This is a genomic window from Streptomyces sp. NBC_01233, from assembly GCF_035989305.1.
Taxonomy (GTDB): domain Bacteria; phylum Actinomycetota; class Actinomycetes; order Streptomycetales; family Streptomycetaceae; genus Streptomyces.
In genome coordinates this window covers 2,010,230-2,123,851 of record NZ_CP108514.1, presented here as the reverse complement: position 1 = coordinate 2,123,851, position 113,622 = coordinate 2,010,230, and the positions used below count along the sequence as shown (strand labels likewise).

General features: G+C 71.4%; 102 protein-coding genes, 1 tRNA gene and 4 pseudogenes (2 of these 107 only partly in view). 65 read left to right on the top strand and 42 right to left on the bottom strand.

Going from position 1 to position 113,622, the window contains the following annotated elements; translation table 11 throughout:
* On the bottom strand, positions 1 to 493 hold the start of the coding sequence (gene hmgA / locus OG332_RS09775; protein WP_327413082.1) for a homogentisate 1,2-dioxygenase. Its footprint begins 833 nt before the window's first position; 493 of the gene's 1,326 nt are visible here — the first part of the coding sequence; the start codon lies at positions 491 to 493; the stop codon falls past the left edge of the window.
* A 259-nt stretch (positions 494 to 752) separates the two neighbouring features.
* Between hmgA and OG332_RS09770 the strand changes: the two genes are divergently transcribed.
* From OG332_RS09770 to OG332_RS09735, 8 genes are all read left to right on the top strand, one after another.
* Positions 753 to 2,891, top strand: a complete 2,139-nt coding sequence (locus OG332_RS09770; RefSeq protein WP_327413081.1) for a right-handed parallel beta-helix repeat-containing protein — start codon at positions 753 to 755, stop codon at positions 2,889 to 2,891.
* A 255-nt stretch (positions 2,892 to 3,146) separates the two neighbouring features.
* Complete coding sequence (locus OG332_RS09765; protein ID WP_327419159.1) at positions 3,147 to 3,959, top strand: hypothetical protein; 813 nt, start codon at positions 3,147 to 3,149, stop codon at positions 3,957 to 3,959.
* Between the two features lie 418 nt (positions 3,960 to 4,377).
* Positions 4,378 to 5,679: a hypothetical protein gene (locus OG332_RS09760; protein WP_327413080.1), complete on the top strand. Its 1,302-nt coding sequence runs from the start codon at positions 4,378 to 4,380 to the stop codon at positions 5,677 to 5,679.
* A 35-nt stretch (positions 5,680 to 5,714) separates the two neighbouring features.
* Complete coding sequence (locus OG332_RS09755) at positions 5,715 to 6,335, top strand: TetR/AcrR family transcriptional regulator (RefSeq protein WP_327419158.1); 621 nt, start codon at positions 5,715 to 5,717, stop codon at positions 6,333 to 6,335.
* Positions 6,336 to 6,473: 138 nt separating this feature from the next.
* On the top strand, positions 6,474 to 8,705 hold the full coding sequence (locus OG332_RS09750) for a molybdopterin-dependent oxidoreductase (protein ID WP_327413079.1): 2,232 nt from the start codon (positions 6,474 to 6,476) through the stop codon (positions 8,703 to 8,705).
* A 73-nt stretch (positions 8,706 to 8,778) separates the two neighbouring features.
* Positions 8,779 to 10,299, top strand: coding sequence for a CitMHS family transporter (locus OG332_RS09745; protein ID WP_327413078.1), 1,521 nt, complete (start codon positions 8,779 to 8,781; stop codon positions 10,297 to 10,299).
* Positions 10,300 to 10,396: 97 nt separating this feature from the next.
* A complete protein-coding gene (locus tag OG332_RS09740) occupies positions 10,397 to 11,809 on the top strand; it encodes an aldehyde dehydrogenase family protein (RefSeq protein ID WP_327413077.1) in 1,413 nt (470 codons plus the stop codon).
* A gap of 68 nt (positions 11,810 to 11,877) precedes the next feature.
* Positions 11,878 to 12,957, top strand: a complete 1,080-nt coding sequence (locus OG332_RS09735; protein WP_327413076.1) for a Zn-dependent alcohol dehydrogenase — start codon at positions 11,878 to 11,880, stop codon at positions 12,955 to 12,957.
* Here the strand turns inward: OG332_RS09735 and OG332_RS09730 are convergent.
* Together OG332_RS09730 and OG332_RS09725 are read right to left on the bottom strand one after the other, a co-directional pair.
* Positions 12,954 to 13,316 carry an ankyrin repeat domain-containing protein gene (locus tag OG332_RS09730; protein ID WP_327413075.1) on the bottom strand — a complete coding sequence of 121 codons (363 nt, stop codon included), beginning with the start codon at positions 13,314 to 13,316 and terminating at the stop codon, positions 12,954 to 12,956. The two genes, OG332_RS09735 and OG332_RS09730, sit on opposite strands and share 4 nt — an antisense overlap.
* Positions 13,313 to 13,954: a TetR/AcrR family transcriptional regulator gene (locus OG332_RS09725; protein ID WP_327413074.1), complete on the bottom strand. Its 642-nt coding sequence runs from the start codon at positions 13,952 to 13,954 to the stop codon at positions 13,313 to 13,315. Before OG332_RS09725 ends, OG332_RS09730 begins: the two co-directional genes overlap by 4 nt.
* A 79-nt stretch (positions 13,955 to 14,033) precedes the next feature.
* On the opposite strand from OG332_RS09725, the gene OG332_RS09720 reads away from it, so the two are divergent.
* The 3 genes from OG332_RS09720 to OG332_RS09710 all read left to right on the top strand — a co-directional run bounded on the left by OG332_RS09720 (position 14,034) and on the right by OG332_RS09710 (position 16,273).
* Positions 14,034 to 15,185: an acyl-CoA dehydrogenase family protein gene (locus tag OG332_RS09720; protein WP_327413073.1), complete on the top strand. Its 1,152-nt coding sequence runs from the start codon at positions 14,034 to 14,036 to the stop codon at positions 15,183 to 15,185.
* Positions 15,186 to 15,271: 86 nt separating this feature from the next.
* Complete coding sequence (locus tag OG332_RS09715; protein ID WP_319730553.1) at positions 15,272 to 15,559, top strand: YiaA/YiaB family inner membrane protein; 288 nt, start codon at positions 15,272 to 15,274, stop codon at positions 15,557 to 15,559.
* A gap of 78 nt (positions 15,560 to 15,637) precedes the next feature.
* On the top strand, positions 15,638 to 16,273 hold the full coding sequence (locus OG332_RS09710) for a TetR/AcrR family transcriptional regulator (protein WP_327413072.1): 636 nt from the start codon (positions 15,638 to 15,640) through the stop codon (positions 16,271 to 16,273).
* Here OG332_RS09710 and OG332_RS09705 read toward each other — a convergent pair.
* Positions 16,264 to 16,725, bottom strand: coding sequence for a MaoC family dehydratase (locus OG332_RS09705; RefSeq protein WP_327413071.1), 462 nt, complete (start codon positions 16,723 to 16,725; stop codon positions 16,264 to 16,266). The two genes, OG332_RS09710 and OG332_RS09705, sit on opposite strands and share 10 nt — an antisense overlap.
* A 170-nt stretch (positions 16,726 to 16,895) precedes the next feature.
* Between OG332_RS09705 and soxR the strand changes: the two genes are divergently transcribed.
* The gene (soxR, locus tag OG332_RS09700) at positions 16,896 to 17,339 is read left to right on the top strand and encodes a redox-sensitive transcriptional activator SoxR (protein WP_327413070.1); all 444 of its coding nucleotides are present in this window, start codon (positions 16,896 to 16,898) and stop codon (positions 17,337 to 17,339) included.
* On the opposite strand, the gene OG332_RS09695 is transcribed toward soxR, so the two are convergent.
* The 4 genes from OG332_RS09695 to OG332_RS09680 form a co-directional block, all read right to left on the bottom strand.
* Positions 17,320 to 18,087, bottom strand: a complete 768-nt coding sequence (locus tag OG332_RS09695) for a 3-keto-5-aminohexanoate cleavage protein (RefSeq protein WP_327413069.1) — start codon at positions 18,085 to 18,087, stop codon at positions 17,320 to 17,322. The two genes, soxR and OG332_RS09695, sit on opposite strands and share 20 nt — an antisense overlap.
* Entirely contained in the window at positions 18,087 to 18,668 is a 582-nt protein-coding gene (locus tag OG332_RS09690) for a hypothetical protein (RefSeq protein ID WP_327413068.1), read from the bottom strand. The genes OG332_RS09695 and OG332_RS09690 overlap by 1 nt, the downstream gene beginning before the upstream one ends.
* Before the next feature lie 95 nt (positions 18,669 to 18,763).
* The gene (locus OG332_RS09685) at positions 18,764 to 20,143 is read right to left on the bottom strand and encodes a serine-threonine protein kinase (protein WP_327413067.1); all 1,380 of its coding nucleotides are present in this window, start codon (positions 20,141 to 20,143) and stop codon (positions 18,764 to 18,766) included.
* 83 nt (positions 20,144 to 20,226) lie between these two features.
* The gene (locus OG332_RS09680; protein ID WP_327413066.1) at positions 20,227 to 21,522 is read right to left on the bottom strand and encodes an exo-beta-N-acetylmuramidase NamZ family protein; all 1,296 of its coding nucleotides are present in this window, start codon (positions 21,520 to 21,522) and stop codon (positions 20,227 to 20,229) included.
* Positions 21,523 to 21,667: 145 nt separating this feature from the next.
* Between OG332_RS09680 and OG332_RS09675 the strand changes: the two genes are divergently transcribed.
* The 3 genes from OG332_RS09675 to OG332_RS09665 all read left to right on the top strand — a co-directional run bounded on the left by OG332_RS09675 (position 21,668) and on the right by OG332_RS09665 (position 24,884).
* Positions 21,668 to 22,441 (top strand): SDR family oxidoreductase, encoded by a 774-nt coding sequence (locus tag OG332_RS09675; RefSeq protein ID WP_327413065.1) that lies wholly within the window; start codon positions 21,668 to 21,670, stop codon positions 22,439 to 22,441.
* The gene (locus OG332_RS09670; RefSeq protein WP_327413064.1) at positions 22,426 to 24,210 is read left to right on the top strand and encodes a class I adenylate-forming enzyme family protein; all 1,785 of its coding nucleotides are present in this window, start codon (positions 22,426 to 22,428) and stop codon (positions 24,208 to 24,210) included. The genes OG332_RS09675 and OG332_RS09670 overlap by 16 nt, the downstream gene beginning before the upstream one ends.
* A 68-nt stretch (positions 24,211 to 24,278) precedes the next feature.
* On the top strand, positions 24,279 to 24,884 hold the full coding sequence (locus OG332_RS09665) for a TetR/AcrR family transcriptional regulator (protein ID WP_327413063.1): 606 nt from the start codon (positions 24,279 to 24,281) through the stop codon (positions 24,882 to 24,884).
* Between the two features lie 4 nt (positions 24,885 to 24,888).
* On the opposite strand, the pseudogene OG332_RS09660 reads toward OG332_RS09665, so the two are convergent.
* From OG332_RS09660 to OG332_RS09625, 8 genes and pseudogenes are all read right to left on the bottom strand, one after another.
* A pseudogene (locus tag OG332_RS09660) lies at positions 24,889 to 25,737 on the bottom strand (oxidoreductase); the annotation flags it as partial.
* 88 nt (positions 25,738 to 25,825) lie between these two features.
* Positions 25,826 to 27,058 (bottom strand): acyl-CoA dehydrogenase family protein, encoded by a 1,233-nt coding sequence (locus OG332_RS09655; RefSeq protein ID WP_327413062.1) that lies wholly within the window; start codon positions 27,056 to 27,058, stop codon positions 25,826 to 25,828.
* Between the two features lie 11 nt (positions 27,059 to 27,069).
* Positions 27,070 to 28,110, bottom strand: coding sequence for a phosphotransferase family protein (locus tag OG332_RS09650; RefSeq protein ID WP_327413061.1), 1,041 nt, complete (start codon positions 28,108 to 28,110; stop codon positions 27,070 to 27,072).
* A gap of 133 nt (positions 28,111 to 28,243) precedes the next feature.
* Positions 28,244 to 29,155: an MBL fold metallo-hydrolase gene (locus OG332_RS09645; RefSeq protein WP_327413060.1), complete on the bottom strand. Its 912-nt coding sequence runs from the start codon at positions 29,153 to 29,155 to the stop codon at positions 28,244 to 28,246.
* 140 nt (positions 29,156 to 29,295) lie between these two features.
* Positions 29,296 to 29,592 carry a hypothetical protein gene (locus tag OG332_RS09640; RefSeq protein WP_327413059.1) on the bottom strand — a complete coding sequence of 99 codons (297 nt, stop codon included), beginning with the start codon at positions 29,590 to 29,592 and terminating at the stop codon, positions 29,296 to 29,298.
* A 160-nt stretch (positions 29,593 to 29,752) separates the two neighbouring features.
* Entirely contained in the window at positions 29,753 to 30,070 is a 318-nt protein-coding gene (locus tag OG332_RS09635) for a DUF202 domain-containing protein (RefSeq protein WP_327413058.1), read from the bottom strand.
* Positions 30,067 to 30,465, bottom strand: a complete 399-nt coding sequence (locus OG332_RS09630) for a YidH family protein (protein WP_327413057.1) — start codon at positions 30,463 to 30,465, stop codon at positions 30,067 to 30,069. The genes OG332_RS09635 and OG332_RS09630 overlap by 4 nt, the downstream gene beginning before the upstream one ends.
* 91 nt (positions 30,466 to 30,556) lie before the next feature.
* A complete protein-coding gene (locus OG332_RS09625) occupies positions 30,557 to 31,087 on the bottom strand; it encodes an NUDIX hydrolase (RefSeq protein ID WP_327413056.1) in 531 nt (176 codons plus the stop codon).
* 76 nt (positions 31,088 to 31,163) lie between these two features.
* Between OG332_RS09625 and OG332_RS09620 the strand changes: the two genes are divergently transcribed.
* Positions 31,164 to 32,819, top strand: a complete 1,656-nt coding sequence (locus tag OG332_RS09620; RefSeq protein WP_327413055.1) for an FAD-binding dehydrogenase — start codon at positions 31,164 to 31,166, stop codon at positions 32,817 to 32,819.
* Between the two features lie 70 nt (positions 32,820 to 32,889).
* Here the strand turns inward: OG332_RS09620 and OG332_RS09615 are convergent, their stop codons facing one another.
* Positions 32,890 to 33,315, bottom strand: a complete 426-nt coding sequence (locus OG332_RS09615; protein ID WP_327413054.1) for an ASCH domain-containing protein — start codon at positions 33,313 to 33,315, stop codon at positions 32,890 to 32,892.
* Positions 33,316 to 33,578: 263 nt separating this feature from the next.
* On the opposite strand from OG332_RS09615, the gene OG332_RS09610 reads away from it, so the two are divergent.
* The 7 genes from OG332_RS09610 (at position 33,579) to OG332_RS09580 (ending at position 40,556) form a co-directional block, all read left to right on the top strand.
* Positions 33,579 to 34,526, top strand: a complete 948-nt coding sequence (locus OG332_RS09610) for a hypothetical protein (protein ID WP_327413053.1) — start codon at positions 33,579 to 33,581, stop codon at positions 34,524 to 34,526.
* 65 nt (positions 34,527 to 34,591) lie between these two features.
* Entirely contained in the window at positions 34,592 to 36,136 is a 1,545-nt protein-coding gene (locus OG332_RS09605; RefSeq protein ID WP_327413052.1) for an APC family permease, read from the top strand.
* Between the two features lie 220 nt (positions 36,137 to 36,356).
* Complete coding sequence (locus OG332_RS09600; RefSeq protein ID WP_442816340.1) at positions 36,357 to 37,796, top strand: amino acid permease; 1,440 nt, start codon at positions 36,357 to 36,359, stop codon at positions 37,794 to 37,796.
* A 560-nt stretch (positions 37,797 to 38,356) separates the two neighbouring features.
* Positions 38,357 to 38,569 (top strand): hypothetical protein, encoded by a 213-nt coding sequence (locus OG332_RS09595; protein WP_327413050.1) that lies wholly within the window; start codon positions 38,357 to 38,359, stop codon positions 38,567 to 38,569.
* Positions 38,553 to 39,074 (top strand): DUF6879 family protein, encoded by a 522-nt coding sequence (locus OG332_RS09590; RefSeq protein WP_327413049.1) that lies wholly within the window; start codon positions 38,553 to 38,555, stop codon positions 39,072 to 39,074. The genes OG332_RS09595 and OG332_RS09590 overlap by 17 nt, the downstream gene beginning before the upstream one ends.
* On the top strand, positions 39,071 to 39,904 hold the full coding sequence (locus tag OG332_RS09585) for a helix-turn-helix domain-containing protein (protein WP_327413048.1): 834 nt from the start codon (positions 39,071 to 39,073) through the stop codon (positions 39,902 to 39,904). Before OG332_RS09590 ends, OG332_RS09585 begins: the two co-directional genes overlap by 4 nt.
* 310 nt (positions 39,905 to 40,214) lie before the next feature.
* Positions 40,215 to 40,556: a hypothetical protein gene (locus OG332_RS09580; protein WP_327413047.1), complete on the top strand. Its 342-nt coding sequence runs from the start codon at positions 40,215 to 40,217 to the stop codon at positions 40,554 to 40,556.
* Between the two features lie 801 nt (positions 40,557 to 41,357).
* Here OG332_RS09580 and OG332_RS09575 read toward each other — a convergent pair.
* Complete coding sequence (locus OG332_RS09575) at positions 41,358 to 42,206, bottom strand: hypothetical protein (protein WP_327413046.1); 849 nt, start codon at positions 42,204 to 42,206, stop codon at positions 41,358 to 41,360.
* A gap of 552 nt (positions 42,207 to 42,758) precedes the next feature.
* Positions 42,759 to 42,846: transfer RNA gene (locus OG332_RS09570), tRNA-Leu, on the bottom strand.
* Between the two features lie 167 nt (positions 42,847 to 43,013).
* Between OG332_RS09570 and OG332_RS09565 the strand changes: the two genes are divergently transcribed.
* From OG332_RS09565 to OG332_RS09555, 3 genes are all read left to right on the top strand, one after another.
* A complete protein-coding gene (locus OG332_RS09565) occupies positions 43,014 to 44,339 on the top strand; it encodes a M20/M25/M40 family metallo-hydrolase (protein ID WP_327413045.1) in 1,326 nt (441 codons plus the stop codon).
* A 129-nt stretch (positions 44,340 to 44,468) separates the two neighbouring features.
* Positions 44,469 to 44,702 carry a chaplin gene (locus tag OG332_RS09560; protein ID WP_327413044.1) on the top strand — a complete coding sequence of 78 codons (234 nt, stop codon included), beginning with the start codon at positions 44,469 to 44,471 and terminating at the stop codon, positions 44,700 to 44,702.
* 155 nt (positions 44,703 to 44,857) lie between these two features.
* On the top strand, positions 44,858 to 45,724 hold the full coding sequence (locus tag OG332_RS09555; RefSeq protein WP_327413043.1) for a chaplin family protein: 867 nt from the start codon (positions 44,858 to 44,860) through the stop codon (positions 45,722 to 45,724).
* A gap of 39 nt (positions 45,725 to 45,763) precedes the next feature.
* Here OG332_RS09555 and OG332_RS09550 read toward each other — a convergent pair whose 3' ends face one another.
* Positions 45,764 to 45,952, bottom strand: a complete 189-nt coding sequence (locus OG332_RS09550; RefSeq protein WP_327413042.1) for a DUF5703 family protein — start codon at positions 45,950 to 45,952, stop codon at positions 45,764 to 45,766.
* 47 nt (positions 45,953 to 45,999) lie between these two features.
* On the opposite strand from OG332_RS09550, the gene OG332_RS09545 reads away from it, so the two are divergent.
* The gene (locus tag OG332_RS09545; RefSeq protein WP_327413041.1) at positions 46,000 to 46,668 is read left to right on the top strand and encodes a hypothetical protein; all 669 of its coding nucleotides are present in this window, start codon (positions 46,000 to 46,002) and stop codon (positions 46,666 to 46,668) included.
* 67 nt (positions 46,669 to 46,735) lie between these two features.
* Here the strand turns inward: OG332_RS09545 and OG332_RS09540 are convergent, their stop codons facing one another.
* Positions 46,736 to 49,243, bottom strand: coding sequence for an ATP-binding domain-containing protein (locus OG332_RS09540; RefSeq protein WP_442816125.1), 2,508 nt, complete (start codon positions 49,241 to 49,243; stop codon positions 46,736 to 46,738).
* The gene (locus OG332_RS09535) at positions 49,240 to 50,223 is read right to left on the bottom strand and encodes an aldo/keto reductase (RefSeq protein WP_327413040.1); all 984 of its coding nucleotides are present in this window, start codon (positions 50,221 to 50,223) and stop codon (positions 49,240 to 49,242) included. The genes OG332_RS09540 and OG332_RS09535 overlap by 4 nt, the downstream gene beginning before the upstream one ends.
* Positions 50,224 to 50,323: 100 nt before the next feature.
* Here OG332_RS09535 and OG332_RS09530 point away from each other — a divergent pair, with 100 nt between their 5' ends.
* Positions 50,324 to 51,373 (top strand): LLM class F420-dependent oxidoreductase, encoded by a 1,050-nt coding sequence (locus tag OG332_RS09530; RefSeq protein WP_327413039.1) that lies wholly within the window; start codon positions 50,324 to 50,326, stop codon positions 51,371 to 51,373.
* A gap of 263 nt (positions 51,374 to 51,636) precedes the next feature.
* Positions 51,637 to 52,425: a ferritin-like domain-containing protein gene (locus OG332_RS09525; protein ID WP_327413038.1), complete on the top strand. Its 789-nt coding sequence runs from the start codon at positions 51,637 to 51,639 to the stop codon at positions 52,423 to 52,425.
* A 36-nt stretch (positions 52,426 to 52,461) separates the two neighbouring features.
* Here OG332_RS09525 and OG332_RS09520 read toward each other — a convergent pair whose 3' ends face one another.
* Positions 52,462 to 53,454, bottom strand: coding sequence for a magnesium and cobalt transport protein CorA (locus tag OG332_RS09520; RefSeq protein WP_327413037.1), 993 nt, complete (start codon positions 53,452 to 53,454; stop codon positions 52,462 to 52,464).
* Between the two features lie 55 nt (positions 53,455 to 53,509).
* Between OG332_RS09520 and OG332_RS09515 the strand changes: the two genes are divergently transcribed.
* From OG332_RS09515 to mshC, 4 genes are all read left to right on the top strand, one after another.
* Positions 53,510 to 54,229, top strand: a complete 720-nt coding sequence (locus tag OG332_RS09515) for a histidine phosphatase family protein (protein WP_327413036.1) — start codon at positions 53,510 to 53,512, stop codon at positions 54,227 to 54,229.
* Between the two features lie 76 nt (positions 54,230 to 54,305).
* Complete coding sequence (locus tag OG332_RS09510) at positions 54,306 to 54,896, top strand: DUF3090 domain-containing protein (RefSeq protein WP_327413035.1); 591 nt, start codon at positions 54,306 to 54,308, stop codon at positions 54,894 to 54,896.
* Positions 54,860 to 55,708, top strand: coding sequence for an SCO1664 family protein (locus OG332_RS09505; protein ID WP_327413034.1), 849 nt, complete (start codon positions 54,860 to 54,862; stop codon positions 55,706 to 55,708). Before OG332_RS09510 ends, OG332_RS09505 begins: the two co-directional genes overlap by 37 nt.
* Positions 55,709 to 55,818: 110 nt before the next feature.
* Positions 55,819 to 57,048, top strand: coding sequence for a cysteine--1-D-myo-inosityl 2-amino-2-deoxy-alpha-D-glucopyranoside ligase (mshC, locus tag OG332_RS09500; RefSeq protein ID WP_327413033.1), 1,230 nt, complete (start codon positions 55,819 to 55,821; stop codon positions 57,046 to 57,048).
* 75 nt (positions 57,049 to 57,123) lie between these two features.
* On the opposite strand, the gene OG332_RS09495 is transcribed toward mshC, so the two are convergent.
* The 6 genes from OG332_RS09495 to OG332_RS09470 all read right to left on the bottom strand — a co-directional run bounded on the left by OG332_RS09495 (position 57,124) and on the right by OG332_RS09470 (position 64,503).
* A complete protein-coding gene (locus OG332_RS09495) occupies positions 57,124 to 58,134 on the bottom strand; it encodes a hypothetical protein (protein ID WP_327413032.1) in 1,011 nt (336 codons plus the stop codon).
* Positions 58,135 to 58,235: 101 nt separating this feature from the next.
* Positions 58,236 to 59,258: a PAC2 family protein gene (locus tag OG332_RS09490; RefSeq protein ID WP_327413031.1), complete on the bottom strand. Its 1,023-nt coding sequence runs from the start codon at positions 59,256 to 59,258 to the stop codon at positions 58,236 to 58,238.
* Between the two features lie 127 nt (positions 59,259 to 59,385).
* Entirely contained in the window at positions 59,386 to 60,993 is a 1,608-nt protein-coding gene (locus OG332_RS09485; protein WP_327413030.1) for a glycerol-3-phosphate dehydrogenase/oxidase, read from the bottom strand.
* A 41-nt stretch (positions 60,994 to 61,034) separates the two neighbouring features.
* Positions 61,035 to 62,561 (bottom strand): glycerol kinase GlpK, encoded by a 1,527-nt coding sequence (gene glpK, locus OG332_RS09480; RefSeq protein WP_327413028.1) that lies wholly within the window; start codon positions 62,559 to 62,561, stop codon positions 61,035 to 61,037.
* A 77-nt stretch (positions 62,562 to 62,638) separates the two neighbouring features.
* Positions 62,639 to 63,421, bottom strand: a complete 783-nt coding sequence (locus OG332_RS09475) for an MIP/aquaporin family protein (RefSeq protein WP_327413027.1) — start codon at positions 63,419 to 63,421, stop codon at positions 62,639 to 62,641.
* Between the two features lie 314 nt (positions 63,422 to 63,735).
* A complete protein-coding gene (locus OG332_RS09470) occupies positions 63,736 to 64,503 on the bottom strand; it encodes an IclR family transcriptional regulator (protein ID WP_327413026.1) in 768 nt (255 codons plus the stop codon).
* Between the two features lie 277 nt (positions 64,504 to 64,780).
* Between OG332_RS09470 and metH the strand changes: the two genes are divergently transcribed.
* From metH to OG332_RS09450, 4 genes are all read left to right on the top strand, one after another.
* On the top strand, positions 64,781 to 68,293 hold the full coding sequence (gene metH, locus OG332_RS09465; protein WP_327413025.1) for a methionine synthase: 3,513 nt from the start codon (positions 64,781 to 64,783) through the stop codon (positions 68,291 to 68,293).
* Positions 68,294 to 68,405: 112 nt separating this feature from the next.
* Positions 68,406 to 69,107, top strand: a complete 702-nt coding sequence (locus OG332_RS09460) for an HAD family hydrolase (protein WP_327413024.1) — start codon at positions 68,406 to 68,408, stop codon at positions 69,105 to 69,107.
* 573 nt (positions 69,108 to 69,680) lie between these two features.
* Positions 69,681 to 71,285: an ABC transporter substrate-binding protein gene (locus tag OG332_RS09455; protein WP_327413023.1), complete on the top strand. Its 1,605-nt coding sequence runs from the start codon at positions 69,681 to 69,683 to the stop codon at positions 71,283 to 71,285.
* Positions 71,286 to 71,355: 70 nt separating this feature from the next.
* The gene (locus OG332_RS09450) at positions 71,356 to 72,939 is read left to right on the top strand and encodes an ABC transporter substrate-binding protein (RefSeq protein ID WP_327413022.1); all 1,584 of its coding nucleotides are present in this window, start codon (positions 71,356 to 71,358) and stop codon (positions 72,937 to 72,939) included.
* A 74-nt stretch (positions 72,940 to 73,013) separates the two neighbouring features.
* Here the strand turns inward: OG332_RS09450 and OG332_RS09445 are convergent, their stop codons facing one another.
* Both OG332_RS09445 and OG332_RS09440 read right to left on the bottom strand, forming a co-directional pair.
* On the bottom strand, positions 73,014 to 73,685 hold the full coding sequence (locus OG332_RS09445) for a response regulator transcription factor (RefSeq protein WP_327413021.1): 672 nt from the start codon (positions 73,683 to 73,685) through the stop codon (positions 73,014 to 73,016).
* A gap of 64 nt (positions 73,686 to 73,749) precedes the next feature.
* Positions 73,750 to 74,670 (bottom strand): RecB family exonuclease, encoded by a 921-nt coding sequence (locus OG332_RS09440; protein WP_327413020.1) that lies wholly within the window; start codon positions 74,668 to 74,670, stop codon positions 73,750 to 73,752.
* Between OG332_RS09440 and OG332_RS09435 the strand changes: the two genes are divergently transcribed.
* The 3 genes from OG332_RS09435 to OG332_RS09425 all read left to right on the top strand — a co-directional run bounded on the left by OG332_RS09435 (position 74,669) and on the right by OG332_RS09425 (position 77,765).
* Positions 74,669 to 76,039 (top strand): site-2 protease family protein, encoded by a 1,371-nt coding sequence (locus OG332_RS09435; protein WP_442816124.1) that lies wholly within the window; start codon positions 74,669 to 74,671, stop codon positions 76,037 to 76,039. The two genes, OG332_RS09440 and OG332_RS09435, sit on opposite strands and share 2 nt — an antisense overlap.
* A gap of 18 nt (positions 76,040 to 76,057) precedes the next feature.
* The gene (locus OG332_RS09430) at positions 76,058 to 76,954 is read left to right on the top strand and encodes a tRNA (adenine-N1)-methyltransferase (protein ID WP_030016358.1); all 897 of its coding nucleotides are present in this window, start codon (positions 76,058 to 76,060) and stop codon (positions 76,952 to 76,954) included.
* Positions 76,955 to 77,234: 280 nt separating this feature from the next.
* On the top strand, positions 77,235 to 77,765 hold the full coding sequence (locus tag OG332_RS09425; protein WP_327419156.1) for a hypothetical protein: 531 nt from the start codon (positions 77,235 to 77,237) through the stop codon (positions 77,763 to 77,765).
* 4 nt (positions 77,766 to 77,769) lie between these two features.
* Here the strand turns inward: OG332_RS09425 and OG332_RS09420 are convergent, their stop codons facing one another.
* Entirely contained in the window at positions 77,770 to 78,090 is a 321-nt protein-coding gene (locus tag OG332_RS09420; RefSeq protein WP_327413018.1) for a ferredoxin, read from the bottom strand.
* Between the two features lie 264 nt (positions 78,091 to 78,354).
* Between OG332_RS09420 and arc the strand changes: the two genes are divergently transcribed.
* The 6 genes from arc to prcA all read left to right on the top strand — a co-directional run bounded on the left by arc (position 78,355) and on the right by prcA (position 84,519).
* A complete protein-coding gene (gene arc, locus OG332_RS09415; protein ID WP_319730019.1) occupies positions 78,355 to 80,121 on the top strand; it encodes a proteasome ATPase in 1,767 nt (588 codons plus the stop codon).
* Between the two features lie 262 nt (positions 80,122 to 80,383).
* On the top strand, positions 80,384 to 81,895 hold the full coding sequence (gene dop / locus OG332_RS09410; RefSeq protein ID WP_327413017.1) for a depupylase/deamidase Dop: 1,512 nt from the start codon (positions 80,384 to 80,386) through the stop codon (positions 81,893 to 81,895).
* Positions 81,896 to 82,067: 172 nt separating this feature from the next.
* Positions 82,068 to 82,280, top strand: a complete 213-nt coding sequence (locus OG332_RS09405) for a ubiquitin-like protein Pup (RefSeq protein WP_030233608.1) — start codon at positions 82,068 to 82,070, stop codon at positions 82,278 to 82,280.
* A gap of 37 nt (positions 82,281 to 82,317) precedes the next feature.
* A complete protein-coding gene (locus OG332_RS09400) occupies positions 82,318 to 82,917 on the top strand; it encodes an endonuclease VII domain-containing protein (RefSeq protein ID WP_327413016.1) in 600 nt (199 codons plus the stop codon).
* Complete coding sequence (gene prcB / locus OG332_RS09395; RefSeq protein ID WP_319730030.1) at positions 82,869 to 83,708, top strand: proteasome subunit beta; 840 nt, start codon at positions 82,869 to 82,871, stop codon at positions 83,706 to 83,708. The genes OG332_RS09400 and prcB overlap by 49 nt, the downstream gene beginning before the upstream one ends.
* Before the next feature lie 46 nt (positions 83,709 to 83,754).
* Complete coding sequence (gene prcA / locus OG332_RS09390; RefSeq protein ID WP_327413015.1) at positions 83,755 to 84,519, top strand: proteasome subunit alpha; 765 nt, start codon at positions 83,755 to 83,757, stop codon at positions 84,517 to 84,519.
* A 68-nt stretch (positions 84,520 to 84,587) separates the two neighbouring features.
* Here the strand turns inward: prcA and OG332_RS09385 are convergent, their stop codons facing one another.
* A complete protein-coding gene (locus OG332_RS09385) occupies positions 84,588 to 85,781 on the bottom strand; it encodes an IS30 family transposase (RefSeq protein WP_327419155.1) in 1,194 nt (397 codons plus the stop codon).
* A 296-nt stretch (positions 85,782 to 86,077) separates the two neighbouring features.
* Positions 86,078 to 87,076 carry a LacI family DNA-binding transcriptional regulator gene (locus OG332_RS09380; protein WP_327413014.1) on the bottom strand — a complete coding sequence of 333 codons (999 nt, stop codon included), beginning with the start codon at positions 87,074 to 87,076 and terminating at the stop codon, positions 86,078 to 86,080.
* 135 nt (positions 87,077 to 87,211) lie between these two features.
* Between OG332_RS09380 and OG332_RS09375 the strand changes: the two genes are divergently transcribed.
* The 15 genes and pseudogenes from OG332_RS09375 (at position 87,212) to OG332_RS09305 (ending at position 101,530) form a co-directional block, all read left to right on the top strand.
* Positions 87,212 to 88,474: an MFS transporter gene (locus tag OG332_RS09375; RefSeq protein WP_327413013.1), complete on the top strand. Its 1,263-nt coding sequence runs from the start codon at positions 87,212 to 87,214 to the stop codon at positions 88,472 to 88,474.
* A gap of 138 nt (positions 88,475 to 88,612) precedes the next feature.
* The gene (gene pafA, locus OG332_RS09370; protein WP_327413012.1) at positions 88,613 to 89,974 is read left to right on the top strand and encodes a Pup--protein ligase; all 1,362 of its coding nucleotides are present in this window, start codon (positions 88,613 to 88,615) and stop codon (positions 89,972 to 89,974) included.
* Positions 89,975 to 90,089: 115 nt separating this feature from the next.
* Positions 90,090 to 91,036, top strand: a pseudogene (locus tag OG332_RS09365) (FKBP-type peptidyl-prolyl cis-trans isomerase).
* Positions 91,037 to 91,064: 28 nt separating this feature from the next.
* Positions 91,065 to 91,457 (top strand): FKBP-type peptidyl-prolyl cis-trans isomerase, encoded by a 393-nt coding sequence (locus tag OG332_RS09360; RefSeq protein WP_319730908.1) that lies wholly within the window; start codon positions 91,065 to 91,067, stop codon positions 91,455 to 91,457.
* A gap of 120 nt (positions 91,458 to 91,577) precedes the next feature.
* A complete protein-coding gene (locus tag OG332_RS09355) occupies positions 91,578 to 92,534 on the top strand; it encodes a helix-turn-helix transcriptional regulator (RefSeq protein WP_327413011.1) in 957 nt (318 codons plus the stop codon).
* Between the two features lie 149 nt (positions 92,535 to 92,683).
* A complete protein-coding gene (locus tag OG332_RS09350; protein WP_327413010.1) occupies positions 92,684 to 93,652 on the top strand; it encodes a helix-turn-helix transcriptional regulator in 969 nt (322 codons plus the stop codon).
* A gap of 14 nt (positions 93,653 to 93,666) precedes the next feature.
* Entirely contained in the window at positions 93,667 to 93,894 is a 228-nt protein-coding gene (locus tag OG332_RS09345; protein ID WP_327413009.1) for a hypothetical protein, read from the top strand.
* Between the two features lie 26 nt (positions 93,895 to 93,920).
* Entirely contained in the window at positions 93,921 to 94,121 is a 201-nt protein-coding gene (locus OG332_RS09340; protein ID WP_327413008.1) for a hypothetical protein, read from the top strand.
* Between the two features lie 168 nt (positions 94,122 to 94,289).
* Positions 94,290 to 94,586, top strand: a complete 297-nt coding sequence (gene tatA, locus OG332_RS09335) for a Sec-independent protein translocase subunit TatA (protein WP_327413007.1) — start codon at positions 94,290 to 94,292, stop codon at positions 94,584 to 94,586.
* 47 nt (positions 94,587 to 94,633) lie between these two features.
* On the top strand, positions 94,634 to 95,590 hold the full coding sequence (gene tatC, locus OG332_RS09330; protein ID WP_327413006.1) for a twin-arginine translocase subunit TatC: 957 nt from the start codon (positions 94,634 to 94,636) through the stop codon (positions 95,588 to 95,590).
* A 45-nt stretch (positions 95,591 to 95,635) separates the two neighbouring features.
* A pseudogene (locus OG332_RS09325) lies at positions 95,636 to 96,081 on the top strand (hypothetical protein).
* Positions 96,082 to 96,127: 46 nt separating this feature from the next.
* Positions 96,128 to 98,968 (top strand): DEAD/DEAH box helicase, encoded by a 2,841-nt coding sequence (locus OG332_RS09320; protein WP_327413005.1) that lies wholly within the window; start codon positions 96,128 to 96,130, stop codon positions 98,966 to 98,968.
* A gap of 90 nt (positions 98,969 to 99,058) precedes the next feature.
* Complete coding sequence (locus OG332_RS09315; protein ID WP_327413004.1) at positions 99,059 to 99,721, top strand: TetR/AcrR family transcriptional regulator; 663 nt, start codon at positions 99,059 to 99,061, stop codon at positions 99,719 to 99,721.
* Positions 99,722 to 99,794: 73 nt separating this feature from the next.
* Entirely contained in the window at positions 99,795 to 100,421 is a 627-nt protein-coding gene (locus OG332_RS09310) for an RNA polymerase sigma factor (protein ID WP_327413003.1), read from the top strand.
* Positions 100,421 to 101,530: a CU044_5270 family protein gene (locus OG332_RS09305; RefSeq protein ID WP_327413002.1), complete on the top strand. Its 1,110-nt coding sequence runs from the start codon at positions 100,421 to 100,423 to the stop codon at positions 101,528 to 101,530. Before OG332_RS09310 ends, OG332_RS09305 begins: the two co-directional genes overlap by 1 nt.
* On the opposite strand, the gene OG332_RS09300 is transcribed toward OG332_RS09305, so the two are convergent.
* The 4 genes and pseudogenes from OG332_RS09300 to OG332_RS09285 all read right to left on the bottom strand — a co-directional run bounded on the left by OG332_RS09300 (position 101,502) and on the right by OG332_RS09285 (position 106,062).
* The gene (locus tag OG332_RS09300) at positions 101,502 to 102,500 is read right to left on the bottom strand and encodes a pseudouridine synthase (RefSeq protein WP_327419154.1); all 999 of its coding nucleotides are present in this window, start codon (positions 102,498 to 102,500) and stop codon (positions 101,502 to 101,504) included. The two genes, OG332_RS09305 and OG332_RS09300, sit on opposite strands and share 29 nt — an antisense overlap.
* Positions 102,501 to 103,010: 510 nt before the next feature.
* Positions 103,011 to 103,892 (bottom strand): annotated as a pseudogene (locus OG332_RS09295) (serine hydrolase domain-containing protein); the annotation flags it as partial.
* Positions 103,893 to 104,267: 375 nt separating this feature from the next.
* Positions 104,268 to 105,107 (bottom strand): siderophore-interacting protein, encoded by an 840-nt coding sequence (locus OG332_RS09290; protein WP_327413001.1) that lies wholly within the window; start codon positions 105,105 to 105,107, stop codon positions 104,268 to 104,270.
* 49 nt (positions 105,108 to 105,156) lie between these two features.
* On the bottom strand, positions 105,157 to 106,062 hold the full coding sequence (locus OG332_RS09285; RefSeq protein WP_327419153.1) for a 5'-3' exonuclease: 906 nt from the start codon (positions 106,060 to 106,062) through the stop codon (positions 105,157 to 105,159).
* Between the two features lie 265 nt (positions 106,063 to 106,327).
* On the opposite strand from OG332_RS09285, the gene OG332_RS09280 reads away from it, so the two are divergent.
* Both OG332_RS09280 and OG332_RS09275 read left to right on the top strand, forming a co-directional pair.
* On the top strand, positions 106,328 to 106,876 hold the full coding sequence (locus tag OG332_RS09280; protein WP_327419152.1) for a helix-turn-helix domain-containing protein: 549 nt from the start codon (positions 106,328 to 106,330) through the stop codon (positions 106,874 to 106,876).
* Between the two features lie 4 nt (positions 106,877 to 106,880).
* A complete protein-coding gene (locus OG332_RS09275; protein WP_327413000.1) occupies positions 106,881 to 107,594 on the top strand; it encodes a helical backbone metal receptor in 714 nt (237 codons plus the stop codon).
* On the opposite strand, the gene OG332_RS09270 is transcribed toward OG332_RS09275, so the two are convergent.
* A complete protein-coding gene (locus OG332_RS09270; RefSeq protein WP_327412999.1) occupies positions 107,591 to 108,715 on the bottom strand; it encodes a TDT family transporter in 1,125 nt (374 codons plus the stop codon). The two genes, OG332_RS09275 and OG332_RS09270, sit on opposite strands and share 4 nt — an antisense overlap.
* Before the next feature lie 70 nt (positions 108,716 to 108,785).
* On the opposite strand from OG332_RS09270, the gene OG332_RS09265 reads away from it, so the two are divergent.
* Positions 108,786 to 109,709 (top strand): LysR family transcriptional regulator, encoded by a 924-nt coding sequence (locus OG332_RS09265; RefSeq protein WP_327412998.1) that lies wholly within the window; start codon positions 108,786 to 108,788, stop codon positions 109,707 to 109,709.
* A 173-nt stretch (positions 109,710 to 109,882) separates the two neighbouring features.
* Here the strand turns inward: OG332_RS09265 and OG332_RS09260 are convergent, their stop codons facing one another.
* The 3 genes from OG332_RS09260 to OG332_RS09250 form a co-directional block, all read right to left on the bottom strand.
* Complete coding sequence (locus OG332_RS09260) at positions 109,883 to 110,605, bottom strand: gamma-glutamyl-gamma-aminobutyrate hydrolase family protein (RefSeq protein WP_327412997.1); 723 nt, start codon at positions 110,603 to 110,605, stop codon at positions 109,883 to 109,885.
* 66 nt (positions 110,606 to 110,671) lie between these two features.
* Positions 110,672 to 112,153 carry an ethanolamine permease gene (eat, locus tag OG332_RS09255; RefSeq protein ID WP_327412996.1) on the bottom strand — a complete coding sequence of 494 codons (1,482 nt, stop codon included), beginning with the start codon at positions 112,151 to 112,153 and terminating at the stop codon, positions 110,672 to 110,674.
* Positions 112,154 to 112,291: 138 nt separating this feature from the next.
* Entirely contained in the window at positions 112,292 to 113,038 is a 747-nt protein-coding gene (locus OG332_RS09250; protein ID WP_327412995.1) for a FadR/GntR family transcriptional regulator, read from the bottom strand.
* A gap of 77 nt (positions 113,039 to 113,115) precedes the next feature.
* Between OG332_RS09250 and OG332_RS09245 the strand changes: the two genes are divergently transcribed.
* Positions 113,116 to 113,622: the start of a glutamine synthetase family protein gene (locus OG332_RS09245; protein WP_327412994.1), read on the top strand. 858 nt of this gene lie beyond the right edge of the window; only the first 507 of its 1,365 coding nucleotides appear in the window; the start codon lies at positions 113,116 to 113,118; its stop codon lies beyond the right edge, outside the window.

The following is a 113,622-nucleotide window of genomic DNA, read 5'->3' as shown; positions in this document are numbered from 1 at the left end:
CGATCAGCAGCTCGCCGTCGGAGTCGCTGAACACCCGGTCCGTCATGGACGAGTTGGCGGAGTAGAGGTGGATGGCCATGCCGGCGCGCTGGGCCGCGTCGCCGTTGCCGCCGAGGGTCCACAGGCCGGACAGGAAGTCGGTGCCGGGGGCCGGGTCGGGCAGCGGGTTCCAGCGGAGCCGGTTCGGGTCCGCCGCCTCGGTGAAGGGCGCGGTGCGCAGGGCCCCGTTGTCGATCCGGGTGAAGGGCGGGTGCGCGGCCGAGGGGCGGATCCGGTAGAGCCACGAGCGGCGGTTGTGGGTGCGGGGCTCGGTGAAGGCGCTGCCGCTGAGCTGCTCGGCGTAGAGGCCGAGGGGTGCGCGCTGGGGCGAGTTCCGGCCGAGCGGGAGGGCGCCGGGGACAGCCTCCGAGCTGTGCTCGTTGCCGAAGCCGGTGAGGTACTCCAGTCCCTCTGCCGTCTTCCTGGCCTGCTCGCTGCCGGCCTGCTCGCTCATGTGCTGCTCCCGCTCCGTCGAAGGAATCCTATGGTCGACAGTAGGATTCCGTGGCCCGTGCGTCAACGGGGTCTCGGGGTCTCGGGCTGCCGGGGGGCCGGGTTGTCGGGCGGGCCAGGACCCGGAATCCGGAACCCGGGACGGATTCACGCAGTCTCGGGACAGATCCGCGCAGACCCTGGACGGATTCGCGCAGTCCCGGAACGGATTCGCGCAGAAGGGGATCCAAAAAGATGAACATTGCTCTACTCTCACGCGCATGTCGTGGACCCGCAGGTTCCCTGCCGTGCCGGCGGCGCTCCTCGCCGCCCTCCTTGCCCTCCTGACCCTCTTCGCCGCGGCGCCCGCCGCCCGCGCGCACGAGGAGCGCCCGGTCACCCTCCCGGACGGCTCCGGATCCGTACCGGAATACCGCAAGGCCGAGCCCGACCTGGTCGTCTGCAAGACCGACCGGCCCGCCTTCGAACGCCGGATATCCGCCTTCCCGGAAGAGCTCCGCCAGCGCAACCTCGCCCTGTACGAGCGGTGCGAGAAGAGCGGCTACCGCCACCTCCAGGAGGCCGTCGACGCCGTCGACCGGCCCGGGATGAACATCGCGATCCTCCCCGGCCTGTACGAGGAGGAGCCCTCGCTCCCGAAGCCGACGGGGGAGTGCGCCGCACTGAAGGCCCCCGAGTCCTCACTCGGCTACCAGATCCTGTCGTACGAGCAGCAGGTCCGGTGCCGGCACAACCAGAACCTCGTCGCGATCCTCGGCAAGACGAACCTGCAGATCGAGGGCACGGGCGCGACCCGCCTGGACGTGGTCGTCGATGCCAAGTACCAGAAGCTGAACGCCATCCGAGCCGACCAGTCCAACGGCATCTACTTCCGCAACTTCACCGCCCAGCGCACCACCTTCAACTCGCTCTACGTGCTCGCGGGCGACGGCTTCGTCATCGACGACGTGCTGACCCGCTGGAACGACGAGTACGGCTTCCTGACCTTCGCCAGCGACCACGGGCTCTACAAGAACTGCGAGTCGTACGGGAACGGCGACTCCGGCATCTACCCCGGCAGCGCCTCCGACATCAACGACGGCCGCGGCTACGACGTCCCCCGCTACTCCATCGAGATCACCGGCTGCCGCAGCCACCACAACATGGTCGGCTACTCCGGCACCGCGGGCGACTCGGTCTGGGTCCACGACAACGAGTTCGACCAGAACATGGGCGGCGCCTCGATGGACAGCGCCTTCCCCGGCCACCCCGGGCTCCCGCAGAACCACGCCAAGTTCGAGCGGAACCTGATCCACGACAACAACCAGGACTACTACCACCACGTCGCCGACGGCACCTGCGCCAAGCCACCGATCGAGCGCGGCTACGAACGCGGCGTCGTCTGCCCGCAGATCTCCATGCCGCCCGGCACCGGCATCATCACCGCGGGCGGCAACTGGAACCTGTACGAGGACAACTGGGTGTACGGGCACCGGCGCGCCGGCTTCTTCCTCAGCGCGGTCCCCGCCTTCATCCGGGGCGAGGAGCAATGGTCGAAGCAGACGGACACCTCCCACCACAACCGGTACGCCGGGAACGTCATGGGCAAGGACAAGTCCGGCGCCGCCCGCCCCAACGGCATGGACGTGTGGTGGGACGGGCAGGGCCGCGGCAACTGCTGGCAGGACGGCCCCGACGGCTCCACCCCGGGCACGGTCCCGCAGTGCGGTGACCGCCGGGGCGCCGTCTCGGGGGCGTCGGCCCGGCTGGTCGGCGAACCGGTCAAGCTGGTCCAACTCCTCGTCTGCGCCGACTACAACGTCCAGGCACGCAAACTCCCGGCCGGCTGCGACTGGTACGGCGCGCGCGGCCTGGAACGGGTGGAGACCCAGCTCGCGCTCGCCGTCGCGGCCGTCCTGCTGCTGGTCGGCGGGGTCCTGTGGGGCCGCCGCCTGCGCGGCTCCCGGCTGGGCACGGCCGCCTCGCTCCTCGGCCTGGCGGGCCTGGCCCTGGACGTGGCCGGCTCCACGGCAGGGCTCACCGCCACCTTCGTCCCGGCCCTCGCCCTCTTCCTGCTCGGCCTGTGGTGGACGGGCGTCGGCCTCGCGCTGCGCCCCAGCCGCCCCTGGCTGGCCCGCCTGACCCTGCTGCTGGCCGGGCTCACCCTGCTGGATGCCTTCGACAAGGCCGCCCTGATGATCCCCTGGACCCCTCTGAGCCCCGCCTGGGTACGGGCCCTGGTGGCCGTCGTCTGGGTCCTGTGGGCGGTCGTGGCCTCGGCCCGCCCGGGCACCCCGGCCCGCCCCTCCGGCCCGGGCGGCGACCCCGCGGGCGACCGCGCCCCGGTCCCCGCCGGCCCCGCCCCGGCCCTCCACGCGGCGGCCCCCGAATCCCCGGCAACCCCGGACCCGGCCCCGTGACCGCCGCCCCGGACGCCCCGGCAGCCCCGGGACGCCACGACCACGGGAAGCCGCCCTTCGGCGCGGCGCACGCCGAACCCCGGGCGACCCCGGACCCGGACCCGGCCCCGTGACCGCCGCCCCGACCTTCACGAGCGCCCAGACCTCAGGAGGCCAGCCGTGACCGGCCGCCCCGACGACGACATCCGGTGCGACGCCTGCCGTACGCCGCCCCGCGCGGCCGGCAGGCCCCGCCGAGCCGCCCGCAGCGCGGCCCTGCTCGCCCTCGCCCTGCTTCTGGCGTGCGGCGCGGCGACGGGCTGCGGCGGACGGGCCACCACCCACCACAAGCCCGGCACCAGCCACGAGCAGGCCTCCGGCAGCGTGGGCAACCTGCTCACCGCGGACGACGGCGCCGGCCACCGGCTCCGAGAGGTCCCGGCACAGGGCGCGCCGGAGGTCCAGCTGACGGTCCGCCCGGACTCCGAGGACGGCTGGAACCTCCAACTGGCGGTGAAGAACTACCGCTTCACCCCCGACAGCACCGGCGGCGCCGCCCTCCCGGGAGCCGGCCATGCCCACCTGGAGCTCGACGGACGCAAGCTGGCCCGGCTGTACGGCCCGTGGTTCCACCTGCCCGCCACGCAGGTGCCCGAGGGCGCGCACACCCTGACCGTCCGCCTCTACGCGGACGACCACACCGCATGGGCGGTGTCCGGCAAGCCGGTGCAGGCCACGACCCAGCTCACCGCCACCCCGGGCTCCTCCGCGGGCCACGGCCACGGCGAGACCGAGGCCGCACCGAAGCCACCGGACCAGCAGCAGGCCGACCGGACGGTCACCGTCACCGTCCGGGACGGCAAGGTCAGCCCCGCCCCCGCCCGCACCGAGCTGCGGCGCGGGGAGCGCGTCGCCCTGCGGGTGACGAGCGACCGGGCGGACACCTTGCACGTCCACGGCTACGACAAGGAACTCGCCCTGCCGGCAGGCCAGGAGGCCACCCTGATCCTGACAGCCGACCGCACGGGACTCTTCGAAGTCGAAACCCACGAGTCCAACCTCGTCCTGACCCAACTTCTCGTCCGATGAAACCGCCGCCGCTCGCCGCGTGGCCCCGGACGGGCGACCGGGGCCAACGGGGCCGAAGCGCCGCACCTTCCGCCCACTTCGCCCAGGGGGCCGGCCCCTGCGCCCATCGCGGCCGAGGCGCCGGCCACGAGCCCGCCGTCGCTCCGGTCGCCCCCGGCGGGGCAGCGGTCCGACGGGATCCACCCCGCGGCAGCCTCGCCCGGCTCCCAGGACCCGGACCAGGACCCGGACCCGGACCAGGACCAGGACCCGGACCCGGACCCGGACCCGGACCCGGACCGGGGCCCGAGTCCGAGTCCGGGACGTCAGTCCTCTCAGGGCGTGTCCGCGGCGGGACGCCGCCCCTGGCCGGCCGGTGGTGAGCCCCGTCGGGCCGGGCCCCGCCCCGGGCGCGGTCGGTGGCGGGGTCGGTCAGGGCGTGGTCCTTCACCCGACCGATCCGCTCACCGCGCTCGCGCACGGGATCGGCTCCCAGCACGATCTGCCGATCTCTCCCTTCTACGCCTTCGCCGGTGCCTTCGCCGCACTGTTCGTCTCCTTCCTCGCGCTCGGCCTCCTCTGGTCCACCTCCCGCTTCCGCGGCGAACGCTCGGGCCTCGCCCTGCCCGCCGTCCTCCAGCGGGTGGCCGACGCGCCGACCACCCGAACCACCCTGCGCGGACTGGGACTCGCCGCCGCACTCGCCGTCCTGCTCCACCTCCTCCTCGGTCCCGACGACCCCGCGCACAACCCCGCTCCCGGCGCCGTCTACGTCCTCCTCTGGGTCGGACTCGTGCCCGCCTCCCTCTTCCTCGGCCCCGTCTGGCGCCTGCTCAACCCGCTCCGCACCCTGCACCGCCTGCTCTCCCGAGCCCTGCGCCGCCCCGGTCCCGGTCGCCCCCTCCCCGCCCGGCTGGGGCAATGGCCCGCCGCCGTCGGCCTGTTCGGCTTCACCTGGCTCGAACTCGTCGCTCCTGATCCCGCATCCACCACCACCCTCCTGATCGCCCTCGCCACCTACGCAACCACCCAGCTGCTGCTCGCCGCCCGCTTCGGCGAGCGCTGGTTCGACGACGGAGACGCCTTCGAGGCGTACTCCGCCCTCCTGGCCCGGCTCTCCCCCCTCGGCCGTCGCAGCGACGGCCGCCTCATACTCCGCAACCCCTTCCGCGGACTCGACGCGACACCCGAGCGGCCCGGACTCGTCGCCACCGTCTGCGTCCTGCTCGGCTCCACCGCCTACGACGGTTTCTCCGACAACCCCTCCTGGATCAACGCCCTACAGACCTCCCCCCTCGGCCGCACCCCCGCGGCCACAATCGGACTGCTCGCCTCCATCGCCCTCGTCGCCACCCTGTACTGCCTGTGCGCGGCGGCCACCCGCCTCGTCAGCGGCCCGCACCCCGGCCCGCTGACCGCCTTCGCGCACTCACTGGTACCGATCGCACTCGGCTATCTCATCGCCCACTACTTCTCCCTCCTGGTAGTCGAAGGACCACGCACAGTAAGCATGGCATTGGGCACTGACAACGCCCCAGAACCCGCCCCACCGCTGGGTCCCGGGACCCTCGCCGCCCTCCAGGTCGTCGCCGTCGTCACCGGGCACGTGCTCGGCGTGGTCGCCGCACACGACCGCTCCGTACGCCTCTTCCCGCCGGCCAAGGCGGTGGCTGGACAACTGCCGCTGCTCGCGCTGATGATCACGTACACCGTCGGCGGTCTCAGCCTCCTGCTGAACTGAGGCCCCCGCCGACCCCGGAAGCGAGGAGGGGCATGATGGACCCCGTGCCTCCCGCCCACTCACTGCGCCGCACGCCCGTGCAGCAGCGCAGCGCCGACCGGCTCGCCCGGATCCTCGACGCCTGCGCCGAGCTGCTGGACGAGACCGGGTACGAGAACCTCAGCACCCGCGCCGTGGCCCTGCGCGCCGGAGTGCCGATCGGCTCCGTCTACCGCTTCTTCGGCAACAAGCGGGCCGTGGCGATCGCCCTCGCCCACCGCAACCTGGACCGCTACGCCGACGGCATCGCGGACCGGCTCGCCGACCTCCCGGCCACCCACTGGCGGCCGGTCGTGGACGCCGTACTGGACGAGTACCTGGCGATGAAGCGCAGTGTCCCCGGATTCGCGCTCGTCGACTTCGGAGTCCCCGCACCGCCGCCCGAGGGCCCGGAGGCCGACCCCAACCACCAGGTCGCCGCACGCCTGACCGAACTGCTCTCCACACACCTCGGCCTGACCCCCGACGCCGCCCTCGAACGGGCGGTCCTCGTTGCCGTCGAAGCCACCGACGCCCTCATCCAGCTGGCCTTCCGGACCGATCCGGCCGGGGATCCCGGCATCGTCGCCGAGACCCGCGCGATGATGCACGCCTACCTGGCCCGCGTACTGGACTGATTTCTCCCCGCCTCTCCCTGCCCGATCTCTCCCCGCCCCGCAATCGGTCCCGCACGCCCCTCCCCTCCGTCCCTACCGGTCGGTATGCTCGGTGTTCCCCGCGTGCCCGTGCCGCAGCCTGCCGCCCATGGAGGGCCCATGCCCCGCACCGCCCTGCGCATCTGCCCCCTCTGCGAAGCCACCTGCGGCCTCACCCTGACGATCGAAGGCGCCGCGGTCACCGGCGCCCGCGGTGACCGCGACGACGTGTTCAGCAAGGGCTTCATCTGCCCCAAGGGCGCCGCCTTCGGACAGCTCGACGCCGACCCCGACCGGCTGCGCACTCCCCTCGTCCGTCGCGACGGCCGCCTGCAGGAGGCCACCTGGGAGGAGGCCTACGACGCCATCGCCGCCGCCGTTCCCGCGCTCGTCCGGGAGTACGGGCCCCAGTCGGTCGGCGTGGTCCTCGGCAACCCGAACGTCCACACCATGGCGGGCGCCCTCTACCCGCCGCTGCTCCTCAAGGCCCTGGCCACCCGTAACCTCTTCACCGCCAGCACCCTCGACCAGATGCCCAAGCACGTCTCCAGCGGGCTGCTCTTCGGCGACCCCTTCGCCATTCCGGTGCCCGACCTCGACCGGACCGACTTCCTGCTGCTCCTGGGCGCCAACCCGGTCGAGTCCAACGGCTCCCTGTGCACCGCCCCCGACTTCCCCGGCAAGCTCAAGGCGCTGCGCGCCCGCGGCGGCACCCTGATCGTCGTCGACCCGCGCCGCACCCGTACCGCCGCGCTCGCCGACCGTCACCTCGCGCCGCGCCCCGGCAGTGACGCGCTGCTGCTCGCCGCCCTCGCGCACACGCTGCTCGCCGAGAAGCTCGCCGCCCCCGGCGTCCTCGACGAGTGGACCGAAGGACTCGGGGAACTCCCCGCCGCGCTCGGGAGTTTCACTCCTGAGGCCGTGGCCCCCGCCTGCGACCTCCCGGCCGACGAGATCCGCACCCTCGCCCGCGAGCTCGCGGCCGCGCCCACCGCCGCCGTCTACGGGCGGATCGGCAGCTGCACCGTCGAGCACGGCACGCTGGCCAGCTGGCTGGTCGACGTACTGAACATCCTCACCGGCAACCTCGACCGGCCGGGCGGAGCCCTCTTCCCGCTCCCGGCCGCCGGCCCGCGGCCCCGCCCCGCCGGGCCCGGCAAGGGGTTCGCCGTCGGCCGCTGGCACAGCCGGGTCAGCGGTCACCCCGAGGTCAAGAGCGAACTGCCCACCGCCGCTCTGGCCGAAGAGATCGAGACACCGGGGGAGGGGCGGATCCGCGCCCTGATCGCCGTCGCCGCGAATCCCGTCCTGTCCGCACCCGACGGCGACCGGCTCGACCGGGCGCTGGCCGGCCTCGACTTCATGGTCTCGGTCGACCCGTACCTGAACGAGACCTCACGCCACGCCCACGTCGTCCTGCCCCCGCCGCCGCCCTCGCAGAGCGCACACCACGACTTCGCCTTCAACGGCTTCGCCGTCCGCAACCAGGTGCGCTACACGCGCGCCGCCGTCCCCCTCGAAGCCGGCCGCCTCGACGAGTGCGACATCCACGCGCGCCTCGTCCTGGCCGTCTCCGGCATGCACGGTTCGGCCGGACCGGAGGCCGTCGACGAGCTGGCCGTCCAGGGCACCCTCGCCAAGGAGACCGCCGACCCGTGCTCTCCCCTCCACGGGCAGGACCCGGCGCGCCTCGTCGGCCTCCTCACCGGTGAGAGCGGCCCCGAGCGCCGACTCGACCTGATGCTCCGACTCGGGCCGTACGGAGACCGGTTCGGCGCCGCGGCCGAGGGGGAACTCAGCCTGGAGCGGCTGCTCGCGCACCCGCACGGCATTGACCTGGGCCCGCTGCGGCCCCGGCTCCCGGGCGTGCTGAGGACCCGCAGCGGCAGGATCGAGCTGCTCCCGGACCCGATCGCGGCCGAGCTCCCCAGGCTGCGCGCGGCGCTCGCCGACCGCCCCACCACCCTGGTGCTCGTGGGCCGCCGCCATCTGCGGTCCAACAACAGCTGGTTGCACAACGTTCCGGCCCTCACCGGAGGTTCCAACCGCTGCACCCTGCAGGTCCACCCGCAGGACGCCGGCCGGCTGGGCCTCACCGACGGCGGCCGGGCCCGGATCACCGCCGAGGGCGGGAGCCTGGAGGTGCCGGTGGAGGTCACCGACGCCGTCCGCACCGGCGTGGTGAGCCTCCCGCACGGCTGGGGCCACGACCGTGCGGGCGCCCGGCTCGCGGTGGCCTCCGCCGCGCCCGGTGTCAACGTCAACCAGCTGCTCAATGGCACCCGGCTCGACCGGCTGTCCGGCACGGCGGTGCTCAACGGTTTCCCGGTCGAGCTCACACCCCTGCCCTGAGCTGGGGTTTTGCTCGTATTGCTCACGCGTAGACGTCTTGTTGGCCCCAGGAGGCGGCACCTACCTTCCCCCCATGCTGACCTTCCTCGGCTTTGCCATGATCGCGACCTTCCTGGTCCTGATCATGATGAAGAAAATGTCGCCCATCGCGGCGCTCGTCCTCATCCCCGCACTCTTCTGCGTGTTCGCAGGCAAGGGCGCGCACCTCGGCGACTACGTCATCGATGGCGTCGGCAAGCTCGCACCGACCGCCGCCATGCTGATGTTCGCCATCGTCTACTTCGGCGTGATGATCGACGTCGGCCTCTTCGATCCGATCGTTCGCGGCATCCTGCGCTTCTGCAAGGCGGACCCGATGCGGGTGGTGGTCGGAACCGCCGTCCTCGCCGCGATCGTCTCGCTCGACGGCGACGGATCGACCACCTTCATGATCACCGTTTCGGCCATGTATCCGCTCTACAAGCGCCTCGGCCTGAGCCTGGTGGTCATGACGGGTGTCGCGGCCACGGCCAACGGCGTCATGAACACCCTGCCCTGGGGCGGCCCCACGGCGCGCGCCGCCACCGCCCTCAAGCTCGACGCCGCCGACATCTTCGTCCCGATGATCCCGGCCCTCGCGGTGGGCCTGCTCTTCGTGTTCGTCCTGGCGTACGTCCTCGGCGTCAAGGAGCGCCGCCGGGTCGGCCTCCTCGTCCTTCCCGGCGAGGTGCCGGAGTCGGAGCCGAAGTCGCAGCTGGACTCGGAGCTGGAGCTGGAGCCGAAGCCGGAGTCCGCCTCCCTCGTCGCGGCCGGAGCCGGTCTCCGTACCGGTGGCGCCCCCGGCTCCGGCCCGGAGTCCGGTTCCGATGCCGGTTCGGAGTCCGGCTCCGGCTCGGGGTCCGCGGAGGCTCCCGAGGCCCCCGGGTCCGACGGCGGCCACGCGTCCGCCACCCCGCCCGGCGAGGGAGACGGCTTCCAGGGCCTCGACCCGCAGCGCCCCACCCTGCGCCCCCGCCTCTACTGGTTCAACGCCGGCCTCACCATCGCACTGCTCACCGCGATGATCATGGAGGTGCTGCCCATCCCGGTGCTGTTCCTGCTCGGCGCCGCCCTCGCCCTCACCGTCAACTTCCCGCACATGCCCGACCAGAAGGCCCGGATCGCCGCCCACGCCGACAACGTCCTGAACGTCGCCGGCATGGTCTTCGCCGCCGCCGTCTTCACCGGAGTCCTCACCGGCACCGGCATGGTCAAGCACATGGCCGACTGGCTCGTCGGCGCCATCCCCGAGGGCATGGGCCCGCACATGGCGCTGGTCACCGGGCTGCTCAGCCTGCCGCTCACCTACTTCATGTCCAACGACGGCTTCTACTTCGGCGTCCTGCCCGTCCTCGCCGAGGCCGGCGCCGCCCACGGGGTCTCCCCGCTGGAGATCGCCCGAGCCTCCCTCGTCGGTCAGGCGCTGCACATGTCCAGCCCGCTGGTTCCGGCCGTCTACGTCCTCGTCGGCATGGCCAAGGTCGAGTTCGGCGACCACACCCGTTTCACCGTGAAATGGGCGGCTCTCACCTCTCTCGTCGTCCTCGCGGCAGGGATGCTTTTCGGCATCATCTGACCCTGCCCACCCCTGGCCGAGAAAAACTACCGACGCTAGTTTGTAGGGTGTCGGAGAGGTCGGATCCACGCGCAGATGCGTACTCGGGAGGAATGCCATGAAGGCCCAGGACGGGATGTACATCGACGGCGCGTGGCGGCCCGCCGTCGGAGCCGACCGGATCGAGGTCGTCAATCCGGCCGACGGCCAGGTCATCGCCGAGGTCCCGGCCGGCACCGAAGAGGACGTGGACGCGGCCGTGCGCGCAGCCCGTGCGGCCCTGCCCGGCTGGGCGGCCACGCCTCCGGCCGAGCGGGCCGCCCTGATCGGCGCGCTCCGCGACGCACTGCAGGCCCGCAAGGGCGAGTTGACGGAGACCGTCACCGCCGAACTCGGAGCCCCGCTCCTCTTCGCGAAGGCGGTCCACGTCGGAGGGTCGATCGCCGTCACCTCCTCCTCCGCCGAGATGGCCGCCTCGTACGCCTTCGAGGAGCGCATCGGGAACTCCACCGTCCTGCTGGAGCCGGTCGGTGTGGTCGGAGCCATCACGCCCTGGAACTATCCGCTGTACCAAGTCGTTGCAAAGGTGGCACCCGCTCTCGCCGCCGGCTGCACCCTCGTCCTCAAGCCGGCCGAGGACACCCCGCTGACCGCACAGCTCTTCGCCGAGGCCGTGCACGACGCGGGGATCCCGGCCGGAGTCTTCAACCTGGTGACCGGCACCGGTCCGGTCGCCGGGCAGGCGCTGGCCGCGCACGAGGGAGTCGACTTCGTCTCCTTCACCGGCTCGACCGCCGTCGGCAGGAAGATCGGCGCCACGGCCGGCGCCGCCGTCAAGCGCGTCGCCCTCGAACTCGGCGGCAAATCGGCCAATGTCATCCTGCCCGGGGCCGACCTGGCCACGGCCGTCGCGGCAGGCGTCGGCCACGTCATGAACAACACCGGCCAGAGCTGCAACGCGCTCACCCGGATGCTCGTCCACCGCGACCAGTACGAGGAGGCCGTCTCGCTCGCGGCCGCCGCCGTCGCCGAATACCCCACCGGCGACCCCCGCGAGGCGGGCACCCGCATCGGCCCGGTCATCAACGCGAAGCAGCACGAACGCGTCCGCGGCTTCATCGCCAAGGGCGTGGAGGAAGGCGCGCGCCTCGTCGCGGGCGGGCTCGACGCGCCGCACGCGCAGGGCTACTTCGTGGCCCCCACCGTGTTCGCCGATGTCACGCCCGACATGACCATCGCCCAGGAGGAGATCTTCGGCCCCGTGCTGTCGATCCTCGCCTACGAGGACGAGGAGGAGGCTCTGCGCATCGCCAACGGCACCGTCTACGGCCTCGGCGGCGCCGTCTGGGCCGCGGACGAGGAGACGGCCGCGGCCTTCGCCCGCCGTATGGACACCGGGCAGGTGGACATCAACGGCGGCCGCTACAACATCCTCGCGCCCTTCGGCGGCTACAAGCAGTCGGGTGTCGGCCGCGAGCTGGGCCCCCACGGCCTGGCGGAGTACCTCCAGACCAAGTCCCTGCAGTTCTGATCCCGCGACACCTCCGCGTTCCCGGCCCCCTCCGCCCTCCCCAGCACCGGAAAGACGAGACGACGACCATGGTCCGCGCCGCCATCCTGCCCGCCGTCGGAGCTCCGCTGGAGATACGGGAGATCGTGCTGCCCGATCCCGGCCCCGGGCAGGTCCGGGTGCGGCTCGCCGCAGCCGGGGTCTGCCACTCCGACCTCTCCCTCACCAACGGCACCATGCGGGTCCCCGTGCCCGCCGTCCTCGGCCACGAGGGCGCGGGCATGGTCCTCGCCGTCGGGGAGGGCGTCACGCACGTCGCGCCCGGCGACGGCGTGGTGCTCAACTGGGCCCCGTCCTGCGGGGAGTGCCACCACTGCACGATCGGCGAGGTCTGGCTCTGCGCCAAAGCGCTCACCGGAGTCGGGGCGGTCTACGCGCACGACGCGCAGGGCACCGAGCTGCACCCCGGGCTGAACGTGGCCGCCTTCGCCGAGGAGACCGTCGTCGCGGCCAACTGCGTGCTGCCCGCGCCCGCCGGGATCCCGCTGGCCGAGGCCGCCCTGCTCGGCTGCGCCGTCCTCACCGGCTACGGGGCCGTCCACCACAGCGCCCAGGTCCGCCCGGGCGAGTCGGTGGCCGTCTTCGGTGTCGGCGGGGTCGGGCTGGCCGCGCTGCAGGCCGCCCGGATTGCGCAGGCGGGCCCGGTCATCGCCGTCGACGTGTCCCCGGCCAAGGAGGAGCTGGCCCGCGCGGCCGGGGCCACCGAGTTCGTGCTCGCCTCCGACACCACCGCCCAGCAGATCCGCGCGCTCACCGCAGGCCAGGGCGCGGACGTCGCCGTCGAATGCGTCGGCCGGGCGCAGACCATCCGCGGAGCCTGGGAGTCCACCCGCCGGGGCGGCCGCACCACGGTCATCGGCATCGGCGGCAAGGAGCAGCAGGTCACCTTCCACGCCCTGGAGATCTTCCACTTCGCCCGCACCCTCACCGGCTGCGTCTACGGCAACAGCGACCCCGCCCGCGACCTCCCGGTGATCGCCGAACACGTCCGCGCGGGCCGCCTCGACCTCGGCGCCCTGGTCACCGACCGCATCACCCTCGACGGCATCCCGGCGGCGTTCGACGCCATGCTGGCGGGCAAGGGCGGCCGCTCCCTGGTCGTCTTCTAGCCGCACCGCTGCCCCGGCCCGGCGGCCGGCCGCACCGCTGCCCCGTGCCCAACCGGCGCGGCCGATCTCAGCCAGGTCGGCACCGAGGAGGACTGGAGCAGTGAGGCGACCGCGTAGGCCCCGGCGGCGACCGCGCGCAGCAGCGGGGTCAGCCCGTCGGGGCCCTGGCGGTCGAGCCCCGCCCCGTGGCCGCGCAGGGCGTCGACCACCGGGTGCGCGCCACGGTTCGCGGCGATCTCCAACGCCGTCAGGCCGTCCGCGCCGAGGGCCTCCAGGTCGGGCTCCGCCAGCAGGGCGCGCACGCGCGCCGCGTCGTCGGCCCGCGCCGCGGTGATCAAGGGGGTGTCCCCGTGCGTCACGCAGTCTCCTTCAACGCCTCGTACTGGAGGGCCAGCCCGTCCAGCAGCGCCGTCAAGCCGGTCTCGAAGGCGCCCTCGTCCACCGCGCGCCCGCGCTCCGCCAGCAGGTGGGCCTGGCCCAGGTGGGGATAGTCCGCCGGGTCGTATGCCGCGCGGTCGTCCACGAAACCCCGGGCGAAGGAGGCCACCGCCGAGCCCAGGACGAAGTACCGCATCAGCGCGCCGATCCGGGTCGCCTGCGCCGGTGGCCAGCCGGCCGCCGTCATCGCGCCGAACACCGCGTCCGCCAGCCGCAGTCCGGCCGGGCGGCGCCCCGGCCCGCAGGCCAGCACCGGCACGATGTTCGGGTGGTCCGCGAGTGCGTCACGGTACGAGTGCGCCCACGCGTGCAGGGCGGCCCGCCAGTCCCGGCCGCCATCGAACATCGACAAGTCGACGCGCGCGCTCACTGAGTCCGCCACTGCGTCCAGGATCTCGTCCTTGGTGCGGAAGTGGTTGTAGAGCGAGGGCCCGCTGACGCCGAGCGCGGCCGCGAGCCGCCGCGTCGACACCGCCTCCAGCCCCTCCGCGTCCACCAGCGCGCCGGCCGCCTCGACGATGCGGTCCCGGCTGAGGAGGGGCTTGCGCGGTCTGGCCATGCGCCACATAGTAGGGCCTGGCCACCATAAACTACCGGTGCTAGTTAAATGCTCCGGACGAGACGCCCGGAGGTGCCCGGTGGATCTGGAACTGAGCGAGGAGCAGAGCGCCGTACGCCGGCTCGCCCGCGAGTTCACCGAGCGCGAGGTCGTCCCGTACGCCGCCGCGTGGGACCGGGCCGAGAGCGTGGACCGGGCCATCGTGAAGAAGCTGGGCGCGCTCGGCTTCCTCGGCCTGACCGTCCCCGAGGAGTACGGCGGATCCGGCGGAGACCACCTCGCCTACGTCCTGGTCACCGAGGAGCTCGGACGCGGCGACTCCGCCGTGCGCGGGATCGTCTCCGTCTCCCTCGGCCTGGTCGCCAAGACGATCGCCGCCTGGGGGACCGAGGAGCAGAAGCGGGCCTGGCTGCCCCGCCTGTGCTCCGGTGACGCGCTCGGCTGCTTCGGACTGACCGAGCCCGGCACCGGCTCCGACGCCGGCAGCCTCACCACCCGCGCCGTGCGCGCCGGGGACGCGTACGTCCTCGACGGCAGCAAGATGTTCATCACCAACGGCACCTGGGCCGATGTGGTGCTGCTCTTCGCACGCACCGGCGACGAGCCCGGCCACCGCGGCGTCTCCGCCTTTCTCGTCCCCACCGACACTCCGGGCCTGACCCGCCGCGAGATCCACGGCAAACTCGGCCTGCGCGGCCAGGCCACCGCCGAACTCTCCCTCGACGGCGTCCGCGTGCCCGCCTCCGCGATGCTCGGCCCCGAGGGCAAGGGCTTCTCGGTCGCCATGTCCGCCCTCGCCAAGGGCCGGATGTCGGTCGCCGCCGGCTGTGTCGGCATCGCGCAGGCGGCGCTGGACGCGGCCGTCTCGTACGCCGCCCAGCGCGAGCAGTTCGGCAAGCCGATCGCCCACCACCAGCTGGTGCAGGAGCTGATCGCCGACATCTCGGTTGACGTGGACGCGGCCCGGCTGCTGACCTGGCGGGTCGCGGACCTCATCGACCGCGGGCAGCCCTTCGCCGCCGAGTCCTCCACCGCCAAGCTCTTCGCCTCCGAGGCCGCCGTGCGCGCCGCGAGCAACGCCCTCCAGGTGCACGGCGGATACGGCTACATCGACGAGTACCCGGCCGGCAAACTGCTGCGCGACGCCCGCGTGATGACCCTGTACGAGGGCACCAGCCAGATCCAGAAGCTGCTCATCGGCCGCGCCCGCACCGGGGTTTCCGCCTTCTGAGCCCCGACGGACCGCCGGACCGGCTGAGTATCCGCATGAGTACCCGTGCGGATGTGCTCGATCCCGTCCCGCCCGATGCTCGACCCATGAACGAGACACCGGTCAAGCAGCAGAACACGGGGGCGTACTACGGCCAGGCCGTCGCCTCCTTCGGCATCGCCATCGGCGCCGTGGCTGTGGGGATCTACAACATGGAGGTGGACGGCTGGGTGCGCGGTTTCCTGGGCATCGCGGTCCTGTACCTCACCACCTCGGCCTTCACCCTCGCCAAGGTGATCCGCGACCGCCAGGAGGTCACCCAGATCGTCAGCAGGGTGGATCAGGCCAGGATGGAGAAGATCATGGCCGAGTACGACCCCTTCGCGCCGAAGTAGTCGGCCCGGGTGCACTAAGCGCTTGCTCACCCTCCGGTAAGGTGTTCACTTCCACACGGGTGAAGAGGTGAGCGAGCGATGGACAGCGCGGAGGAGACGGTCGACGGCTACCGGCCGTGGTCCGAGGTCACCCCCGACGCCGCGCGGCGGCTGCTCGTCGCCGCCGTCGAGGCCTTCGCCGAGCGCGGGTACCACGCCACCACCACACGTGACATCGCGGGCCGGGCCGGCATGAGCCCGGCCGCCCTCTACATCCACTACAAGACCAAGGAAGAGCTGCTCCACCGGATCAGCCGGATCGGCCACGACAAGGCGCTGGAGATCCTGACCACGGCGGCCGACGGCCCCGGCTGCGCCGCCGAGCGGCTCGATGCCGCCGTACGGTCCTTCGTGCGGTGGCACGCGGCGCATCACACGACCGCGCGCGTGGTCCAGTACGAGCTCGATGCTCTCGCTCCGGAGCACCGCTCCGAAATCGTGGCACTGCGCCGGCAGAGCGACGCCGCCGTCCGCCGGATCCTCGCGGACGGGGTCGCTGCGGGGGAGTTCGACGTCCCGGACGTGCCGGGCACCACCCTCGCGGTGCTCTCGCTGTGCATCGACGTGGCCCGCTGGTTCAGCGTGGCCGGACAGCGCACGCCCGACGAGGTCGGCGGGCTCTACGCCGACCTCGTGCTCCGCATGGTGGCCGCGCGGCCGCGCCCTCAGAAGTAGTAGCGGGACACCGACTCGGCCACGCACACCGGCTTGTCGCCGCCTTCGCGCTCGACCGTGACGGTGGCCGTGACCTGCACGCCGCCGCCCGCCTCCGTGACCTCCGTGATCACGGCCGTGGCGCGCAGTCGCGAGCCGACCGGTATCGGCGCGGGGAAACGGACCTTGTTCGTCCCGTAGTTGAGACCCATCCGCATGCCCTCGACCCGCATGATCTGCGGCACCAGACTGGGCAGCAGGGACAGCGTCAGATAGCCGTGCGCGATGGTGGAACCGAAGGGTCCGCCCGCCGCCCGCTCCGGGGCCACGTGGATCCACTGGTGGTCCCCGGTGGCGTCCGCGAAGAGGTCGATCCGCTTCTGGTCCACCTCCAGCCACTCGCTGGGACCGAGCGGCTCGCCGACCCCGGCGCGCAGTTCCTCGGCGGACGTGAAGACCCTCGGCTCGGCCATGCCCTGTTCCTGCCTCTCGCGGACAACTCACGGACAACTGACTGACAACGGACGGACGACTGACGGACAACGGCGAATGGACGGCGGGCCGGCAGCGGACGAATAAGCGCTTGCTCAGCATGCTGGGACCGCATGTGTATGTCAACGGACCGCCGACTACGCTCGGCCGGGTGCCGCAGATTCCCGAGAAAGTCCACGAGCTCACCGTCGGCCAGCTGTCCGCCCGTAGCGGCGCGGCCGTCTCCGCACTCCACTTCTACGAAGCCAAGGGCCTGATCAGCAGCCGCCGCACCGCCGGCAACCAGCGCCGCTACACCCGTGACGCACTGCGCCGCGTCGCCTTCGTGCGCGCCGCCCAGCGCGTGGGCATCCCGCTGGCCAGCATCCGCGAGGCCCTCGCCCAGCTCCCCGAGGAACGCACCCCCACCCGCGAGGACTGGGCCCGCCTCTCCGAGGCCTGGCGTACCGAGCTCGACCAGCGGATCATGCGGCTCGGCCGGCTGCGCGACCACCTGACGGACTGCATCGGCTGCGGGTGCCTCTCGATGAAGACCTGCGCCCTGTCCAACCCGGACGACGTCTTCGGCGAACGCCTCACCGGTTCGCGGCTGTAGCCCCCGCGGCCGCGCCCTCCGGCGCCGGTCCCCGGGAAGCCGCCACCAGTTCTCGGGCCGCCGCCACCAGTTCGGCATTCGACCCGGCCGGCCGCCCGTCCGGCAGGTGCAGTACGTCGCCCACGCCGGTCCGCGCACCCGTTCCGCACCGCGCGGCCAGCCGCAGCACCGGCCAGGCGGCCGCCTCCCGTCCGTACACCAGGACCGCCACCGGCGGCAGCCCGCGCAGCCCGGCCACCAGTGCCGGATCGGCCGCGGCGAGTTCGGCCACGAGCCGGACCCGCCCCGGTTCGCGCACCGGCCAGGCCAGGAACCGTGCCGTCGGCTCCGGTCCGGCCGGTCCGCCCAGCGGCACCACCGCGTCCACCGCTACCCCCCGCGCCAGCAGCGCCCGCGCCAGCTCGCCGGCCCCCGCCTCCCCGAAGTCCACCACCGCCCGGTCCGGCAGCACCGTCCACGAGCGCACCCGCTCCAGCCGCCCCGCCGGATCGGGCTCGGCCCCGATGCCCGCCGGCACCGACAGCGGTACGCGGACCCCCGCGCCCCGCATCGCCGCCAGCACCGGCCCCACCACCCGCGGCGAGAGGCTCTCCCGCCCGCACGGCGTCCGTGGGTGCACCAAGACCTCCCCGGCCCCCGCGGCGACCGCCGCCAGCGCCGACTCCGCCAGATCCGCCGGAGACATCGGCACGGCCGGGCCGTCGGCGCCGTTGCGGGCACCGTTCACCGAGGCCAGCAGCAACGGCATCACGCCGCCCCCGCCTGGGGCGTCTCCGTCAGCGCCGGTCTCGGCACCACGATCCCGCAGCCCGCGCACACCGGTCCGTCCCAGGCCCAGGCCCCCTCCCACGGCCCGGCCGCAGCCACTGCCGGCCACCGCAGTTCGGTGTCCCCGCAGACCGGGCACGCCGTCCCCGGCTCCGACTCCAGCGCCCGCACCAGCCGCCGCAGCACCTCGCCCAGCGCCCCCTCCGGCCGCACTCCGGGATCCGCGCACCGCACCACGGCGTCCCCGCTCCCGCCCCACGCCCACTCCGGCCGGCGCAGCCCGTCGTGCTTCTCCCGGCGGCGCCGTTCCGCGAACTGGCGCTCGTACTCCAGCCAGACCGCCCGCGCGTCCTCCAGTTCCTCCAGCGCGGCGACCAGCCGCAGCGGATCCGCCCCCCGGTCCTCGGGCGCGATCCCGTGCCGGTCGCACAGGTGCCACCACGTGGCCCGGTGCCCGTACGGAGCGAACCGCTCCAGGCAACGGCGCAGCGAATGGCGCCGCAAGGCCCGGTCATTGCGCGCGTCGCGCACCTGGTAGGCCAGACTCCGGAAACCTGCCATCACACCATCACCTCCGCCGATGTGCCCAACATGCCCTGCCCGGGCCGGGCGCATGCGGGGGCGGTCGAGGCGTGCGGGTGGCACATGGCCAGAACTCAGCGCCCCATGCGCCCCGCGGCCACCACCACCCGGGCCAGTTCCTCGTGGCAGATGTCGCTGTGCGCCCCCGAGGGGGCGCCTCCGCGGCGGACCACCGAGCCCGCGTCCACACTGACGCAACCGCCCGCGGGCACCCCCTGGCGCAGGGCGGTGTCGAGGCTCAGCCGCGGCGCGCCCGGCACCGCCTGCACCCCGTCGTGCCCGATGGCGCCCCAGCGTTCGTCGAAGCCCAGCAGTCCGGCCGAATCCCCTGCCATCCGGGAGGCCAGCGGATAGAACAGCCTGAGGGCCGAGTCGTGCGGGGAGTGGCAGGCCACCACCGGACCGTCGACCCTCCGCTGGAGGCCGCGCAGGGCGCCGCCGTTGCGCCTGTCGTGCGGCAGCCGGTCGGCGAACGCGTAGTGGGAGAAGGCCCCCTGGAGCAGGGTCACGGACTTCACGTACCGGGCGCCGTCCGGCACCGCGCGCAGCGCGAAGGACACCACCCGCGCCCCGAAGCTGTGTCCGATCAGGTGGAAGCGCAGGGCCGGGCGGTCGGCCGCCAGCTGGGCCAGCACCGGACCGAGACCGCGCTCGCCGACCACGCCCGCCCGCTTCTTCATCTTGTAGTACGCCGCCTGCCGCAGCAGCTCCTTGGCACCGCCCCACAGACCGCGCAGAGCGCCGCCGGCCACGAGGCCCGGCCCGTCGGCGCCGCCGGCCGGCGCGCCCGCCGTGACCAGGGCGCGGGCGAGGACCCGGCACACCTCCAGCACGTCGTCCGTGAAGATGGCGGGAACCGCCGGAGCCACCATCGCGGGCACCGCGTCCACGCCCGCCAGCTCCCGTACGAGCGCGCCGAACTCGATGAAGGCGGCCGTCGACTCCGGCCGTTCCTCCAGCAGTTCCGCCACCCGGTCCAGCTCCGCCTGCCGACCCGGCCAGAACTCACCGAGCGCCCGGCGGGTGAGGGGGTCCAGTGCCGTGCCGAAGCCGGGTTCCGCGAGGGCGCCCGGTGCGTCGAAGTCGGGTATCGGCTCGTCGGAGAACCGCATCGAGGGCCATACGACGCCCACGTAGCCGAGGCGCACCCCCGAACCCACCAGTCCCGGGAAGGGGGCGAAGAAGCGGTCGTAGAGCCGGGTCGCGGTGGACCGGTCGCTGTTCCAGCCGTGCGCGAAGACCAGCACGTCCGTGGCCTCCATCCGGGCCACCGCACCCTGCGTGACCCGGTCCACGTCCCCTTCGGAGTCGAAGGTCAGCTCCGCGTACGGCCCGACGCCGATCCCGGCCGCGAGCCCGGGGCGCTTCCCCGCCGCGACCCCGAGTCCGTTCCCCGCCGCGCTCCCGGCCGCCGTCCCGGCCCCGATCCCGAACCCGCCACCGATGTCCGCCATGACGTCCCCCTCCACGCCGTGCCTCAGGTGCTGTCAGCATCCTGCTGACGCGCCCGCCCGGCCAGCCCCCCGGCACGGTCGGCTCACTCGTAGAGCAGGTATCCCTCGCGCGTCGCCCCGAACCGCGCGAGCGCCGCCGCCCAGTCGCCCACGATCTCCTCCACCCCGGCCCCCGCGTCCACCATGGTCCGCACCCGGTCCGAGCCGGTCAGCCGGTCGATCCAGTGGTCCGTCCGCCAGGCGAAGCCGCTCCACGCCCGCCGCGCGGTGACCAGCAGCCCGATCCCGGCCCGTACCGGATCGAAGGCCTCCCGGTCGTGGACGATCAGCCGGACCCCGCCGCACACCTTCCCCACGTGCTTGGAGAAGGTCGGGGTGAAGTACGCCTCCCGGAACCACACCCCGGGCAGCCCCAGCGCGTTCGCCGCCTCCGCCCACCGCCGGTCGATCCCCTCCGCGCCCACCAGCTCGAAGGGCGTGGTCGTCCCGCGCCCCTCGGACAGGTTCGTCCCCTCGAACAGGCAGGTGCCGGCGTACGCGAGGGCCGTGTCCGGGGTCGGCATGTTCGGGCTCGGCGGCACCCAGGGCAGCCCGGTCTCCCCGAAGAACGACTCCCGCCGCCACCCGGACATCGCCACCGTCCGCAGCCGGACGGGACGGTCGGCCAGGAACTCGCCGTTGAAGAGCAGGGCCAGCTCGGCCGCCGTCATCCCGTGCGCGAGCGCGATCGGCTCCCGGCCCACGAAGCTCGCGTACGGCCGCTCCAGTACGGGCCCCGCCGTCCGGCGGCCGCCCACCGGGTTCGGCCGGTCCAGTACCACCACCGCCTTGTCGGCGAGCGCGGCCGCGCGCATGCAGTCGTAGAGGGTCCAGATGTACGTGTAGAAGCGTGCCCCGACGTCCTGGATGTCGAAGACGACGGTGTCGACCCCGGCCGCCGTGAACACGTCCGCGAGCTTCTGCCCGCTCTTGTCGTACGTGTCGTACACCGGCAGCCCGGTCGCCGGATCCCGCGAGGCCCCCTCCGAGTCGCCCGCCTGCGCCGTCCCGCGGAACCCGTGCTCGGGCCCGAACACAGCGACCAGGTCCACCCGTGCGTCCGCGTGCAGGACGTCGACCAGGTGCCGGGCGTCGGCGGTGATCCCGGTGGGATTGGTGACCACCCCGACCTTCTGGCCGGCCAGCACGCCGTACCCGTCCGCGGCGAGCCGCTCGAAGCCCGTACGCACCCGCTCCGCCGCCCGCGGTGCGGCGGCCGGGGCCGCCCCCGGTGGCGCCCCGGCGGCGCCCACCCGCCCCGGGGCGCCCGCCGCCCCCACGGCTCCCACTGATCCCAAGGCCCCCGCCAGTCCCAGCACCCCGCGTCGCGACAGCGTCATCCGGCCACGCTACGAGTCCGGCCCCTTCCACCTGCACATACCGACTGGTTAGTCTGCCGCCATCCGGTCTTCGGATCCGGCACCCGGTCTTCGGATCCGGCATCCGTATCGGGCACTCGGCATCCGGCCTCCGGCCGCACGAAAGGTGATCCCCGTGAACGCGTACCAGGACCAGCGTGTCGTCGTCACCGGAGCGGGCGGCGGCATCGGCGCCGCCCTCGCGCACCGCTTCGCGGCCGAGGGCGCCACGGTGGTGGTCAACGACCTCGACCCGGCCAAGGCCGCCGCGGTGGCGGGCGGGATCGGGGCCCGGGCGATCGCCGTGCCGGGGGACGCCTCGGCGATCGTGGCCGAGGCCCGCGAGGCCCTCGGCGGGACGGTCGACGTCTACTGCGCCAACGCCGGACTCGCCTCGGGCGGCGACGCGTTCGCCGACGAGGGCGTCTGGGAAGCGGCCTGGGACACCAACGTCATGGCCCACGTCCGTGCCGCCCGACTGCTGCTGCCGGACTGGCTGGAGCGGGGGACGGGCCGCTTCGTGTCCACCGTCTCCGCCGCGGGACTGCTGACCATGATCGGAGCGGCCCCGTACAGTGTCACCAAGCACGGTGCGCTCGCCTTCGCCGAATGGCTCTCGCTGACCTACCGCCACCGCGGTGTCCAGGTCCACGCCATCTGCCCGCAAGGGGTGCGCACCGACATGCTGACCGCCGCGGGATCGGCGGGCGAACTCGTCCTCGCGCCGACCGCGATCGAGCCGGAAGCGGTCGCGGACGCACTGTTCGACGGCATGGAGAAGGGCCGGTTCTTGATCCTCCCGCACCCCGAGGTCGCCGACTTCTACGCCGCCCGCGCCACCGAGCCGGACCGCTGGCTGAGCGGCATGAACCACCTCCAGCAGAAATGGGAGACCCGGTGACCTCCTCGTACGCCGCCAGGCCCTGGGTCGGGCTGCTCGCGCCGGTCCAGCGGGAGCCGGTCGCACCGCCGCCCACCGTGCTGCACGCCTTCCGTGAGGCCGCCGCCCGGGCGCCGGAGCGCACCGCGCTGGCCTACTTCGACGGCCGGATCGGCTACGCCGAGGCCGACGCCCTCTCCGACTCCGTCGCCGGTCACCTCGCCTCCCGGGGCGTCCGGCGCGGGGACCGCGTCGCGGTCATGCTGCAGAACACCCCGCACTTCGTGCTGGCCGTCCTCGCCGCCTGGAAGGCCGGGGCCGTCGTCGTCCCGCTCAACCCGATGTACAAGTCGGGCGAGGTCCGGCACGTCCTGCGCGACTCCGCGGCCGCCGCGCTGGTCTGCGACGGCCACGCGTGGACCGCGTACCTGGGCGAGGCGGCGCGGGGGAGTGCCGTGCGGACCGTCCTGACCGCCTCGGACCTGGACTTCCAGACGCGCAACGACCCCCGGCTCTTCGGCCCGCAGCTCGCCGACCCGCGGCTCGTCGGCCCGCAGCCCGCACCGGACGCGTCCGGTCCGCCGGCCCGGCCCGGCCTGCCGGCCCAGCGCGGTCCGGCCGCACCGGACCAGCCCGCCCTCGTACCCGCACCCCTGCCCGGAGGGCACACCACCGACCTCCTGACCGTGGCCCGCCGGGGCGACTGCGCGCCGGACGGCCCGCCCCTCACCGCCGCCGACACCGCCCTCATCAGCTACACCTCCGGTACCAGCGGCACCCCCAAGGGCGCCATGAACCCGCACGGCGCGCTCACGTACAACGCGGTACGGCAGGTCACCGCCCACCCCCTGCCCGAGGGTGCCACCTACTTCGCCCTCGCGCCCCTCTTCCACATCACCGGCATGGTCTGCGAGCTCGCGGCCTGCTTCGCCAACGCCGGAACCCTGGTCCTCGCCCACCGCTTCGACGCCGGGGCCGTCCTCGACGCCTTCCTCGAACACCGCCCGGCCTACACCGTCGGCCCGGCCACCGCCTTCATGGCCCTCGCCGCCCACCCCGCCGTCACCCCCGACCACTTCGCCTCGTTCCAGGTGATCTCCTCCGGCGGCGCTCCGCTCCCGCCCGCGCTCGTCGAACGCCTGCGCGCCGCCTTCGGCTTCTACCTCCGCAACGGCTACGGCCTGACCGAGTGCACCGCCCCCTGCGCCAGCGTGCCCGTGCACCTCGAAGCCCCCGTCGACCCCGTCTCCGGCACCCTCTCCGTGGGTCTGCCCGGCGCCGACACGGTCGTCCGCATCCTCGACGAGCAGGGCGCCGAGGTCCCCTTCGGCGAGACCGGCGAGATAGCCGTCCGCGGCCCCCAGGTGGTGCCCGGCTACTGGGGCCTGCCCGCGGAATCCGCCCAGGCCTTCCCGGGCGGCGAACTGCGCACCGGGGACGTCGGATTCATGGACCCCGACGGCTGGCTCTACGTCGTCGACCGCAAGAAGGACATGATCAACGCTTCCGGCTTCAAGGTCTGGCCGCGGGAGGTCGAGGACGTGCTCTACACCCACCCCGCCGTCCGCGAGGCCGCCGTGGTCGGCGTCCCCGACCCGTACCGCGGGGAGAGCGTCAAGGCCTACGTGAGCCTGCGCCCCGGAGCCTCGGCCGAGCCGGAGGAACTGTCCGCCTACTGCGCCGCGCGCATCGCCGCGTACAAATACCCGCGCCAGGTGGAGGTCCTGCCTGTCCTTCCGAAGACGACCAGTGGCAAGATCCTGCGACGGGAACTGCGCGATCGCGGCTGAAAACAGTCGGACGGTCGTACAGCTGGTCGCAGTGACCAGGCAGGAATCAGGAAGGGAAGGTCAGCGCCATGGCGGCCAGGACCACGGAGCCCGCAGGCACGCACGAAGCCCCGGTACCGCAGCGGCTGCTGGCCGTCGCCACCCGGCTGTTCGCCGAGCGCGGCTACGACCGCACCTCGGTCCAGGAGATCGTCGAGGCGGCCGGGGTCACCAAGGGCGCGCTCTACCACTACTTCGGGTCCAAGGACGACCTGCTGCACGAGGTGTACGCGCGGATGCTGCGCCTGCAGCAGCAGCGGCTCGACGCGGTGGCCGATTCCGACGCGCCCGTCGAGGAGCGGCTGCGGGCGGCCGCCGCCGACGTGGTCGTCACGACCATCGAGAACCTCGACGACGCGATGATCTTCTTCCGGTCGATGCACCAGCTCAGCCCGGAGAAGTTCAAGCAGGTCCGGGCGGAGCGCCGGCGCTACCACGAGCGCTTCCGGGCACTGATCGAGGAGGGCCAGCGAACGGGCGTGTTCTCCAGCGCCACCCCCGCCGACCTGGTCGTCGACTACCACTTCGGCTCCGTGCACCACCTGTCCACCTGGTACCGGGCGGACGGCCCGCTCACCCCGCAGCAGGTCGCCGATCACCTCGCCGACCTGCTGCTGCGCGCGCTGCGCCCCTGACGGGTCACCGCTCCAGGACGGGGTAGTCGGTGTAGCCCTCCGCCCCCTGTACGTACATCAGGAACTCCGGGCGGATCTCGTTGAGGGGCGCGCCCGTGCGCAGCCGCTCGACGAAATCGGGGTTGGCGAGGAAGCCCCGGCCCAGGGCGACCAGATCGGCGCCCGCGGCCAGCAGTTGCTCGCCGCGCCGCCGGCCGCCGTCGGCCGCGACCTCCTCGCGGGAGAGCGCGGGGTTGGCGATCAGGGCGCCCGGCCAGGCCCGGCGGATCTCCGTGAAGCGGGGCTGGTCCGGGTCGGCGTACACCTGGTGCAGGTAGGCCGGTCCGATGTCCGCCAGGGCCTTGACCAGAGCCGGATAGATCTCCTCGGTGTCGCCCTCCTCGATGCCGTTGACGGTCAGCCCGGGCGAGATCCGTACGCCGACCCGCTCGGCCCCGATCGCCCCGGCGACGGCCCGGACCACCTCGACGGTGAAGCGGATCCGCCCCTCGACGTCCCCGCCCCACTCGTCGGTGCGCCGGTTGGTGTTCCGCGAGAGGAACTGGTGGAGCAGGTGGCCGTTGGCGGAGTGCACCTCCACACCGGCGAAGCCGGCCTCGACGGCGTTGCGGGCGGCGTCCGCGAAGTCGGCGATGGTCGACCTGATGTCCTCGGCCGTCATCTCCCGGGGCGGGACGGCCTCCCGCAGCCCGCCGGGAGTGTGCAGCGGCTCGGGGAACCGGACCGCCGACGGGGCGAGCGGGACGTGCCCGCTGGTGTCGGGGTGGCCGACCCGGCCGCCGTGCTGGAGCTGGAGGAACATCCGCCCGCCGGCCGCGCGCACGGCCTCGGTGACCCGGCGCCATCCGGCGACCCGCCAGATCCCGTTCCGTCCGGCCGGGCCGCGCCGCGCCGACAGGTCCCGCCGCTTCCGGCAGGGCCGCGCCGACAGGCCCCGCTCCCTACATGTGGCGCTTCAGCTCCCGCCGCGCCAGCGACCGCTGGTGGACCTCGTCGGGTCCGTCGGCCAGCCGCAGCGTCCGCGCCGCCGCCCACAGTTCGGCCAGCGGGAAGTCCTGGCTCACCCCGCCCGCGCCGTGCAGCTGCACCGCGTCGTCGAGGATCCGCACCACCGCCCGCGGGGTCGCGATCTTGATCGCCTGGATCTCCGTGTGCGCGCCCCGGTTCCCGACCGTGTCCATCAGCCAGGCCGTCTTCAGCACCAGCAGCCGCAGCTGCTCCACCGTGACCCGCGCATCGGCGATCCAGTTCTGTACGACGCCCTGGGCGGCCAGCGGCTTGCCGAAGGCCGTGCGGTCCACCGCGCGCCGGCACATCAGCTCGATGGCCCGCTCCGCCATGCCGATCAGCCGCATGCAGTGGTGGATGCGGCCCGGGCCGAGCCGGGCCTGGGCGATGGCGAAGCCGCTGCCCTCCTCGCCGATCAGGTTCGCCGCCGGGACCCGCGCCCCGTCGAAGACCACCTCGGCGTGGCCGCCGTGGTCGTGGTCCTCGTACCCGTAGACCGTCATGGCCCGGCGCACCTCGACCCCGGGGGCGTCGCGCGGGACCAGGATCATCGACTGCTGGCGGCGCGGATCGGCGCCCTCCGGGTCGGTCTTGCCCATCACGATGAAGATCTTGCAGTCCGGGTTCATGGCCCCGGAGATGAACCACTTGCGCCCGGTGACCACGTACTCGTCGCCGTCGCGCTCGATCCGCGTTTCGACGTTCGTCGCGTCCGAGGAGGCGACGTCGGGCTCGGTCATCGCGAAGGCCGAGCGGATCTCCCCGGCCAGCAGCGGCTCCAGCCACTGCTTCTTCTGCGCCTCGTCGCCGAACTGCGCGAGCAGCTCCATGTTCCCGGTGTCCGGGGCCGCGCAGTTGGTCGCCATCGGCGCCAGGTGCGGGCTGCGGCCGGTGATCTCGGCGAGCGGCGCGTACTGGAGGTTGGTCAGCCCGGCGCCGTGCCCGGCATCCGGAAGGCCGTGCTGGTCCACGAAGAAGAGGTTCCACAGGCCTTGGCGGCGCGCCTCGGCCTTCAGTTCACCGAAGACGGCCGGGGTGTCCCAGGGCGAGGCCAGCCGTGCGCGCTGCTCGGCGGCGACGGGCTCCGCCGGGTAGACGTACTCCTCCATGAACGCGAGCAGCTGCTCGCGGAGTTCCCCGGTCCGGGCATCGAATGCGAAATCCATGGGTGCGTGCCTCAGCCTTCCTGGAGTTCCTGCAGGGTGGTCAGTCCGTGCTCGATGAAGACCGGCACCAGCTCGCCGATCCGGTCGAAGCCCGCACCGACGGTCTGCCCGAGCGTGTAGCGGTAGTGGATGCCTTCGAGGATCACCGCGAGCTTGAACCAGGCGAAGGCCGTGTACCAGGCGATGCCCCCGGTGTCCCGGCCGGAGCGGGCGGCGTACCGTTCGACCAGCTCGGCGGGGGCCGGATGGCCCGGCGCGCCGCTCGTCGTACTGACCGCAGACGCGGTCAGGCCGAGGTCGGAGCTGTACATCACGAGCAGCCCGAGGTCGGTCAGCGGATCCCCGAGGGTGGACATCTCCCAGTCCAGCACCGCCCGGATCGTGTCGTCCGGGCCGCCGATCAGGACGTTGTCGAGCCGGAAGTCCCCGTGCACGACCGTCGGGGCGGGGGAGACGGGCAGGGTCCGGCCGAGCGCGGCGTGCAGCTCGTCGATCCCGGCGAGCTCCCGGCCCCGGGAGGCCGCGAGCTGCTTGCCCCAGCGGCGCAGCTGCCGGTCGAGGAACCCCTCCGGCCGGCCGAAGTCGCCGAGGCCCACCGCCTCCGGATTCACCGCGTGCAGCTCGACCAGCGTGTCCACCAGGCCCAGCACCGCCCGCCGGGTGCGCTCCGGGCCGAGCGCGGCGAGCTCGCCGGCCGTCCGGTACGGCACCCCTTCCACGTACTCCATGACGTAGAACGGAGCCCCGAGCACGGCCTCGTCCTCGCACAGCAGCAGCGGCTCGGGCACCGGCACGGCCGTGCCGTGCAGCGCCTCGATGACCCGGTGCTCGCGCCGCATGTCGTGCGCGGTGGCCAGTACGTGGCCCAGCGGAGGCCGGCGCACCACCCAGCGGGCGGTCCCGTCGGTGACCTCGTACGTGAGGTTCGACCGGCCGCCTTCGATCAGCCGGCCGCGCAGGGGTCCGGCCACGAGGCCAGGCCGCACGCGGTCGAGATGACCGCGCAGCCGCTCCAGATCCAGGCCGCGCGGGTCGGCCGGGGCTGAGGTCATGGGTACGCACCTCCGTGCGGAGTGAGGACTGAGGAGCATGCGGCGGCGCGCCGCCGCATGCCATCATGCCGACCAGTCGGTATGGCGTCCAGAGCGCGGGCCGAAAGAAGACCTTCCGCCCGGCAATGTCATGTCACGCGTGACAGAGGATCGGCGTTCCGCCGTTCATCACCGTCATGTCCCTCAGGACCGCGAGGATGTCCAGCGGCACGCCTTCCGGCTCCCCGGCCAGTTCCGCGTACGCCCGGTGCACGTTCGCCACCAGCCGCTCGCTCTCCCGCCATGCGGCGAACTCCCCGAGATCGGCCTGCCGGGCCACCTCCAGCGGGGTCAGCCCCTTGGCCCGCCCCTCCCGGGCGAGCTCGGCCACGTACCGCAGGTAGCGTTCGGTGGCCTCGTAGGCCGAGGCGTCGGTCAGGGGTCCGTGACCCGGCACGACCGTCTCCGCGTCCAGCGAGCGAAGCAGCTCCAGCGCCCGCAGGGAGCCGGCGAGGGAGCCCATCGCCAGGAACGGGGTCCCCTCGGCGAAGACCAGGTCCCCTGTGAAGACCACCCGCTGCCGGGGCAGCCACACGATCGAGTCGCCGGTGGTGTGCGCCACCCCCGGGTGGATGACCTGCACCTCCGTCCCGCCCACGTGCACGGTCGCCCGGTCGCTGTACGTGAGATCGGGCGCGGTGATGTCGATCGCGCCGAAGTCGGTGGCGGGCCAGATCAGCTCCAGCTGGTGCCCGGCGGCGAGCTGCTCGGTGCGCGCGCTGTCGTGCCCGAGGATCAGCGCCTCGGGGGCGAAGACGCCGTTGCCGTAGGTGTGGTCGCCGTGATGATGGGTGTTCACCACGGTGCGGGGGAGCGGCACCCCGGCCGCCAGGACCGCCTCGCGCAGTGCCAGGGCCCGCCGCTCGGTGGCGGCGGTGTCTATGAGCAGGGTCCGGCCGCCGTCGCTCACGAAGCCGGCGTTGTTGAGGCACCAGCCGCCGTCCGGCTGGACGTAGGCGTACACCCCCGGCGCGGGCTGGACGAGGTACGGCTCTTCGACGGGCATCTGGGCTCTCCCCGGGTCGCTTTGACGGACGGTCGGCATCCTGCCAGCCGTCGCCGCGCCGGGGGGAGGGCGGGTGCCGCGCGCCGACCGGCGCCTCCCGTACGGGGGCGCCGTTCGGCAGGAGCGGTCAGTGGCGCCGGTCAGTGGTCGTCGTAGTGCCCGTCGTGCGCGGCGTGCCGGTGTCCGTCGTGCACGTAGTCGACGTGGTCGCCGTGCCGGACCGTCTCGTGCCCGCAGCCCGAGCCGTGCGCGTGGTCGTGGCCGTCGTGAGCGGTGTGCCCGGTGGGCTCGCACTCGTCCCAGTGCCCCGAGTGCTCCCGGTGCAGGTGGCCGTCGTGCGCGTAGTCGACGTGGTCGCCGTGCCGGACCGCCTGGTGCCCGCAGTCCGCGCCGTGCGTGTGCTGGTGCGTGGGGTGTTCGTGGTGCAGGGTCGTCATGGCGCCGAGATTAGTGCGGATCGCCGGGTATCGCCCGTTGTGTCCGGGCGACGTGAAAAACCGCGATCATCCGACCGGAGCGACCGGAGCGACCGGAGCGACCGGAGCGACCGGAGCGACCGGAGCGACCGGGAGCCAGGACCCGGGCCGGGGCCGGGCCTCAGAGGATCACCGCCACCGCGACCAGCGCCAGCGCCAGCGTGCACCCCGCCGCCGCCAGCGCCGCCCACGGCGAGAGCCCCCGCGGCCGGTCCGCCGCCAGCGCCCGGATCCGCCGGTGCGCCACCCACAGGAACAGCAGCCACACCAGCGCGATCACCGCGGCCCCGGCCACCTCCACCGGCGCGCCGGACCCGCGCAGCGCCTGCCGCAGTGCCAGCACCGCCACCACCGAGGAGGCCAGCGTCGTACGCCGCCACGCGAGCCGGGTCCGCTCGGGCTGCAGCCCGGCGTCGCGGTCGGTGCCCTCCCCGCTCACTGCCCCGTCGTCCAGCCCATCAGCACGACCACCACCATCATCAGCGCGACCAGCCCCACCCCCAGGCTCAGCACCACGGGGAACCGCGACAGCGGCAGGTCCTCGCCCCGCCGCATCGCCTGCTCGCACCGCACCCAGTGGTTCACCGCCCGCAGCGCACAGGCCGCACCCACCGCGAGCAGCGCGAAGGCCATCCCGACCCGCACCCCCCAGCGCAGGTCCGGCAGGAACTGGTCCACGGCGAAACCGCCGCCCACCAGGGCCAGCGCGGTCCGGATCCAGGCCAGGAAGGTCCGTTCGTTGGCCAGCGAGAAGCGGTAGTCGGGGGTCTCGCCCTCGTCCCTCAGCCGCGAGGGTGCGAACCAGAGGCGCACGTCCTTGACGAAGTCGATCACCCGCCCAATCTACGGGGTGCTCGCCCCCGCGCGCCCGGGACCGGTCGGGGACGCCACGGCGGCACCCTCCCGCTACGCCGGCCGGCCGCGCCTACGCCCCCTGCCGCCGGTACTCCTCCAGCCTCCGGTGTGCTTCCAGCCCGTCCGGGACCCAGGGCCACTCGCCCTCGGCGATCCGCTGCGCCAGCTCGTCCGCCGTCAGGAAGGCGTGCCACGCGACCTCGGACTCCTGCGGCCGCACGGCCGGCTCGCACCGCACCTCGTGCACGTACGACCACCAGGCCCCGCCCGGGCCCTCGTACAGGAACTTGAACAGCGGCGCGGGCTGCGGCAGCCCCCGTACCCCCAGCTCCTCCTCGGCCTCCCGCAGCGCGGCCTGCGCGTAGGTCTCGCCGGCGCCCAGCACCCCGCCCACGAACATGTCGTAGTGCGAGGGGAAGACGAGCTTCGAGGCGGTGCGCCGGTGGACGAAGATCCGCCCCTCCGCATCCCTGGCCTGCACGAACACGCAGCGGTGGATCAGCCCCCGGGCGTAGACCTCGCCCCGCGGGGCCCGCCCGGTCACCCGGTCGTCCCGGTCCACCACGTCCAGTACTTCATCAGCGGCACTCACACGGTTCATCCAACCACCCCTGTTGACTGGTTACCGCTCCGTAGCCAAGGATCTGCCCCACCACCGACGGAGGACGGGTAGCCGCATGACGTACGACGCAGACGTGATCGTGATCGGAGCCGGGCTCGCGGGCCTCGTGGCCACCGCCGAGCTCGTCGACGCGGGCCGCAAGGTCATCCTGCTCGACCAGGAGCCGGAGCAGTCCATCGGCGGTCAGGCGCACTGGTCGTTCGGCGGCCTGTTCTTCGTGGACTCGCCCGAGCAGCGCCGGATGCGGATCAAGGACAACCACGCACTCGCCCTCCAGGACTGGCTGGGCACCGCCGGTTTCGACCGCGAGGAGGACGCCTGGCCGCGCCGCTGGGCCGAGGCCTACGTCGACTTCGCGGCCGGCGAGAAGCGCTCCTGGCTGCACGCCCAGGGCGTCCGCTTCTTCCCCGTCGTCGGCTGGGCGGAGCGCGGCGGCTACGACGCCAACGGCCACGGGAACTCCGTCCCCCGCTTCCACATCACCTGGGGAACCGGCCCCGGCCTGGTCGCACCCTTCGAGCGGCGCGTGCGGGCCGGGGTGGCCCGCGGCCTGGTCCGGCTGGGATTCCGCCACCAGGTCACCGGGCTCTGCGCCACGGCCGGCGCGGTGGACACCGTGACGGGCCAGATCCTGGCGCCCTCCGGCGCCGTACGGGGCACCGCGAGCAGCCGCGAGGTCACCGGGGAGTTCTCCCTGCGGGCCCAGGCCGTGATCGTCACCAGCGGCGGCATCGGCGGCAACCACGACCTCGTGCGCGCCCAGTGGCCCGCCCGGCTCGGCACTCCGCCGCAGCGGATGCTCTCCGGGGTTCCGGCGCACGTGGACGGCCTGATGCTCGGCATCGCGGAGGCGGCCGGCGCCAGCCACATCAACAAGGACCGGATGTGGCACTACACCGAGGGCATCGAGAACTGGAACCCGATCTGGGCCAGGCACGGCATCCGCATCCTGCCCGGCCCGTCCCCGCTGTGGCTGGACGCGACGGGCAAGCGGCTGCCGGTGCCGCTGTTCCCCGGCTTCGACACCCTCGGGACCCTCGACCACATCATGAAGACGGGGCACGACCACACCTGGTTCGTGCTCAACCAGCGGATCATCGGCAAGGAGTTCGCGCTCTCCGGATCCGAGCAGAACCCGGACCTGACCGGCAAGTCGATCCGTGACGTGATCACCCGCGCCCGCCAGGCCGTGCCCGGCCCGGTCAAGGCCTTCATGGACAACGGCGCCGACTTCGTCGTCGAGCGCGACCTGTCCGCCCTGGTCCGCGGGATGAACGCGGTGACCAAGGAGGACCTCCTCGACGAGGCCGCCCTGCGGGGCGAGATCGTGGCCCGCGACCGCGAGATCGCCAACCCCTTCACCAAGGACCTGCAGGTCACGGCCATCCACGGGGCCCGCAGATATCTGGGCGACAAGCTGATCCGCACGGCCGCCCCGCACCGGATCCTGGACCCCGCCGCCGGGCCGCTGATCGCGGTGCGGCTCTCGATCCTGACCCGCAAGTCCCTGGGCGGCCTGGAGACCGACCTCTCCTCCCGCGTCCTCACCGGCGCGGGCGAGCCGCTGCCCGGCCTCTACGCGGCGGGCGAGGCGGCCGGGTTCGGCGGCGGCGGCGTCCACGGCTACCGGGCCCTGGAGGGCACGTTCCTCGGCGGCTGCATCTTCTCGGGGCGCGCGGCGGGCCGCGCCGCGGCCCTGGCGACCGGCTGACGGACCCGCAGGAGGGCGATCCGCCCGCCCCGGCCTCCCCGCAGGGGCGGGACCCGGCCGGAACCCTCCGTCAGACCAGCCGCTCGGTGACCCGGAACCGCTCCGCGATGACGAGGGTGTCGTCGTCGACCGTGAACCCCGGGTCACCGACGGCCGCGCGCACCGGCCCGCTGTGCCAGAAGTCCTCGTGTGCCGTACGCCATTCGGCCACGGACGCGAATCCCTCGCCCTCGTCGAGCGCGTGGGCCAGCCCGATATCCCCGAGCCGCAGCACCTCCACGGCCGTCACCTCCACCACCGCCACCCCCCGCTCCGCGGAATCGACGAGCAGGGAACGGGCGCCCGGCTCCGGCAGCGGTTCGCCCTCGGCCGCGTACTCCGCGAGCAGGCCGGTGGTGCTGGTCTTCGCCCCGCTCAGCACGGCCGCGACCAGCTGGTCGCGCAGCGGTCCGGGAAACCCCAGCAAGTAGGGAGGAAGATCGTCGTAGGTGGTCACGGGGTCACCCTACGACGCCGCCGTCATCCCACGAACCAGTACAACCACCCCAACTCGTATCGCCATCACTGCAGTTGAAACCCGCCACGCAGTGGACTGGACCTTGACTCGGAGGCGTGCGTACCGCTTTGCTGTGCGTGATCACCGGTGCGCGCACCGGCACGATCCCCCGACCACCAGGCCGAACCGCTCGCGTGCGCCCTGCGCGCGTTTCCGGCCGCCGCCGACCTTCGTCCGCCCGCGTCCTGGAGGGAAACCCGCGGATGTCCCCGCCTCCGCCGCCCCTCGGCCGCGCCCGCAAGCGGGAAGCCCAGCTCTTCGACCCGGCCCTCTGCGACGCCGAACTCGTCGACGTCCGCACCCAGTTCACCCAGGGTCGGTGGGCCAGGGCCCGCTCCCTCCTCGTCGGAACCGGCGACGACTGGGACCGCCGGGCCCACCGCGTCGTCGTCCTCGCCCAGACCCCGGCGGCCACCGCCTGGGCCCGCGAATGGCTGCTCGCCGAGCCGGAGAGCGCCGACGCCGCCACCCTCCTCGCCTGCGCCACCGTCTTCAGCGCCCTGCGCCACAAGGGCGCCCCGGCCGCCGCCGAGGAGGCCTGCCGCCGGGCCGCCGCCCTGCACCCCGCCGACCCCACCCCCTGGCTCGGACTGCTGCTCCTCTCCCGGGCCTTCGGCAGCGAGGAGGAGTTCAGTCGCCACTTCGACCAGGTCCGGGCCCGCCACCGCGAGCACCACCACGCCCACCACCTGATGGTCGCCCGGCTGGCCGAACGTGCCCTCGCCTCCGGCCAGGACCCGCTCCACGAGGTCTACGACTTCGCGGCCTGGGCCGCCGAGGAGTCCCCGGCCGACTCCCCGCTCGCCGTGCTCCCCGTCGTCGCGCACGCCGAGCGCTACCGGGTCCTCGCCGCCACCCACGGCCACACCCCCGAGGCGGCGGCCGCCCACTGGGCCGGCCGCCGCGCCCGCCAGGTCCTGCGCTCCGCCTTCGACTGGTGGCTGGAGTGGGAGCGCGACGACCACCCCCGCAACCGGGTCGACCTCAACTTCCTCGCCCACGCCAAACTCTGCGAGGGCCGCCCCGCCGAGGCCGCCGCCCTCTTCCACCGGATCGGCAGCCACGCCACCCGCGCCCCCTGGTCCTATCCGGACCGTGACCCGCAGAAGGCCTTCCTCGCCGCGCGCAGCGTCGCGCTGGGCACCGCCTGACACCGAAGACGCCGCCCCGAGAGAACCGCGCCCCCAGAGAACCGCGCCCCTGAAAGGACGCCGCCATGCCGACGGGCAGATCCACCACGCTCCAGGACCCGGCCGAGATCCGTACGTACAAGGGCCAGGACCGCGCCCTGCGCGCCGACCGCCTCGGTACCGCCGGTCTGCTCCTGTCCGTACTCGCCGCCAGTGCGCCCCTGATGGTCGTCGCCGGCGTCATGCCCACGACCTTCGGGGTCATGGGCATCGTCGGCCAGCCGCTGCTCTTCGTCATCCTCGGTGCCGTCCTCGCGCTCTTCAGCATCGGCTACGCCGAGATGAGCCGGCACGTCCACAACGCCGGCGCCTTCTACGCGTACATCGCCCGCGGCCTCGGCCCCACCGCCGGCGCCGGTGCCTCCCTCGTCGCCCTCGTCGCCTACAGCGCCATGCAGTGCGGCGTCTACGGCATCCTCGGCTTCGAGATCTCCGGCCTCTTCGCCACCTACCTGGAGATCGAACTCTCCTGGTGGATACCGGCCCTGCTCGCGGTCGCCGTCACCGGTGCGCTCGGCTGGCTCAAGATCGACCTCAACGCCAAGGTCCTCGGGGTCCTCCTCCTCGTCGAGTGCGCCCTCGTCGTCGTCTTCGATATCGCCGCCCTCGCCGAGCCCGGCGCCGAAGGCCTCTCGCTGCACGCCTTCAACCCGGAGACCCTCAGCGGAGCCGGCTTCGGCACCGCGCTCTGCTTCTGCATCGCCGCCTTCGTCGGCTTCGAGCAGTCCCCGGTCTACGCCGAGGAGACCAGCAAGCCGCACATCGTCGTCTCCCGGGTGATGTTCCTCGCCGTCGCCTTCGCCGCCCTCTTCTTCGCCCTCAGCGCCTGGGCCCTCACCGTCGCCACCGGCCCCGCCGAGGTCGTGAAGACCTCCGCCGAAGCCGGCCCCGGCCTGCTCTTCCAGCTCACCGAGAGCCGTCTCGGCACCACCTTCACCGACATCCTGCACGTCCTCTTCGTGACCGGCATGTTCGCGGCCATGCTCAGCTTCCACAACGTGGTCGCCCGCTACGCCTTCGCCATGGGCCGCGAGGGCCTGCTCCCCGCCGCCTTCGGCCGCACCAACGCCGGCACCGGCGCCCCCGGCACCGGCTCCCTCCTGCAGACCGGCATCGCCGCGCTCGTCGTGATCGCCTTTGCGCTCACCGACGACATGCCCGCCGGCGACCCCACCGCCCCCGTCCTGCACCTGTTCACCTGGATGGGCAGCGTCGGCGCCCTCGGTGTGACCCTCCTCATGGCCGCCGCCTCCTTCGCCGTCATCGCCTTCTTCGTCCGCCGCGGCACCGCCGGAGCCCAGGTCTGGCGCCTCGTCGCGGCCGGCGCCGCCGGTCTCGCGCTGCTCGCCATCGCCATCTACACCGTCAAGGACTTCGGCGTCCTGGTCGGCGCCGAAAAGGGCTCCGCGCTCAGCTGGGCCCTGCCCGGCATCATCGGCGCCGCCGTCGTCGGCGGCCTGCTCTACGGAGCCGTGCTGCGCCGCAGCCGCCCCGAGGTGCACGCCCGCATCGGCCTGGGCAACGAGGCCTTCCGCCTCGATCAAGCGGCAACGGCCAGTACCACCGACTGACCTGGCTTTCGAGCCCCGGTGAAGCCCCCGACACCCTTTTCCATGGTCGTCGGGGGCTTCGGCGTACAGGGGGCCGATTTTGGCGGGTGGCGGGCCCTCATGATCTCCTGGGGCGACAAATTCACCGGACCGCGACACAGGGGACACCACCCAGCTCCCCTGCGCCGCGGAACGGACCTGCCGTCCGACCCCCACGAAGGCGAAGTCATACATGAGTGACCTGAGTGACCGAACCTTGACCGAGGCCCCCGCCCCGGCGTCTTCCCGCCATGTCGACGCCGGTGACGAGGGCTACAGCAAGGACCTCAAGTCCCGCCACATCAACATGATCGCGATCGGCGGAGCGATAGGCACCGGGCTGTTCCTCGGTGCCGGCGGCCGCCTCGCCGGTGCGGGCCCCTCCCTCGCGATCGCGTACGCGGTCTGCGGAGTCTTCGCCTTCTTCGTCGTCCGGGCGCTCGGCGAGCTCGTCCTGTACCGCCCCTCCTCCGGTGCCTTCGTCTCCTACGCCCGCGAGTTCATGGGGGAGAAGGGCGCCTACACGGCCGGCTGGCTGTACTTCCTGAACTGGTCCACCACCACCGTGGCCGACATCACGGCCGCCGCGACCTACGCCCACTTCTGGTCGATGTTCACCGACGTCCCCCAGTGGGTCCTCGCGTTCATCGCCCTCGCCGTCGTCCTCACCGCCAACCTGATCTCGGTGAAGTACTTCGGCGAGATGGAGTTCTGGTTCTCGCTGGTCAAGGTCGCCGCCCTGGTGGTCTTCCTGATCGTCGGGATCTGGCTCGTCGCCACCAGCCACGAGATCGGCGGCCACACCCCGGGCCTGTCCTCCATCACCGACAACGGCGGCATCTTCCCCTCCGGGATGCTCCCGATGCTCCTGGTGATCCAGGGCGTGGTCTTCGCGTACGCCTCCGTCGAGCTCTGCGGCGTCGCCGCCGGCGAGACCGAGAACCCCGAGAAGATCATGCCGAAGGCGATCAACTCGATCATGTGGCGCGTGGGCCTCTTCTACGTCGGCTCGGTCGTCCTCCTCGCCCTCCTGCTGCCCCACACGGCGTACAGCTCCGACCAGAGCCCCTTCGTCACCGTCTTCGACAAGCTCGGCGTCCCCGGCGCCGCCGGCGTCATGAACCTGGTCGTGCTCACCGCGGCCCTCTCCAGCCTGAACTCCGGCCTCTACTCCACCGGCCGCATCCTGCGCTCGATGGCCGTGTCCGGCTCAGCGCCGAAGTTCACCGGCCTCATGAACAAGGGCAAGGTCCCCTACGGCGGCGTCCTCTTCACCGCCGCCTTCGGCGTCGCGGGCGTCGGCCTGAACTACTTCATGCCCAAGGACGCCTTCGAGATCGTCCTCAACTTCGCCTCGCTCGGCATCCTCGGCACCTGGGGCATGGTCATGCTCTGCTCGCTCTTCTTCTGGCGCCGCGCGAAGCAGGGCCTCCTGGAACGCCCGTCCTACCAGCTGCCCTGGGCCCCGTACACCCAGCTCGTGACCCTGGCCTTCCTCCTGACGGTCCTGGTCCTGATGTGGTGCGACGGCGGAGTCGGCCGCACCACGGTCATGTTCGTCCCCCTCATCGGCGCCGCCCTGGTCGGCGGCTGGTTCCTGGTCCGCGGCCGAGTCGCCGAAATAGCCGCCTCCCGCCGCTGACCCCCCTCCCGGTCCACGAGGCCCCCGCGCCGGAACTCCCCCTTCCGCGCGGGGGCCTCCGGCGTCCCCGGCGTCGCCCGCGTCCTGGAGCCGCGCAACCTGCCGGATGCCGACCGGCAGGGCCCGCCGCCCGTACCCCTGCGGCCTGAGGGAGCCGGGCGCGCTCGCGGCAGCCTGCTCCGGACGCACGAAAGGCCGGCCGGGATTTCTCCCGACCGGCCTTTCGCCGTGGTGTCCGAGGGGGGACTTGAACTCTCCACTCGGGCACGCCCATTAGTTAGCTGACCTGCGCAGAAACCCCCGTGGAGCCCTTCCGGTAGGTGGCACGGTTGGTCATGCTCACCTGCCGTTTCTGAGTGCTTCTGGCCGCTGTTGGTCATGCGTTGGTCACGTGGGCCACACGATCGGTCCTGGTGCTTCGGAGCGCACTCGTCCGAGTCCAGCAAGATCGTCTATTCCGGAACAGGAATAGTCCGGAGTCGGCATAGACGTGGGGCGACGGGGCTCCGTAGCGTCGTCTCAGGCGGTCCCAAGCGGGGGACCGGAGGCGAGGGGGCACCATGGCGCGAGACGGACTGACCCGGCTCACCGGCAAGGTCAACGGGCCCAACTGTGACGACGACGATTGCCCGAACGTCTACCGGCACAAAGGGCGCGGCTCCATCGTCGTGCAGGGTGACGTCTTCAACGGCTTCACCGTGCCGGAGGGGGAAGGGCTCGTGGAGATCCCGGAGCACGTCCTGAGGGAGGCTGTCCGTGCACTTGGATGGTGACGCGTGGCGGAAGGCTTTCGACTCCTTCACGCAAGAGGCGTGGCGGTTCGAGGCTCAACCCACCTACACCATGCCTCGGGAGGCGGAGAACGTAGCCCGATTCCTCAGAGGCGAAGGCAAGCCGGTTGACCACAACACTCGTTGGCATGAGCGGGTGCGCAACTTCCTGTCTTCTGGGCGGCGGATAGGCCGGGTGCGCATCGTCCGGCAACCGCTCACCGACTATCAGCGCTATCAGTTCGCGTGGGGAATTCCTGGCAACATCGAGGCTGGAGAGGATATTCGTATCCTCGACGTCACAAGCCACGACTACGGATTGCCGCTGAGTGTAGTCGACTGGTGGATGTTCGATGACGCGCGAATTGTCCATCTGAACTTCCGCCCGGACGGAACCCAGGTCGACCGCGAGACGTTCGACGGCGACATCACACCGTACCGGGAGTGGAAGCGTATTGCGCTTGCCGCGTCCGTACCGTTCGCGGAGTACGTGAAAGAACATAGGTGACGTTCGAGCCTGAGCAGCTAGGACAGTCCAAGACTGATCTAGCAGAGAAGCTGAGAGAGCTGCGCAAGGCAGCCGGTCTCACAGGAGACCGGCTGGCCAAGCGTTGCAACATGTCTCAGTCGCAGATTAGTAAGTTCGAGACGGGAAAGAAGACCCCCAAGCTTATCGACGTGGAGCGCATCCTTCGAGCGCTTGACGCCCCACCGGAGCTGATTACTGAAATAACAGCCCTGGCGAGGATCGCTAACACTGAGTGGCAGGACAAGCGTTCCTCATGGCGCAGAGGCTTGGAGAAGCGGCAGGCTGAGCTAGCCGCGCTAGAGGCCGAGGCGACTACCCTCCGATACTTCCTCCCCGCCATGGTCACAGGTTTGCTGGCAACTCCGGAGTACATACGAGCCAGCTTGAGCAACGCTCCCGGTGACAAATCCAAGACGGTGGCGCGCAAGTTGGAAAGGCAAGCGGTTCTCTACGACACTTCCAAGTCCTTCACTTTCCTGCTCACTGAGCAGGCCGTGAAATGGGCGATCGTGCCACCGCTGGCCATGGCCGTGCAGATTGACCGGCTCGACTCACTTTCTCACTTGCCAAACGTACGCGTTGGCGTGATTCCGCTCGGTGTCCAGATACCACGTGGCCCGATGAACACGTTTACGATCTATGACGATCGACTGGCTACAGTGGAGAACTTCACGGGGCGCATGGTGTTTCAGGACTCTCGCGACGTTGCTGAGCATCTCGCCGTGTTCGCAACCTTTGAGCGTCACGCCTTGTTTGGGCCGATGGCGCGACAGCGGCTATCCGAATGGGCCGAGTTCTACAGGGCTTGATTTCTATGCCACAACGGGAATGCGGCTAGCGGCATCGCCAACGCACCGGAATCATCTCCCCATGCGACACCGTCGATGGAGGAAATTCCAGTGAGCCGCCCTACGACAACCATGCGCCCGCCTGTTCACCTTTCGCTGCCTCGGACACCGCCTGCACCCGCGTCGGGTTGTGGCGTCTGCGCTGCTCTGGTGAAGCAGCGGGGAACGGCCTACAAGGCCGGGGATCTGTCCGCCGTCTCTGACTGCAACGTCGAGTTGGCCGCGCACCCGGAACACGAGGAGGCGCGGTAATGGCCACAAAGGGACGAGCGTGAGTGCCGAAGAGGAATTCAGCCCCGAGGAGTTTCGGAACCTTGTGCTAGTGGGTTGGGCTGTGATGCAGGCCAAGAAGAGGCTTGACGAAAACGTGTACGCCGATCCGGACTCGCGGACAGCGGACGCGATTCTTGTTGCGCTGCCGAGTCTCTTCACGGCGCTCGACCAGGCCGTTGAGAGAGCCCTGACTCAGAACGTCGATGATCTGCGCATGATTGAAGAGGGGGCGAGCGATGGCGAATCGTTCGGATCTGGTCCGCATTCCAGTGGACATGTATTGGCCGAAGGGGAATTCCATCAAGGTCGGCCGTCCGCGGAGCAGTACAAGCATGGCTGAACTCTGCTGCACAGGTGCGTCAGTGCCGGAAGATCTTCGCGCTGAGTTGCGGAGGGTACTCCCGAAGGGCAACAGGTTCATTGATGTTCGATGCCACCTGCAAAAGGGGCACCGCAGCAGGCGCCACGGGGACACGCTCTTGTGGCTCTCGGAGTGCGACCCTGATGCGCCGCGTGTGAGTGTGTGGCTGGTCTGGGGGCTGAGAGGAAAGCCTCAGGTAAGGGTTCTCCCTAACTGCCCGCTCAGGCCATGTGGAAACACGGCGTGCGCAACGTGTACGTCGTGCTTCTTACACGCTGGACATGAACGCCGCTGTCACTGCTCAGGCGGCGAAAGCGTGGTGACATGCCACGACTGAGCGTCATAGAGATGAAAGAGAACCGCGACTGCATAGCCGCTCATGAGGACAAGCTCAGGAGACGACTGGCCAACGGCGAGACGTACATGCAGCTTTCCGCACAGCTCGGAATTGGTGAAGGCGTACTGCGCCGGATGCTGGAAATCGTCCTGCCTGAAAGGAACGCACGTGTCCACCCCGCTTGTGCCTGCCAGGACCGAGAAGCCCGCGAAATGCCAGTCGTGGGTGACGCTGTACGCGCATCACGTAGAGGCAGTCCGGTGCGGAGTTCCGGGAACGCCGCACTACGAGGGGCACGTGAATAGTTCCGCTACATGCGGTCGTAAATACGGGCACGATGGATGGCATGAAGCTGGTATGCGCCCCAACGCCCCGCAAGACGGGGGCGGGGAGATCGGTATCCGGTGGAAGCGTTTCTCGGGTTACTCGGCACCCAGCGGCTTTCAAGTTGTCCTACTCAAGCCCCTCTCCCCCGAACTGTCCCACCCACTTGGGTAGTCGAAGAAACGAACAAGCCCCGGCACAATGGCCGGGGCTTTCTTGGTTAGGTGGTCGGGTGAGAGCAGTGAGCGGAACGGGTTTCCTTCGGCAGAGGGTGCCGCAGGGACCGGGCGCTGTAGGGGTGCCGGGCGGTACGAGTCGAGCGGGACAACCTCAGCCCTGTTGCTTTCCATTACGGTCCGCTTCGCCGGCGATGACTCCGCGTGCTGGGAACCGTCACCGCAGAGTGTGAACACGGTGGCGGGGCGGCCCGTCTTCCCCGAACGATCCACGGTGGCCACGACTTCGGGCAGTGCCTTGACCTCACTGGCACTGGCGCCCACGTAGGGCAGGATCTGAGACGACGTCGCCCGGCCACCGTGCATCTCGATCCGGGCCCGTACCTTGTCCGCCAGGCTGAGCGACTGCCGCTGTGCCTTCGAAGCGTCGGCCCCCTTGGTGATGCGGACCGCATCCTGAACAGAGCGGCGAACGAGAGCGAAAGCGGCAGAGAGGATCTCTCCCGTGATGACCTCGGAGCACTCGGAGGCAGCGAGGCAGGCCGCGACCCTGAGGGTCTGCTCTGCGGTCCTCTCAATGAACACGGCCTGAGCCTCGGGCAGGGTCTCACCCAGGATGCGGGCGTACCGCCGAACGATTCGCCACAGCGGGCGGGCGTCTTCCCCCAGCGTGATCACGCGGGGCCGGGCAGTGGCCCACGCGTAAGCGTCGGACAACTCTGCACCGTCCACCTCGGGCAGGCTCAACCGGTCGTCATCCAGCATCGGCACTGAGCCGAGCAGGAACGGCATTCGGTTGTACGAACCGCCTGCTGCCTCAGATGCACCTACGTACCGCTGCCAGTCGGGGCGATTCCTGGGCTCTGTGTGGGAGCCGTGCGGCAACAGGGCCTGTGACAGCGGCCTGACTCACCACTGCCTCAGGGACGCTCCGCTGTGGACGGTCTACGCCGCGACTGGTGTCCGGCGCAGTGAGGCCCTGGGAATGAAGTGGTCCCTCGTGCGCTGGGATGAGGGAGCCATCGAACTGGGATGGGTCGTGGTCGAAGAGGGCAACGCTTACCGGTTGCGGAAACTGACCAAGGATGGTGATGCCAACGCGATCATCCGGGGAGAACCCCGTAGAGGTCTCAGCAAACGTCCGGCACCACTCACCGGGCTACACCATGGCCCGGTACGGGCACTCACGTAAGGACGGAGCGCGGAAGCTCGCCGCCTCCGGTGCGGGCCGACTCGGCCTGTCATCCCTGGTCTGACCTGGGGAATCTCTGGGCCGTTGGTCACGTGGTTGGTCACGCCACAGCCTGGAAAAGCAAAAAACCCCACATGAAGTGGGGTCTCAGCTGGTGTCCGAGGGGGGACTTGAACCCCCACGCCCGATAAAGGGCACTAGCACCTCAAGCTAGCGCGTCTGCCATTCCGCCACCCGGACAAGGTGTCTGTCTCGCGTCCCTCGCGGGCCGTTCCGACGTGGAAAACATTACCAAACATTCCGGGGTCCTCGATCACACCCCCCGACGGCCGGGGATCGCCCTTGGGGAGAGCGGCCCGGGGCGGGAGGATGGAGGAGTTCGGTACTGATCAGTGGGAGGAAGCAGCGTGAGCGAGTCGAGCGCGGGCAGGACCGTCTCCGGCGAGGACGAGGTAGTCGACCTCTGCCGGGACCTCATCCGGATCGACACCAGCAACTACGGAGACCACTCGGGCCCCGGGGAGCGCAAGGCGGCGGAGTGGGTCGCCGAGAAGCTCGCCGAGGTCGGGTTGGAGCCGCAGATCTTCGAATCGCACAAGGGGCGCGCCTCGACCGTGGCGCGGATCGAGGGGGAGGACCCCTCGCGGCCGGCGCTGCTGATCCACGGGCACACCGACGTGGTTCCGGCCAATGCCGCGGACTGGACGTACGACCCGTTCGCGGGTGAGATCGCCGACGGCTGCGTGTGGGGCCGCGGCGCCGTCGACATGAAGGACATGGACGCCATGACGCTGGCCGTCGTGCGCGACCGGATGCGCAGCGGGCGCAAGCCCCCGCGCGACATCGTGCTGGCCTTCCTCGCCGACGAGGAGGCCGGCGGCACCTACGGGGCACGGCACCTCGTCGACAAGCACCCGGGTCTCTTCGAAGGCGTCACCGAGGCCATCGGCGAGGTCGGCGGCTTCTCCTTCACCGTGAACGAGAACCTGCGGCTGTACCTGGTGGAGACCGCCCAGAAGGGCATGCACTGGATGCGGCTCACGGTGGACGGCACCGCGGGCCACGGCTCCATGACCAACAACGACAACGCCATCACGGAGCTGTGCGAGGCCGTGGGGCGGCTCGGCCGCCACCAGTGGCCGGTGCGCGTGACCAAGACCGTACGCCACTTCCTGGACGAGCTCTCGGACGCGCTCGGCACCCCGCTGGACCCGGACAACATGGACGAGACCCTGGCCAAGCTCGGCGGCATCGCCAAGATGGTCGGCGCGACGCTGCGCAACTCGGCCGCCCCGACGATGCTCGGCGCCGGCTACAAGGTCAACGTCATCCCCGGCCAGGCGACGGCCCACGTCGACGGCCGCTTCCTGCCGGGCTACGAGGACGAGTTCTTCGCCGACCTGGACCGCATCCTCGGGCCGCGGGTGAAGCGGGAGGACGTGCACGGCGACAAGGCGCTGGAGACCGACTTCGACGGCAGGCTGGTGGACGCCATGCAGGGCGCCCTGAAGGCCGAGGACCCGATCGCGCGGGCCGTGCCGTACATGCTCTCGGGCGGTACCGACGCCAAGTCCTTCGACGACCTCGGCATCCGCTGCTTCGGCTTCGCGCCGCTGCAGCTGCCGCCGGAGCTGGACTTCGCGGGGATGTTCCACGGCGTGGACGAGCGCGTGCCCGTGGACGGACTGAAGTTCGGCGTGCGGGTGCTCGACCGGTTCATCGACAACGCCTGAGATTCGGGTAGGTGTGCGCATTCCACTGAGAAGAGTGAATGCACTCATACGCTCGTAGCCCTGGTGATCCCTCCTCGTTACAGGTGGTGCGGTCCGCGGCTGGGACCGCATTGCCTACTAGGAGGAACAATGATCAAGAAGGTTGTCGCCGCTGCGGCTGCCACTGGTGGCCTGGTTCTCGCGGGTGCGGGCCTGGCTGTCGCCGACGCGGGTGCCCAGGGTGCGGCCATCGGCTCCCCCGGTGTTCTGTCCGGCAACGCCATCCAGGTTCCGGTCCACATCCCGGTGAACGTGTGCGGGAACTCCGTTTCCGTCATCGGCCTGCTGAACCCGGCCTTCGGCAACACCTGCGTCAACGCCTGACGCGTCTGAAGTCTTGGGCCCCGGAGCGCATTCCAGCGCTCCGGGGCCACCGGGCTTTCCGGCCCGGATTCTCACCTTCGGCGTACCAGGCGGGGGAGCCTGGACGGCCGGGCCGCCGAGACGGCCGAAACGCACACACCAGGGGACGAGTACAGATGCGACGACCGGCACAGGTCACCAGGAAGACCCTGATCACCATGGCTGCCGCAGGGGGTGTCCTCGCCCTCGGCGGGGGCTACGCACACGCGGACTCCGGCGCCTCGGGGCACACCGCGAACTCTCCGGGACTGCTGTCCGGGAACAACGTGCAGGCACCCGTGGACGTACCGGTGAACGCCTGCGGGAACACGGTCACGGTGGTCGGAGGCCTCAATCCGGCCTTCGGGAACCACTGCTCCGACGGGGGCCACGGCAAGCCCGGCAAGCCGAGCAAGCCCGGTCACCCGGGACACCCCGGCAACCCCGGACACCCCGGCAACCCGGGACACCCCGGCGACGGCGACGAGCCGTGCGACGACCACCCGGGCAACCCCGGAAACCCGGGCACGCCGGGCGGTGAGAACCCCGGGAACCCCGGCAACCCCGGCAACCCCGGAAATCCGGGCACCCCGGGTGGCGAGAACCCCGGCACCCCCGGCACCCCCGGGAATCCCGGTACGCCCGGTGGCGAGAACCCCGGGAACCCGGGCAACCCGGGCACCCCGGGCGGTGAGACGCCCGGCAACCCGGGGAATCCCGGTACGCCGGGTGGCGAGACGCCCGGGAACCCGGGCACTCCCGGTACGCCGGGCACGGGCACTCCGGGTACGTCGGCCAACCCCGGCACCGGTTCCGTCACCCCCGTGACCCCGGTCACGCACCCCGGCCCGGGGACCGGCGCGCAGACCGGGGACAACCCCGGGCAGTCGGCCGGTCTCGCCGCCACCGGCTCCGGTGACGTCCTCACCGCCGGCCTCCCGCTCGCGGGCGGCCTGCTGCTGGCGGGCAGCGTGCTCTACCGGCGCGCCCGCAACGCCGCCTGACGGCTGCTCACGGCGCGGGCCCCGCCCCCGGGGCCCGCGTCACCAGGTCGCGCGGACCTGACGGATGATCCGGCGGCGCAGTCGCGCACGGCGACTGCCGTCCCGGTACAGACTCAGCCGGTCGAGTTCCCAGTTCCCGTACTCGGCATGATCGGTCAGCAGGCGGGTCGCCTCCTTGCGAGGAACACCGCGGGGCACGTACACGTCGACAAATTCGTATTCCGGCATCGCATCTATTGTGCGGGCAGAGCCCTCGTACGGATAGCGTCTGCTCTATGTCTGATGCCGCTCTGCCCACTGTTGCCGAGGTACGCGCCGCCGCCGAGGCGGTCAAGGCCGCGCTCGACCGTCACCTCGCCGCGGTCGAGCGCAGGACCGGGGACGAGGACCCGGACGTCTACGCCGCGTTCAACGAACTCGCCGCCGCGGCCGAGGAGTACGACGAACTCCTCTACGACCGCTACGACGAGGTCACTCCCTTCGAGATCCCCACGCCCGAGGACGGCGTGCCCTACACCGGCCCCGCCGAGCCCGCCGCCTTCAGCGTGCTCATCCGCCGCGACTACGCCGTCGTCGAACCGCCGCGGCTGATCGCCCAGGCCGAGCGGATCGCCGCGCACGACCGGGACGCCGAGTTCGTCCAGGACGGCGGCACCGCCGAGGCGCTGGGCGTCCTCTTCGGGGAGTACGAGCCCGACGAGATCGCTTCCCGCTTCAAGGACTTCGGGCTGGAGGAGGGCGATTCCACGCTCTGGATCGCCGCCTCGGAGGAGATGGCGGAACCGGGGGAGTGGCTCAACTCGCCCTTCGGGAACATCGATCCGCAGGACGTCCTGCACCGGTTCGACGTCAGCTCCGTCTTCGACGAGGAGTCCGACGAGTTCGACGAGGGCGAGGACGAAGGCGAGGAAGAGACCGCGGAGCCGGGGCTGACCCCGGCCTGAACCCCGGTCCGGCCCCCGACCCGGCATCCGTGGCCCCCGCCCCGCGGGGCGGGGGCCACGGCCGGAGTCACTCCGCCTGTTCGCCGGCCGTCGCGAGCGCCTTCAGCAGGCCCGTCAGCCGTGTCGTACGCGGCTTCGGCAGCACCTCGGCCACCGCGCGCGGCAGCGCCTGGTCGACGCCGTGCACCACCGACAGGTGCCGCTCGGCCCGCCCGAACGCCGTGTAGACCCAGTCCCGCGACAGCGCCTGGGCCGCGTCACCCGGCAGGACGACGACCACGGCCGGCCAGCGCGTGCCGACGGCCTGGTGCGCCGTCACCGCCCAGCCGTGCCGCACCTGGGACTCCACCAGCTCCTTCGGTACGACGATCCGTACGCCCGCACGGTCCAGGTGCAGCCCCTGGGCGTCGGCCGACACCACCCGCGCCGCCAGCGCCCGCCCGGCGGACGGCACGTGGACCACCCGGTCGCCGGGGTCGAAGCCGCCGAACCGGCCGGGACCGGGGTTCAGCCGCTCCTTGAGGGCGGTGTTCAGCGCCCGCGTCCCCGCGGAGCCGCCGTGGCCCGGGGTGATCACCTGCACGCTGTCCGCCGGGATCCCGAAGGCCCGCGGCACCGACTCGGCCACCAGCTGCACGGCCCGGTGCACGGCCTCCCCGGCGTCCTGCACCGGGACGATGACGACCTCCTTGCCGGGGGCGTCCACCTGGTTCAGCTCGCCGATCCCGACTCCGGAGACGAGCTCGCCGAGAGGGCCCGGATCCGGGGTGCGGGAGACCACCTGGGGGCACGTACGGGCCGCCAGCACATCGGCGAACACCCGTCCGGCCCCGGCGGACGCGAGCACTCCGGGGTCCCCGGAGAGCACCAGCCGGGCTCCGTCCGGCACGGACTCCACCAGCGCCGCCGCGGTCTCCACGTCCAGCTGCGGCGCGTCCAGCACCACGAGGAGGTCCAGCACGAACTGCCCGTCCGCGTCCCGCCCGGGCCCCTCCGCCCCGGACAGCAGCCCCGCCACGGTCACCGAGTCCGGACCGGCGGGCGCGTGCGCGGCCGGGCAGGCCCGCAGCCCCAGCTCCCGGGCCGCCGCCACCAGGGCGAACGCCTCGGCACGCGCGGCCTCGCCGCCGGTGTGGGCGACCAGGCCGTGGCCCGCGACCGTGCGGATCAGCTCGGCGGCGGACGGGCCCGGCGCGGCACCGGCGGCCTGCTCCCAGTCAGCGGGCGCGTCGAAGGCGCCGGACGCGAGCCGCGCCAGGCCGTCGGCCAGGCTCTCCTCGGCCATGGCGGAACCCTCCAGGCCCACGAGGAGACGTACGGGCTGCTCCTCGCCCTCCTCGACCGGCGGGCCGAGGGGCTCGTGGAAGACCAGCACCGAGCCCTCCGCGATGGCCTGTTCCAGCGCTCCGGCCGGATCCGGTACGCCGTACTGGGCCAGGGCCTTCTCCAGCACCGGGGCCTCCAGCGCGGTGTGCCCCTTGAGTCCGGCCTGGGCCAGCAGCCAGCCCACCAGGACGGTGGTCCGGCGCTCGTCCCCGGGACCTGCCTCGGAGCCCAGCAGGGACCGTGCGAAGCCGTCCGCCTGGGTCGGGCGCACGGCCGGGACCGACAGCAGCCGCCAGGGGTTCTCGGCGAGCTGCTCGGCGGCGCCGTCGCCGAGCACCGCCGCGGCCTGGCCGGCCAGGGACTCGGGGGCGCCACCGCGGGCCAGGACGGACCGTACGCCCTCGACGGTGCCGGCGGAGGGTTCCGCCGCGGCCACCGGTGCCGGGGCGGCGGGGCGGGGCGCGGCGGGAGCGGGGGCCGGCCTGCGGGGCGCGGCCGGGGCCTCGTCGAAGTACACGGCGGGGGGCTTCTCCCCGCTCTCCACGGCCCGTACGGCGGCCATCAGGTCGGCGGCCTTGCCGCTGAGCTTCGCCCCGGACTCGACGGGCGCCTCCCGCTCGGCCTTGCGCCGGGCGATCCGCTCCCGCTCGACCTTCTGCGCGGCGAGCTCGGCCTGAGCCTCGGTGAGCGCGGGCTGCACCTGAGCCCCGCCGTCGGCCCCGCCGTCGGCCCCGGCCCCGGCCTCAGCCTCGGCCTCAGCCTCAGCCTCGGCCCCGGCCTCAGCCTCGGCCCCGGCCTCAGCCCCGGCCCCGGCCCCGGCCCCGGCCTCAGCCCCGGCCTCAGCCCCGGCCTCAGCCCCGGCCCCGGCCCCGGCCTCAGCCCCGGCGTCGACCTCCGCTCCGGTCTCGGTCTCGGTCCCGGCTTCGGACCCGGCCGTGTCTTCGGCTCCTGCGGGGGCCTCGGTGGCGGGCCCTGCAGGGCCTTCCCCCACCCCGCCCCTTCCCGAAACCGGGGGCTCCGCCCCCGGACCCCCCTCACCGGCGCCGACTTCGCCGTGCCCGGCGTCAGGCCCGGCGTCGGCCCCGGCCGAACCGGCTTCGCCCTCGGTCCCGGCCGAACCGGCTTCGGTGGGCAGGGAGGTCGGGTCGGCCTCGGGGGTGTCCGACGGGGCTTCGCCCGAGTCGGCCTGCGGCCCGGCCGGTTCCTCCGCGGCAGCGGTTTCGGCTTCGGCTTGGCGGTCCGTACTCACAGCGTGCTCCAGTCCTGATCGGGATAGCGGTGCACGGGCGCCGACACATCGTCCAACGCCCGGCAGATCTCCTCCGGAAGACTAAGGGCCTCCACCGACAGCGCCGCCGCGAGCTGCGCCGACGTCCGGGCCCCGACGATCGGCGAGACCACCCCCGGCCGGTCCCGGATCCACGCGAGGGCCACCTCGAGCGGGGTCACGGCCAGCCCCCGGGCCGCCGTCACCACCGCGTCCACGATCCGGCCCGCCGCCTCGTCGAGGTACGGGTCCACGAAGGCGGCCAGGGACTCCGAGGCGCCCCGGGAGTCCGCCGGTACGCCGTCCCGGTACTTGCCCGTCAGCACGCCGCGCCCCAGCGGGGAGGAGGGCAGCAGGCCTACCCCGAGGTCCAGTGCGGCCGGCAGGACCTCCCGCTCCACGCCCCGCTGCAGCAGCGAGTACTCCATCTGGGTCGAGGCGATCCGGCTCCGCACGCCGGGCGCCGCGAGCTGCCAGGTCGCCGCCTTCGCCAGCTGCCAGCCGCAGTAGTTGGAGACCCCGGCGTACCGGGTCCGGCCGCTGCTCACCGCCAGGTCAAGCGCCTGCATGGTCTCCTCCAGCGGGGTCGCCGGATCGAAGGCGTGCACCTGCCAGAGGTCGACGTAGTCGGTGCCCAGCCGGTCCAGCGAGGCGTCCAGCGCGTCGAGCAGGTGCCCGCGCGAGCCGTCGAAGCGCCGGTCCGGGTCCGGCACGCTGCCCGCCTTGGTCGCGATCACCAGGTCCCGGCGCGGGACGAGCCCGCCCACCAGCCGCCCGAGGAGGTACTCCGCCTCCCCGCCCCCGTACACGTCGGCCGTGTCGACGAGGGTGCCGCCCGCCTCCCAGAAGGTCTTCACCTGCTCGGCGGCGGCTTCCTCGCCGGTGTCGCGGCCCCAGGTGAGGGTGCCGAGGCCGATCCGGGAAACGCGCAGTCCGGTGCGGCCGAGATGCCTCTGCTCCATGAGCGCTGAGACTACTGGGGCGCTGACGCGGAGCACCCTGGCGCGCTACAGTCCCCGCACACCAACGTTACTGATCGGTAAACCGGTAAGGGGACGACACATGCGGCTCGGCATCAATCTCGGTTACTGGGGCGCGGGCATGGACGCCGACAACCTCGCCGTCGCCCAGGAGGCCGACCGCCTGGGCTACGACGTCTGCTGGGCCGCCGAGGCCTACGGCTCCGACGCCCCGACCGTGCTCGCCTGGGTCGCCGCCCAGACCGAGCGCATCGACGTCGGCTCGGCGATCCTGCAGATCCCGGCCCGGCAGCCCGCGATGACCGCCATGACGGCGGCCACCCTCGACTCGCTCACCAAGGGCCGCTTCCGGCTCGGCCTCGGCGTCTCGGGCCCGCAGGTCTCCGAGGGCTGGTACGGCGTCAAGTTCGACAAGCCGCTCGCGCGGACCCGGGAGTACGTGGAGATCGTCCGCAAGGCCATGAGCCGCGAGCGCCTCTCCTACGAAGGCGAGCACTGGACCCTGCCGCTGCCGGGCGGCCCGGGCAAGCCCCTCAAGCTGACCGTGCACCCCGAGCGCGAGCACATCCCGCTCTACATCGCCGCCATCGGTCCGAAGAACCTGGAGCAGACCGGCGAGATCGCCGACGGCGCCCTGCTGATCTTCCCGGCCGCCGAGCACCTGGAGGCGACCGCGCTCACCCACATCCGGGCGGGCCGCGAGAAGGCCGGGCTGACCATGGACGGCTTCGACGTCTGCCCGACCGTGCCGCTGGCCCTCGGCGAGGACGTGAACGCGCTCGCGGACATGTTCCGCCCCTACACCGCCCTGTACGTGGGCGGCATGGGCAGCCGGAAGCAGAACTTCTACAACCAGCTGGCCCAGCGCATGGGCTACGAGAAGGAGGCCGCCGAGATCCAGGACAAGTACCTGGCGGGCGACAAGACCGGCGCGGCCGAGGCCGTCCCGCACTCGCTGATCGACTCGACCACGCTGCTCGGCCCGGTCGGCCGCATCGCGGACGGGATGCGGGCCTACGCGGAGGCCGGGGTCACCACCCTCACGCTCGCCCCGGCCGGATTCACCCTGGACGAGCGGATCGCCGCCCTGCGGGCCGGCACCGAAGCCATGGAGCTGGCGGGCCTCGGCTGATTCCGGGCCGCCCGACGCATCCGCCGGACGGGGTCCGGCGCAGCCGCCCGAAGCCCGCGCAGCGGTGCGGGGTCGGCGTCGAAAGGGAGTCTGCGGCCGTGGTGGGGGCTCGGGGGGTCTTCCCCGCCACGGCCGACACAGCCAACAACGCCCCGGGTGCCCGCAGGGTTACGCGCGACGGCCCATCCCCTCGTTTCGTTCATTCGGACGAGTCGTGCGATCCATCGGTTGCCGCTTCCCGTCACCGGCGTTTGACTCGTTTCATGCTCTCTGCCCGCAGCCTGTTCCAGGAGATCGTCGACAACGACGAGTCCTTCCAGCTGTTCTGCTCCATCGCCGCCAGCGGAGAGTCCCAGGGCGGTTGGGAGAACGCCCGGATCGCGGCCCTGGTGCCGGACTCCATGCGCGACCTCGCGCCCAAGATCACCCGGCACGGTGCGGACGAGGACAAGCACGGGCGGATCTTCAACGCGCTGCTCCGCAAGCGCGGCCTGCCGCCGGTCCCGGTACCGCCCGAGACCGATTACACGATGCTGCTGGAGCGCCGCGGCATCGGCCTCGCGCACGACAAGCTGCGCCGCGAGGAGGCGCTGACCGAGGAGGACGTCGTCGTCTACCTCGCGCACAGCCGCGTCACCGAACAGCGTGCCGCCGACCAGATGGACATGCTGGTCAGGTACTTCGGGAACCACCCCGAGGTCGGCAAGGCCATCCACATGATCAGCAACGACGAGGACAACCACCTCGCCTACTGCCACGAGGAACTGCTGCGCCTGGCCCGCGCGGGCCACGGCCGGACCATCCAGCGGGTGCTCCGCGAGAGCGCGCTCGCCGAGATCGGCGTCTACCGGGACGTCAGCCTCGCCGTCATGGGCCACATGGGACGGGTGCTGCACTGGCCCGCCCCGAAGGCGGCCGCGCTCGCCGCCGGCATCCGCGTCATGTACGCGTACGAGCGGTTCAGCGGCTGGCACCGGATGGTGAACCTGCGGATGCCCCAGCGCCGCAACGCGCTGGGCGGCGCACCGGTCACCTCCCCCGAGCTCGCGTAGCCGCGCGCGGCCGGCCGCGCGCGAGGCTCCCCGTGGCTACAGCCAGCCCCGGCGCTTGAACATGCGGTGCAGGCCCAGACAGACGCCCACCATGAGCGCCACCACCGCCGGATAGCCCCAGGCCTGGGTGAGCTCCGGCATGTGCTCGAAGTTCATCCCGTAGATCCCCGCCACCATCGTCGGGACGGCCGCCATCGCCGCCCAGGCCGAGATCTTGCGCATGTCGTCGTTCTGCCGCAGGCCCATCTGCGCGAGGTGCGCGGCCAGCGCGTCCGACAACAGCCGGTCCAGCCCCTCGATGTACTCGCTCGCCTTGGTCAGGTGGTCGGCGACGTCGCGGAAGAAGGGCTGGGCGTGCTCGTGGACGAAGGGCACCTGCCCGAAGGCGAGCCGCTCCATCGGCTGGAGCAGCGGGTTCGTCGCCCGCCGGAACTCCAGCACCTGCCGCTTGAAGCCGTAGATCCGGGCAGCGGTGTTCTTGGTGTCCGCGGGGTTCGGGGAGAACACCTCGGCCTCCAGCTCCTCCAGGTCCACCTGGAGCTCGGCCGCCACCTCGATGTAGTGGTCCACCACCGCGTCGGAGACCGCGTACAGGACCGCCGTCGGGCCGTGCCGCAGCACGTCCTGCTCCTGCTCCAGCCGGTGGCGGACGGCGGCCAGCGGGGCCCCCTCGCCGTGCCGGACCGTGACCACGAACGAATCGCCTATGAACACCATCAGCTCGCCCGCGGTCACGGTGTCCGTGCCCTCGTCGTACAGCACCGGCTTGAGGACGACGAACAGCGAATCGTCGTACACCTCCAGCTTCGGCCGCTGATGCGCGGTCAGCGCGTCCTCCACCGCCAGCTTGTGCAGGCCGAACTCGCGGCTGACGCGGTCGAACTCCTCCGCCGTCGGCTCGTACATGCCGATCCAGAGGAAGGCGTCACCGGTCGCCCGCGCCGCGTCGAGGGCGTCCGAGAAGTCCTCGGGTCCCTCGGTACGGCGGCCGTCCCGGTAAATCGCGCAGTCGACAATCACGCCGGGCATTCTTCCCTGCCCGCGGCCCGCCCGCACACCGGCGGCACGGCATACGCTGGCACCCATGGCCACGCTGATCCTCGTACGACACGGGCGGTCCACCGCCAACACCGCAGGGCTGCTCGCCGGATGGACGCCGGGAGTCGGCCTCGACGAGCGCGGCGCCGAGCAGGCCGCCGCCCTGCCCGGAAGGCTGGCGGGCGTGCCCCTTGCCGCCGCCGTCACCAGCCCGCTGCAACGCTGCCGGGAGACCCTCGCACCCCTGCTGGCCGCCAGGTCGGAGCTGGAAGTGCACACCGACGAGCGGATCGGCGAGTGCCACTACGGCGACTGGTCCGGCCGCGAACTCTCCGAGCTCGCCGACGAACCACTGATGAAGATCGTCCAGCAGCACCCCTCGGCGGCCGCCTTCCCCGGGGGCGAGTCCATGCGCGCCATGCAGGCCCGCGCCGTGGACGCCGTACGGGAGTGGAACGCGCGGGTCGAGGAGGAGCACGGGAGCGACGCCGTCTTCCTGATGTGCTCCCACGGCGACATCATCAAGTCCCTTGTCGCGGACGCCCTCGGGATGCACCTGGACCTCTTCCAGCGCATCCACGTCGACCCCTGTTCGGTGACCGCGATCCGGTACACGCCGACCCGGCCGTTCGTGTTCCGGCTGGGCGACACCGGGGACTTCGGCCCGCTCGTACGGCGTCCGGCCGCACCGGAGGCCGTCGCCTCGGACAAAGACACCGAAGACGCGGGGAACGCGGTCGTGGGAGGCGGCGCGGGCGCGGCGTGATCGGACGGCGCAGTAGGGTGGACGGGCCCACACAAGGGCGCAGACCTGCCCTGCCGCCGAGACTTGGAGACTGGACGTGCCCCGTCAGGTGTTCCTCTACGACCCCCCGGACCGCTTCGTGGCCGGCACGGTCGGTCTGCCGGGACGCCGTACGTTCTTCCTGCAGGCCTCCTCCGGCCCCCGCGTCACCAGCGTCTCCCTGGAGAAGACCCAGGTCGCGGCGCTCGCCGAGCGGATGGACGAGCTGCTGGACGAGGTCGTGCGGCGGACCGGCGGCAACGCCCCGGTGCCGGCCGTCGCCCCCGCCGAGGCCGCCGACACCGCACCCCTCGACGTCCCCGTCGAGGAGGAGTTCCGCGTCGGCACCATGGCCCTGGCCTGGGACGGCGAGGAGCAGCGGATGATCGTCGAGGCCCAGGCCCTGGTGGAACTCGAAGCCGACTCCGACGAGGACCTCGCCGAGGCGGAGGAGCGGCTGCTCCAGGACGAGGAGAACGGCCCGCCGATGCTGCGGGTCCGCCTCACCGGCGCCCAGGCCCGGGCGTTCGCCAAGCGGGCCCTGGACGTGGTCAACGCCGGCCGCCCGCCGTGCCCGCTGTGCAGTCTGCCGCTGGACCCGGAGGGGCACGTGTGCCCGCGCCAGAACGGCTACCGGCGCCAGGCGTGACCGACACGGGGGAGATCGAGGAACTGCTCGCCAAGGGCGAGCTGACCGTCATCGGCCGGATCCGCGAGGCGTCCAACGCCGTCCTGCTGTGCACCGTCACGCACGAGGGCGTGAGCGCCGACTGCGTGTACAAGCCCGTCAAGGGCGAGCGGCCGCTGTGGGACTTCCCCGACGGGAACCTCGCCCAGCGCGAGGTCGCCGCCTACCTGGTCTCCGAGGCCACCGGATGGGGCCTGGTGCCCGCCACCGTGCTGCGCGACGGACCGTACGGCGAGGGCATGGTCCAGCGGTGGATCGAATCCGCGGGACCGGAAGGGGAATCCCCGGCCGACGGGCTCCTCGCGCTCGTCGACGGCGAGGAGGCGGGGGAGGGCTGGAAGCCCGTCGCCTTCGCCGAGGTGGGGGAGGGCCGCACCGCGCTGCTCGTCCACGCCGACGACCCGCGGCTGCGCCGGCTCTCCGTACTCGACGCCGTGATCAACAACGGCGACCGCAAGGGCGGCCACCTGCTGCCCGCACCCGACGGCCGCCTCTACGGCATCGACCACGGCGTGACCTTCCACGCCGAGGACAAGCTGCGCACCCTGCTGTGGGGCTGGGCGGGGGAGCCGCTGACAGACGAGGCACGCGAGGTGCTGGCCGGGCTGGCCGCCGAGCTGGCCGAGGGAGCCCCGCTCGCCACCCGGCTGGCCGAACTGATCACCGCCGTCGAGCTGGCCGCCGTACGCGACCGGGTGGCGCACCTGCTGCGCACCGGAACCCACCCGCAGCCGTCCGGGCAGTGGCCGTCGATCCCCTGGCCGCCGGTCTGAACCGGCCATCCGCCACACGCATAGATTCGGCCAGACCGCAAGAGTGCCGATCAAGACAACAGTGCAGGTCCGGTTCGTTTCCGGAACATCCGTCCGGTTAGGCTCGAGACATGCATGCCTGGCCCGCTTCTGAGGTCCCCGCCCTTCCTGGCAAGGGCCGCGACCTCCAGATCCACGACACCGCGACCCAGGGGACGATCACCCTCGCCCCCGGTCCCGTCGCCCGTATCTACGTCTGCGGCATCACCCCGTACGACGCGACCCACATCGGTCACGCGGCGACCTACAACGCGTTCGACCTCGTGCAGCGCGTGTGGCTCGACACCAAGCGGCAGGTCCACTACGTCCAGAACGTCACGGACGTGGACGACCCGCTCCTGGAGCGGGCGCTGCGCGACGGCCACGACTGGACCGAGCTGGCCGAGCGCGAGACCGCACTCTTCCGCGAGGACATGACCGCCCTGCGGATGCTGCCGCCGCAGCACTACATCGGAGCCGTCGAGGCCATACCCGGCATCGTGCCGCTGGTCGAGCGGCTGCGGGACGCGGGCGCGGCGTACGAGCTCGACGGCGACGTCTACTTCTCGGTCGAGTCCGACGCGCACTTCGGCGGGGTCTCGAACCTCGACGCCGAGGCGATGCGGCTGCTCTCGGCGGAGCGGGGCGGCGACCCCGACCGGCCGGGGAAGAAGAACCCCCTGGACCCGATGCTGTGGATGGCCGCCCGTCCGGGCGAGCCGAGCTGGGACGGCGGCTCGCTGGGCCGCGGCCGGCCGGGCTGGCACATCGAGTGCGTCGCCATCGCCCTGGACCACCTGGGCATGGGCTTCGACATCCAGGGCGGCGGCTCCGACCTGGCCTTCCCGCACCACGAGATGGGCGCGTCGCACGCGCAGGTCCTGACGGGCGAGTTCCCGATGGCCAAGGCGTACGTACACGCGGGCATGGTCGCCCTGCACGGCGAGAAGATGTCGAAGTCGAAGGGCAACCTCGTCTTCGTCTCCGCGCTGCGGCGCGCCGGGGTCGACCCCGCGGCCATCCGCCTCGCCCTGCTGTCGCACCACTACCGGGCCGACTGGGAGTGGACCGACGACGTCCTCGCCGAGGCCGTGGCCCGGCTGGAGCGCTGGCGTGCGGCCGTGTCGCGGCCGGACGGGCTGCCGGCGGACGCCCTGGTCGAGGAGGTCCGCGAGGCCCTGTCGAACGACCTGGACGCCCCGGCGGCGCTGGCGGCCGTGGACCGCTGGGTGGACGCCCAGAACGCCTCGGACGGCGACGACGAGTCGGCCCCGGGCCTGGTCTCCCGCACGGTGGACGCCCTCCTGGGCGTGGCCCTGTAGGGCCTGACACGAACGGAACGCCGGCGGGGGCGGGGGCAGCGGCCTCCGCCCCCGCCGGCGCGTTCGGGGCCGTCCCTACTGCATGACGGTCACCGGCAGGTGCCGGAGCTCGCGGGTGCACCCGTAGAACTGGAGCGTGTAGCCGCGGCCCACGGACACCATGGTGGGATCGGCCGGGCCGGGGTAGGGCGGCGCGTCCTCGTCGGGCTCGTCGTCCAGGGGACGCCAGCTGCCGCTCTCCCCGTCCCACTCACCGCTGGGGACGGTCAGCAGCGGAGCCGTCGGGGCCCGGCACTCCCGGCACCGCAGGTCATCCGGCTCGTCCGGGTCCCGGAAGGTGTACGGGGCGGCCCAGCCGCCGACCTTCCAGCCGGGCGCGACCGACAGATCACCGCGGTAGCTGAGGGACCGCTCCTCGGCCCAGCGGTACAAGCGCCGGTCCAGATCCTCGTCCATGTCGTGCCCCGCCGGATACTCGCGGACCTGCTCCGGGTGGAGCACGCAGGGCGCGGGCACGTGGTGGTCCGTGCCGACGTACGGCGGCTCCGGCTGGTCCGCGAGGACCTCCGTCACGTCCGCGGCCCGCCGCCAGCGCAGCTGCACGGCCTGCGAACAGCCCTCGATGTCCTCGAACGGGCACCACAGCACCTGAAGCAGGTCCGTACCCCCGGGACAGGGCAGGTCCGGCACGTCCCGCGCGTACAGCTGCGCCACCGGAAGCAGCGGATGCGGCCCGGCCGGCATCAGCTCCGGCGGGTGGCCGGCATGGATCCGCCCCACCACGGCGTCCTCCTCGGCGGAGAGCAGGTTCGTCCGGGGCGGGCGGGGCCGCCGCCAGGCATCGCCAAGGATCCGGCGCAGCGTCCGTATCTCCTCCGGCGTGTTCAGCCGGTACACCGGGTGCTCCTGAGAGCACGACGCCCAGGGCTCATCGGCCGGCCACAGCAGGGGACCGCCCACCGAGCTGTCGTACACGGTGGGCGAACCAGGGCGCGGGTGCAGCCGGGTCGCGGTGCGGGCCATGTCCGCGAGCTCCGGGAACACCGAGGCCACGTCCAAGGGGCGCGGGGGCGTCGTGCGGGTCATCCTTCTCCTCCTGATCGCGAGCCCGTATCGAAACACGGACCACCGACACGAGCCCGCGCAGGAGGTGAAGGAGAGGTGAGGCCAGGCGAGGTGAGGGGTGGTCAGGCCTGCGGCGGTTCCTCGCCGTCGTCGTCCTGCGCGGCCGGGTCCTCCGGTGCGGTCCCCGCCGGAGGCTGCGGTTCCTCCCCGCCGGGCTCCGGTTTGCGCTTGGGGGTACGGGGGAGGCCGCCGGCCGTGTCCCGCAGGTACGAGCCGTCACCCGGCTCCGCCGCCGGGCCCGCCGCGGGATCCCGCCGCCGCAGGTACCGCTCGAACTCCCGGGCGATGGCGTCGCCCGACGCCTCCGGGAGGTCGGCCGTGTCCCGCGCCTCCTCCAGCGTCTGGACGTACTCCGCCACCTCGCTGTCCTCCGCGGCCAGTTGGTCCACGCCCAGCTGCCACGCCCGCGCGTCCTCCGGCAGTTCGCCCAGCGGGATCCGGATGTCGATCAGATCCTCCAGCCGGTTCAGCAGCGCCAACGTCGCCTTCGGGTTCGGCGGCTGCGACACGTAGTGCGGCACCGCCGCCCACAGCGACACCGCCGGCACGCCCGCGTGCGTACAGGCCTCCTGGAGGATGCCCACGATGCCCGTCGGGCCCTCGTACTTGGTCTCCTCCAGGTCCATCGTCCGCGCCAGGTCCGCGTCCGAGGTGACCCCGCTCACCGGCACCGGCCGGGTGTGCGGCGTGTCCCCGAGCAGCGCCCCCAGGATGACCACCATCTCCACGCCCAGTTCGTGGGCGAAGCCGAGGATCTCGTTGCAGAACGACCGCCACCGCATGGACGGTTCGATCCCCCGGACCAGCACCAGGTCGCGCGGCTTGGCCCCGCCGATGCGGACCACCGACAGCCGTGTCGTCGGCCACGTGATCTTCCGTACCCCGTTGTCCAGCCACACCGTCGGCCGGTTGACCTGGAAGTCGTAGTAGTCCTCGGCGTCCAGAGCCGCGAAGACCTCGCCCTTCCACTCCCGGTCCAGGTGTGCGACCGCACCGGAGGCCGCGTCACCCGCGTCGTTCCAGCCCTCGAACGCGGCCACCATGACCGGGTCGATCAGCTCGGGCACGCCCTCAAGCTCGATCACCCAGGTCTCCTTCCGAAGTTCCCTTGCGTACGTGGGTCAGCCTAAGCCTTGATGAGGCACCGGCCACAGCCCACGACAGAGGGGCGGTTCCCCTCGGAACCGCCCCTCTTCCCCACCTGCGTGAGAGCTATGCCTTGTGGCCCAGCATCTCCTCGACGCCGGCCCGTACGGCCTCGTCGTCCAGGCCGCGGACCGTCACCGTCGTACGGCGGCGCAGCACGTCGTCGACCGTCTCGGCCCACTCGTTGTCACGGGCGTAGGCGACCTGCGCCCAGATCTCCGGACCGTCCGGGTGGATGCGCTCGGCCAGCGCCGGGTCCTCGTTCGCGAGGCGCGCGATGTCGAAGGCCAGCGAGCCGTAGTGCGAGGCGAGGTGGCGGGCGGTGAGCGGGTCCATCCGGGTGCCCGGCTCACGGTCCACCAGCAGCCGGTGCGCGACCGCGTTCGGGTTGGCGACGCCCGGCAGCGCGATCCGGCGCACGAGGGACTTCACCGGCTCCATGTCCTCGGTCAGCGGGCTGCCCGGGAGCTTCGACAGCTTGTCCATGACCACGCGGCCGATGTGGCGGTACGTCGTCCACTTGCCGCCGGCCACCGACAGCATGCCGCCGGCGCCCTCGGAGACGACCGTCTCGCGCTTGGCCTTCTCCACACCGCCGGGGCCGCCGGGCAGCACCCGCAGGCCCGCGAAGGCGTACGTCATCAGCGACCGGTCGAGGTCCGCGTCCTTCACCGAGAAGGCCGCCTCGTCCAGGATCTGCGCGATGTCGGACTCGGTGGCGCGCACGTCCGCCGGGTCGCCCTCGTACACCTCGTCGGTGGTGCCGAGCAGCAGCTGGTCCTCCCACGGGAGGGCGAAGGTGATGCGGTACTTGTCGATCGGGGTGGCCATGGCGGCCTTCCACGGCGACTTGCGCTTCATGACGATGTGCGCGCCCTTGGAAAGGCGGATCGACGGCATCGAGTGCTTGTCCTCCATGCGCCGCAGGTGGTCCACCCACGGGCCGGTGGCGTTGAGCACGACGCGTGCGTCGACCCCGAACTCGGTGCCGTCGAGACGGTCCCTGAGCTCGGCACCGGTGACCCGGCCCCGCGTCTTGCGCAGGCCGGTGACCTCGGCGTGGTTGAGGACGACCGCGCCCGACTCGACGGCCGCGCGGACGGTCATGACGGCGACGCGGGAGTCGTTCATCTGGTGGTCGTAGTAGACCGCGACGGCCTTGAGGTTGTCCGTCTTCAGACCCGGGTTGTCGGCGGCGGCACGGGCCGGCGATATGACCTTGCCCATGCCGTCGCCGAAGGCCGAGAGGGCGGAGTAGGCGAAGACGCCCGCGCCCAGCTTGGCCGCACCGACCGGTCCGCCCTTGTAGACCGGCAGGTAGAAGGTGAGCGGGTTGACCAGGTGCGGGGCCACGTCCTTGGCCAGCACCCGCCGCTCGTGGTGGTTCTCCGCGACCAGCTTGACCGCGCCGGTCTGCAGGTAGCGCAAGCCCCCGTGGACCAGCTTGGAGGAGGCCGAGGAGGTGGCGCCGGCGAAGTCGCCGGCGTCCACCATGGCGACCCGCAGACCCGACTGCGCGGCGTGCCAGGCCACGGAGGTGCCCAGGATTCCACCGCCGATGACGAGCAGGTCGTACGTGGCCTTCGCCAGCTGCTCACGGGTTTCGGCGCGGCTCGGGTTCGAGCCGGCGGTCGGGTGCGTGCCCAGTGCGGTCACGCTCTGCGGGATGCTCATATCTCTCTTAGCTCCTCGTCGATTGACTCAGCTGAGTGCGGTCAGCTGGCGTCTTCGTCGTCGACCCAGCCCATGGACCGCTCCACGGCCTTGAGCCAGCTCTTGTACTCGCGGTCCCGCTGCTCGGCGGGCATCCGCGGGGTCCACTCCGCCGCGCGGCGCCAGTTGGCGCGCAGGGCGTCGGTGTCGGGCCAGAAGCCGACGGCCAGGCCGGCGGCGTAGGCGGCGCCGAGGCAGGTGGTCTCGGCGACCATCGGGCGCACCACAGGGGCGTCCAGGAAGTCCGAGAGCGTCTGCATCAGCAGGTTGTTGGAGGTCATGCCGCCGTCGACCTTGAGGGCCGCGAGCTCGACGCCCGAGTCCTTGGTCATGGCGTCGGTGATCTCGCGGGTCTGCCAGGCGGTGGCCTCCAGGACGGCACGGGCGATGTGCGCCTTGGTGACGTACCGGGTGAGGCCGGCGATCACACCGCGGGCGTCGGAGCGCCAGTACGGGGCGAACAGACCGGAGAAGGCCGGCACGAAGTAGGCGCCGCCGTTGTCCTCGACCGAGGAGGCGAGCGTCTCGATCTCGGCCGCGGACTTGATCAGGCCCATCTGGTCGCGCATCCACTGGACGAGCGAGCCGGTGACGGCGATGGAGCCCTCCAGCGCGTAGACCGGCTTCTGGTCGCCGATCTGGTAGCCGACCGTGGTCAGCAGGCCGCTGTAGGAGTTGATGATCTTGTCGCCGGTGTTCATCAGCATGAACGTTCCGGTGCCGTACGTGGACTTCGCCTCGCCCTCGGCGAAACAGGTCTGGCCGAAGAGGGCGGCCTGCTGGTCACCGAGCGCCGAGGCGACCGGGACACCGGCGAGGACGCCGTCCTTGACGTGACCGTAGACCTCGGCGGAGGACTTGATCTCGGGGAGGACGTTGAGCGGGACGCCCATCGACTCCGCGATCTTCTCGTCCCAGGCCAGCGTGTGCAGGTTCATCAGCATGGTGCGCGAGGCGTTGGTGACGTCCGTGACGTGCACGCCGCCCTGGGCGCCACCCGTGAGGTTCCAGATGACCCACGAGTCCATGGTGCCGAAGAGGATGTCGCCGGCCTCGGCGCGCTCGCGCAGGCCCTCGACGTTGTCGAGCAGCCAGCGGACCTTCGGGCCGGCGAAGTAGCTCGCCAGCGGCAGGCCGGTCTCGCGGCGGAAGCGGTCCTGGCCGACGTTGCGGCCGAGCTCCTTGCACAGGGCGTCGGTGCGGGTGTCCTGCCAGACCAGCGCGTTGTGCACGGGCTCGCCGGTGTGGCGGTCCCACAGGAGGGTGGTCTCGCGCTGGTTGGTGATGCCGACGGCCTTGACGTCGGCGGCGGTGATCTCGGCCTTGGCGATGGCGCCGGCGACGACCTCCTGGACGTTGGTCCAGATCTCGGAGGCGTCGTGCTCGACCCAGCCCGGCTTCGGGAAGATCTGCTCGTGCTCCTTCTGGTCGACGGCGACGATGCGGCCGTCACGGTCGAAGACGATGCAGCGGGAGGAGGTCGTGCCCTGGTCGATCGCGGCGATGAAGGGGCCGGTGCTGCTGGTCATGTGGCTGCTCCTGGCAGGTCTGTGAGTAGGCGGAATCAGGATGCGGTGCGGATCTTACGAACGCGGGCCGAAACTGATCAGGCGAACGCGATGTTGTACAGACCGCCGGCGATGACGGCACCGACGAGCGGGCCGACGACCGGGATCCAGGAGTACCCCCAGTCCGAGCCGCCCTTGTTGGGCAGCGGGAGCAGGGCGTGCACGATGCGCGGACCGAGGTCGCGGACCGGGTTGATGGCGTAGCCGGTCGGACCGCCGAGCGAGAGGCCGATGCCGACGACGACGAAGGAGGTGATGAGGACGCCGATGACACCGAGGCCCTTGCCGTCGCCCTGCAGGCCCTGGGTGAGGATCGCCAGGACGAGGACGAACGTACCGATGATCTCGGTGGCGAGGTTCTGGACGACGTTGCGGATCTCGGGGCCGGTGGAGAAGATCCCGAGCACGGGGCCCGCCTGGTCGTGCGGGTGCGGGTCCTCCGGGCCGAGCTTGGCGTCACGGATGTTCTCCGGGTCCGCCAGGTGCACCCGGAACTGGCCGTAGTAGGTGATCCACATCAGGACCGCGCCGAGCATCGCGCCCAGCAGCTCGCCTGCGAAGTAGACCGGCACGTCGCTCCACTCGCCGGTCTTGACGGCGAGGCCGACGGTGACCGCCGGGTTGAGGTGCGCGCCGGAGAGCGGGGCGGCCACGTAGGCGGCGATCAGTACGGCGAAACCCCAGCCGAAGGTGATCGCGAGCCAGCCCGCGTTCCGGGCCTTGGAGCTCTTGAGTGTCAGAGCGGCGCAGACGCCACCGCCGAGCAGAGTGAGCAGGGCGGTACCGATGGTCTCGCCGATGAAGATGTCGGAGCTGGACACCCGCGACTCCTTACGTACGTCCAGGGGTGGGCGGACACCGGGTCCCTCCGGTGGTTCCGCGCACTCGGTGAGTGCTGCACCGGTCCTTGGCCTTGTCGCATCCTAGCGCGTATTGCCGTCAGGTGTTCGACAATGCCGACCGGTGAACGGCAGTTTTCCGCCCAAGTGAAGAATGCGTCAAGGGCTCGCCAGGCCAAGGTGCCGGATCGTTACCACTAGGTACGATCGCCCAAATCCAGCCATTGTGTGGTCAGAATGTGGCGAAAAATGGGCAGAAAGCAGCCAGATGGCGGCTCAGAAGTGTTAGAGGGGGGTCAGAACCGGCCCGCGCCGAGATCGCGTGAAACCGCGCGCGCACAGTCCCGTACGGACGCCACGAGGGCCGCACGGGGCTCCCCGGACTCCCCGCAGACCCGTTCCACGGCACCCGCCACCGCCACCGCGCCGACCGGCATCCGGCGCCGGTCGTGGATCGGCGCCGCCACCGAGGCGACGCCCTCCCAGGTCTCCTCGACGTCGGCGGCCCAGCCCCGCGCGCGGGTCAGGTCGAGGATCTCCTCGAAGCCGGCGCCGTCCGTGACCGTACGGGGGGTGAACGCCTCGCGCTCCACCTCCAGCGCCTGGGTGTGCGCGACCGGGTCGTACGCGGACAGGACCTTGCCCAGTGCGGTCGAGTGCAGCGGCTGCATGGCCCCGACCTCCAGCACCTGACGGCTGTCGTCGGGCCGGAACACGTGGTGCATGATCAGCACCCCGCTCTTGTGCAGCACGCCCACGTACGTGCTCTCACCGCTCGCCCGGGCCAGGTCGTCCGTCCACACCAGGGCGCGGGCGCGCAGCTCGTGCACGTCGAGGTAGCTGTTGCCCAGGCGCAGCAGCTCCGCGCCCAGCTGGTAGCGGCCGGAGGCGGGGTCCTGCTCCACGAAACCCTCGGCCTGCAGGGTGCGCAGGATGCCGTGCGCCGTGCCCTTGGCCAGACCCAGGGAGGAGGCCACGTCGGAGAGCCCCAGCCGGCGTTCGCCGCCGGCCAGGAGTCGCAGCATCGCAGCGGCTCGTTCGAGCGACTGGATGTTCCGTGCCATCGCGCAGCCTCCTGCTGACGTTGCTGTCCATACTGACCATCTTGATGCGGTTCGACAATGCTGAACAGTATCGGTCGATGTCGGCCTTGCGCATCGTCGGGGGAAGTCCGCGCCGTACCGTCGCCGGGACACCCCTGGCAACTCCCGACACAGAATGCAGTCCGCCACGTGGGACACCCGCACCGGGTCCGGTGCCTCGCGGTTACGCTGGCCGCGTGCACCCTTGACACAGAGGGGGTGCAAAGCCGACAGCCGTCGCATCCCAGGGAGCACAACCATGGCTTCGTTGCCCAACCCGTCCGCTGACACCCAGACCCGGGCCGATGCCCTCCGGGAGGCGCTCGCGACCCGCGTGGTCGTCGCCGACGGAGCCATGGGAACGATGCTCCAAGCGCAGGACCCCACCATGGAGGACTTCCAGCAGCTCGAAGGCTGCAACGAGGTCCTCAACATCACCCGCCCCGACATCGTGCGCTCCGTCCACGAGGCGTACTTCTCGGTGGGTGTGGACTGCGTCGAGACCAACACCTTCGGCACGAACTACGCGGCACTCGCCGAGTACGACATCGCCGAACGCAATTTCGAGCTGTCTGAGGCCGGCGCGCGCATCGCCCGCGAGGTCGCCGACGAGTTCACGGCGTCGACGGGGCAGCAGCGCTGGGTTCTCGGCTCCATGGGCCCCGGCACCAAGCTGCCCACCCTGGGCCACATCACCTACGCGAAGATCCGCGACGCCTACCAGATCAACGCCGAGGGCCTGATCACCGGCGGCGCCGACGCGCTGCTCGTCGAGACCACCCAGGACCTCCTGCAGACCAAGTCCTCCATTATCGGTGCCCGGCGCGCCATGGAGGCCCTCGGGGTCACCGTCCCGCTGATCTGCTCCGTCACCGTCGAGACCACCGGCACGATGCTGCTGGGCTCCGAGATCGGTGCGGCCCTGACGGCGCTGGAGCCGCTGGGTATCGACATGGTCGGTCTGAACTGTGCGACCGGCCCCGCGGAGATGAGCGAGCACCTGCGGTATCTGGCGCGCAACGCCCGTATCCCGCTGTCCTGCATGCCCAACGCCGGCCTGCCCGTCCTGACCAAGGACGGCGCGCACTACCCGCTCAGCGCCCCCGAGCTGGCCGAAGCACAGGAGACCTTCGTCCGCGAGTACGGGCTTTCTCTGGTGGGTGGTTGCTGTGGGACGACGCCGGAGCATCTGCGGCAGGTCGTCGAGCGGGTCCGCGGCACCGCGATCACCGCTCGCACCCCTCAGCCCGAGCCCGGCGCCGCCTCGCTCTACCAGACGGTTCCGTTCCGCCAGGACACCTCGTACATGGCCATCGGTGAGCGCACCAACGCGAACGGGTCGAAGAAGTTCCGTGAGGCGATGCTGGAGGCCCGCTGGGACGACTGCGTGGAGATGGCACGGGACCAGATCCGTGAGGGCGCGCACATGCTCGACCTCTGCGTGGACTATGTGGGCCGCGACGGTGTCGCGGACATGGCGGAGCTTGCGGGCCGCTTCGCCACGGCCTCCACGCTGCCGATCGTGTTGGACTCGACCGAGGTTCCCGTCCTCCAGGCGGGCCTGGAGAAGCTCGGCGGGCGTGCGGTCATCAACTCGGTGAACTACGAGGACGGTGACGGTGCGGAGTCCCGCTTCGCGAAGGTCACCCGACTGGCGCAGGAGCACGGCGCCGCGCTGATCGCGCTGACCATCGACGAACAGGGCCAGGCCCGCACCGTCGAGCACAAGGTCGCCATTGCCGAACGGCTGATCGGGGACCTGACGGGGAACTGGGGGATCCGGGAGTCGGACATCCTCATCGACACGCTGACGTTCACGATCTGCACCGGGCAGGAGGAGTCCCGGAAGGACGGTATCGCCACGATCGAGTCGATCCGCGAGCTCAAGCGCCGCCACCCGGACGTCCAGACCACCCTCGGCCTGTCCAACATCTCCTTCGGCCTCAACCCGGCCGCCCGCGTCCTGCTGAACTCCGTCTTCCTCGACGAGTGCGTCAAGGCCGGCCTGGACTCCGCCATCGTCCACGCCTCCAAGATCCTGCCGATCGCCCGGTTCGACGAGGAGCAGGTCACCACCGCCCTCGACCTCATCTACGACCGGCGCGCCGAGGGCTACGACCCGCTGCAGAAGCTGATGGCCCTCTTCGAGGGCGTCAACACCAAGTCGCTGAAGGCCGGCCGCGCCGAGGAGCTCCTCGCCCTGCCGCTGGACGAGCGACTGCAGCGGCGGATCATCGACGGTGAGAAGAACGGCCTGGAGGCCGACCTCGACGAGGCCCTGCAGACCCGTCCCGCCCTCGACATCGTCAACGACACGCTGTTGGAGGGCATGAAGGTCGTCGGTGAGCTGTTCGGCTCCGGCCAGATGCAGCTCCCGTTCGTGCTGCAGTCCGCGGAGGTCATGAAGACGGCCGTCGCCTACCTCGAGCCGCACATGGAGAAGACCGACGACGAGGGCAAGGGCACGATCGTGCTGGCCACGGTCCGCGGCGACGTCCACGACATCGGCAAGAACCTCGTCGACATCATCCTCACCAACAACGGCTACAACGTCGTCAACATCGGGATCAAGCAGCCCGTCTCCGCGATCTTGGAGGCGGCGCAGGAGCACAAGGCCGATGTGATCGGCATGTCCGGGCTGCTGGTGAAGTCGACCGTGATCATGAAGGAGAACCTTCAGGAGCTCAACCAGCGCAAGCTGGCGGCCGACTACCCGGTGATCCTCGGCGGTGCGGCCCTCACCCGCGCCTACGTCGAACAAGACCTCCACGAGATCTACGAGGGCGAAGTCCGCTACGCCCGCGACGCCTTCGAAGGCCTGCGCCTCATGGACGCCCTGATCGCCGTCAAGCGCGGTGTTCCCGGCGCCTCCCTCCCCGAGCTCAAGCAGCGCCGCGTCGCCAAGAGGGACACCCCGCTCCTGCAGGTGGAGGAGCCCGAGGAGCAGGGCGGCCGCTCCGACGTGTCCGTCGACAACCCGGTCCCCACCCCGCCGTTCTGGGGCACCCGCGTCGTCAAGGGCATCCCGCTCAAGGACTACGCGTCCTGGCTGGACGAGGGCGCCCTGTTCAAGGGCCAGTGGGGCCTCAAGCAGGCCCGCGCGGGCGGTGCCACGTACGAGGAACTCGTCGAGAGCGAGGGCCGTCCGCGCCTGCGCGGCCTCCTGGACAAGCTGCACACCGAGAACCTCCTCGAGGCCGCGGTCGTCTACGGGTACTTCCCCTGCGTGTCCAAGGGCGAGGACCTGATCATCCTGGACGAGGCGGGCAACGAGCGGACCCGCTTCACCTTCCCGCGCCAGCGCCGCGGCCGCCGGCTGTGCCTGGCGGACTTCTTCCGCCCGGAGGAGTCCGGCGAGACCGACGTGGTCGGCCTCCAGGTGGTCACCGTCGGTTCGAGGATCGGCGAGGCCACGGCCAAGCTCTTCGAGTCCGACTCCTACCGCGATTACCTGGAGCTGCACGGCCTGTCCGTCCAGCTCGCCGAGGCCATGGCCGAGTACTGGCACGCCCGCGTCCGCGCCGAGCTCGGCTTCGGGGGCGAGGACCCCGCCCAGGTCGAGGACATGTTCGACCTCAAGTACCGCGGCGCCCGGTTCTCCCTCGGCTACGGGGCCTGCCCCGACCTGGAGGACCGCGCGAAGATCGCCGACCTCCTCCAGCCGGAGCGGATCGGCGTCCACCTGTCGGAGGAGTTCCAGCTCCACCCCGAGCAGTCCACCGACGCGATCGTGATTCATCACCCCGAAGCCAAGTATTTCAACGCACGCTGAGGTCAACCGACGTACACTTGTCGGTCCCATACAGGCCGGTCGCCTTGTTCCCAGGGGTATGCCCCGCGGGAAGAGGTGACCGGCCTTCTCGTCCCTTCTGAGAGGTCCGCGCATGACGAGCACCATTCCCGCACCCGTCGCCCGTACGGCCGACGGCTCGGCCCTGCAGGCGGTGCTGCTCGACATGGACGGCACCCTGGTCGACACCGAGGGCTTCTGGTGGGAGATCGAGGCGGAGATCTTCCAGGAGCTCGGCCACCGGCTCGACGATGCCTGGCGCGACGTGGTCGTCGGCGGCCCGATGAGCCGCAGCGCGGCCTTCCTGATCGAGGCCACCGGCGCGGCCATCGGCCTCGTCGAGCTGAGCGTCCTGCTCAACGAGCGCTTCGAGGCCCGCATCGCCGACCAGGTGCCGCTGATGCCGGGCGCCGAGCGCCTGCTGGCCGAGCTGGCCCGGCACAACGTGCCCACCGCCCTCGTCTCCGCCTCGCACCGCCGGGTCATCGACCAGGTCCTGCTCACCCTCGGCCGGGACCGCTTCACGATGACGGTCGCCGGTGACGAGGTCGCCCGTACCAAGCCGCACCCGGACCCGTACCTGCTCGCGGCGCGGACGCTGGGCGCCCACCCCGCGCGCTGCGCGGTCATCGAGGACACGAGCACCGGGGTGGCGGCCGCCGAGGCCGCCGGCTGCCGGGTCGTGGCGATCCCCTCGGTGGGCGTGATCGAACCGGCTCCGGGGCGTACGGTCGTGCGCTCGCTGGAGGACGTGGACCTGGCGTTCCTGCGCTCCCTCATCGTCCCGGTGAACTGAGCGGGCACCCGCCGCACCCTCGAGGCACCCCCCCGGTTACCCACGGCAACCTCGGCACGCATACGCAGGCGCCGACACGGACCGACACAACCCGAGCACGCTCCGTACCGAACGGAACGCCTGCGGGATGGAGGTCCTACGGAAGGATCTTCCGTCACAGGCCCCGGAGGCTGAAATTCCATCCCCCTCCAGGGCGGTTGCTCAGAGTGAGCTTGGTCACGCGTCAAACCTCCCATGGGCCTGTCTGGGGGCCCCTTTACCTTCCCTTGTGTCCGGATTGATCAGCCACTGACCGAATCTGCGCACCCCTGCGCATGAACAGGCAGTTCGCTCCCATCACGGTGCGATTACATCCCAAGTCCGGCCAGTTCCAGCCATCCCGTCCCGGGCCACTACTGTCAACGCGGGCACTACGCCGCACCTCTGCCGTCCCGGACGCACACCCCTGTGCCGGGACCGCGTGGACCGATCGTCACTACACCGGCCCGATCGTTCCGCCCTGAACGGGCGACCGCCGCGAAGTGCCCTCTACGCCGCTTTGAGCAAGTGCCGGTTACAGGGAGTACTTCCAGCATGAACCGCAAGACCATGGTGCTGACGGCCGCGGCCGGACTGCTCACCCCCGTGCTCGCCGCATGCGGCAGCGCGAGCGGCGGAGGAGCAGGATCCGGAGCGATCGTCGTCGGGACCACCGACCGGTTCGAGGCCGCAGACTTCGCTCCCGCCCCCTTCGACCCGGCCTACGCCTACGACGCCGGCGCCTGGAACGTCCTGCGCCAGACCGTCCAGACGCTGATGCACACCCCGCGCGGCGGCGGCCAGCCCGTCCCCGAAGCGGCCTCCGCCTGCCGCTTCACCGACGCCGGCAACGAGAGCTACCGCTGCACCCTGCGCCCCGGCCTCAAGTTCGCCAGTGGTGACCCGATCACCGCCAAGGACGTCAAGTTCTCCATCGACCGCGTCCTCGCCATCAAGGACGAGAACGGCCCGTCCTCGCTGCTCTCCACCCTCGGCAACGTCGAGGTCAAGGGCGCGGACACGGTCGTCTTCCACCTGAAGACCCCGGACGCGACCTTCCCGTACAAGCTCTCCACCCCCGCCGCCGGCATCGTCAGCGAGAAGAACTACGACGCCAAGAAGCTCCGCGAGGGCTTCTCCGTGGACGGCTCCGGCCCGTACACGATGAAGGCCGAAGTCAAGGACAACCGGCTCGTCCGCGCCGTCTTCAGCAAGAACCCGAACTACAAGGGCGACATCAAGCTGCAGAACGACAAGGTCGAACTGCGCACCTTCCCCGGCTCCCCGGCCATGGGCAAGGCGCTCACCGACGGGAAGATCCACATGGTCTCCCGCACCCTGTCGCCCGCCCAGATCGCCGAGTTCTCCGCCCAGCCGCCCAAGGGCGTCAAGCTCGTCCCGATGCCCGGCCTGGAGATCCGCTACATCGGCTTCAACACCGAGGCGCCGGTCGTCAAGGACAAGGCCGTGCGCCAGGCCCTCGCCGCCGCCGTCGACCGCGGCGCCCTGATCTCCAAGGTCTACGGCAAGTCCGCGCAGCCGCTCTACTCGCTGGTCCCCACCACCGTGACCGGCCACGTCAACTCCTTCTACAACAAGTACGGCGAGGCCAACACGGCCAAGGCCGCCACCCTGCTGAAGGAAGCCGGGATCAAGACCCCGGTCAAGCTGACCCTGCACTACACCAACGACCACTACGGCGACGGCACGGCCGCCGAGTTCGAGGCCCTCAAGGCCCAGCTCAACTCCACCCAGCTCTTCGACATCACCGTCCAGGGCAGCGAGTGGGCCGAATTCCGTCCCGCGCAGAAGAAGGGCGACCACGCCGCCTACGGGCTCGGCTGGTTCCCCGACTACGCGGACGCCGACAACTTCCTCGCTCCGTTCCTGGAGCAGGACAACTTCCTGGGCACGCCGTACGCCAACAACGCGGTGCGCACCAGGCTCATCCCCGAATCGCGGCGCGCGGCCGACCGAGGCGTCGCCGTGCCCGCGATCACGGAGATACAGGACATCGTCGCCGAGGACGTGCCCGTCCTGCCCCTGTGGCAGGGCAAGCAGTACGTCGCCGCACGCGACGGGATCACCGGGGTGGAGTGGTCGGTCAACGCCATCTCCGACCTCCAGCTGTGGGAGCTCGGCCGCGGCGTAAGCGGCTGAGCAAGGCAACGACCGGCAGCGGGTGTCGCGAGCCGGGCAACGAAACAGTTCGACTGTGAAGGACGTTCGCGTGAATCGACGTAACCAGTGGCTGGCGGCTCCGCTCGGCGCAGCCACCGCCGCCGCGCTGCTCAGCGGTTGCGGTTCGACCGATGGCTCCAATGCCGGCAGCGGCAAGGGCGTGGTCATGGGCATATCCGACAAGGTGAAGTCCACCGACCCGGCCTCGGGCTACGACCCGGGCTCCTGGCTGCTCTTCAACAACGTCTTCCAGTCGCTGCTGAGCTTCCCCAAGGGCGGTACCACCCCCGAGCCCGACGCCGCGCAGTCCTGCAGCTTCGAGGGCGCGGACAGCAAGCTCTACAAGTGCACCCTGCGGGCCGGCCTGAAGTTCAGCAACGGCCACAGCCTCACCTCGAAGGACGTCAAGTTCTCCTTCGAGCGCACGCTGAAGATCAACGACGAGAACGGCCCGGCCGTGATGCTCTCGTCGATCGCGGGCATCGACGCCCCCGACGACAAGACCGTCATCTTCCGCCTCAAGACCTCCGACGCGACCTTCCCCAGCAAGATCGCGTCCGGTGCCGGCTCCATCGTCGACCACAGCGAGTACCCGGCCGACAAGCTGCGCACGGACAACAAGACGATCGGCTCAGGCGTCTACAAGCTCGACTCGTTCAGCGAGAAGAGCGCCACCTTCTCGGTCAACGAGTCCTACAGCGGCAAGGCCAAGGCCAAGAACACCGGCGTCACGCTGAAGTTCTTCAACGGCGACCAGAGCGGCCTCAAGAAGGTCCTGGAGAGCGGGGACGTGGACTTCGCGTTCCGCGGCCTCGCCGCCAAGGACATCGCCGCCCTCGCCTCGACCAAGACCGGCGACAACAAGGTCGACGTCGTCCAGGGCACCGGCGCCGAAGTCGAGCACATGGTCTTCAACGTCAACGACCCCGTCGTCGGCAAGCTGCCCGTCCGCAAGGCCATCGCCTACCTCGTGGACCGCGAGGCGCTCGTCCGGGACGTGTACGCGGGCACCGCCACCGCGCTCTACTCCATCGTCCCCACCGGCATCGCCGGCCACACCACCCCGTTCTTCGACCGCTACGGCGGCAGCCCCCAGCCCGAGAAGGCCAAGGCCGCCCTCAAGGCCGCCGGCATCAACGGCAAGGTCAAGCTGACCCTGTACTCCACCCCGTCCCGCTACGGCCCCTCGACCGACCAGCAGTTCGAGGTCATCGCCAAGCAGCTCAACGAGAGCGGACTCTTCGACGCCGACGTCAAGTCCGTCGAGTTCGAGCAGTACGAGAAGGACATCCAGGACGGCAAGTACGGCGTCTACGTGAAGGGCTGGGTGCCCGACTACCCGGACGCCGACAACTTCACGCAGCCGTTCTTCGGCCCGGACAACGTCCTGCACAACAACTACGAGAACAAGGAGATCACCGGGACGATCATCCCGTCGACCTCCGCCAAGTCCGACCGCACCGCGGCCAACACGGACTACAACCGGCTCCAGGACATCGTCGCCGACGAGCTCCCGATCCTCCCGCTCTGGCAGGGCAAGCAGTACGCCGTCACCCGCCAGAACGTGAGCGGCCTCCAGTGGTCCCTCGACGCCTCGACCGTCTTCCGCTTCTGGGAGATCAGCAAGGGCTGACCCCGACCGGGCCACGCACAACGGGCCGGCAGCCGCACCACGCGGCTGCCGGCCCGTTCGCGTCCCCGACGCCACTACTGGGCGCCGGGACGCACCAGACCGCTCTCGTACGCGTAGACGGCCGCCTGGACCCGGTCGCGCAGCCCCAGCTTCGTCAGCACGTGCCCCACATGCGTCTTGACCGTCGTCTCGCTCACGAACAGGTCCGCCGCGATCTCCGCGTTCGACAGCCCCCGGGCCACCAGCTTCAGCACCTCGACCTCACGCTCGGTCAGCGTCCCCAGCGCGTCCGGGACGCTGTCCTCACCCGACGGCAGATGCCCCGCGTACTTGTCCAACAGCCGCCGCGTGATGCTCGGCGCGAGCATCGCCTCACCGCCCGCCACCACCCGGATCGCCTGCACCAGCTCCACGGCCGGCGCGTCCTTGAGCAGGAACCCGCTCGCCCCCGCCCGCAGCGCCTCCACCACGTACTCGTCCAGATCGAACGTCGTGAGCACCAGCACCTTCGCCGGCCCGTCCCGGCCCGGACCGGTGATCTGCCGGGTCGCCTCCACCCCGTCCATCCGCGGCATCCGGATGTCCATCAGCACCACATCGGGCTGCAGCGCCCGCACCTGGTCCAGCGCCTGCAGACCGTCCCCGGCCTCACCGACCACCGCCAGGTCCTCCTCGGCCTCCAGGATCATCCGGAAACCGGTGCGCAGAAGTGGCTGGTCGTCGACCAGCAGGACGCGGATGGCCACGGGGTCTACCTCGTATTCGTCGGACGGCTACGGCGGGCCCGTCCATTCTGCCCTGATCCGACGATCATGATTCCGCCGGGCGCTCCGACCCCGGCCGCGCCGGGGGCACCTCCCGGCGGTGGCCGGGGGAGATCACCAGCGGATACGGCGGGGGAGTCCCCCCGAACTCCGGACACACCGCCTGATGATCACACCAGCCGCACAACTTCGTCGGCCGCGGCCGCCACTCACCCGACTCCGTCGCCTCCCGGATCGCCTCCCACAGCGCGAGCAGCTTGCGCTCCACCCGCTCCAGGTCCGCCACCACCGGGTCGTACGTCAACACGTCCCCACTGCCCAGATACACCAGCTGCAGCCGCCGCGGCACCACCCGCTTCAGCCGCCACACCACCAGCGCGTAGAACTTCATCTGGAACAACGCGCCCTCGGCATACTCCGGCCGCGGCGCCTTGCCCGTCTTGTAGTCGACGATCCGCACCTCACCCGTCGGCGCCACGTCCACCCGGTCGATGATCCCCCGCAACCGGAGCCCCGACTCCAGCTCCGTCTCCACGAAGAACTCCCGCTCCACCGGCTCCAACCGCGTCGGGTCCTCCAGCGTGAACCAGCGCTCGACCAGCGCCTCCGCCTCCGTCAGCCACCGGGCCAGCCCCGCCCCCTCGTCACCCTCCGGGAACAGCTCCGTCAGCTCCGGCTTCGCCTCCAACAACCGGTCCCACTGCCCCGGGACCAACGCCTTCGCCCGCGGAGCCGTCCGCTCCGCCGCCGGATGATCGAAAAGCCGCTCCAGCACCGCATGCACCAGCGTCCCGCGGGTAGCCGCCGCACTGGGCTTCTCCGGCAGCTTGTCGATCACCCGGAACCGGTACAACAGCGGGCACTGCATGAAATCGCTCGCCCGCGAAGGGGAGAGCGAAGCGGGCGCCACAGCGCTCGGTGTCGCGGCATCGGCTGCGCCTGGCACAGCACCCGGGCTCGTCGTCATGGACAAAACCCTACGACCCGCCACCGACAGCACGCGCATACCATCGACGACGGACCCCCTCGCACTGCATGATCGGAGCATCACAGCCCGCTTACGCACTGCGGACCACACTGGAAACACCGATCCCCCGGACTCCGTCCGGGAGGACCCCGAGGAACGAAGGACAGCCGTGGCAGACACCGACGAAACCGGCGAGCGCGCGGGCCGGCGCTCCGGACCGGGCGGCGGACTCCTCATGGGCCGCCCCTTCGGCGTGCCCGTCTACGTCTCGCCCAGCTGGTTCCTCGTCGCCGCCCTCATCACCTGGGTCTTCGGCGACCAGCTCGACCGCGTCCTGCCCGACCTCGGACCCGTCCGCTACCTCGTCTCCCTCTTCTTCGCCGTCGCCTTCTACGCCTCCGTCCTGGTCCACGAGCTCGCGCACACCATCGCCGCCCTCCGCTTCAAACTCCCCGTGCGCCGCATCCAGCTCCAGTTCTTCGGCGGAGTCTCCGAGATCGAAAAGGAATCCGAGACCCCCGGCCGCGAATTCGTCCTCGCCTTCGTCGGCCCCCTCCTCTCCCTCCTGCTCTCCGGAGCCTTCTACCTCGGCATGAAAGCCGTCGACCCCGCCAGCGTCCCCGGCGTCCTCCTCGCCGGCCTGATGATCTCCAACCTCCTCGTCGCCGCCTTCAACCTGCTCCCCGGCCTCCCCCTCGACGGCGGCCGCATGCTCCGCGCCGTCATCTGGGGCATCACCGGAAAACCCATGGCCGGCACCGTCGCCGCCGCCTGGGTCGGCCGCGGCCTCGCCGTCGCCGTCCTCCTCGGCCTGCCCCTGCTCACCCACACCGGACTCCTCGGCAACCGCACCCAGGAGATCGGCGGCATGGACACCGTCATGGACGCGCTGCTCGCCGCCATCCTCGCCGCCATCATCTGGACCGGAGCCGGCAACAGCCTGCGCATGGCCCGCCTGCGCGAACACCTCCCCGAACTGCGCGCCCGCACCCTCACCCGGCGCGCCATCCCCGTCGAGAACGCCACCCCCCTCTCCGAAGCCCTGCGCCGGGCCAACGAAGCCGGCGCCCGCGCCCTCGTCGTCATCGACGGCCACGGCGACCCCACCGCCATCGTCCGCGAGAGCGCCATCGCCTCCGTCCCCGAACACCGCCGCCCCTGGGTCGCCGTCAGCACCCTCGCCCAGGACCTCACCGACGGCATGAAGGTTTCCGCGGAACTCACCGGCGAAGAACTCCTCGACCGCCTCCGCGCCACCCCCGCCACCGAGTACCTCGTCCTCGAACCCGGCGGCGCCATCTACGGCGTCCTGTCCACCCTCGACGTCGAAAAGGCCTTCGTGAAGGCCATGGCACGGCCCCAGTCCTGAAGCCAATACACTGGTCACATGTCCGAACCGACCGGTGCCGCCCGCCGACGCGGGCCCTTCGAGGTCGGGGACCAGGTTCAGCTCACCGACCCCAAGGGCCGCCACTACACGTTCACGCTCGAAGCCGGGAAGAATTTCCACACCCACAAGGGTTCCTTCCCCCACGACGAGCTGATCGGTGCCCCCGAGGGCAGTGTTGTCCGTACCACGGGCAACGTCGCCTACCTCGCGCTGCGTCCCCTGCTCCCCGACTATGTCCTGTCCATGCCCCGCGGCGCCGCCGTGGTCTACCCGAAGGACGCCGGCCAGATCCTGGCCTTCGCCGACATCTTCCCCGGCGCCCGCGTCGTGGAAGCAGGTGTCGGCTCCGGCTCCCTGAGCAGCTTCCTGCTGCGCGCCATCGGCGACCAGGGCATGCTCCACAGCTACGAGCGCCGCGCGGACTTCGCCGAGATCGCCACCGCCAACGTGGAACGCTACTTCGGCGGCCCCCACCCGGCCTGGCAGCTGACCGTCGGAGACCTCCAGGACAACCTGTCCGACACGGACGTCGACCGCGTCATCCTCGACATGCTCGCCCCCTGGGAATGCCTGGAGGCCGTCTCCAAGGCCCTGGTGCCCGGCGGCATCCTCTGCTGCTACGTGGCCACCACCACCCAGCTGTCCAAGACCGTCGAGTCCATCCGCGAGATCGGCTGCTTCGCCGAGCCGCAGCCCTGGGAATCGATGATCCGCAACTGGCACGTCGAAGGCCTGGCCGTCCGCCCGGACCACCGCATGATCGGCCACACCGGCTTCCTCGTCACCGCCCGCCGCCTCGCGGACGGCGTCGAGCCCCCCATGCGCCGCCGCCGACCCGCCAAGGGCGCCTACGGCGAGGACTACGACGGGCCCGGCAGCGACCGCTCCGCGTAACCGCACCGCCGACCCAACACGAAGGCGCTGTGGCGCAGTTCCCCCGGCCAACCGGGAACTGCACCACAGCGCCTTTTCGTTGCCCCCGTGCCGACCCCGTCCGGTCCGGCCCGCGCGCGGTCACACCGCACCGGATCCAACGGGACCGGACCCGGCCGTTCCACCTCCGTGTGAGGTATGGCACGATGCTGGCTCCCCGTCACCCTTCGCACAGGAGACACCCCGCGTGCTGCACAGCCCCGCCGAGCTGACGCCGACCCCGGACACCCTGGCGCACAGCATGGCCAGGCCCCTCCACTGGCTCGCCATGGCCGCCGTCATAGCCACCGCGGGACTCGTACAGCCGGCCACCGGCACCCCCGCCGCCACGCCGGACCCCACCGCGAACGGCCCCCAGGCCGCCACTCCCGACGCCGCGGCGGTCACCTACCCCCTCGACTGCAAGGGCGCCCCGCAGGCCGTCACGGCCACCGCCCAGGGCGACCTCGACGGGGACGGCCGCCCCGAGACCGTGGCCGCCGTCCGCTGTGAAGCCGGCTCGGGCACCCCGCCCCACGCGATCTACGTCCTCGTCCAGGACCGCACCGAAGGCGCCCGCCCCCGCGTCGTCGCCACCCTCCTCGACGCCGGACAACGCCAGACCGCCACGGAACTCACCGTGCGCGACCGCACCGTCACCGCGGACCTCCTCGGCTACTCCGCACCCGAGGTGCCGCGCTGCTGCCCCGACAAGAAGCAGCTCGCCAAGTGGCGCTGGAACGACGGAAAATTCCGCCAGGAGCTGACGGACTCGGCCGCCAGAAGTGTTTGAAGCGTCACTCCGCGTCAGGGCCGAAGACTTCCACCCTGTCCGAAACGCGCCTTACGTGAATACAGTCCCCCGGACATTCCTTCGCCGAGTCGACCACGTCCTGGAGCAGCGTCAGCGGAACCGGAGTGGTCGCCCCCGCCTCCTGCAGCAGCTCGTCCTCGGGGCTCTTCACGTACGCCAGACCATCAATGTCCAGCTCGAACACCTCGGGCGCGTACTGCGCGCAGATGCCGTCCCCGGTGCAGAGGTCCTGGTCGATCCAGACCTCAAGCGGCTCGCCGGCCTCACCGGCCGCGCCCGTCGGAGCCTCCTGCTGCACGGTCATATCTCCTGCCGTTCCCTGCGCTGAGTGATCCATCCCGGTCACGACCCGCAGCAAGTCGCGCGAGCCCTGACGGGTGTTGAACAGTTCGACCCTACAACCGGCCGCTTCCCGAGTTTGATGGGTGGGTATTTCCTTGGCGTGAGGGAGTACGCAAGGGTGAAGATCGGACACACCTCTACCGTCTTTGTGATCTAGGGGTTTCAATCACCACCAGCCCAGGTAGGGTCAGGAAGCGTCCAGCTCCCCTTGGAGGAGGTGAGGACCGTGGCAGCCCACGACGACGACATCAACCGCGGCATCCGGCCCGGGCGAGGGTCTGAGGACCCCGCCGGCCAGGTTGCCTATCTCGAGCAGGAAATCGCCGTCCTGCGACGTAAGCTCGCCGACTCTCCGCGACACACGAGGATTCTCGAAGAGCGGATCGTCGAGCTGCAGACAAATCTTGCCGGCGTATCCGCACAGAACGAACGACTCGCGAATACCCTCCGTGAGGCCCGGGACCAGATCGTGGCCCTCAAGGAAGAAGTCGACCGGCTCGCACAGCCGCCGGCCGGTTTCGGTGTCTTCCTGCAAGCCAACGAGGACGGCACCGTCGACATCTTTACCGGAGGCCGAAAGCTCCGCGTGAACGTCAGCCCCAGCGTCGACCCGGAAGACCTCCGGCGCGGCCAGGAGGTCATGCTCAACGAGGCCCTCAACGTGGTCGAGGCCATGGAATTCGAGCGGGCCGGGGACATCGTCACCCTCAAGGAGATCCTCGAGGACGGCGAGCGTGCCCTGGTCGTCGGGCACACCGACGAGGAGAGGGTGGTGAGGCTCGCCGAGCCGCTCCTGGACATCACCATCCGCCCCGGCGACGCCCTCCTGCTCGAACCCCGCTCCGGCTACGTCTACGAGGTCGTCCCCAAGAGCGAGGTCGAAGAACTCGTCCTCGAAGAGGTCCCCGACATCGACTACGACAAGATCGGCGGTCTGGGCGACCAGATCGAGCTGATCCGCGACGCCGTCGAGCTCCCGTACCTCTACCCGGACCTCTTCAAGGAACACGAACTGCGCCCGCCCAAGGGCATCCTGCTCTACGGCCCGCCCGGCTGCGGCAAGACGCTCATCGCCAAGGCCGTGGCCAACTCCCTTGCCAAGAAGGTCGCCGAGGTGACCGGCCAGCCCGCCGGGAAGTCCTACTTCCTGAACATCAAGGGCCCCGAACTCCTCAACAAGTACGTCGGCGAGACCGAGCGGCACATCCGCCTCGTCTTCCAGCGTGCCCGGGAGAAGGCGAGCGAGGGCACCCCCGTCATCGTCTTCTTCGACGAGATGGAGTCCCTCTTCCGCACCCGCGGATCCGGAGTCAGCTCGGACGTGGAGAACACCATCGTCCCCCAGCTGCTCGCCGAGATCGACGGCGTGGAAGGCCTGGAGAACGTCATCGTCATCGGCGCCTCCAACCGCGAGGACATGATCGACCCGGCCATCCTGCGCCCCGGCCGCCTCGACGTGAAGATCAAGATCGAGCGCCCGGACGCCGAGGCCGCGAAGGACATCTTCGCGAAGTACCTCAAGGCTTCGCTGCCCCTGCACACGGACGACCTGTCCGAACACCAGGGCTCCAAGGACGGCACCGTCCACAGCATGATCCAGACCGTCGTCGAGCAGATGTACGCCGAAACCGAGGAGAACCGCTTCCTCGAGGTCACGTACGCCAACGGCGACAAGGAAGTCCTCTACTTCAAGGACTTCAACTCGGGCGCGATGATCCAGAACATCGTGGACCGTGCGAAGAAGATGGCGATCAAGGCCTTCCTCGAGCACAACCAGAAGGGCCTCCGGGTCTCCCACCTCCTCCAGGCGTGCGTGGACGAGTTCAAGGAGAACGAGGACCTGCCCAACACCACCAACCCGGACGACTGGGCCCGAATCTCCGGAAAGAAGGGAGAGCGGATCGTATTCATCCGCACCCTCGTCACCGGAAAGCAAGGCGCGGACACCGGACGCTCCATCGACACGGTGGCGAACACCGGTCAGTACCTCTGACGCGGAGCGGCTGCGGATGCCCTCCCCGGGCATCCGCAGCCGACTGCTTTACCCGACCGCTTTACCGGCCGCTTTTCAGCCGGTGAAAGGGCGGATTCAATGACGGAAATGATCTCCCCACGAGCGCGCAGTGGTTCTAGGCTCTTCCGTACCGCCGGACGCGCAGTGCGGGGACGGGCACCGCACAGGCACACGCACCGGAGCACCAGCGGTACTTGAGCGCCGCTCCCGAAGGGGAGCGCCGCCGGGCAAGGAGGGCCGCATGACCGTACGGCGAGTAATGGGGATCGAGACGGAGTACGGGATCTCCGTCCCGGGGCACCCGAACGCCAATGCCATGCTCACCTCGTCCCAGATCGTCAACGCCTACGCGGCGGCGATGCACCGGGCGCGACGCGCCCGCTGGGACTTCGAGGAGGAGAATCCGCTGCGGGACGCCCGCGGCTTCGACCTCGCCCGCGAGGCCGCCGACAACAGCCAGCTCACCGACGAGGACATCGGCCTCGCCAACGTCATCCTCACCAACGGCGCACGGCTCTACGTCGACCACGCGCACCCCGAGTACAGCTCGCCGGAGATCACCAACCCGCTCGACGCCGTGCTCTGGGACAAGGCCGGCGAGCGGATCATGGCCGAGGCCGCCGTACGGGCCGCCCAGCTGCCCGGCGCCCAGCCGATCCACCTCTACAAGAACAACACCGACAACAAGGGCGCCTCCTACGGCACGCACGAGAACTACCTGATGAAGCGGGAGACCCCCTTCTCGGAGATCGTGCGCCACCTGACCCCCTTCTTCGTCTCCCGCCAGGTCGTGACCGGCGCCGGACGCGTCGGCATCGGCCAGGACGGCCGCGAAGACGGCTTCCAGATCAGCCAGCGCGCGGACTACTTCGAGGTCGAGGTCGGCCTGGAGACCACCCTGAAGCGGCCCATCATCAACACCCGGGACGAGCCGCACTCCGACGCCGAGAAGTACCGCCGGCTGCACGTGATCATCGGCGACGCGAACCTCTCCGAGATCTCCACGTACCTGAAGCTCGGTACGACGGCGCTTGTCCTGTCCATGATCGAAGACGGGTTCATCAACGTCGACCTCGCCGTCGACCAGCCCGTACGCACCCTCCACCAGGTCTCCCACGACCCCGACCTGAAGCACCTCATCACGCTGCGCAGCGGCCGGACACTGACCGCGGTGCAACTGCAGATGGAGTACTTCGAGCTGGCCCGCAAGTACGTGGAGGAGCGTTTCGGCTCCGACGCGGACGAGCAGACCAAGGACGTGCTGCTCCGCTGGGAGGACGTGCTGGGCCGGCTGGAGAGCGACCCGATGAGCCTGTCGGGGGAGCTGGACTGGATCGCCAAGCGGGAGATCCTGGAGGGCTACCGGCGCCGGGACGGGCTGGGCTGGGACGCGGCGCGGCTGCACCTGGTCGACCTCCAGTACTCGGACGTACGGCCCGAGAAGGGCCTCTACAACCGCCTGGCGGCCCGGGGCAAGATGAAGCGGCTGGTGGAGGAGCCGGCCGTCGAGCGGGCCCGGAGCAAGCCCCCGGAGGACACCCGGGCCTACTTCCGCGGCCGCTGCCTGGAGCAGTACGCGGACGACGTGGCCGCGGCCTCCTGGGACTCGGTGATCTTCGACCTTCCCGGCCGGGACTCGCTCCAGCGGGTCCCGACGCTGGAACCCCTGCGGGGGACCCGGAACCACGTCAAGGAGCTCCTGGACCGCTGCCGCACGGCGGAGGACCTGGTGCGGGTGCTTTCGGGGCAGTGATCGGGCCTGAAAGGCCTTCGGCCCGGGAATCATGAAGAGAACCGGACTGTGAAAGTACGGGGACGAATGTCGGACCCTCCTTGTAGGGTCCGACATAGGGTCTGATCTTGAGAGATCCCGAATCCCGGGGTCTCTCGACGTGAGCGTGCGAACCGAGCGGGGTGAGGTAGAGATGGCGACCAAGGACACCGGCGGCGGACAGCAGAAGGCGACGCGCTCGACCGAGGAGGTCGAGGAGGCTGCGGTCGAAGAATCGACCGACCTCAAGGAGCGCCAGGAAAAGCTCTCCGACGACGTCGACTCCGTACTTGACGAGATTGACGATGTACTCGAAGAGAACGCCGAGGATTTTGTTCGGAGTTTCGTACAAAAAGGCGGCGAATAGCCTTCGAATCTAAGGTGAACTCGCGAACATTGGCTCCATGTCCAATGGAACGAAGTGGTGTCGCAGCTGCAGTCGCGACGTGCCGCTAAGCGGGTTCGCCCTAGACCGCAATCGTGGCGATGGCCTTCAGCCGAGGTGTCGTGAGTGCGTGGCTGAGTACAGTGCCGCGCACTACCGGCGCCGCCAGGCTGCTCGAGGCAAGGTCGTCAAAGAGAAGGTGGATGTCCCGTCCGGCCACAAGCTCTGCCGGCTGTGCGGTGAGGTCAAGCCGCACAGCGAGTGGCACAAGAACGCATCGGCGTCTGACGGCTTATCCACCCGGTGCAAGGCGTGCAGGGCTATCCAGGGCCGGGTGGGGCACTTGAAGCGTTCGTACGGCATCACCGAGGCTGAGCGCGACGAGATGATCGCCGCTCAGGGCGGGGTCTGCGTGATCTGTCAGACGGCTCCCGCAGAGCACGTTGATCACGATCATCGGACGGGTAAGGTCCGAGGCGTACTGTGCTTCAGCTGTAACGCAGCCCTGGGGCAGTTCAAGGATCGGCCGGACGTCATGAGGCGTGCAGCCGCTTACGTGGAAGGAAACCTGTGGAACCCAACACTCGTAGCACAGGGCGTCTACCGGCAGCCTTCCTGACGCCGGGGTCGTCGTCCTTCATGGACTTCCTGGGTGCGCACTCGCCCGAGATGCTGCCCGGCAACCGCAGGCTGCCGGAGGGCGTGGTCGAGGCGCCGCACGGGACGACCATCGTGGCCGCCACCTTCCCCGGCGGGGTGGTCCTCGCCGGTGACCGGCGGGCGACCATGGGGAACATGATCGCGCAGCGGGACATCGAGAAGGTGTTCCCGGCGGACGAGTACTCCGCCGTCGGCATCGCCGGTACGGCCGGCCTGGCCGTGGAGATGGTGAAGCTGTTCCAGCTGGAGCTGGAGCACTTCGAGAAGGTGGAGGGGACGACCCTCTCCCTGGAGGGCAAGGCCAACCGGCTGTCCACCATGATCCGGAGCAATCTGGGCATGGCGATGCAGGGGCTGGCCGTCGTGCCGCTGTTCGCGGGGTACGACGAGGCCAAGGAGAAGGGCCGGATCTTCTCCTACGACGTGACCGGCGGCCGCTCCGAGGAGCACGGCTTCGCCGCCACCGGATCGGGTTCGATCTTCGCCCGGGGCTCGATGAAGAAGCTCTTCCGCCCCGATCTGACGGAGGAGCAGGCCACCACGCTGGTCGTGCAGGCGCTGTACGACGCCGCCGACGACGACTCGGCGACCGGTGGGCCGGACCTGTACCGCCACATCTATCCGATCGTCACCGTCATCACCGACGAGGGATTCCGCAGGCTGACGGACGCAGAGTCGCAGGAACTCGCCCGTACGGTCACCAACCGTCGTCTGGAGCAGCCCGACGGCCCGCGCGCCGCCCTGCTCTGACCATCCGTCGCCCCTCAGGAGCCCAGAAGAAAGGGACGGAAAGCCGGTGTCGACTCCGTTCTATGTGTCACCCCAGCAGGCCATGGCCGACCGGGCGGAATACGCCCGGAAGGGCATCGCCCGCGGTCGCAGCCTTGTCGTGCTGCAGTACGCCGACGGCATCGTGTTCGTCGGCGAGAACCCGTCCCGTGCGCTGCACAAGTTCAGCGAGATCTACGACCGGATCGGCTTCGCGGCCGCCGGCAAGTACAACGAGTACGAGAACCTGCGGATCGGTGGTGTGCGGTACGCGGATCTGCGCGGGTACACCTATGACCGTGACGATGTGACGGCCCGTGGGCTGGCGAACGTGTACGCGCAGACGCTCGGCACGATCTTCTCCAGTGCGGGTGAGAAGCCGTACGAGGTGGAGCTGGTCGTCGCCGAGGTCGGTGCGACCGCGGCCGGGGACCAGATCTACCGGCTGCCGCACGACGGGTCGATCGTGGACGAGCACGGTTCGGTCGCGGTCGGTGGCAATGCCGAGCAGATCAGTACCTTCCTCGATCAGCGTCACCAGGACGGGATGACCCTGTCCGAGGCGTTGAAGCTGGCGGTGCAGGCGCTGTCCAGCCAGGCGAACGGTGCGGACAAGGCGATTCCGGCCGAGCGGCTGGAGGTGGCGGTGCTGGACCGTACGCGGGCGCAGCAGCGCAAGTTCAAGCGGATCCGGGGCCGGCAGCTGTCGCGGTTGCTGGAGGCGGACGTGACGGCGGCCGTGCAGGCGGATGCCGTGTCGAACGACGAGGCGCCGGAGGACGAGGCCGAGTAGTCCGGTCGTGCGAGGGGCCCCGGTTCACCGTTTGGCGGATTCTTGGGGTCCTCGCAACACCTGACGGTCTACGTGCTCGTCAGTAGATCACGCAGGTGCTCGGCTGGGGTTTTCCAGCCGAGCGTTTTGCGGGGCCGGCCGTTGAGTTGCTGGGCGACGTGTTCGAGGTCTTCGGGGCTGTGCACGGACAGGTCGGTGCTCTTGGGGAAGTACTGCCGTAGCAGGCCGTTGGTGTTCTCGTTCGATCCGCGCTGCCAGGGTGAGTGCGGGTCGCAGAAGTAGACCGGCACGCCTGTGGCCACGGTGAACTGCTTGTGCGCGGCCATCTCGCAGCCCTGGTCCCAGGTCAGCGAGCCGCGCAGGTGCCCGGGCAGGGTCTGGATCAAGGGCACCAGCACGTCGCGGACCTCCTCGGCCGTATGCCCGCCGGGCAGATGCCCCAGCATGACGTAGCGGGTGGAGCGCTCGACCAGGGTGACGATCGCGCTCTCGCTGCGGGGGCCGACGATCAGATCGCCCTCCCAGTGACCGGGCACTGCCCGGTCCTCGACCTCGGCAGGACGCTCGGAGATCATCACCATCTCGTCGACGAACCGGCGCGTGCGCTGGTCCGGGCTGCGGTGCGGCTTGCGGCGAGTGCGCCCGGTGCGCAGCGCGGCCGCGACTTCGCGGCGCAGTCCGCCACGGGCCTGGACGTAGACCGCCTGGTAGATCGTTTCCGGGCTCACGCGCATGCTCTCGTCGTCGGGGAACTCGATGACCAGAGCGTGGCAGATCTGCTCGGGTGACCACTGTTCCTGCAGCTTTTCCGCGACGAACCGGCGGAGCGGGCCGTCCTGGGCGAGCTTGGAGTCCTTGGGGCGCGACCGGCTCCTCGCCCATGCCCGCTGGGCCCGGTGCGGCCGGTAGACGCCATCGACCGACCGGGCGTCGATCTCGCGCTTGATCGTGGACGCCGGTCGGCCCAGTGCCCGTCCGATCGCGCGCAGCGACCGGCCTTCACGGTGCAGATCAGCGATCAGCTCTCGCTCGGTCACCGTGAGAAACCTGGGGTGCAGTTCGGCCTCGACCGTTGCGAGGGACGACCTTGAAGAGGTGGCGGCGATGGTGGTCACACCGGTCTTGTAGTCGATGCGGCGCCCGTCAGGATGCAGGCGCGAGTGGCCGATCTGCCGGATACCGCGGTCCCAGTCCTCAGCGGTGCGCTCATGGACGCCGGCCTGCGCGGCGGCATCACGGCGCCGGACTCCCGCAGCACGCAGCCGCTCGTACTCCGCCCGACCGGGGTGGCCGGGCCTGCGAGGCTTGCCGCGACCACGGACTCCGGCCCGGCGTGCCCACCCGAACGCCGTGTTGCGGTTCACTCCGACTGCACGAGCCGCAGCAGTGATGCTGCCGTTCTCCCTGTCCAGCGCCTCGAAGAACCTCGCCTTCAGCACCTCGAAATCCACGATCCCCGCAACTCCCTGAACTCCAGGGTGTTGCGTGGATCATTAGAACCCGCCTTTCGGTGGGCCGGGGCTTCGTCGTGTCCGGCTCCGTCCGGCCCTCGCCCGGGTCAGGGGGTGGGGGCGGGGCCGGAGGAGTCGCGGACGACGAGGCGGACGGGGATGTCGGGGGCGGTCCAGGGGGTGCCTTCGAGGACGGCGAGGAGGGCGGTCATGCCTTGTTCGCCGACGCGTTCGGCGGGGAGGTGGACGGTGGTGAGTTCGGGTTCGACGGCGGTGGCGAGGGCGAGGTCGTCGAAGCCGGTGACGGAGAGGTCCTCGGGGATGCGCAGGCCGAGGCGGCGGGCGGCTTTGCAGGCACCGGCGGCGAGGATGTCGTCGTCGCAGACGATGGCGGTGGGGCGGTCCAGGGGGGTGGCGAGGGCGCTCTCCACGGCCGTGCGGGCGCCGTCGACGGTGAGGGGGGACCGTACGGTGCGCAGTTCGGTTCCGGGGCCCAGGAGGGTGGCCAGGGCTTCGGCGCGGGTGTCGAAGGTCCAGGAGTCGACGGCGGAGGCGAGGTGGAGGAAGCGGCGGTGGCCGAGGGCGAGGAGGTGTTCGGTGATCTGGCGCATGCCGTCGGCCATGGCGAGGTTGACGTGGGCGGCGGCGGTGCCGGCGGCGGGGTCGCTGTCGAGCATGACGAGGGGGAGGGTGTCGCCGCCGATGGCGTCGAGGGCGTCGGCGGCCATGGAGGAGGCGATGACTCCGTCGAGGGCGGCGCGGGCGGAGGCGAAGGGGTCGCGGGCGGGGCCGGTGCCGTCGGGGGAGGGGTAGAGGACGACGCCGAAGCCGTGTTCGGCGGCGACCCGGGCGGCGCCGGTGTAGACGCGGGCGAAGAATTCGTTGGTGAGGGCGGGGACGACGAGGAGGGCGGTGTGGGTGGAGCCGAGGCGGAGGTTGCGGGCGGCGAGGTTGGGGCGGTAGCCGAGGCGGGTGGCGGTTTCGCGGACGAGGTCGGCGGTGCGTTCGGAGACGCGGCCGGGCCATTTGTCGCCGAGGACGAGGGAGACGGTGGCCTGGGAGACCCCGGCGGCGGTGGCCACGTCGCGGCTGGTGGGTCTCGTCACAGGTGGCTCCTGAAGTGCGAGGTCGGGGGTGGTGTCGGGGTCCGTGGGGTGGACCTGCCGACTGCGGCCATGGTACGTATGACGGGTCACGTTATACGTATTACCCCGGCGGGATCCGGGCAGAAGGGGGCGGACATGGCCGCGGGATACGCGGAGCTGCTGCGGACCCGGCACGCCGCGAGGCTGCTGGTGGGCACGCTCATAGGGCGGCTGCCGAACGCGACGGCGCCGATCGCGATCGTGCTGTTCACGCGCGCCGAGGGCGGCAGCTACAGCCTCGCGGGGGCCCTCGCCGCCGCGTACGGGGTGGCCAACGCGGTGGGCCAGCCGTTGCTGGGCCGGGCGGTGGACCTGTTCGGGCAGCCGCGGGTGCAGCTGCCGGCCGCCGTGGTCTCGGCGCTGGGCGTGGTGTGGCTGGCGCTGGCGGGTGCGGGGTCGACGGTGGCCGCGTATGCCGCGGTGGTCGTCGCGGGGCTCTTCACGCCGCCCCTGGAGGGCGGGCTGCGGGCGTTGTGGCCGAGCGTGCTGGGGGGCCGCGAGGAGAAGGTGCACGCGGCGTACGCGATGGACGCGGTGGCCCAGGAGGTCATGTTCACGGTCGGTCCGCTGCTGGTGACGCTGTTCGTGGCGCTGTGGTCGCCGGCCGGGGCGCTGCTGGCGCTCAATGCCATCGGGGTGCTGGGTGCGCTGTCGGTGGTGGTGAGCGAGCCTTCGCGCAGGTGGCGTTCGGCGCCGCGGGAGGCCCACTGGCTGGGTGCGCTGCGTTCGCGGGGGCTGCTGGCGCTGCTGGGTGCCTTCTTCTTCGTGGGCATGGCGCTGGGTTCGATCACGGTGGCGGGTGTGGCGTACGCGGACGATCACGGGAACCAGGCGGTGTACGGGTGGCTGATGGCGGCGCTCGGGCTGGGTGCGCTGATCGGCGGGGTGACGTACGGGGCGCGTCAGTGGGCGGGTGCGCCGGAGCGCCGGCTGCGGATGCTGGTGGCGCTGCTGGCGCTGGGCTATCTGCCGCTGATGCTGACTCCGGGGCCGGTGGCGATGACGGCTCTGGCGGCGCTGTCGGGGGTGTTCCTGGCGCCTGCGCTGGCGTGTGCGTTCATCGTGGTGGACCGGCACGCTCCGGCGGGCACGGTGACGGAGGCGTTCTCGTGGCTGGTGACCTTCTTTGGGGTGGGTGCGGCGATCGGTACGGCGGTGGCGGGGCCGGCGGTGGAGCTGGGCGGTACGGCGGCGAGCTTCGGGGTGGCGTCCGTGGCGGGTGTCGCCGCGCTGCTGGTGCTGATGGTCACTCAGCGGGTGCTGGCAACTGCGGGGCCGAGCCGCGCGGTGGCGGGTTCGTCTGACGGGGTGTCCGGTGGGGCGCGCGAGGTGGCGTCAGAGGCCTCGTCGGCGGGGTGATTCTGGGGCGCCACACCGGTCGGTGGGGCGGTGCGGGGGCCTGTTCGGCGCCGGGTCGGCGGGCCCGCTGCGGGGAACTGATCGAAACGGCGCTCCCAACCCGGTTTCAGAAGAGGGCAGAAGGCGTAATGTTCAGTCATGGACCGCCGCATTTTCGGGCTGGAGAACGAGTACGGCGTCACGTGCACGTTCAGGGGACAGCGCCGACTGTCTCCTGACGAAGTGGCGCGCTACCTCTTCCGCCGTGTTGTGTCATGGGGCCGCAGCAGCAATGTCTTCCTGCGGAACGGCGCCCGCCTGTACCTCGATGTGGGTTCGCATCCGGAATATGCAACTCCCGAATGCGACAACGTGACCGAATTGGTTACCCACGACAAAGCAGGCGAGCGCATTCTCGAAGGACTGCTCGTCGACGCCGAACGCCGCCTGCACGAGGAGGGAATCGCGGGCGACGTCTATCTCTTCAAGAACAACACCGACTCGGCGGGCAACTCGTACGGCTGCCACGAGAACTACCTGGTGGCCCGGCACGGGGAATTCTCCCGCCTGGCGGACATTCTCATTCCGTTCCTTGTCACGCGGCAGCTGATCTGCGGCGCCGGCAAGGTGCTGCAGACGCCCCGGGGCGCGGTCTACTGCGTGAGCCAGCGGGCCGAGCACATCTGGGAGGGCGTCAGTTCCGCCACGACCCGGTCGCGGCCGATCATCAACACCCGGGACGAGCCGCACGCGGACGCCGAGCGCTACCGCCGGCTGCACGTCATCGTGGGTGACTCGAACATGTCCGAGACGACCATGCTGCTCAAGGTCGGGGCCACCGACCTGGTGCTGCGCATGATCGAGGCGGGCACGGTGATGCGGGACCTGACCCTGGAGAACCCGATCCGGGCGATCCGCGAGGTCAGTCACGACATCACGGGTCAGCGCAAGGTGCGCCTGGCGAGCGGCCGGGAGGCCTCGGCGCTGGAGATCCAGCGGGAGTACTACGACAAGGCCGTGGACTTCGCCGAGCGCCGGGGCATCCGTACCGGTGTGGTGGACCAGGTGCTGGAGCTGTGGGGCCGCACGCTGGACGCGATCGACGCGGAGGACCTGGACCGGATCGGGACCGAGATCGACTGGGTCATGAAGTACCAGCTGATCGAGCGGTACCGGGCCAAGCACAACATGACCACGTCGAATCCGCGGGTGGCTCAGATAGACCTCGCGTATCACGACATCCACCGTCGGCGCGGGCTGTACTACCTGCTGGAGCGCAAGGGGCAGGCGGCGCGGATCTGCAACGACCTCAAGATCTTCGAGGGCAAGTCGGTGCCCCCGCAGACGACGCGGGCGCGGCTGCGCGGGGACTTCATCCGGCGGGCGCAGGAGCAGCGGCGGGACTTCACGGTCGACTGGGTGCACCTGAAGCTCAATGACCAGGCGCAGCGGACGGTGCTGTGCAAGGACCCGTTCCGGTCGGTGGACGACCGGGTGGAGAAGCTGATCGCCGGCATGTAGGTCCGCAATGTGACATCGCACTCCTTACCGGGGCCCCGTACGTCTCTCGTACGGGGCCCTGTGCACGGCTTAGAGTGGCGGGCGACCGCCTTGCCGTCTGAGATCTGAGGAACCCGTGCGCCGACTTGCCGGCCTGCTTGTCGTACCCCTTCTGCTGCTGACGACAGCAGCGTGTGGCGACGACAGCGGCTCCGACTCCGCCCAGATGAAGAACGGGGCGCCCGCGATCACCAAGGGTGCCAAGTTCGGGGAGACGCCCACCCTGTCGAAGGGGAAGGGTGCGCCGCCCAAGGAGCTGAAGGTGGTGACCATCAGCGAGGGCACCGGGCAGGTGCTGAAGAAGAACGACATCGCGCAGGTCAACTACCTCGGCCAGGTGTGGGACGGCAAGGAGCCGTTCGACCAGAGCTTCGGCCGGCCCGCGCCGTTCGACCTGACCATCGGCGCCGGCGGCGTCATCAAGGGCTGGGACCAGGGCCTGGAGGGTCAGAAGGTCGGCAGCCGTGTCGAGCTCGTGATCCCGCCGGACCTCGGTTACGGGGCCAAGGGCTCGGAGCCGAAGATCAAGCCGAACGCCACGCTGGTCTTCGTCGTGGACATCGTCAAGGGCGCCACCGTCCCGGCCTCGGCCACGGGCAAGGAAGTCGCCCAGGAGAACAAGGACCTGCCCAAGGTCGGGACGAACACGGACGGCAACGAGGTCTCCGTGACCGTCCCGAAGGACACGGCCGAGCCGGCCAAGCTGGTCTCGATTCGAGCTACGTCCTGGAGGGTGACGGCGCGGTGGTCAAGGACACCGACTCCGTCGTCGTGAAGTTCAACGGCAAGACGTGGAAGGACGACAAGACCTTCGAAAGCACGTACACCTCGGGCCAGACGGTCACCTGGCCGCTGAAGGAGCTTTCGGTCCCGGGCCTGAAGGACGGCCTGATCGGCAAGAAGGCCGGCAGTCGCATCCTGCTGGTCATCCCGCCGGACCAGGCCTTCGGTGACAAGGAGCAGGGCACCATCCCGGCGAAGTCGACGCTGGTCTTCAGCCTCGACATCCTCACCGTGATGTAAGACTGTTCCGGTTGACCGTTTCGTACGTATGAGGAGCAGTTCCGTGAGCGACAAGCTCGAGAAGCCCGAGATCGACTTCCCCGAGGGCGAAGCCCCGAAGGACCTCGTCATCGAGGACATCTGGGAGGGCGACGGGGCCGAGGCCAAGGCCGGTGCCATGGTCTCCGTCCACTACGTGGGCGTGGCCTTCTCCACCGGCGAGGAGTTCGACGCTTCGTGGAACCGCGGTTCCGCGCTGCAGTTCCCGCTCGGCGCCGGCCGCGTCATCGCGGGCTGGGACCAGGGCATCGCGGGCATGAAGGTCGGCGGCCGTCGCAAGCTGACGATCCCCGCCCACCTCGCCTACGGCGACCGCGGCGCGGGCGGCGCGATCGCCCCGGGCGAGACGCTGATCTTCGTCTGTGACCTGATGGCCGCCTGATTCACCGGCAGTCACTCCGAGGGCCCCCGCCGTGAGGCGGGGGCCCTCGCTTTTGTCCGGGACCGCCGGGGCGGTACGGTCAACGGTCACGAGTGTGTCGAGAACGGGGGAAGGGCGTCGATGGCGATTGCCAAGGCCGAGCGGCTGATGAATCTGGCGCTGTGTCTGCTGGGGACCCGCCGGCCGCTGAGCAAGCGCGAGTTGCGCGGTTCCATCGAGGCCTACATGGAGGCCGGCAACGACGAGTCCTTCAACCGCATGTTCGAGCGGGACAAGGACGATCTGCGGGAACTCGGCCTGGTCATCGAGACGGTGGAGAACCTGGACGGCGAGACCGGCTACCTGGCCCGCCGGGACAGCAACCGGCTGCCTCCCGTCTCGCTGGACGCCGAGGAGGCCGCCGCCCTGGGGCTGGCGGCCAAGGTCTGGCAGCAGGCCCGCCTGGCGGGGGCCGCCAGCGGGGCCCTGCAGAAGCTGCGCGCGGGCGGGATGCCCGAGGCGGGCGACCCCTACGAGGGCCAGCACAGCGCCATCGAGCCGCGCATCCCGGTCCACGAGGCGGCCTTCGAGCCGCTGATGCTGGCCTGCCGGGACCGCCGGCCGGTGGTCTTCGACTACCGCAAGTCCACCGCGGCACGGCCCGAGACCCGGCAGGTGGAGCCCTGGGCGCTGGAGTGCTGGCGCGGTCACTGGTACCTGGCCGGCTACGACCGGGACCGCGGGGCGGAGCGGGTGTTCCGGCTGTCGCGGATCACCGGCAAGGTGCGCTCCCGGGCGGCCAAGTACACGGCGGAGGTACCCGACGTGGTGACCGTGCGGGAGACCGTGGCGAGCTGGGCCGGGGAGAGCGCGGACCGCTCCGCGCTGATCCGGCTGCGCGCGGGTGCGGGCTACCCGCTGCGGGCCAAGGCCACCGCGGTGCGCGAGGGTGCGGACGGCTGGGACGAGCTGGAGATCCCGTACGGGCACGGGCTGGACGCCTGGCTGGTGGAGTTCGGGCCCGACGTCGTCGTGGTCGGGCCCGCCGACCTGCGCGCCGACGTGATGGACCGGCTGCGGGCCGTGGCCAAGGCCTGACCCGGTGCGCGGGGGCGGCGCCCGCGTCCGCCGCCGCACCGTCCGGGATCCGCTCCGTCCGAGAGCCGGATCCGAGAGCCCGATCCGAGATCCGCCAGCTTCGAGACCTCCACATTCGAAGACGTGCCCTGAGGGGGAGACGTACCAGCATGGCTGCCAACGCCATCGACCAGACCCGCCGGATGCTGTCCCTGGTGACGTACCTGCGCGAGCGCCCCGGGGCGCACGTCGCCGACGTCGCCCGCGCCTTCGGGATCACCGAGGACGAGCTGATCTCGGACCTCGACGTGCTGCCCATGTGCGGGACCAGCTTCCGGGGCGGGGACCTGCTCGACATCGACACCGACGGGGAGCGCATCTGGTGGCGCAACCCCGACGCTTCGGGGGAGTCCACCGCCGAGCCGCTGCGGCTGGCCGCCGACGAGGCGACCGCGCTGCTGGTCGCCGCGCGTGCCGTGGCGACCCTGCCGGGGCTGCGCGAGAGCGACCGGGAGGCCCTGCTGCGGGCCACCGCCAAGCTGGAGGCGGCCGCGGGCGAGGCGGCCGGGGCCAGCTCCCGGCTGTCGGTGACCTTCGAGTCGGAGGGCGGGGTCTTCGCGGACGTCGACCGGGCCATCGCGGAGCGCCGGCGGCTGTGGCTGCGCTACTACTCGCCCGCGCGCGACGAGCTCACCGAGCGCAAGGTCGACCCGATCCGGCTGTTCGCGGTGGGGCACACGTACATGGAGGGGTGGTGCCACCTCTCCGAGGCCCGGCGCACCTTCCGGCTCGACCGGGTGGCGGAGATCCGGCTGCTGGACGAGCGGGCCGAGCCGCCGGCGATCGAGCCGCGCGATCTGTCCGAGGGCCTGGTCCAGCCGGCCGCCGAGGACCCGGAGGTCGTCGTCGAGGTGGGGCCGGGCGGGCGCTGGGTCGCCGAGTACTACCCGCACGACAGCGCGGAGGAGCTGGCCGACGGAGGCCTGCGGATCACGCTGCGCAGCCCGGATCCGGCTTCGCTGCGCCGGCTCGCGCTGCGGCTCGGGCGCGAGGGGCGGATCGTCGCCCCCGCAGAGCTGGCGGAGAGCGCGCGGAGCGCGGCTCGAGAAGCACTCGCGGGGTACGGGGAACAGGTCTGAGGGGAGCGCGGTCGATGTCGCCAACGTCAGGGCCCGTCGCCTTCAAGGCCTCCTGTCCCGACTGCCGGGCGCGCTTCGAGCTGGACGCGGGCGCCCTGCGGCTGGCCATCGGCGGCAGCCGGCGGGCCACCTTCTACTCCTTCACGTGTCCTGAATGCGGTGCCTCCGTGCGTAAACCTGCTGGTGAGCGCATTGTGGAGCTGCTGACGGGCGGTGGCGTGAGCACCCTGCGCAGCATCTGAGGCGGGTGGTGGCCTAGGCTCGGCCCATGCTGTGGCCGATGTTCGCAATTGCCCTGGGCTTCCTCGGAGTCGCCGTGCTCGCCGTGCTGGCGGTGCGGGTCTACGCGGAGGTGCGCAGACTCTCCGTGCAGGTCGCGCAGGCCAGCCGCCGGATCACCGATGCCTCGGGCGATCTGGAGCGGGCGGCCGCGGACCTGGCCAGGGCGGGCCGCGACGTGCGACCGTAGCGAATGAGACGGGCGTGTGACCGGGGGATTGACATCCGGCCAGGACGCAAGACGGGGGACGCCGGGGGATTGCCGGGCGTTAACCCCCTGGGGTTACGATCCTCGGTAGAGACAGTCCTGGGCGCCCGTGCCGTTGTGCTGTGAACCTCGGAGAAAAGGAAGATACCTATGTTCGGCAACCTCAGGGGTTGGGAAATCTTCGTCATTCTCGGAGTCATCATCTTGCTGTTCGGCGCCAAGAAGCTCCCCGACATGGCCCGCTCCCTCGGCAAGTCGGCCCGCATCCTCAAGAGCGAGGCCAAGGCCATGAAGAAGGAAGGCGAGGCCGAGGACGCGGCCACCGCCACCACCGTCGCGGACCAGTCCGCGCAGCAGCCCGTCGCCCCGCGCACCATCCAGGCCGCCCCCGGTGACGTCACCAGCTCCCGCCCGGTCAGCGAGCCGAACCGCACCGCCCAGGGCTGACGCACGCCGTACGCGCCAGTCATCTGCAACGAGACAAGGGACGTGGGTTGCTCAAGTCTGCCCGCAAGCAGGGGAAAGCGGACAAGGACGCCGAAGGGCGGATGCCTCTTGTCGAGCACCTGCGTGAGCTGCGAAACCGTCTGCTGAAGTCGGTCCTGGCGATCCTGGTGATCACCGTCATTTCGGCCTTCTTCTACAGGGAGATCATCAACTTCCTGCTGAAGCCGATGCTGGACTCCGTCGGCTGCAGGGACGGTGTGGTGACCCAGCGCAACGGCCAGCCCTGCGCCGACATGACCGTGAACGGTCTCATCTCGGCGTTCTCGATCGCCCTGAAGGTCTCGCTGATGTCCGGTGTGGTGCTGTCCGCGCCGGTGTGGCTGTACCAGCTGTGGGCGTTCGCCGCGCCGGGCCTGCACAGCCACGAGAAGAAGTACGCGCGGAGCTTCGTCGCGGTCGGTGCGCCGCTGTTCGCGGCCGGCGCCGTGCTCGCGTACAAGATCCTTCCGCAGACCGCGATCATCATGCTGGAGTTCACTCCCGATCACGCGCGCAACCTGCTGCCGGTCGACGACTACCTCGACCTGGTCAGCCGCATGGTGATCGTGTTCGGCCTGGCCTTCGAGCTGCCGCTCCTGCTGATCCTCCTGAACTTCACGGGTGTCCTCACCGGCAAGCGGCTCGCCGGCTGGTGGCGGGGCATGGTCCTCGGCATCACGGTCTTCGCCGCCTTCGCGACCCCCACGGGTGACCCGCCGACCATGCTCGCGCTGGCCCTGCCCATCGTGGCCCTCTACTTCCTGGCCCTCGGCATCTGTCTCCTCAACGACCGCAGGCGCCGGCGCAACGACCCCGACGCGGGTCTGAGCGACGACGAGGCCTCCGAGCTGGACCTGACCCCGGCGCCCATCGGCGAGCTGGAATCGGTGTCCGCCCCCGCCGCGCTGCCCGGCCAGGCCGACGGCGGACGCCAGCGGATCAACGGTTACGACGACGCCACCTGACAGGTACGCCCCCAGCTACCGCTGGGAGGTGTCCCCCCACGCTGGGTGAGCTCTGAGATCACCCTCTTCGTCCATCCCACCGCGGGCCGCGGCCGGGGCGCGCACGCCGCGCAGCCGGCCGCTTCCGCGTTGCGGGCGGCCGGCTTCTCCGTACGGACGGTGGTGGGCGCGGACGCCGAGGACGCTCCCCCCGGACGGAGTCCGGGGGAGGATCCTCCTACGGCGGCATGAGGATCTGTGCGGAAGCCGTCCCCGACGACGGGCTCTTCGACGTCACGGTGGTCGGCGACTGCAGCCGGGCCACCCTGCTGTCGGTGTTTCCGCAGGTCTGCAAGGGCAGGCACCTGAGCCACTCCAAGGTGAGCGTCCACCGGGACCGGAAGATCACCCTGGAGGCGCCGGGCCTGACGGCGTACGCGGACGGCGAGCCGCTGGGGGCGCTGCCGGTGACCGCGGAATGCGTCCCCGGAGCGGTCCGGCTGCTCGCTTAAATGATCGCGACTGTTGTCAGAGGTGGCGGGTAGGCTCGACAGCAAGATGACCGAAGAACTCTCACCCGCCGAGCGGTACGCCGCTGCCCGGATCCGCGCCGCCGAAGAGGCCACTGCCCTGGCCCCCTTCCGCGAGATGTACGACTTCGATCTGGACCCGTACCAGGTCGAGGCCTGCAAGGCACTGGAGGCCGGCAAGGGCGTCCTCGTCGCCGCCCCTACAGGCTCGGGCAAGACCATCGTCGGCGAGTTCGCCGTGCACCTGGCCCTCCAGCAGGGTCGAAAGTGCTTCTACACGACGCCGATCAAGGCGCTGTCGAACCAGAAGTACGCCGACCTCGTCAAGCGCTACGGCGCCGACAAGGTGGGCCTGCTGACCGGCGACAACAGCGTGAACTCCGAGGCGCCGGTGGTCGTGATGACCACCGAGGTGCTCCGCAACATGCTGTACGCGGGCTCCCAGTCGCTGCTCGGCCTCGGCTACGTCGTCATGGACGAGGTCCACTACCTCTCCGACCGGTTCCGCGGGGCCGTCTGGGAGGAAGTGATCATCCACCTCCCCGAGTCGGTGACCCTGGTGTCCCTGTCGGCCACCGTGTCGAACGCCGAGGAGTTCGGCGACTGGCTGGACACCGTCCGCGGCGACACCGAGGTGATCGTCTCCGAGGAGCGGCCCGTCCCGCTGTGGCAGCACGTCATGGCCGGCCGCCGGATCTACGACCTCTTCGAGGAGGAGTCCGACCACGGCGGCCGCGGCTCCGCGCGCCGGGAGGTCAATCCCGACCTGCTGCGCATGGCGCGCGAGGAGAACAGCCGCACCTACAACCCGAAGGACCGGCGGCGCGGCAAGATGGTCCGCGAGGCCGACCGCGAGCGCGAGCGGCGCTCCCGCGGCCGGATCTGGACCCCCTCCCGCCCCGAGGTCATCGCCCGCCTCGACGGTGACGGGCTGCTCCCTGCCATCAACTTCATCTTCAGCCGGGCCGGCTGCGAGGCCGCCGTCCAGCAGTGCCTGTTCGCGGGACTGCGGCTCAACGACGAGTCCGCGCGGCTCAGGGTCCGCGAGATCGTCGAGGCGCGGACCGCCTCCATCCCCACCGAGGACCTGCACGTCCTGGGGTACTACGAGTGGCTCGAAGGGCTGGAGCGGGGCATCGCCGCGCACCACGCGGGCATGCTGCCCACCTTCAAGGAGGTCGTGGAGGAGCTGTTCGTCCGCGGCCTGGTGAAGGCCGTCTTCGCCACCGAGACCCTGGCGCTGGGCATCAACATGCCCGCGCGCACGGTGATCCTGGAGAAGCTGGTCAAGTGGAACGGCGAGCAGCACGCCGACATCACCCCCGGCGAGTACACGCAGCTGACCGGCCGGGCCGGGCGGCGCGGCATCGACGTCGAGGGCCACGCGGTGGTGCTGTGGCAGCGGGACATGGACCCGGCCGGGCTCGCGGGGCTCGCGGGTACCCGTACGTATCCGCTGCGCTCCAGCTTCAAGCCCTCTTACAACATGGCCGTGAACCTGGTCAGCCAGTTCGGGCGGCACCGCTCGCGCGAGCTGCTGGAGACCTCCTTCGCGCAGTTCCAGGCCGACCGCTCGGTCGTCGGGATCTCCCGGCAGGTGCAGCGCAACGAGGAGGGCCTGGAGGGCTACCAGGAGGGCATGACCTGCCACCTGGGGAACTTCGAGGAGTACGCGCAGCTGCGCCGCGACCTGAAGGACCGGGAGACGGACCTGGCCAAGCAGGGCGCCGCCCAGCGCCGGGTGCAGGCGGCCAGTTCGCTGGAGAAGCTCAAGCCGGGCGACATCATCCACGTGCCGACGGGCAAGTTCGCCGGGCTCGCGCTGGTCCTGGACCCGGGCGTGCCGGCCGGGCGGGTCAACGGCCACCGCGGGTACGAGTACGCGGAGGGCCCGCGCCCCCTGGTGCTCACCGCCGAGCGGCAGGTCAAGCGGCTCGCCGCGATCGACTTCCCGGTCCCGGTGGAGGCGCTCGACCGGATGCGGATCCCCAAGACCTTCAACGCGCGCTCGCCGCAGTCCCGTCGGGACCTGGCCTCGCAGCTGCGGAGCAAGGCCGGGCACATCACGCCGGAGCGTCGTGCGCGCGGCCGGGCCGCGGCGGCCGACGACCGCGAGATCGCGCGGCTGCGTTCCGAACTGCGGGCGCATCCCTGCCACGGCTGCGACGAGCGCGAGGACCACGCCCGCTGGGCGGAGCGCTACCACCGGCTCAAGCGGGACACCCTGCAGCTGGAGCGGCGGATCGAGGGGCGGACGAACACCATCGCCCGTACCTTCGACCGGATCCACGCGCTGCTGACCGAACTGGACTACCTGCGCGAGGACGAGGTCACCGTGCACGGCAAGCGGCTCGCCCGGCTGTACGGGGAGCTCGACCTGCTGGCCTCCGAGTGCCTGCGGGCCAAGGTGTGGGAGGGCCTGAGCCCGGCCGAACTGGCCGCCTGCGTCTCGGCGCTGGTCTTCGAGGCGCGGCAGTCCGACGACGCGGTCGCACCGAAGGTGCCGGGCGGCGCGGCGAAGGAGGCGCTGGGCGAGATGGTCCGCATCTGGGGCCGGCTCGACGCGCTGGAGGAGGAGCACCGCATCAACCAGGCGGAAGGCGTGGGTCAGCGGGAGCCGGATCTCGGCTTCGCGTGGGCGGCGTACCAGTGGGCCTCCGACAAGAGCCTGGACGAGGTGCTGCGCGAGGCGGAGATGCCGGCCGGTGACTTCGTGCGCTGGTGCAAGCAGGTCATCGACGTGCTCGGGCAGATCGCGGCGGCGGCCCCCTCGGCCTCCGGCGAGAGCGGGAGCACGGTGGCGCGCAACGCCCGCAAGGCCGTGGACGCCCTGCTGCGGGGCGTAGTGGCCTACAGCTCGGTCGGCTAGCCGGTCTTGGGGCTTCCTCCGAGAACGGGGCCGGCCTGATCTGATCTCTTGCCATGATCGAATCGTCGTGCTCTGTGCGACGATCGGTCCATGAGTGGGGGAACAGACGAGGGCCCGAGACGGGTCGGTCGGCCACGCGCCGACCGGCTGAGACCGGAGAGCGGCCGGCCGCCGCGCGAGGAACTCCTCTGCGCGGCGGCCGAGTTGTTCACCGTCCAGGGGTACGCGGCGACCACCACGCGGGCGGTCGCCGGGCGGGCCGGAATGCGCCAGGCCACGATGTACCACTACTTCGGCGGCAAGGAGGAACTCCTCGCCGAACTGCTGGAATCCACGGTCGCGCCCTCGCTGGTACTGGCCCGCCGGCTGCTCGCCGAAGACGGACGGCCCGCCGCGCGGCGGCTGTGGGAGCTGTGCCGCTCCGATGTGCTGCTGCTGTGCGGGGGCCCGTACGACCTGGGGGCGCTCTATCTGCTGCCCGAGGTGGGCGGCGCGCGCTTCCCGCAGTTCCGCCGGATGCGCGCGGAACTCAAGCACGCTTACCGGGTGTTGCTCGGCGGGACCTGCGCCGGCGCCGAACTGGCCGGGGACGGGGCGGGGCTCGCGCTCCGCAACGACCTGGTCTTCGGACTCATCGAGGGTGTCATGCTGATCCACCGGGCCGATCCGGCGCGGCCGGTGGGGGCCTTCGCGGAGGCCACGGCCGACGCCGCGCTGCGGATCGCGGGCCTCGGCCCGCCCGGGGGCCGGTGAGCCTTCCGGCTGTGGCGCAGGTCACGGGAACCCGCCCCCCGGTGCCGGACAGCCGACAGGAGTGACCACAGAAATGCGAACCCGGGTGCGGTCCGGGGATCCCGACGCCTTCGCGGAGCTGTTCGACGGCTATGCCCGCACCGTGTACAACCATGCCTTCCGGCTGACCGGGGACTGGTCCGTCGCGGAGGACGTCATGTCGGCCGCCTTCATGGAGGCGTGGCGGCTGCGCGCCAGGGTGGACCCCGAAGGGGGCTCGCTCCGGCCGTGGCTGCTGGGCATCACCACCAATCTCGCCCGCAACCACGGCCGGAGCAACCGGCGTTACCGGGCCGCGGCCGCGGCCGCAGCAGGCGCCGCGGCGGCCGCGGCCGTGCCCGACCACGCGGACGAGGTGGCCGGACGGCTCGACGACCGGCAGCGCATCGCCGTCACGCTGAGCCGGCTGAGCGTGCTGCGCAGGCCCGAGCGCGAAGTCCTCCTCCTGTGCCTGTGGGAGGGCCTGGAGTACGCCGACGCCGCGCGGGTCCTCGGCATTCCGGTCGGCACCGTCCGCTCCCGGCTGTCGCGGGCCCGCACCAAGCTGCGCAAACTCGCCGACGCGGAACTGAAGAAGAACAGACGGGAACCCGGCGGTCGCCCGCGACAGACACATGGCGACCGCGCGAACGCGATCCGGTCCGCACAGGAGGGAATCTGATGAACGCCAACCTTTCCCAGCCCCAGCCCGGCGAACGGGAGGAGTGCGCGCGTCTCCTGCCGCCCGTCGAGCGGGAACTTCCGGCGGACCGCCACCGGTTCCACAGGGAGCGCCTCATGGCCGTGATCCAGGACGACCTCCGCGACCGCCGCTCCGCCGACGCCGCCCCCGCCCGCACCGCGAAGCAGCTCGGCCCGCAGCTGCGCCGTGCGATCCTCCTGCCGGTGGCCGTCTGTGTCCTGGCCGGCACGATCGTGGCCGGCGTCCAGGTCCTGTCGGAGCAGGGCGGCACGGACGGCCCGGGCTCCGGGGTCGCCACGGGCCCGGTCCTGACCACCCGGATCGGCGCCGCGAACCCGGCCGGGGCCGCGCAGCTCCTGGACCGGATCTCGCTCGCGGCGGCCGAGGTCTCCGGGCCGGCGGTGCGCAAGGACCAGTACATCTACATCGGTGTGCAGTCGGCCCACACCTACGTGCGGACCGACCACGGCAAGAGCACCGTGGTCAGCGAGCAGCCGCACCTGCGCCAGACCTGGAACTCCCCGGACGGAGCCAGGGGCTGGCTGATCGAGCCCGGCAACACCGGCCCCGAGGGGGTCACCCTGGCCGGGAAGACCGAGAACGGCGGGCCCCGGAAGCCGTACCTCAACGCGCCCGCCCACGACTACCTCGCCACGCTGCCCACCGACCCCGACGTGCTGCTGCAGAAGATCTACACCGAGACCGAGGGCATGGGCAGGACCCCCGACCAGGAGGCCTTCACCACGATCGGTGACCTGCTGCGTGAGAGCCACCCGCCGGCCGCCCTCACGGCCGCGCTCTACAAGGCCGCCGCGAAGATCCCCGGCGTGCTCCAGGTGGACGAGGCGGTCGACGCCGCGGGCCGCCACGGGATCGCGGTCGCCCATCTGGACGAGACCTCCGGGCAGCGCACGGAATGGATCTTCGACAAGGACAGCCTCGTGTTCCTCGGCGAACGCACGGTCCAGGTCAGCGGCAGCTCCGGGGAGCAGGGCCTGATCAAGCCCGGCACGGTCGTGTCCACCAGCGCCGTGCTGACCCGTGCGGTCGTCGACCGGATCAAGGAGACTCCCGCGGGATCCCGCTGACCGGCTCGGTACCCGCCTCCCAGCCGGCGCGGTCGTGCCAGGCCTGCAGGGTGCGGCCGCTCTCGAACCGGTGGAGGGACCCGGTGACCGGGTCGGTGAACTCCAGGAGCCGGGCCAGGAGCTGCAGCGGCCTGCGGTAGTCGTCCGGGGCGGGATCGGTGACCCGGGGATACACCGGGTCGCCCAGGATGGGCAGGCCCAGGCCGTTCATGTGCACCCGCAGCTGGTGGGTGCGGCCGGTGTGCGGGGTCAGCCGGTAGCGGCCCAGGTCCCCCCGGGTGCCGGTCAGTTCGATCAGGCTCTCGGCGTTGGGCTCGGCGCCGGGCACCTCGGTCGCCGCGATCACCCCGCGGGCCTTCTCGATCCGGCTGCGGACCGTGCGCGGGAAGGTGGGGGCGAGCGCCGGGTCGTGGGGTGCGAGTGCCTCGTACTCCTTGTGGACCTCGCGCCGCTGGAAGAGCAGCTGGTACGCGCCGCGGTCCTCGGGCCGGATGCTGAACATCACCAGCCCCGCCGTCAGCCGGTCCAGCCGGTGCGCCGGGCTGAGCGCGGGCAGGTCCAGCTCCTCGCGGAGCCGGGCCAGGGCGGTCTCGGTGATGTGGCTGCCGCGCGGGGTGGTCGCCAGGAAGTGCGGCTTGTCCACGACCAGCAGGTGCAGGTCCCGGTGGACGACGCGGACCGCGAAGGGCACCCGCGGCTCGGGCTCCATGTCCCGGTGGAACCACAGGTAGCCGCCCGGCTCGTACGGGTCCCGCGCGTGCAGGACGCGCCCGCCGGGGCCGAGCACCCGGCCGGCGGCCAGCAGGCGCGCGATGGAATCGGCGCCGCGGGTGCCGGCGTAGCGGGCGGTGAGGTAGCCGCCGAGGTCCGGCCAGATCCGGTCCGGGTCGGGCGGCAGCCGCAGCCGGACCGGGTCGATGCCGGCCCGCTGGGGGAGGGGCGAGGGGGGTGCCTGGGCTCTGCGTCTCATCGGGGGACAGGCTATGCGGCTACTGCTGGGTGAAGGTGCCCAGGTGGTTGACGTCGAGGTACTCGACGCGGAGCGTGCCGTCGGCGAAGACCACCCCGGTGCGGCCGACCGCGTTCTCGCCCGTCGTCTCGAAGCTGAAGGTGTCCCCGTCGTAGTGGGCGAGCGGGAAGCGCAGCGGCTTCGGGCCGAGGGCCAGGGTGAGCGCGCCTCGTCGGCCGCGGTCACGGTCGCCTTGCCGTAGTACGGGTTGTCGTAGGTGCCGGTGTACGCGGCGCTGTCCCGGGCCGGCTTCGCGCCGGCGGGCGGGTGGGCGTAGTCGGTGGTGGAGCGGCCCGGGTCCTCGAGCGCCTGGGCGTAGGCGGAGCCGGCCAGGGCGAGCCAGTCGGTGCTGACCTTGCCGTGCTCGGCGAAGTCGAAGAAGTCCAGGGCCACGGCGTCGGGGAGGCCGACCGGGGCGCCGTTGGTCAGGACGACGATGCCGAGCTTCTCCAGGGGGAGCATGGTGACGTTGGTGTTGGCGCCGAGTTCGAAGGCGCCGGAGTGGCTCAGGCGCAGGCGGCCTGCGCCGTCGTAGCCGACGTTCCAGCCGAGCCCGTAGAAGCTGGTGGTGCCGACCGCGTTGGCCGGCTGCGACACGATCTCGGGCAGATGGGTGCGGGCGAGGGTGTCGGCGGGGACGATCCGCTTCCCGTCGAGGGTGCCGCCGGCCAGTTGCAGCCGCAGCCAGCGGGCCATGTCGGTGGCGGTGGAGCTGACACCGCCGGCCGGGGCCTGGGCGTCCGGGTCGCGGACGAAGCGGGGGCTCCAGGTGCCGTCCGGGTTTTTGACGTGGGTGGAGGCGTGGTCGGGGGAGTTGATGAAGGCGGAGAACTCGGTGCTCGTGCGGGTCATCCCGGCGGGCTTGAACAGGGTGTCCGCGCTGAGCTTCTGCCAGCTGCTCCCCTTGGCGCGGGCCACGGCCTCGGCGGCCGCGGTGAAACCGAAGTTGGTGTAGGCGTAGCTCGCGCGGAAGGGGGCGAGGGGTTCGAGACGCAGGTGGTCGAGGATGTACGACTGGTCGTAGCCGAGGTCTTCGAGGAGGTCGCCCGCGTGGTCCGGCAGGCCGCTGCGGTGCGAGAACAGGTCGGTGGTGGTGACGTGGTCGGTGACCCAGGGGTCCTTGAGGGAGAACCCGGGGAGGACGGTGTGGCGGTCCCACTCGTCGGGGCCGGTGAGGGCGCCGGCCACCACCGTGGAGGAGACGGGCTTGGAGAGGGACGCGATCTGGAAGGCGGTGTCGGGGCCGACCTCGGCGCTCTCGCCGGTCCTGCGCAGCCCGTAGCCCTTGATGTGGACGACCTCGTCGTCGTGGACGACGGCCACGGACACGCCGGGGACGCCGGTGCGGCGCATCATGTCCGTCACCGTGCGGTCGAGGCGGGCGACGGCCTTGTCGACCGCGTCGTCCGTGATCTGGGGTTTCGGCGCGGGGGGGCGGGCTGGGCGCGGCCGTTGCCGCCGCGGCGGTGAGGAGGGCCGCGGCGGCGGCTGCCCCTAGTGCGCGGAGCGTACGCATGTCGCCATTGTCCTGCCGGACGGGTGGGGGCGCGCGGGCTGGCTCCCGCGGGTCGGCTCCCGCCGGGCGTGCGGGTGAGGGGCCGCAGGTGCGGCGCCGCTGCCGGGGCTCCGCCCCGGACCCCGCGCCTCAAACGCCGGCGAGGCTGAAGGATCGGGGCTCCGCCCCGGACCCCGCGCCTCAACGCCGGCGGGGCTGGAAGGTGCGGCCGGTTACGCCGCTGCGGCGTGGTCCTGTTCGGCTTCGATCGTGGCGTTCCAGTCGCGCTTGATCGCGCGCCAGCCCTCGTCCGTTTCGCCCAGGCGCCAGTAGCCCGAGATCGAGAGGCGTTCGCGGGGGATGCCGCGTTCCAGGCGGAGGTGGCGGCGGAGGTCCTTGACGAAGCCGGCTTCGCCGTGGACGAAGGCGTGGACGTCCGTGGAGGGGAACTCCAGGGAGGTGACCGCCTCCACCAGGGCCCCGCCGATCGGGCGGCCGGCGCGGTGCAGCCAGACCGGGACGACGCCGTCCGGGGTGGCGACCTTCAGCTCGTCCTCCGGGCCCTCGATCTCCACGAAGGCGTGGACCCGCGCGCCCGCCGGCATCCGCTCCATCGCCGCGGCGATCGCCGGCAGCGCGCTCTCGTCGCCGACCAGGAGGTGCCAGGCGGCCGTCGGGTCCGGGGCGTAGGCGCCGCCGGGGCCGAGGAAGTGCACGCGCTCGCCCGGCTGCACCCGCGCCGCCCAGGGGCCGGCCACGCCCTCGTCGCCGTGGACGACGAAGTCGAGGGTCAGCTCCAGGTGCGCCGGGTCCCAGCTCCGTACGGTGTACGCGCGCTGGCGCGGCCACTGCGCCCGCGGGAAGTGCGCGCGGATCTCCTCAAGGTCCCACGGCTCGGGATAGACGACGCCTGCCGGGGGAAACAGGATCTTGACGTAATGGTCGGTGTACTCGCCCGCGCCGAACTCGGCCAGGCCCTCACCGCCCAGCACGAGCCGCACCATGTGCGGCGAGAGCCGCTCGGTGCGTACGACGACGGCGGTGCCGACGGTGCGGGCGCGTCCTTCTGCCACGGTGTCTCCCCTGACTCCCCTGAAACTTAGCCTTACCTAAGTTAGCACCTCAGCGGAGCAGCGCACTGCTCAGGCGGGAGACTGCTCCACCGAGACCCCACCGATGGGCTAGAGCCTCGACCAGTTCGGGCTGCGCGGGGGCCGCCGGAAGGGCCGGATCGAACTGCGGCAGCGGCACGTCCGAAGCCACCTGGACCACCTTCGGGGCCACGGCCAGATACGGTCGGGACTCGTCCAGCCGCTTGCGCTGAGCGGGGGTCAGCTTCGACTTCGGGTCGTCGACCGCCGCGATGATCCCGGCCAGGCTGCCGTAGGCGTCGAGGAGCTTCGCCGCCGTCTTCTCGCCGATGCCGGGGACGCCCGGCAGGCCGTCGCTCGGGTCCCCGCGCAGCAGCGCCAGGTCCGCGTAGCCGGGGCCGTCGACCCCGTACTTCTCGCGCAGCCAGGCCTCGTCGGTGACCTGCAGGGTGCCGACGCCCTTGAGGGGGTACAGGACCCGGCGCTGCCGGGCGTCGTCCACCAGCTGGTAGAGGTCGCGGTCGCCCGTGACGATGTCCACCGGGCCACTAGCGCGGGCCGTCAGCGTACCGATCACGTCGTCCGCCTCGTATCCGGCGACGCCCACCCGGGCGATGCCGAAGGCGTCCAGCGCGGTCTCGATGATGGGGACCTGGGGGGCGAGGGTGTCCGGGGTCTCCTCGACGTCGGGTCCGCTCTCGGTCTCCTCGGCGACCCGGTGGGCCTTGTAGGAGGGGATCAGTTCCACCCGCCAGTGGGGCCGCCAGTCGGCGTCCATGCACGCCACCAGATCGTCCGGGCGGTGGTCCTGCACGAGCCGGCCGATGAAGTCGAGCAGCCCGCGCACGGCGTTGACCGGGGTGCCGTCGGGGGCCTTCACGGAGTCCGGCACACCGAAGTAGGCGCGGTAGTAGAGGGAGGCGGTGTCCAGGAGCATCAGGCGTCGTGTCGTCACGGAGACGATGATGCCGCAACGCCCCGGCACGGACCGTGAGCGGTCGGGTACGGGAAGGCCCGTGCACGCGAAACCGGGGGCGGTTGCTGCGTAAGGTGCTTACAGCACACTGATGTGCGACAGACATGGGGAGGGCAGCCCCGACATGAACGACAGGGACGGCACCGACGGTACGGACGGCCCGAGCGAGAAGCTGACCGACAGGGACGAGAAGAGCAAGGACAAGGACGGCAAGGAGCCGCTGCGGGTGGGAGTCGCCGTGCGCAAGCGGCGCCGCGCGCTGCACCTCACGCTGGCCGCCGTGTCGGCGCGCAGCGGCCTGTCGGTGCCCTTCCTCAGCCAGATAGAGAACGAGCGGGCCCGGCCCAGCATGCGGTCCCTGGAGCGGGTCGCGGACGCGCTGGAGACCACGGCCGTCGAACTGCTGGCCGCGTCCGACACCGCCCGCACCGTGGACCTCGTACGGGCCGGCGACGAGTCCGGGCTGGGCCCGGTCCGGGGCGTACGGCCCCTCGTGCGCGGGCACCACCAGCTGCACGCGCTGGAGTTCACCGGGGACCAGGACGCCGGCCGCGAGTACCAGCACCGCAACGACGAGCTGATGTACGTGGTCGAGGGCGCCTGCCAGGTGGAGGCGGAGGGGCGGGCGTACCGGCTGGAGAGCGGCGACGCGCTGTTCCTGTCGGGCGGCGTGCGCCACCGCTGGCGGGCCGTCACCGAGGACACCCGGATCCTGGTGGTCGCGGTGGGTGAGCACATCCACGCCACGTCCGAGCCGCCCTCGCCCGGGCACTGAGCCGGTGCGCGTCGTCTCGCTGGTGCCCTCGCTGACGGAGGCGGTGGCCGTGAGCGCCCCCGGCCTGCTGGCCGGGGTCACGGACTGGTGCACGCACCCCGCGGACCTCGGGGACGCGGTGCGGATCGGGGGGACGAAGAACCCCGACGTACGGAGGATCGCGGAGCTGCGCCCCGACCTGGTGATCGCCAACGAGGAGGAGAACCGGGCCCCGGACCTCGCGGCGCTGCGGGCGGCCGGGCTGGAGGTGCTGGTCACCGAGGTACGGGACCTCCCGCAGGCACTGCGGGAGCTGGACCGGGTGCTGGTGGGGGCGCTGGGGCTGACGAGGCCGGGGTGGCTGGCGGACGCGGAGCGTGCGTGGGCCCGGGTGGAGCCGGTCGGAGCGCTCACCGCTTTCGTGCCGATCTGGCGGCGGCCGTGGATGGTGCTGGGCCGGGACACCTTCGCGGGGGACCTGCTGGCACGGCTGGGCGTCCGCAACGTGTACGCCGGGCACCCGGAGCGGTATCCCCGGGTGCCGGTGGAGGAACTGGCGGCCAGTGGCTGCGATCTGGTGGTGCTCCCCGACGAGCCGTACCGCTTCACGGCCGAGGACGGCCCGGAGGCCTTCCCCGGCCTGCCGGCCGCCCTCGTCGACGGCCGGCACCTGACCTGGTACGGACCCTCGCTGGCCACGGCGCCGGCGGTACTGGCGCAGGCCCTGCGGAGGGCTTAGCGGGGGGCGGCGAGCAGGCGGCCGGTGAACAGGCCGCGCAGGGTGTGGACGGCGGTCAGCAGCCAGGCGGTCAGCAGGGCGAGGAACAGTGCGGTGGCGAGCCAGGCGAAGGCGGTCAGGCCCGTGTGGTGGGCCAGGCCCGCGGCGCCGGTGACGCAGGTGCCGACGGGGAAGGTGAGGGCCCACCAGGTCATGGCGAAGCCCATGCCGCCCCGGGCGGCGCGGACCAGCATGGCGGCGGCGAGGGCCAGCCACAGCAGCGCGAACCCCATCACGGGAACCCCGTAGACCACGGCGAAGGCGCCCAGCGCTCCGGCGTAGGGGGCGCCGATCGACTGGTGGGCGACGTCGGCGAGCTGGTTCACGGCGGTGGTGGACTGGCCGAGCGGGCCGAGGACCAGGAAGAGGGTGGGGGTCAGGGCCAGGGGCAGGGGCCCGCCCACGATCAGCCGGCCGAGGATCAGGGGGAGCATCAGCAGGGTGGCGAGCAGGCTGATGCCGAACATGGCGTAGCAGGCGAGCAGCAGGGCCTCGCGGGGCTGGCCGGCGGGCAGGTGGGGGACCAGCAGCGGGCCGAGGGCCGCGGAGACCATCGGGGCGACCAGGGGGAGCAGCCAGACGGGAGTGGCCTGGCGGGGCTCGACCTTGTGGCGCACCACCATCAGGTAGGGCACGGCCACGGCCATGACCAGGCCTATCGCGGTGCCGGCGGTGAAGAGGACGGCGTCCACGGCGACGGCCGCACCGGTCCCGATGAGGTCCTTGCCGACGATCAGGGTGCCGCCGCCGACGGCCAGCAGCGCCATCGACAGGCAGCCGTAGAAGGGGGCGACGGCGGGGTCGAGGAGGTGGGCGCGGGCCTGGTCGCGGTGGTGGATCCAGTGGCCGGCGCGTGCGGCGAGCAGGACGGCGAGGACGGCGGCGGACAGCGCCCAGACGAGCTGGCAGGCCACGCGCTGCCCGGGCAGCTGGTACGGGAGGGTCGCGCCGGCGTTGGTGATGATCGCCGTGCCCATGACGGACGCGTACCAGTTGGGGCCGAGGTGCCGGAGCGCGGGAGCCTTGTGGGCGGCGGGCAGCCGGGAAATCGTGGTGCGGGGTCGCACGAGGGTGGTGGCCATGGGTCCAGCCTCGCGCCGGGGCGGACGGGGCGGCAGAGGCCATCCCTCTATGAGGTCATAAACTGATGTTATGGCTAATGAGGAGTGGGTTCCGCTGGCGCACCGGGTGCCGGACCTGGGCGCGCTGGAACTGCTGCTCGCGGTCGCGCGGGTCGGCAGCCTGAGCGGCGCGGCCCGGCGGCTGGGCATCACCCAGCCCGCGGCGAGCAGCCGGATCCGGGCGATGGAGACACGGCTCGGCGTGGCCTTGGTGGACCGTTCGCCGCGCGGGTCGACGCTGACGGCCGAGGGTGCGCTGGTCACGGACTGGGCCCGGCGGGTGGTGGAGGCGGCGGAGGCCTTCGACGCGGGCGCGCAGGCCCTGCGGGGCCGACGGGACTCGCGGCTGCGGGTGGCGGCCAGCATGACGATCGCGGAGTACCTGCTGCCGGGGTGGCTGATCGCGCTGCGCGGGGAGCGTCCGGACACGGCGGTGTCGCTGCACGCCGGGAACTCGGCGGTCGTCGCCGAACGCGTCCTCGCGCACGAGGCCGACCTCGGCTTCGTGGAGGGCCTGACGGTGCCGGACGGGCTGGACTCGGCCGTGATCGCACAGGACCGGCTGGTGGTCGCGGTGGCGCCGGGGCACGCGTGGGCGCGGCGCACGCGGGGGGTCGAGGCGGCGGAACTGGCGGCGATGCCGCTGATCCTGCGCGAGCGGGGATCGGGCACGCGGCAGGTGCTGGACGCTGCGCTGGCCGGGTGCGGGGGGCTGGCGGCGCCGCTGCTGGAACTGGCCTCGACCACCGCGGTCAAGGCGGCGGCGCTGAGCGGTGCGGGGCCGTGCGTCCTGTCGGAGCTGGCGGTGGGGGACGAGCTGGCGTCGCGGCGGCTGGTGGAGGTGCCGGTGTCGGGGGCGGGGCTCGGCCGGGCCCTGCGGGCGGTGTGGCCGGCCGGCTCCCGCCCGGCCGGCCCGGCCCGCGACCTGCTGTCGCTGACCCGCCGCCTGTCCTAGCCGGGGGCCGCGCGGGGTGGCGGGGCTCAGCCCCAAGCGGCCGGCGGCGTCAGCCAGATCCAGCCCCTCCGGCGTTTGAGGAGCGGGGTCTGGGGCGGAGCCCCAGGTCTTTTCAGCCCCGCCGGCGATTGAGGCGTGGGGATGGGCTGCAGAGACCAGTGCCCGCGCAGCGGCTACGGGACCGGGACCGCCGCGCGGGCATGGGCGGCGCAGACCAGGGACTCCATCACCCGGGTGTCCTTGTCCCGTTCCGGGTGCCACTGGACGCCCAGGATCCACCGCTCCGGGTCGGGGACCTCGATCGCCTCCACCGTGCCGTCCAGCGCGTGGGCCGAGACGACCAGGCCGCGGCCCAGGCGGTCGACGGCCTGGTGGTGGTAGGTCGGGACCTGCGCCTCTTCCGGGACCAGCTCCGCGTACCGGGTGCCCGGGACCGGGCGGACCGGGTGCCAGGAGGTGCCGCCCGGTGCGTCGACGTGGCCGTCGATGTGCTGGATCAGGGTGCCGCCCAGGGCCACGTTCAGCGCCTGCATGCCCCGGCAGATGCCGAGTACGGGGACGTCGGACTCGAGTGCGGCGGCGATCAGGGCCAGTTCCCAGTGGTCGCGGACCGTCGCGGGGGCGCCCGTATGGGGGTCGCGTGCGGCGCCGTAGTGGACCGGGTCCACGTCCGGGCCGCCCGCGACCACCAGGCCGTCCACCCGGCTCAGCACCTCCGCCGCCGACCCGGGTTCGTCCGGCGGGAGCAGCACGGCCGCGCCGCCCGCCGCCTGGACGAGTTCGTGGTACCCGGTCGGTACGAGGGACGTCGGGAGGTCCCACACGCCGTAGCGGGTGGATTCCTCGACGTAGGTGGTGATGCCGATGAGCGGCCTGGGCACGTTCTCTACCTCCATCAAGGGCAAGGGCAAGGGCAAGGGCAAGGGCAAGGGCAAGGGCAAGGCAAGTGCAGCAACAGGGTGTCAGTCGCGGGTCAGTTCCGCCTCGGCTTCCGCCAGCGCCGCGAACTCCTCTTCGGGGGCCGAGGCCACGAGGTGGTGCCGACTGTAGAAGGCGAAGTAGGCGAGGGCGACGGCGTACACGGCCAGGGCGATGAATGCCGCGTCCTTGTCCACCAGGAAGGTGGCGACCAGGGCCGACAGGGCGAGCACGAAGGCCACCGAGGAGGTCAGGATTCCGCCGGGGGTGCGGTACGGGCGCTCCAGGTCCGGCTCCCGGCGGCGCAGCACGATGTGCGAGAGGGCCATCAGGGCGTAGGAGATGGTCGCGCCGAACACCGCGATGTTCAGCATGCGCGCGCCGTTCCCGGTGGCGGCGGCCAGGGCGAAGCCGATCGCGCCGGGGATGACGAGACCCAGGTACGGGGCCTTGCGCTTCGAGGTGAGCGAGAGGAAGCGGGGCAGATAGCCGGCCCGGGAGAGGGCGAAGAGCTGGCGCGAGCCCGCGTAGATGAGGGAGAAGAAGGAGGCGACGAGGCCGGCCAGGCCCGCGTAGTTCACGAAGCGGCTGAGCGCGGTCGGGCCGCCGTCCCCCTCCAGGGCGACGACCAGCGGGTTGCCGGCCGCCTTGACGGCGTCGGCTCCCTGGGCGCCGGTCGCGGCGAAGAAGGTGATCAGCGCCAGCAGGGCGAGGATGCCCATGGAGATGGAGAGGGCCTTCGGCATGGAGCGGACCGGGTCCTTCGCCTCCTCGGCCGCCAGCGGTACGCCTTCCACGCCGAGGAAGAACCACATGCCGAAGGGGAACGCGGCCCAGATGCCGAGGACGCCCAGCGGCAGCCAGGAGTTCGAGCCGAAGGCCTCCGAGTCGACGGGGATGTCGTTGAGGCCGTCGGCGCTGAACTCGGTGAAGGCGCCCACCGCGAAGATGAGCAGCGCGGCGACGGCGATCGCGGTCACGACGAGGCTGAAGCGGAGGGCTTCGCCCACGCCCCAGAGGTGGACGCCGATGAAGATCACGAAGCAGCCGAGGTAGACCGGCCAGCTGGAGGTCAGGCCGAAGAGGCCGAGGGATTCGACGTAGTCGCCGATGAAGATGACGATCGCGGCCGGGGCCAGGATGTACTCGATGAGGATGGCGGTGCCGGTGAGGAAGCCGCCCCAGGGGCCCAGCGCGCGGCGGGCGAAGCCGTAGCCGCCGCCTGCCGTCGGCAGGATGGTGGACAGCTCCGCGAGGGAGAAGACCAGGCAGGCGTACATCGCGCCCATGAGGACGGTGGCGATGGCGAGCCCGCCGAAGCCGCCCTTGTCGAGGCCGACGTTCCAGCCGGAGAAGTCGCCGGAGACGACGTAGGCGACGCCGAGACCGGTCAGCAGCAGCCAGCCGGCGCTGCCCCGGCGCAGTGTGCGGCGCTCCAGGTAATCGTCCGTGCCTGCGTCGCCGCCCTCGGGGGACTTGGTGGGTGCGGGTACGGCTGTCAGCCGTGCCTCGATGTCGTCGGCCATCGTGCGCTCCTGCCTCAGGGCAATGGTTGTGGGGCGTACCTTTGCTCTAGAGGAGTGGAGAGCGCAAGACCTCTGCGTTAAACAGAAGTTACGAAAACCTCCCGGCCCTCCTCCCGGCCCCCCCCGTTCCGGTTCCGCTCAGGCCAGGAAGCCCCGCAGCAGCGCCGCCGTGCCGCAGCAGTGCTCGCGCATGGTCGCGCGCGCCCCGGGCGCGTCCCCTGCCAGTACCGACTCCACCAGCGCGGTGTGCTGCTGCTGCGAGTGCTCCAGGTTGCGCACGAGCAGCGGGATGCAGTCCAGCAGGTCGTTGACGGTGGCGCGGACGGCCGCGTACTGGGCCGTGAGGGTGGCGGATCCGGCGAGCTCGCACAGCGTCAGGTGGAAGAGCGTGTCCTGGCGGCGGTAGGCGGCGAGCGGGGCGTCGTGCGTGGCCCCCAGCGCGGCCAGCAGCCGTTCGGTCCCCTCCTCGGTCAGCCCCTGGGAGGCGCACAGTCCGGCCGCCCCCACCTCCAGCACCTCGCGGAAGCGCAGCGCGTCCTCGATGTCCACCCCCGCGACGCGCCGGCGCAGCTCCTCCTCGGAGCCGCCCGCCGGGGTGTCGGGGCGGGGCAGCACGAACGTTCCGCCGTAGCGCCCGCGCCGGGCCTCCACCAGGCCCTGGTCCTGCAGGACCTTCAGCACCTCGCGCAGGGTGACCCGGCTGATCCCCATGCGCTCGGCCAGCTCGCGCTCGGGCGGAAGCCGTTCGCCGCCCGGCACCAGACCCAGCCGGACCACCTGGAGGATCTGCTCCAGCGCCTCCTCGAAGCCGTTGCCCGCCCGCACCTGCCGCAGCACGGGATTCAGCCGCGCGATCGCGTCGCCTTCACTCGCCGTATCGGTCATCTCGGCTCCTCCCCTTCCCAAGCAATGGTTCTATTCAATACCTTAGGCGCACTCGGCTCACCGAAGGAGAGATTCCCGTGGTAGACCGCACGCCGCCGCTCGCGCCCGAGGAGCTCCGCTCCCTCGTCGCCAGCGGCGAGATCGACACAGTGGTCCTGGCCTTCCCCGACATGCAGGGGCGGCTCCAGGGCAAGCGGTTCGCCGCACAGTTCTTCCTGGACGAGGTCCTCGAGCACGGCACCGAGGGCTGCAACTACCTTCTCGCCGTCGACACCGACATGAACACCGTCGACGGGTACGAGATGTCCTCCTGGGACCGGGGCTACGGCGACTTCGCCATGCACCCCGATCTCGCCACCCTGCGCCGCATCCCCTGGAACCCCGGCAGCGCCTTCCTCCTCGCCGACCTCGCCTGGAACGACGGCTCGCCCGTCGTCGCCGCGCCCCGGCAGATCCTGCGCCGCCAGCTGGAGCGCCTCGCCGAGCACGGATACACCGCGATGGTCGGCACCGAGCTGGAGTTCATGGTCTTCCAGGACACCTACGAGCAGGCCTGGAACGCCAACTACCGCGGACTGACCCCC

What these genes read in the sequence shown, in the direction of transcription:
- OG332_RS09530 (WP_327413039.1), top strand. Translation starts at nt 50,324, where the DNA reads ATGCGGCTCGGCATCAATCTCGGTTACTGGGGCGCGGGCATGGACGCC.
- OG332_RS09515 (WP_327413036.1), top strand. Translation starts at nt 53,510, where the DNA reads ATGGCCACGCTGATCCTCGTACGACACGGGCGGTCCACCGCCAACACC.
- OG332_RS09625 (WP_327413056.1), bottom strand. Translation starts at nt 31,087, where the DNA reads ATGAACCGTGTGAGTGCCGCTGATGAAGTACTGGACGTGGTGGACCGG.
- OG332_RS09470 (WP_327413026.1), bottom strand. Translation starts at nt 64,503, where the DNA reads ATGGCACGGAACATCCAGTCGCTCGAACGAGCCGCTGCGATGCTGCGA.
- OG332_RS09670 (WP_327413064.1), top strand. Translation starts at nt 22,426, where the DNA reads ATGGGAGACCCGGTGACCTCCTCGTACGCCGCCAGGCCCTGGGTCGGG.
- OG332_RS09440 (WP_327413020.1), bottom strand. Translation starts at nt 74,670, where the DNA reads ATGACGACGAGCCCGGGTGCTGTGCCAGGCGCAGCCGATGCCGCGACA.
- OG332_RS09495 (WP_327413032.1), bottom strand. Translation starts at nt 58,134, where the DNA reads ATGACCCGCACGACGCCCCCGCGCCCCTTGGACGTGGCCTCGGTGTTC.
- OG332_RS09605 (WP_327413052.1), top strand. Translation starts at nt 34,592, where the DNA reads ATGCCGACGGGCAGATCCACCACGCTCCAGGACCCGGCCGAGATCCGT.
- OG332_RS09405 (WP_030233608.1), top strand. Translation starts at nt 82,068, where the DNA reads ATGGCGACCAAGGACACCGGCGGCGGACAGCAGAAGGCGACGCGCTCG.
- OG332_RS09310 (WP_327413003.1), top strand. Translation starts at nt 99,795, where the DNA reads ATGCGAACCCGGGTGCGGTCCGGGGATCCCGACGCCTTCGCGGAGCTG.
- OG332_RS09750 (WP_327413079.1), top strand. Translation starts at nt 6,474, where the DNA reads ATGCCCCGCACCGCCCTGCGCATCTGCCCCCTCTGCGAAGCCACCTGC.
- OG332_RS09550 (WP_327413042.1), bottom strand. Translation starts at nt 45,952, where the DNA reads ATGCCGGAATACGAATTTGTCGACGTGTACGTGCCCCGCGGTGTTCCT.
- OG332_RS09260 (WP_327412997.1), bottom strand. Translation starts at nt 110,605, where the DNA reads ATGGAGGTAGAGAACGTGCCCAGGCCGCTCATCGGCATCACCACCTAC.
- OG332_RS09610 (WP_327413053.1), top strand. Translation starts at nt 33,579, where the DNA reads ATGTCCCCGCCTCCGCCGCCCCTCGGCCGCGCCCGCAAGCGGGAAGCC.
- OG332_RS09655 (WP_327413062.1), bottom strand. Translation starts at nt 27,058, where the DNA reads ATGGATTTCGCATTCGATGCCCGGACCGGGGAACTCCGCGAGCAGCTG.
- OG332_RS09545 (WP_327413041.1), top strand. Translation starts at nt 46,000, where the DNA reads ATGTCTGATGCCGCTCTGCCCACTGTTGCCGAGGTACGCGCCGCCGCC.
- OG332_RS09250 (WP_327412995.1), bottom strand. Translation starts at nt 113,038, where the DNA reads ATGACCGATACGGCGAGTGAAGGCGACGCGATCGCGCGGCTGAATCCC.
- OG332_RS09595 (WP_327413050.1), top strand. Translation starts at nt 38,357, where the DNA reads ATGGCGCGAGACGGACTGACCCGGCTCACCGGCAAGGTCAACGGGCCC.
- OG332_RS09690 (WP_327413068.1), bottom strand. Translation starts at nt 18,668, where the DNA reads ATGGCAGGTTTCCGGAGTCTGGCCTACCAGGTGCGCGACGCGCGCAAT.
- OG332_RS09375 (WP_327413013.1), top strand. Translation starts at nt 87,212, where the DNA reads ATGGCCGCGGGATACGCGGAGCTGCTGCGGACCCGGCACGCCGCGAGG.
- OG332_RS09420 (WP_327413018.1), bottom strand. Translation starts at nt 78,090, where the DNA reads ATGACCGTGCAGCAGGAGGCTCCGACGGGCGCGGCCGGTGAGGCCGGC.
- OG332_RS09340 (WP_327413008.1), top strand. Translation starts at nt 93,921, where the DNA reads ATGCTGTGGCCGATGTTCGCAATTGCCCTGGGCTTCCTCGGAGTCGCC.
- OG332_RS09695 (WP_327413069.1), bottom strand. Translation starts at nt 18,087, where the DNA reads ATGCCGTTGCTGCTGGCCTCGGTGAACGGTGCCCGCAACGGCGCCGAC.
- OG332_RS09705 (WP_327413071.1), bottom strand. Translation starts at nt 16,725, where the DNA reads ATGGCCGAGCCGAGGGTCTTCACGTCCGCCGAGGAACTGCGCGCCGGG.
- OG332_RS09400 (WP_327413016.1), top strand. Translation starts at nt 82,318, where the DNA reads ATGTCCAATGGAACGAAGTGGTGTCGCAGCTGCAGTCGCGACGTGCCG.
- eat (WP_327412996.1), bottom strand. Translation starts at nt 112,153, where the DNA reads ATGGCCGACGACATCGAGGCACGGCTGACAGCCGTACCCGCACCCACC.
- OG332_RS09315 (WP_327413004.1), top strand. Translation starts at nt 99,059, where the DNA reads ATGAGTGGGGGAACAGACGAGGGCCCGAGACGGGTCGGTCGGCCACGC.
- OG332_RS09430 (WP_030016358.1), top strand. Translation starts at nt 76,058, where the DNA reads ATGTCCGAACCGACCGGTGCCGCCCGCCGACGCGGGCCCTTCGAGGTC.
- OG332_RS09725 (WP_327413074.1), bottom strand. Translation starts at nt 13,954, where the DNA reads ATGGCCAGACCGCGCAAGCCCCTCCTCAGCCGGGACCGCATCGTCGAG.
- OG332_RS09345 (WP_327413009.1), top strand. Translation starts at nt 93,667, where the DNA reads ATGTCGCCAACGTCAGGGCCCGTCGCCTTCAAGGCCTCCTGTCCCGAC.
- OG332_RS09270 (WP_327412999.1), bottom strand. Translation starts at nt 108,715, where the DNA reads ATGGCCACCACCCTCGTGCGACCCCGCACCACGATTTCCCGGCTGCCC.
- glpK (WP_327413028.1), bottom strand. Translation starts at nt 62,561, where the DNA reads ATGACCAGCAGCACCGGCCCCTTCATCGCCGCGATCGACCAGGGCACG.
- OG332_RS09360 (WP_319730908.1), top strand. Translation starts at nt 91,065, where the DNA reads ATGAGGAGCAGTTCCGTGAGCGACAAGCTCGAGAAGCCCGAGATCGAC.
- OG332_RS09485 (WP_327413030.1), bottom strand. Translation starts at nt 60,993, where the DNA reads ATGAGCATCCCGCAGAGCGTGACCGCACTGGGCACGCACCCGACCGCC.
- OG332_RS09620 (WP_327413055.1), top strand. Translation starts at nt 31,164, where the DNA reads ATGACGTACGACGCAGACGTGATCGTGATCGGAGCCGGGCTCGCGGGC.
- OG332_RS09715 (WP_319730553.1), top strand. Translation starts at nt 15,272, where the DNA reads ATGAACGAGACACCGGTCAAGCAGCAGAACACGGGGGCGTACTACGGC.
- OG332_RS09555 (WP_327413043.1), top strand. Translation starts at nt 44,858, where the DNA reads ATGCGACGACCGGCACAGGTCACCAGGAAGACCCTGATCACCATGGCT.
- OG332_RS09435 (WP_442816124.1), top strand. Translation starts at nt 74,669, where the DNA reads ATGGACAAAACCCTACGACCCGCCACCGACAGCACGCGCATACCATCG.
- OG332_RS09460 (WP_327413024.1), top strand. Translation starts at nt 68,406, where the DNA reads ATGACGAGCACCATTCCCGCACCCGTCGCCCGTACGGCCGACGGCTCG.
- OG332_RS09680 (WP_327413066.1), bottom strand. Translation starts at nt 21,522, where the DNA reads ATGACGCTGTCGCGACGCGGGGTGCTGGGACTGGCGGGGGCCTTGGGA.
- OG332_RS09320 (WP_327413005.1), top strand. Translation starts at nt 96,128, where the DNA reads ATGACCGAAGAACTCTCACCCGCCGAGCGGTACGCCGCTGCCCGGATC.
- OG332_RS09770 (WP_327413081.1), top strand. Translation starts at nt 753, where the DNA reads ATGTCGTGGACCCGCAGGTTCCCTGCCGTGCCGGCGGCGCTCCTCGCC.
- OG332_RS09535 (WP_327413040.1), bottom strand. Translation starts at nt 50,223, where the DNA reads ATGGAGCAGAGGCATCTCGGCCGCACCGGACTGCGCGTTTCCCGGATC.
- tatA (WP_327413007.1), top strand. Translation starts at nt 94,290, where the DNA reads ATGTTCGGCAACCTCAGGGGTTGGGAAATCTTCGTCATTCTCGGAGTC.
- OG332_RS09455 (WP_327413023.1), top strand. Translation starts at nt 69,681, where the DNA reads ATGAACCGCAAGACCATGGTGCTGACGGCCGCGGCCGGACTGCTCACC.
- OG332_RS09650 (WP_327413061.1), bottom strand. Translation starts at nt 28,110, where the DNA reads ATGACCTCAGCCCCGGCCGACCCGCGCGGCCTGGATCTGGAGCGGCTG.
- dop (WP_327413017.1), top strand. Translation starts at nt 80,384, where the DNA reads ATGACCGTACGGCGAGTAATGGGGATCGAGACGGAGTACGGGATCTCC.
- OG332_RS09740 (WP_327413077.1), top strand. Translation starts at nt 10,397, where the DNA reads ATGAAGGCCCAGGACGGGATGTACATCGACGGCGCGTGGCGGCCCGCC.
- OG332_RS09755 (WP_327419158.1), top strand. Translation starts at nt 5,715, where the DNA reads ATGGACCCCGTGCCTCCCGCCCACTCACTGCGCCGCACGCCCGTGCAG.
- metH (WP_327413025.1), top strand. Translation starts at nt 64,781, where the DNA reads ATGGCTTCGTTGCCCAACCCGTCCGCTGACACCCAGACCCGGGCCGAT.
- OG332_RS09265 (WP_327412998.1), top strand. Translation starts at nt 108,786, where the DNA reads ATGGCTAATGAGGAGTGGGTTCCGCTGGCGCACCGGGTGCCGGACCTG.
- OG332_RS09575 (WP_327413046.1), bottom strand. Translation starts at nt 42,206, where the DNA reads ATGCCGTTCCTGCTCGGCTCAGTGCCGATGCTGGATGACGACCGGTTG.
- OG332_RS09350 (WP_327413010.1), top strand. Translation starts at nt 92,684, where the DNA reads ATGGCTGCCAACGCCATCGACCAGACCCGCCGGATGCTGTCCCTGGTG.
- OG332_RS09520 (WP_327413037.1), bottom strand. Translation starts at nt 53,454, where the DNA reads ATGCCCGGCGTGATTGTCGACTGCGCGATTTACCGGGACGGCCGCCGT.
- OG332_RS09710 (WP_327413072.1), top strand. Translation starts at nt 15,638, where the DNA reads ATGGACAGCGCGGAGGAGACGGTCGACGGCTACCGGCCGTGGTCCGAG.
- OG332_RS09735 (WP_327413076.1), top strand. Translation starts at nt 11,878, where the DNA reads ATGGTCCGCGCCGCCATCCTGCCCGCCGTCGGAGCTCCGCTGGAGATA.
- OG332_RS09745 (WP_327413078.1), top strand. Translation starts at nt 8,779, where the DNA reads ATGCTGACCTTCCTCGGCTTTGCCATGATCGCGACCTTCCTGGTCCTG.
- OG332_RS09300 (WP_327419154.1), bottom strand. Translation starts at nt 102,500, where the DNA reads ATGAGACGCAGAGCCCAGGCACCCCCCTCGCCCCTCCCCCAGCGGGCC.
- OG332_RS09665 (WP_327413063.1), top strand. Translation starts at nt 24,279, where the DNA reads ATGGCGGCCAGGACCACGGAGCCCGCAGGCACGCACGAAGCCCCGGTA.
- OG332_RS09685 (WP_327413067.1), bottom strand. Translation starts at nt 20,143, where the DNA reads ATGGCGGACATCGGTGGCGGGTTCGGGATCGGGGCCGGGACGGCGGCC.
- OG332_RS09645 (WP_327413060.1), bottom strand. Translation starts at nt 29,155, where the DNA reads ATGCCCGTCGAAGAGCCGTACCTCGTCCAGCCCGCGCCGGGGGTGTAC.
- OG332_RS09425 (WP_327419156.1), top strand. Translation starts at nt 77,235, where the DNA reads ATGGCCAGGCCCCTCCACTGGCTCGCCATGGCCGCCGTCATAGCCACC.
- mshC (WP_327413033.1), top strand. Translation starts at nt 55,819, where the DNA reads ATGCATGCCTGGCCCGCTTCTGAGGTCCCCGCCCTTCCTGGCAAGGGC.
- OG332_RS09285 (WP_327419153.1), bottom strand. Translation starts at nt 106,062, where the DNA reads ATGCTCCTGGACACCGCCTCCCTCTACTACCGCGCCTACTTCGGTGTG.
- OG332_RS09560 (WP_327413044.1), top strand. Translation starts at nt 44,469, where the DNA reads ATGATCAAGAAGGTTGTCGCCGCTGCGGCTGCCACTGGTGGCCTGGTT.
- OG332_RS09640 (WP_327413059.1), bottom strand. Translation starts at nt 29,592, where the DNA reads ATGACGACCCTGCACCACGAACACCCCACGCACCAGCACACGCACGGC.
- pafA (WP_327413012.1), top strand. Translation starts at nt 88,613, where the DNA reads ATGGACCGCCGCATTTTCGGGCTGGAGAACGAGTACGGCGTCACGTGC.
- OG332_RS09305 (WP_327413002.1), top strand. Translation starts at nt 100,421, where the DNA reads ATGAACGCCAACCTTTCCCAGCCCCAGCCCGGCGAACGGGAGGAGTGC.
- OG332_RS09525 (WP_327413038.1), top strand. Translation starts at nt 51,637, where the DNA reads ATGCTCTCTGCCCGCAGCCTGTTCCAGGAGATCGTCGACAACGACGAG.
- OG332_RS09355 (WP_327413011.1), top strand. Translation starts at nt 91,578, where the DNA reads ATGGCGATTGCCAAGGCCGAGCGGCTGATGAATCTGGCGCTGTGTCTG.